Consider the following 115,343-nt stretch of genomic DNA (forward strand, 5'->3'; position numbering starts at 1 on the left):
ATATGTTTGCAGAAATACCGGTTTTAAAGCAAGTAAATGCGTTTGCCGGGGCAATCCTCGGATTTTTAGAAGTATATATTGTTTTGTTTGTCTTAATTATCATTGGAAACATTCTTCCGATTGAACAAGTACAAACACCATTACAAAAATCATCAATTAGCAAAATAATTGTAGACGATACACCGATTCTATCTGAAAAGGTGAAGGAACTATGGCAGACAGGTAGCAGAGTATAACTTCTCTTTTTTCGGAAAGAGAAGTTTTTTTCTATGAAAGAAAGGCGGGGTAATGATGAAAGTAAATAAAAAACAAGTTATCAAATTATTAGAGACAATCGGGCTTTTTATGGAACTAAAAGGCGCGAATCCATTTAAAATATCTGCATTTCGTAAAGCGGCAGCAGCATTAGAAAGTGACGATCGTAGTCTTTCTGAAATTGAAGATTTCACGAAGATTCCGGGCATCGGAAAAGGAACAGCAGCAGTTATTCAAGAATATATAGAATCGGGAACATCTGAAGTATTACAAGAACTTGAAAAAGAAGTACCAAGTAGCTTATTGCCGTTATTAAAACTACCAGGTCTTGGTGGTAAAAAGGTGGCTAAGTTATATAAAGAGCTAGGCGTTATTGATATGGAGACGTTAAAAGCTGCTTGTGAGGAAAATAAAGTACAAGCTTTAGCTGGTTTCGGTAAGAAGACAGAAGAGAAAATATTAGAAGCAATCGATCAAGTAGGCTCTCGTCCAGAGCGTTTACCAATTGCGATGGTATTGCCTATTGCCGGGGAAATAGAGGAGAAATTGTCGAATATTGCTGAAGTAATTCGTTTCTCTCGCGCTGGTAGTTTGCGCCGCGCGAGAGAAACAGTGAAAGATTTAGATTTTATCATTGCAACGACAGAACCAGCAGCGGTACGTGAGCATTTACTACAATTCGATAATATGATTGAGGTAATCGCAAGTGGGGATACGAAAGTTTCTGTTCGTCTTCAATATGAATATGATATTTCAATCGATTTCCGCTTAGTAAAACCAGAAGAGTTTATTACAACACTTCACCATTTTACAGGATCAAAAGACCATAACGTAAAAATGCGTCAAATCGCAAAAGATAAAGGCGAGAAAATTAGTGAGTACGGTGTAGAGAACTTAGAAACAGGTGAAGTGAAAACATTTGAGACTGAAGAAGACTTCTTTGCTCATTTCGGTCTGCCATTTATTCCGCCAGAAGTGCGTGAAGATGGAAAAGAAATTGAATTAATTAAAGAGTATCCGAACTTAATTCAGTTTTCCGATATACAAGGTGATTTACATATGCATACAACTTGGAGTGACGGTGCTTTTTCTATTGAAGAAATGGTACAAGCGTGCCGTGCTCGTGGATATAAGTTTATGGCGATTACTGATCACTCGCAATACTTAAAAGTAGCGAATGGTTTAACGAAAGAGCGTCTTCGTGAGCAAGCAAAAGAAATTGAACGTATGAATGAAAAGTATCCAGACATTACAATTTTACGCGGAATTGAAATGGACATTTTACCAGATGCCTCGCTTGATTTTGATGATGAAGTATTAGAAGAATTAGACTATGTCATTGGAGCGATTCACTCTAGCTTCTCACAAGACCGTGAAACGATTATGAAGCGTCTACGTACTGCACTTGAGAATAAACATGTTACAATGATTGCCCATCCGACAGGACGTCTTCTCGGGCGTCGTGAGGGTTATGATGTAGATACAGATTTATTAATTGAACTCGCAAAAGAAACAAATACAGTTTTAGAATTAAATGCGAATCCGAACCGTCTAGATTTAAGTGCGAAATTATTAAAACAAGCACAAGATGCTGGTGTGAAAGTAGCGATTAATACGGATGCTCATACGCTTGAAATGTTAGAAGATATGGAAACAGGTGTAGCAGCAGCACGTAAAGGTTGGATTCAAAAAGATAACGTGATTAACACGTGGGATATTGAACGTTTATTAGACTATATTAAACGTAATAAGTAACACAAGGGGGACCTGCAACATGTTAGAAAGAACGTTGCGTGTATTAGAATACAATAAAGTAAAAGAACAATTACTTGAACATACAGCATCTTCACTTGGTCGTGACAAAGTGAAGCATTTAGTGCCGAGCACTGATTTTGAAGAAATTGTAGAAATGCAAGATACAACGGATGAAGCTGCGAAAGTTATTCGTTTAAAAGGTAGTGCACCCTTAGGTGGTATTACAGATATTCGCTCCAATGTGAAGCGTGCAAAAATTGGGAGTATGTTAAGTCCAAATGAATTACTTGATATTGCGAATACGATGTATGGTAGTCGTAATATGAAACGTTTCATTGAAGATATGGCTGATAACGGTGTCGAGCTTCCGATTTTAGAAACTCACGTCGCTCAAATTGTATCTTTATATGATTTAGAAAAGAAAATTACAAATTGTATCGGTGACGGCGGTGAAGTAGTCGATAGCGCAAGTGATAAACTGCGTGGTATTCGTACTCAAATTCGTACGGCGGAAAGCCGTATTCGTGAAAAGTTAGAAAATATGACGCGCTCTTCAAACGCACAAAAGATGCTGTCTGACTCGATTGTAACGATTCGTAACGAACGTTACGTAATCCCAGTAAAACAAGAATACCGCGGCGTATATGGCGGTATTGTTCACGATCAATCAGCTTCTGGACAAACGTTATTTATTGAACCGCAAGTCATTGTAGAATTAAATAACGCGCTTCAAGAAGCACGTGTGAAAGAAAAACAAGAAATCGAACGCATCTTATTGATGTTAACAGAAGAAGTGGCAGTAGAAGCCGATATCGTTTTATCTAACGTAGAAGTAGTTGCGAATCTTGATTTCATCTTTGCGAAAGCTTTTTATGCGAAGCGTATTAAAGCAACAAAACCAATCGTAAACAATGAGCGTTATATGGATTTAAGACAAGCACGCCATCCGCTCATTGATCCAGAAATTATCGTGCCAAATAACATTATGTTAGGTAAAGATTTCACGACAATTGTTATTACAGGACCGAATACAGGTGGTAAAACAGTTACGCTGAAAACAGTTGGTATTTGTGTATTAATGGCGCAATCTGGTCTTCACATTCCAGTAATGGATGAGTCAGAGATTTGTGTATTTAAAAATATATTTGCTGATATCGGTGATGAGCAATCGATTGAACAAAGTTTAAGTACGTTCTCCTCACATATGGTGAACATTGTTGATATTTTGGAAAAAGCTGATTTTGAAAGCTTAGTTTTATTCGATGAATTAGGTGCTGGAACAGACCCACAAGAAGGTGCTGCACTAGCAATTTCGATTTTAGATGAAGTATGTAATCGCGGTGCTCGCGTTGTTGCAACGACGCATTATCCAGAATTAAAAGCATACGGATACAACCGTGAGCAAGTTATTAATGCGAGCGTTGAGTTTGATGTAAATACATTAAGCCCAACGTATAAATTATTAATCGGTGTACCAGGACGTAGTAATGCCTTCGAAATTTCGAAACGCCTTGGGCTATCTGATCGCGTGATTGATCAAGCTCGTAATCACATTAGTACAGATACGAATAAAATTGAAAATATGATTGCGAAGTTAGAAGAAAGTCAAAAGAACGCAGAGCGTGACTGGAACGAAGCAGAAGCACTTCGCAAGCAATCTGAAAAACTTCATCGCGATTTACAACGTCAAATCATTGAATTTAACGAAGATCGTGATGAACGATTATTAAAAGCGCAAAAAGAAGGGGAAGAAAAAGTCGAAGCTGCAAAGAAAGAAGCGGAAGGCATTATTCAAGAACTTCGTCAATTGCGTAAAGCACAACTTGCAAACGTGAAAGATCACGAGCTAATTGAAGCGAAGAGCCGTCTAGAAGGTGCAGCGCCAGAGCTTGTGAAGAAACAAAAAGTAAACGTGAAAAACACTGCGCCGAAACAACAGTTACGCGCAGGTGATGAAGTAAAAGTATTAACATTCGGTCAAAAAGGTCAACTACTTGAAAAAGTAAGCGATACAGAGTGGAGCGTACAAATCGGTATTCTGAAGATGAAAGTAAAAGAATCTAATATGGAATACATTAACACACCGAAGCAAACAGAGAAAAAAGCAGTTGCAACGGTAAAAGGTAGAGACTATCACGTTTCATTAGAACTTGACCTTCGTGGTGAACGATTTGAAAATGCAATGGCGCGCGTTGAGAAATACTTAGATGATGCCCAGCTTGCAAGCTATCCTCGCGTATCAATTATTCACGGTAAGGGGACAGGAGCACTTCGCCAAGGTGTACAAGATTACTTGAAGAAGCATCGCGGCGTGAAAACCTTCCGTTACGGTGACATGGGCGAGGGAGGCCTAGGCGTAACAGTTGTCGAATTAAAATAGAAAACAACGAAACAAAGGGGAAACCATTATATGTTTATGGACAAACTTGCAAAAGTATTGTTAGCTTGTTGCGGAATATTTTTGGTGATTGGGGTTATTTATTTAGTTGTTTTTGCGAAGTGAAAAAGCGTCAATCGTGGCATAATGATATTGCCATAGATTGACGCTTTTAATATATATGAAAAGGAATAGAACATGAAAATCAACCAATACATAAGCGAAGCAAAATCATGCTCCAGACGTGAAACAGATCGCCTCATTAAAGCTGGACGCGTGGCTATTAACGGCGAAATATGTACGCACGGTACACTTGTGAGCGATGGTGATAGGGTAACGATTGATGGGAAAGTTATTGTAAAAGAAGAGAAAGAAAAGGTGTACATCGCCTTCCATAAACCAGTCGGGATTACTTGTACAGCAGCCGATCATATTGAAGATAATATAATTGATTATATCAATTACCCAGAGCGAATCTTTCCAGTTGGACGATTAGATAAAGCATCGGAAGGACTTATTTTATTAACGAATGACGGCGCGATTGCGAATCGAATTTTACATGGTGATCATGAGCACGAGAAGGAATATGTTGTCACAGTCGATAAACCTTTTACGGACTGGTTTATTGATGAGATGTCCAGCGGTGTAAAGATTAAAGATGGAATGACGAAGCCGTGCAAAGTGACAAGAGTCGATCAATCAACATTTCGTATCGTTTTAACGCAAGGAATGAACAGGCAAATTCGTAGAATGAGTCGTGCTTTCGGATTTACTGTAATAAAGCTAAAGCGAGTACGCATTATGAATATAGAGCTAAATGAGCTTAAAGTTGGAAAGTGGCGGAGCGTTACAGCTGAAGAGTTAGAAATTTTAATAGGGCAGTTATAGGGAGGGAAAATTTTCTTCCTATATTTTTTTGTCAGAAAAAATAAAACTATTGATTTTTTAAAAAATAGCCCATATAATAAAAAACAACAAGTTTCGACAAGATATTTTATAAAAGTAATGATGAGGACATGAGTTGTATTTTACGATTCTCAGAGAGGGAAGCCTTAGGCTGTGAGCTTCCTAATACGAAAAGACAAGCTTACCACCTCTAAACTTCAAGAGTGAACTGCATACATGATGCATTGTAATTCTTGGCGGATAAAACCGTTATCAATTTACACGAGCTATAAAATGAGCTTATTTCGTTATAAATTCATTTTATTAGAATAAGGGTGGAACCACGATTTCAACACTCGTCCCTTTGTTAGGGACGGGTGTTTTTTGCGTTCTTTTACGGGGAAGTATGCTTGAAAGAGGATATGTAACGGATTTTAATTCAGAATATTTTGTTAATTTATCATTTTAGGAGGTTAGTAGAAATGAAATCATCTTTAAAGTTTTCAGAGATGTTTGCAATAAGTTTAATGTTATTTGCACTGTTTTTTGGTGCAGGTAATATGATTTTTCCACCAGCGTTAGGGCAAGGTGCTGGAACGGACGTATGGATCGCGCTGTTTGGTTTTATCGTAACAGGCGTTGGACTACCTTTATTAGGAGTAATTGTTATAGCTTTAAAGGGAGATATTAATGAGCTAGCAGGACGTGTACATCCTATATTCGCACTTGTTTTTATCACTGCAATTTATTTATGTTTAGGCGTATTCGTAAGTGTGCCGCGTACAGGAACAGTAGCTTATGAGATGAGTGTTGCACCGTTTTTACCAAGTGAGATAGCTGGTCAGTCATATCCACTTGTTATCTTTACACTTATTTTCTTTGCAGTCACTTTCTATTTAGCTTTAAATCCTTCGAAATTAGTGGGTCGTATTGGTAAGGTGCTAACTCCAATATTATTAGCTGTTATTGCAATTATCGTAGGTAAAGCACTTATTACACCAATTGGAGAATTTGGTGCACCGACAGAAGCGTATAGTGCTCCTCTCTTCAAAGGATTTATTGATGGATATTTAACTTTAGATGGACTTGCAGCACTGGTATTCGGAAATGTTGTAATTCATGCGTTAAAAGAAAAAGGCATTACAAATAAAAACAGTATTGCAAAAGTAACAATCTTTGCAGGATTTATTGCAGCGCTTGGTCTACTACTTGTGTATTTAGCACTTGCTTATCTTGGAGCTTCTAGTGTGTCACTTGGAATGGGCGCAAACGGAGGAATTATTTTAACAAATGTCGTGAATCATTTATTTGGTAGCTACGGAACTTTATTACTAGGGATCGCAATTACAGCAGCATGTTTAACAACTTCTGTAGGTATTGTTGCAGCTTGTGGTGATTACTTCTCTTCCTTATTACCAAAGCTTTCTTATCAAAAAGTCGTTTTCATTTTCTGTGTATTAGCATTTATGGTAGCAAACCTTGGGTTAACTCAGTTAAATGCATTAGCGTTACCAATCTTAATCGCAATTTATCCAATTGGAATCGTACTTATCGTATTATCACTTGTTGAAAACTACGTTCGTCTTCCATTAGCGATGTATGTGGGCGGGATTGTAGGAGCATTTGCAATAAGTTTCTTTGATGGATTACACAATGCAAACCTTCAAATTGCAGCGCTAGCACCTATTTTAGATAAGATTCCATTATATAGTGTAGGAATTGGTTGGTTAGTTCCAGGGATAATCGGTATAGGATTTGGTTATATAGTTTCTAAGTTTCAAAAGCAGGAAATTGCTGTAGAGAAATAGAGAAAAGAGACTTTCTATTATAGAAAGTCTCTTTTTTTGTAAAAAAAGCCGCATATAGAGAAATTCAGATATTAAAAATTTTATACGTAATATAGTTGACAAAAAATTTATGAGTAGGCTAAGATTGACTTAGTTGTGGAAATATTGGAAGGGAAGTGAGGGAAAAGGGGTTTCTATAACTATAGTGTTGTTATGGGAAGAGGTGAAAGAAGAGGAGAAGAGATAGTTTATTTTTTTTGATTCGCATTGAGAATGATAATCAATAAATACGTTTTATAATTTTTTCTCAGTTTCTATGCCTTCGTATAAGGAATAGGGTGAGATATTATTTTTAATATTAAATGAGAATGATAATCAATAATACTTATGTTACATAAAAGAATGCTAATTAAATAATAGGTAGAAGAGATTATTTTTTTCTTATAAATTGAGAATAATTATCATTTTCAAAAAGTGAAATGAAAGATAACCAAGGAGGAAACAAGAAAAATGAAAAAGGTTTCTGTATTACCCGCTTTTATTATAACGTTCGTATGTATGCTAGCTTTTCTTGTAATGCCATACGGGAATGCTTCAGCAAAACTAGCTGATGGTACTTACGATATTAATTACGTAATTCAAAAAGCGGAAAATGATTCAGCTTCAATGGCAAATGACTATTTTGAAAAGCCGGCAAAATTAATAGTGAAAAACGGTGAGATGAGAGTACAAGTTCCGATGAATCATAGTGCTTGGATTACAGAATTTAAAGCACCAGAGAATGGGAATTTTGTTGATGCGAAAGTTGTTAGTAAAGATGAATCGGCAGATAAAAGAACAGTAGAGTTTAAAGTAGATGATTTATCCAAACCGGCAGCTGTAAAAATTCATGTTGTTGTACCAAATGCAAACTATGACCACCACTACACAATTCGTTTTGCTTTTGATGCAAATGTAAAAGCTGTAGGTGGCGATAACGGCGTAGCTGCTACAACAAAAAATAATGATCAAGCGAAAACACATACACAAGTAAAAGAAGAGAAAACAAAAGTAGAGAGTAAGGAAACAGCTAAAGAAGTGAACAAAGAAACAAAAAATGAAAATGGAAAAGCTGAAAAAACAGATAACCCAAAAACAGGCGATGAAGCACGTATTGGATTGTTTGTAGCGTTAATTCTTATTTCAGGTGCTTTCTTAATTCGTAAAGTGAAGTTGAGTAAATAAATCTTTTGAAGGGTGATGAATATATGTTTAAACAATTTAAAATGATTATTGCCGTATTTGCTGTTTTATTTACGTTTATCGCAACACTAGGTTTACAAGATGCAAAAGCTGCTACAAAACTAGCTGATGGAAAATATAATATTGCTTTTACTGTATGGAAAGGCGATAAAGATGAATCGTCTAGAATGAATAGTTATTTTGAAAACCCAGCAACATTAACAGTTAAAAATGGAAAACAATATGTTTCATTTAAAGTGAAAGATAGTGCTTCTATTAAAAGTTTCCAAGTAGAAAAAGATGGTCAATTTGTAGAAACAAACGTGTTAAGTGAAAACAAAAAAGATAATACTAGAGTAGTAGAATTTGAAGTTGCTGACTTGTCAAAAAAACTAAATGGAAAGGTGAAAATTAATATTCCAATTATTAATTATAATGCTTCATATGATATTCGCTTTGTATTTGATGGGAGCAGTATTAAATAATTTTCAAAAGGGAGAGTCGTTCCATTGAACAGGTATACAAAAATTATTGTTGCTATGTTTTTAATGATATTTACATTCGTATCAACATTACAACCACTTGCAGTTCAAGCAGCTACCAAGTTGGCTGACGGTGAATATTCAATTGGCTTTAAAGTTTTAAAAGATACATCAGATGAAGAATCGATGATGAATCAATATTCAGTAAGCCCAGGGACTTTAAAAGTGAAGGATGGGAAAAAGAAAGTATCCTTTACATTAACAAATAGTTCATGGATTACGAAGTTTGAAACAGAAAAAGCAGGTAAGCTAGTTGCGACAAATGTAATTAGTGAAAATAAAGAAAAAGATACAAGAGTAGTAGAATTTGATGTAGAAGATGTAGAGAAGGTATTAAATGCAAAAGTAAAAGTAGATATTGATTTTTTAAATTATCATCATGAGTACGACGTTCGTATTGCATTTGATCAAAATAGTATTACACCAATTCATGTGGAACAACCAAATGAAAAAGAGGACCCAGCTAATAAGCCAGATCCAAATGAAAAACCGGATCCAGGTCAGAAGCCCGACCAAAAGCCTGACCCAGATCAACAACCAAATTCTAACACAATTACAGATGGTGCGTACAGCATTCCATTTAAAGTGTTAAAAGATCAAACAGATGAAGAATCTAAGATGAATACTTACATGGTAAATCCAGGAGTATTAAAAGTAGAAAACGGTAAGAAAAAAGCAATTGTAACATTGAAAAGTAGCTCATTAATTAAAAATTTCCAAACGGAAAAAGATGGCACATTTGTTGATGCAAAAGTAGTAAGTGAGAATAAGGAAAAAGATACAAGAGTAGTAGAGTTTGAAGTAAACGATTTATCTGAAAAACTAAATACAAAAGTATTTATCGAAATGGCATCAAGAAATTATAAGCAAACGCATGATGTACAACTTTTATTTGAACAAGATAAACTTGAACAAATTAAAAATGAAGAGAAACAACCAGAAGTAGAAAAACCAGAAGCAGAAAAACCAGAAGTAGAAAAACCAGAAACAGAAAAACCAGATGAAAATAAAAAAACAGATGCTGAGACAATTAAAGATGGTGAATACAGCATCAATTTCAAAGCATTAAAAGATCAAACAGACGAAATTTCAATGATGAACACATATACAAAAAGTCCAGGTGTGCTAAAAGTAAAAGATGGTAAGAAGTATGTATCATTTACGTTAACGAACAGTTCTTGGATTACAAAATTTGAATTTGAGAAAAATGGTTCGTTTGTTGATGCAAATGTAATAAGTGAAGATAAAAAAGCTGATTCACGCGTAGTGGAAGTAGAAGTACCAGATTTATCGAAAAAGTTAAATGCAAAAGTAAAAGTAGATATCGATTCAATGAATTATCACCATTTTTACGATATTCAATTTGCATTTGATAAAGGTAGCATTAAGCCGTTAGATAACCAAGGCGGAAACGACAACCAAGGTGGAAACGACAACCAAGGCGGGAATGACAACCAAGGCGGGAATGACAACCAAGGTGGAAACAACAACCAAGATGAAAATAATAAACCGAGAGTAATAGTTGATCCGAAAAATTTAGTAGATGGCCAATATGATATTACATTTAAAGTATTAAAAGATAAAACAGATGAGATTTCAAAGATGCATGACTATGTTGTAAATCCAGCGAAATTAATCGTAAAAGATGGTAAAAAATATATTGAGATGACGCTGAAAAATAGTGCGTGGATTACGAAATTCCAAACGGAAAACAATGAACTATTCGCTGATGCGAAAGTAGTAAGCGAAGATAAAAATGCAAATACACGAGTAGTACAGTTTGAAGTAGAAGATCTATTTAAAAAATTAAACGCAAAAGTAAAGGTAGACATCGATGAGATGAACTACCATCATTTCTACGATGTGCAAATTCAATTTGATACAAATAATATCGGCGCGTTAGGAACTCTTAAAGAGGAACCGAAAAATGAACCGAAAAATCCAGTGACTACACCGAAAGTAGATAATGTAAAAACAGTAGGTACTCCTGATTTTAACCGAAATGCAGATGGTCAGAAGAAAAAAGAAGATACAAAAAATGATTCAAAAAAAGAGAAAAACTCAAAAACTGCAGATACAGCACAACTTGGTTTATACATGGTGTTACTGCTAGGTTCACTTGCTTTACTAGTTCGTAAATATAGAGCAGGTAGATTGTAATTTTTGGAGTCTTGATGCATATTCGCGTGCATCAAGACTTGTTTCATATTGTATGGAAAGGAGTTGTGATTGAGAGTGAAGAAAATTGTAAGTGTACTAATGGCTATCATTTTGTTAATGAGTATAGCCGGGTGCTCATCACCAAAAAAAGAATCAGCAAAGCAGGTAAAGAGTGAAAGTAAAGAGCGCGTCGTTGCAACAACAGTGGCTGTTACTGAAATTATGGATGCGTTAGAAGTAGATTTAGTCGGCGTTCCAACAAGTTCTAAAACTTTACCGAAGCGATATAAAGGTTTACCTGAAGTTGGGAATCCAATGAGTCCAGATATGGAAAAGGTAAAGTCATTAAAGCCTTCAGAAGTGTTATCTGTGACAACACTTGAATATGAATTAAAGCCAGTTTTTGATGGTGTGGGTATGAAAGCAAACTTTTTAGATTTAACGAGTTTGAAAAATATGCAAAGTTCTATTAGCGATTTAGGTAAGAAATATGGGCGTGAAAAACAGGCCGAAGCAGTAGTAACTAAATTAGATAAAAAGGTTTCTAGCATTCAAAAAGAAGTAAAAGGAAAGAAAGAACCGACAGTGCTTATTTTATTAGGTGTGCCTGGAAGTTATTTAGTAGCAACAGAGCATTCTTATATTGGAGATTTAGTGAAACAACTAGGTGGTAAAAATATTGTGCAAGGTGAACAAGTAGAATATTTAGCTTCTAATACAGAGTATTTAAAGAAAGCTGATCCAGATATTATTTTACGAGCAGCTCATGGTATGCCTGATGAAGTTGTAAAAATGTTTGATAAAGAATTTAAAACAAATGATATTTGGAAACACTTTGCTGCGGTTAAAAATAACCGTGTTTACGATTTAGAAGAGCGTTTATTTGGAACGACAGGCAATTTAGCAGCAATTGAAGCGTTAGATGAATTGAAAAAAATGATGTATCCGTGATGCATTTTAGTATAAAGGAAGAGTAGAATGAATAAAAAAACTTGGAGTTTCCTCATTGTTACTGCATTGCTTATTGTTATGACATCATTGTCAGCGATGAAAGGGAGTTTAGAAGTAGGTATTGTTGAACTTGTACAAGGGATATTTACAGGTGGAAATGAAGATGTTGAAGTCATTAAAGATTTACGTTTTCCGCGTATTATTATTGCGTTGTTCACTGGAGCGGCTCTTGCTGTTTCAGGTGTGCTTTTTCAAGCTGTTATGAAAAATCCACTCGCCGATGCTGGGGTAATCGGTATATCTTCAGGAGCTAGTTTTATGACACTTATTATTATTACGTTGTTCCCGCAATTCTTTTTCTGGACACCCGTATTCGCCTTTTTAGGTGGTGCGCTTGCATGTTATCTCGTTTATTCGTTTTCATGGAAATCAGGATTAAGCCCGCTTCGCATTATTTTAATTGGTATTGCCATTAATGCAATGTTTACTGGGTTAAATGAATCATTCGTTACGATTTGTGGGTATTTTATTAAGAGTATTAAGCAAACGACGACTTCTAACATAACAATGAAGACGTGGGGCGATGTAGAAATAATGGTGACTTATGGAACGGTTGGTCTTATTCTTGCTCTGTTCGTAGGAGCTTGGTGTAACTTATTATCGCTACAAGATAAGACTGCGAAAAACTTAGGCTTGCACGTGACGAGAGTTCGTCTTATTATTTCTGCCATTGCAGTACTCTTAGCGGCAGTATCAACAGCGATTGCAGGTGTTATTGCTTTTGTAGGATTACTAGTTCCACATATTTCAAGACAATTAGTCGGTTCAGACCATAAAGTATTAATTCCATTTTCTGCTCTTGCAGGGGCGTTATTAATTTTGACGGCAGATACGATTGGAAGGTTAATTGTGCCACCTAACGAAATTCCAGCAGCAACAATTATGGCGGTTATTGGTGGTCCATTCTTAATATTCTTGCTTAGAAAGAGTGATAAAGTTCATGGAAATTAAAAATGTAACCTTTTCATACGATAACGTAACAAATCGATTAAAGTCTGTTAGTAGTGAAATAGAAATTGGAAAAATTACAACAATCATTGGACCGAATGGATGTGGGAAATCAACATTACTTAGTGTCATGTCTAGAAACCACGCTCCTAGCAGTGGAGAAGTAATACTTGATGGAAAAGCGATTAGTGAATATAAACCGAAAGAGTTTGCTAGAAAGCTAGCGGTTGTCCATCAACAAAATGAGGCTCCAGCAGATATTACAGTGGAAAAGCTAATAAGCTTCGGGCGTATGCCATATAAAAATATATTCTCTCCGCAAACAGATGAAGATAGAGAAGCGATTGAGCGTGCACTAGTATGTACGAATTTACAAAGTAAGCGTGATAAGCCAATTTATGCTTTATCTGGTGGAGAGAGGCAGCGAGTTTGGATCGCAATGACATTAGCTCAAAATACACCAATGCTCTTCTTAGATGAGCCGACCACATATTTAGATATTTACTATCAGCTAGAAATATTAGAGTTAGTGAAAGAGTTAAATGAAGTTCATGGACTAACGATTGTAATGGTATTACATGATATTAATCAAGCCATTCGTTATAGCGACCATATTATCGTTATGAAAGATGGAGAAATCATTACGAAAGGTAATCCTAATGATGTAATAACAGAAGAAATGGTTAAAGCAATATATGGTGTAGATGTCATTGTAAAGCAGGATGAAGATACCGGATTGTACATGGTACCTATGGGAATCTAAAGGCTGAGCATAATCCGTTTTGAGGTGATAATTTGAATAGTAAGAAAGGACGGAAAAAGAATTCTTTTTTTCAACGCATACTTACAATTGTGTTTTTAGGAATCTTTTTCTATTCAATGTATGAGTTGGGCGGGATTTTCATGGATTATTATGAAAATCGTAAAGTAATGGCTGAGGCACAACATATTTATAAAAGAAGTCCAATGGAAGAAAAATCAGAAGATGGAGAGGTACGTAAACAGTTTCAGGATCTCCAGAAAATTAATCCAGAGATAGTCGGATGGATTACGATGGATGATACACAAATTAATTATCCAATCGTTCAAGCAAAAGATAATGATTACTATTTATTTCGTAATTATAAAGGTGAAGATATGAGAGCGGGAAGCATTTTTATGGACCATCGTAATGATGTGAAATCTCAAAATCGAAATACGATTTTATATGGCCATCGTATGAAAGACGGTTCTATGTTTGGTAGTTTAAAAAAGATGTTGGATGAAGACTTTTTTATGTCTCATCGTAAATTATATTACGATACATTATTTGAAGGATACGACGTGGAAGTTTTTTCAGTATACACGACAACAACGGACTTTTATTACATTGAAACGGATTTTGAAAATGATGCAGCATATACATCGTTCTTAAAGGAAATTCAAGAAAAATCACTGTACAAAACGGATACGGAATTAACGGCTAATGATGAAATCGTAACACTTTCTACTTGTGATTATGCGCTTGATCCAGAGGCTGGGAGGCTAGTTGTACATGCAAAATTAGTAAAAAGAAATTAAAGAAAAAAGTATAGAATATGAGAAGTGATAGATAACGCTTCTCATATTCTATACTTTAAAAAAGGACTGTTTTTACTGTGCTGCGGCCATTGGCATACGTACAACTTTTACATCATAGTAAGCAATTTTATTATCAAGAATATATTCTGGCATTCCGCCTTGATGTGAGTGAGCATCTTTAAATGCAGCGCTCTTTGTCCAACCTTGGAAATCTTCTTTTGCATTCCAGCGAGTGCTAATTGTTACTTCATCATAATCAACTGTATTTTGCGTTAAAAGAACTTCTAGACCTAAAAAGCCTGGCATCGTTTCAACTTTACCTACTTTATTAAAACGCTCAATTAATTTATGTCCATTTCCCTTTGTAATTTTAGCTGTATTTGTAACAATAATCATGTTTATTCCTCCTATAAATGTAGCTATATTTTCAAGAACTCATATACATTAAATGATAATGAAAATCATTATCATTGTCAATGGTAATCTTAGTTTATGATAATATTTTTTATCCCGCTATTTGCCGGTCAGTAAGACCCCCACCTCAAAATTCAGCGAAAGCAAAGAAGTTAGGTGAGGGCTGATTAAAGTTTCCCTTTATGTAAGTACAGTGTTCTTTTTTTGAATGGGTTGACTATATATTTAACTTGGTTATATATTATGTAAATAGAATTGATTGAAAATATATAGAAGCAAAGTATGGTTTATACTTTGCTGTCGCAATACTATGAATAAGGAGGGTATTATGGTTGAATCACTTTTACTTAGTATCGTTATTATTATTACGTTAGGTATTGCTTCACAATGGACTGCATGGCGCTTCCAGCTTCCTGCCATTGTTGTTATGGCAGTTGCTGGATTATTAATTGGTCCAGTTTTCGGTATTATTAATCCAAAAGAGGTGCTTGGAGATGTTTTTAGTCCACTCGTATCACTCTCTGTTGCAATTATATTGTTTGAGGGTAGTTTAAGTTTAGATATACGTGAACTGAGGGGACTATCAAAACCAGTATTTCGTATCGTTACGTTTGGTGCGTTTATCGCGTGGATTGCTGGCTCACTTGCAGCTCATTACGTCGCTGGATTAGATTGGGCGGTTGCATTTATTATTGGAGGACTTTTTATTGTGACAGGTCCAACGGTAATTATTCCGTTGTTACGCCAAGCACGATTAAAACCAAGAACAGCTGCAATTTTAAAATGGGAAGGGATTATTGTTGATCCATTTGGAGTTTTACTTGCTGTATTTGCCTTTCAAATTGTAAATTTCTTAACGAAAGATAATGTACAATTACATACGTTGCTGTATTTCTTTGCAGGTTCATTATTTGCAATGGTGCTCGGTTATGTATTTAGTATTTTTATGAGTTATATGATTTTAAAGGGAAAAGTACCAGAATATTTAAAAGCACCAATTTTGTTAGTTACGGTATTATTATGCTTCGGCATTGCGGATGAAGTGATGCATGAAACAGGTATGCTAGCTGTAACCGTAATGGGGATTACGCTTGCACGGATGAAGAAATATATTTCTTCTATCGGTGATATTCGTCATTTTAACGAAAATATTTCAGTACTACTAACGTCGACTGTTTTTATTATATTAACAGCATCGCTTCCAAGAACAACTATTATGGAGATTTTCAGCTGGCCTATTATAAGTTTTGTACTTATGATGTTGTTTGTTGTACGTCCTTTATCGATTTGGATATCGACAATTGGAACAGAGTTAACAAAAGCAGAACGGGTGCTAGTTGGCTGGATTGCACCGCGAGGTATCGTTGCATTAACGGTTTCAAGTTACTTTGCGACGGAGTTATTACAAGAAGGTTATAAAGACGCTTCTATATTAACGGCACTTACATTTGCACTCGTTATTACGACCGTGTGTGCTCACGGATTTTCAATTGGATTTTTAGCGAAGAAATTAGGATTGGCAAATACGGAGCCACCAGGAATCTTAATTTCAGGTGCGAGTACATTCTCATCTGCTTTTGCATTGCACTGTAAAGAGATGGGTGTTCCGAGCTTAATTGTAGATGTATCTGAAGAACATTTGCAATGTGCAAAGGTGAAAGGGCTTAATACATATAATGGCCAAGTACTCTCTGAACAGTTACAATTTGAAGTTGATATGAATCAGTATGAATACTTAATTGCAGTTACAGATACGGATTCTTATAATGTATTAGTTGCAAATACATACGTACCGCAGTTTGGACATCATAATACATTTTTACTTCCAATCCATGATGTGGAAAAGATTGAACAAGAACGCATTTCTCTTTCAAAAAAAGCTCATTTACTGTTTGGTCAAAATGAAATTTATGAAGAGTTAAATAGAAAAATTGAAGATGGTTATATTTTTAAAACGATACAAGTTGCAGAAGAACAAAAAATTAATAAAGAAGAAAGCGATTCAGAGGATTTAATATTATTTATTCGCCATCGAGATGGTAGTCTTACTTTTTCAACATTGTATAAATATATAGCTGTTATGCCAGGGGATGAGCTAGTTGTACTAGCAAAGCAATAATATGGTATAGTGAAACGGGGCTGTTTTTTCAGGCTCGTTTTTAAATGCTTCCTGTAGAGAAAGCATGCAAATGGAAAGGAAGTTATTATATGCGATCAGAAGTAACTGTAAAAATAAAACCGAAATTTATAAAAGAAATTAAAAGTGGATATCCGCTTATTTTAAAAGATGCGATTCAAAATTTAAATGATGTTCGTGAAGAAGGAACAATCATCAAAGTAGTAGATGAGAAGAACAACTTTGTCGGAAAAGGTTATTATGGAAAACAAAATAAAGGATATGGCTGGATTTTAACGAGAAAAGAGAGTGAACAAATTAATCAATCTTTCTTTGAAAGTAAAATCAAATCTGCCTTACATAAACGAAAGCAATTTTACAAATCAAGTGATACGACAGCATTCCGTGTGGTGAATGGTGAAGGTGATGGTCTTGGAGGACTAATTATCGATTATTATGGTGGCTACTACGTAGTAAGTTGGTATAGTGAAGGGATTTACACTTTCAGAGATGAGATTATAGCTGCTCTTCAAAAAGTAGCAAACTTTAAAGGTATTTATGAGAAAAAGCGTTTTGATACGAAAGGGAAATATATTGAGGGTGATGATTTCGTAGCAGGAGAGCGCGGCGAGTTCCCACTTATCGTAAAAGAGAACGGTGTAAACTTTGCGGTTTATTTAAATGATGGGGCAATGGTTGGGGTATTTTTAGATCAACGTAACGTTCGAAAACAAATTCGTGATAAATATGCAAAGGGAAGAACAGTGTTAAATATGTTCTCTTATACAGGTGCTTTCTCTGTATTTGCAGCGCTTGGCGGAGCGAGTAAAACGACGAGTGTTGACCTTGCAAATCGTAGTTTAAGTAAAACGATTGAGCAGTTTAGTGTAAATGAAGTTGATTATGAAGCGCAAGATATTATTGTAGAAGATGTATTTCTTTACTTCAAATATGCAGCGAAGAAAAAAATGAAATTTGATATGGTCGTACTTGATCCTCCAAGCTTTGCACGCTCAAAAAAATATACATTTAGTGCAGCGAAAGATTATAAAAACTTATTAAAAGAAACAATTGCCATTACAGAAAATAACGGAATTATCGTTGCTTCTACAAATTGTAGCGCATTCGATATGAAAAAGTTTAAAGGCTTTATCGATACAGCATTTAAAGAAATGAATGGCAAATATAAAATATTAGAAGAACATTCTTTACCAGAAGATTTCCGTACCATTGATCAATTTAAAGAAGGAGACTACTTAAAAGTAGTTTTCATCGAGAAAATTAAAGGTTAATAAAGAAAAGGAGCTCGAGTTTACTTGAGCTCCTTTTCTTATTGAACGATATTTTGTACTCTACCGACTTGCCCGTCCTGCAATCGTACTTTAATGCCATGCGGATGGGAAGGGGAGTTTGTTAAAATATCTTTTACAATTCCACGTGTTAATTTGCCTGTTCGTTGATCTTGTTTTAATACAATATCAACTTCAAGACCGGGCGCGATATTAGAACGTTTTTGTCCGTTCATTTACACACCTGTACGTCTACGTTGGTTGTTTGTTTTCTTTGTTTGTTGGTTTTGCAATTTTTTCGTTTCTTGGCTTTGATTTTTTGCATTTTGACCATTTCCATTTCCTTGCTTTTTCTTTGCAAGTTGTTCGCGCATTAAATCAGCTAAGCTTACTTTTTTGTTTTCTGACATGATAAGTCTCCTTTATATAAAGTTAATTATGAACAATCATAGTGAATTTCATCATATCATTGTTAAGGAAGGAAGGGAAGTTGGTTTGAAAATTCATATATTTGTTTCAAGTCTGTAGTAGTTAGGATACAATTGAGTTGTTAACGTTTGTAAAAAGGGGATAGACATATGTCACATCATATTTTATTAGTTGAAGATGATATCTCAATTCAAGAGATGGTGGAAAAGTATTTGATAAAAGAGGGCTTTCAAGTAACAATTGCGTCTGATGGAGAAGAAGGCGTGAACACATATTTAAAAGGTTCATTTGATTTGATTATCCTCGACATTATGATGCCAAAGCTAGATGGCTTAGAGGTTGTACGAATTATTCGAGAAAAAAGTGCTGTTCCGATTTTAATGATGTCGGCAAAAGATACAGATGTTGATAAAGCTGTTGGATTAGGACTTGGAGCAGATGATTACATTTGTAAGCCATTTTCTATGATTGAATTAGCTGCACGTGTAAAGGCAGGTATTCGAAGATCTACGAAATATTCGACTACAGAAGAAACAGAAAAGATGATTCAAATTGGCGATTTAACAATCGATCCAATTAATTTTACCGTAGAAAAAAACGGGAAGTCTCTCAAACTTACTTTAAAAGAATTTGAGATTTTAAAACTGTTCGTAAAGAATCAAAATCGTGTATTTACAAAATCGCAAATATATACGTTAGTTTGGAACGAAGAGTATTATGGAGATGATAACGTTATTAATGTTCATATGAGGAGATTGCGTGAGAAAATCGAAAGTGATCCATCTAATCCAGAATATATTAAAACGTTATGGGGCATCGGCTATAAGTTGGAAGTGATGTAATATGGTCAATTTGTTAATAAGTATTATTTTTATATTGTTATGTGTCATTTACATACAATATAAAATGAGAAAAAATAGTAGTAAAAATTTACGATACACATATGAAAAGTTGGAAAGTATTGTAAATGTACAAACAGGCGAGAAGTTACTCGTTATGACAGATGATCTAGAATTGCAAAAATTATTAGTGGCAATTAATCAATTATTAGATGCAAAACAGAAAACGAATGCAGATCATGCAAAAGTAGAAATTTCGATGAGAAAAATGCTTTCAAATATTTCACATGATTTAAAGACGCCGCTAACAGTTATTCTTGGATATACAGAAATGTTAAATAAGGATAAAACGATGAATAAAGAAGAACAGCAAATATTACTTGAAAAGGTGCATGTGAAAACACTAGAAGTAATGGAACTGATTCATAAGTTTTTTGATTTAGCAAAACTAGAATCTGGTGACAAGGCAATCGAGATGACAAAAGTAAATATGAATGAAGTTTGTCGTGAGAAGATTTTATCTTTTTATGATTTAGTGACGGCGAAAGGGTTTCAAGTTCATATTGATATACCAGAAAGAAATATATATGCACTTGGAAATGTAGAAGTATTAGGTAGGGTATTGAACAATTTAATATCAAATGCAATTACATATGGAGACGATGGAAAGATACTGGGTATGACGTTAAGAGATGATGAAACGAATGTGTATATAGACGTATGGGATAAAGGAAAAGGGATTGATGAATCTCATATTGATAAAGTGTTTGAGCGTATGTACACACTTGAAGATTCGAGAAATAGATTGTACCAAGGAAGCGGTTTAGGGTTAACGATTACGAAAAGACTGGTGGAAGCGATGGATGGAAAAATTCATCTTTCTAGTAAGCCGTATGAAAAAACAATTTTTACAGTTGCATTAAAAAAGATGCAGTTTTAGCTTGTAGAGAAGTAGATTCTACAAGCTTTTTTTTCAGCGTAAGGAATTTGTAAGAAACGGGTAAGAAAAAAGAGATTTCCGTTGTCTATTATAAAAATATAAAGTAGTGCGAAAGGGGAAAGTGACATGACCTATATATTAAAAACGAATCAGTTAACGAAAGTGTTTAAAGGGAAAGAAGTTATTTCTAGCGTTAACATGCATGTGAAAAAAGGAGAGATATACGGTTTCTTAGGACCGAATGGTGCTGGTAAAACAACGATTATGAAAATGATTACAAATTTAATAAAACCGACGAGCGGTGAGATTGAAATTTTCGGTGAGAAGTTAACAGACACATCTTATGAAGTATTAAAAAGAATGGGGACAATTATTGAATATCCAATCTTTTATGATAAATTAACGGCGAAAGAAAACTTAGAATTACATTGTGAATATATGGGCTATTACGATAAAAATGAAATTGACCATGCATTACATTTAGTGAAACTGCAAGGGATAGATAATAAAAAAGTAAAAGATTTTTCATTGGGAATGAAACAACGACTTGGTATTGCAAGGGCAATCGTAACAAAACCAGAATTGCTCATTTTAGATGAACCAATTAACGGTTTAGATCCAATTGGTATTAAAGAGTTACGAGACTTATTTAAAATGCTCTGCAAAGAATATGGCATTACATTATTAGTTTCTAGTCATATTTTAGGTGAGATGGAACTAATGGCGGATACAATTGGTGTAATTCAAAATGGAAAACTAATAAAAGAAGTTTCAATGAAGAGTATTAACGGAAAACAAACAGAGTACATTGAAATTACTGTTCCTGATGTGAAGCGTGCAGCTTATATTTTAGAAGATAAACTTGCCATAAAAAATTATAAAATAATGAGCGGAAATATGATTCGTGTGTATGATACGGCAGTGTCTCAGCAAGCCATTTCAAAAGCACTTATTATGAACGATGTGGAAATTGAAAGTATTAATAAGAAACATAGTTCCTTAGAAGAATATTTCTTAAATGTAATGGATGGAGAAGGCATTCATGCTTAATGGATTGTTAGTAAATCTAGTAAGTGGATTGGTCGTAATGTTCATAAGTGGGATTTTATATTATAGGAAACCAGGGCGGAAATGGTTGTTAATTCTACTAATGATAGGAATGTTAAGCTTCGTTACTGCTGGAATTAGAATGTTAGCAGCGTAGAGACAGGTATATAAAGAATGGAGGCGTGGTTTATATGTTTAAATTAATGAAGCTCGAATGGAAGAAACATCAATTATCTAGTTACTTTAAAAGTGTAGCAATTTGTATTATAGCAATTTTCGCTGTAGTAAGCCTTATGGCATGGGGAATGAAAGCCGAGGGAGACGTACTCTTCTTTGACTTCACACAGAATATGGCTTTAGTAAATATTTTTATTAGGATAACATTCATTATTTTTAGTTCGGTCATTTTATCACGTTTAGTAATTGATGAGTATAAGAATAAAACGATACAACTATCATTTATGTATCCGCTTCAAAGGAAAATGCTAATGAGTGCGAAATTAACAATTGTTTTTTGTTTTTGTTTTGTGAGCACGATTATCGCGACTTTCATTATTAGTTTGCTCGTATATTTTGTGAGTCCAATGATGGGACTGATTGAAACACCTGCTACGATAGGTGAAATAATAGCTATCGTTCCAGGTACTTTTATAAGTGCATTTATGATATCTGGTATAAGTTTAATTCCTTTATTTTTTGGAATGAGAAAGAAATCGACACCGACAACGATTACTTCGGCAGTAATAATTGGCATGCTGATTAGTGGTAACTATGGTCCTGGAAACGGTCAAGTAAGTATGTTTGATTTTATAGCTATCCCAATCGTGCTCTGTTTATTAGGAATTTTCATTAGTTATCTATCGTTTCGTAAAATCGACAAGATCGATGTGGCGTGAAGCAAGCCTAAAACAACAACGAACTGGGGTATGACTGGTGAAAAAAATAATAGTAATTGCAATATTATTCATTACAATTGCTAGTGCGGTTTTTGGTTTTAAGATATTTCAGGGGAAGGATTTTAAGAAAGAAAAGTCTTTTGAGATAAATAATATAAAAGAAATAGAAGTAGACAATGAAAACTGGGATATTGAATTTAAAAGTACAGACGCTAATAAAATAGTAATTTCCGCTCAAGGTGAACAAGTAGATAAAGAGATAGATCCCGTCAAGATAGAAAATGAAGAAAATAAAATTGTGATTAAGCAAAAACAAAAGGCAGCCAAATTTTTTAATGGTTTTACGTTTAGAAAGAAAAATAGTATATGTATAGCTATTCCGAAGAAAGAGATAGATAAAATTGTATTAAATAATAAATCGGGTGATGTGAAAATAAACGATATAGTAGTAAAAAGCATTGTGACAAAAGGGAAATCTGGGGATGGAATGATTGTAGGACTATCAGCGGAGAAAGGTGAATTCATATCGCAAAGTGGAGAGGTAGTTGTAAAAGATAGTTCAGTACAAGAATTAAATATAAAGTCTGCGACTGGTGATAACTATATAACAAATGTAAGTAACTCAAATATGAACATCACTTCAACATCTGGGGAAGTCTTACTGAAAGATATGACAGAAGGAAAATCATTATTTGTAGAAACAAAATCAGGGGATATTGGCGTACGGTATAAAGGTGTCCCGGCATCATTGAAGCTTATGGCTAAAAGTAATTCGGCTGACGTAATAGTGGATTTAAAAGGACTTAAGAAAGATAAAAATACAGAAAAAATAAAAGTAGGAACGATTGGTGATGCAAAAAATGAAGCGAAGATTTTAAGTGAAACAGGAGTCATTTATATTGATTAAATCTTAGGAGGAAGGAGGACACTATCATGCTACATTTAATGAAGCTAGAATTGAAAAAGTTTAAGCTTGGTTGGTACGTGAAGAGAGCAATTATTGCAAATGTTGTTATACTGGCATTAATGATCTTTGTGAGCATCATCGCTCAAGTAGAAGGTGATGCAGAAATAAGGAATCCAGAGACGATATTGTTAATGGCTAGCACAATAGTAAGAGCAACGTTTATTATTTTTGGTAGTGTATTAATCGCAAGGTTAATAATTGGCGAATATAAAAACAAAACAATACTACTTATGTTTTCTTATCCTATTAACCGAAAGGAAATGATGGCTAGTAAGTTGACTATTACAGCGATAGTAACATTTATAACAGTTATTGTATCTAACATTTTAGTAGTAGGAGTTTTCTTTGGGATAGATAGTTATTTTTCAATTCTTCCTAATTCATTCACAGTAGATCAATTGATGCAAGAAGGAATAAAACTAGTTCCTTTAGCCATTGCAACTGCGGGAATGAGTTTAATCCCATTATATTTCGGAATGCGTAAACGTTCCGTGCCAACTACAATTGTTTCATCTCTTATCGTTGTCTCAATTGCAATGAATGGCAACCCAGCGTTTTCTATAGCAACTTTTCTTCCCCTTCAACTAGCATTGGCGACAATTGGAGTTGTGATTGCATATTACGGCATTAAAAATATAGAGAAGGAAGATATAACTGTATGATAAGAATATGTGAAAAAGAGTTGGCGTTACACCAACTCTTTTTTGTATATGTACGCTTCGTTACTACTCTATAAATTTAGAGTGTGTGCTTAAATACTTTTGCACTTCTGGAGAAATGTTAAAGTTATTAGGATTTTTATATTCGATAGTAAACTCGCCGTCGGTACTTGTTTCAAAGGAGATTGCATAGCTATTCATTTTAGCATCGTAAGAAGTATTTTTGACTTCTGCATTTAGGTTAAAATATTTTGTAATATACTCTTTTGATTCCGTAATTGCTGCTTGTTTTCCCCAAGGGGTACCATAATAGGTGAAATAAAGAGATACACTAATAACTCCAATAAGAGAAGTTAGTAAAATAGTTCCCATAACTATTTTTTTATTTTTTGTATTCAATTTGGTTACTCCTCTTCATAATATGTATTTATTTTAACCTATCTTTTCCATAAAACAATCATTTAGTAAAAAATAGTTTCACATGAAACAAGTTACAGAAAAAGACCAGATGTGTAAACACCTTGTCTTTTTTGTTGTTACATTTTAGGAGCTTCCATTCCAGCCGCAGCCCATTCTTCTTTTGAAGGACCATATATGCCAGGGACTGTTAAGGCAGCTTGTCGCATTAAAACTGTCATTTGCCCGCGGTGATGATTTTGATGATTAATAAGTGTCATTAAAAATATAGAATTCGGCATAGGACGACCAAAGAAGTCGTTAATAGTAGCTAAGTCTTTATCAGTCCATTTATTTTGAAGTGTTTCAACGAAAGCCGCGTTCACTTTACGGTATTCATCTGCAATTGTTTTTGCAGAAGTTGGAACAGGATAATCTTTTGTTTCTCCTTCAAACTTTAGCCCTGTGCCAGATAGTATAACAGGAATTGCCGTCACGATATGCCAAGCAACCCTGCCTAACGTCCAGTGCCCAGGTGCGATTTCTTGTGACAAAGATTCATCTGTTAATGCATCGAGCATCTTTTGAGTAGACTCAGCCTCGTATGTCCATGATTGCAAGAAGCCTTTAAGTGTTTGATACATTGTTATCCCCCCTAGTTATGTTCATAGGTTAAATTCGTGAAAAAAAGATAGTTTCCTTTAGGCTTATGAGAATGAATTAAAAAAGAGGCTTCTCACATAAGAAGCCTCTTTTTTAATTAACCTTCTTCCCGCTCTGCCTCATCAACCATAAGAAATAAGGTGCTCCAAGTACAGCAACGACAAGTCCAGAAGGAATTTCTTTTGGGTATGCAATTGTTCGGCCGAGTAAGTCAGCGATGGCAAGAAGGATTGCTCCAAACAGTGCTGAGCAAACGAATAGTCTTTGATGATTTATACCAACAACAATTCTTGCTAAGTGAGGTGCGACAAGGCCTAGAAAGGCAATCGTACCGACAGCAGCGATATTTACTGATGCAAGTAGTGTCGCTAGCACAATTAGAGCAAGCCGTGTTTTATTTACTGGTTGCCCAAGTCCAGTTGCTAAATCGTCTCCAAGTACGAGAACGTCAAGTTGTTTTATTAAGAAAAAGATAATGAATACAAGAATTAGAGATGGATATAGAATGATATTTTCTAAGTGATTCCATCCTCTTGCATACGTGCTGCCAGATAACCATGTTAAAGCAGCGGCAACATTCAAATTGGCTCTAACGATAAAGATTTGAATAATTGCTGAGCCAAGTGCAGAAATACCAATTCCTATTAAAGCAAGAGCTGTTGGGCTAAACCCTGATTTCCATGAGAAGAAGAGGACAATTCCTACTGCAAGTAGTCCTCCGATAAATGCACCAATTGGTAGGAAGAAACCAGGAAGTGTAGGAAAGACATACATAATAGTTAAAGCACCGACACCAGCTCCCGATGAAATACCAATAATAGAAGGATCGGCAAGTGGGTTTCGTAATATAGCTTGGAAAACAAGCCCACTTATTGCAAGGCATGCGCCAGCAATAGCAGCAACGAGCATTCTTGGTAAACGAAGATTTATCATCATGTTTTTGTCAAATTGTGTTAATTGACCTGATATAACATTTGTAATGCTTTCGATATAAGTGTTACTACCGATTGTAACACCAAGAGCAATCGTCACAATACAAAGTGTGATAGAAATAAGGATTACCTTTTTATAAGAGTAATAGCGGGAACTAGCTCCAGCTGCATTCGCACCGTTATCATTCATATATTGTTTCGACTTCATCATTCGATACACTAAGTAAATAAGCCAAGGAGATCCAATCATTGCTGTGACTGCCCCAACAGGAAGTTCTGCACCGGTTGGATCTATTAATCTACCGACAACATCTGCTCCAAGCAATAATACTGCCCCCCATAAGAAAGAAGAGAGAAGAAGAGTAAAGTGTTGACGGTATCCGATAAGGCGCATTAAATGAGGTGCAACTAAGCCGACAAAGCCAATTGGTCCAACAACAGTAACAATTACTGCTGTTAAAAAGATTGCAGCAATGAAGGCGATAAGACGTGTTACTGCTGTTTTTTCACCAAGAGAAATAGCAACATCATCACCAAGTAAGAGAATGTTGAGTTTACGAGACATAAATAGTAAAACTAGGAAAGAAATAATGATAAATGGAAAAGCAAATTGAACGCCATCCCAGTTATTTTGAATAAGAGAGCCAGCTCCCCATAAAAATAAACCAGCTGTTTCATTTTCATAGAAAAGCTGCATCGTTCCGGTAAAGGCAGAAAGCATTAATGTAACGACCATACCAGCTAATGCCATTCTAAGTGGGGTTCCCTTTTTTCCACCAGAAATACGGTATACAAATAAAGCAGTAATAGCACCGCCGATAAATGTGAACAGAAGAGAATTAATTTGTAAACCTTTCGGTAAGAAAATTGTAGCCGCTACTAGAAAGAAATATGCGCCAGAGTGAATACCCATTGTACTGGATTCAGCGAGTGGATTTTTCGTTAACGTTTGTAAAATAACCCCTGATGCAGCAAGAGCGCCTCCAGCTAAAATGGCAATTACAGCTCTAGGTAATCGAAGCATGATTAAAGTTTGATGTTCTAGCGATTGGTTCGGTGAGATAAGAGCATCAATAATCATACTATAGGAAATGTTTGCTTGACCTTGTCCGATATGAATAAAGAAAAGGAGGAGCAAGAGAGCTGCTCCTCCTCCGAATACAAGACTTGCTCGAAGTGTATGTTTTAGGCTATTCATCGTGTAATCACTTCTTCGCTGTCATGACATCTGCTACTTGTGTTGCTAAAGATGTTGCAGACTCAGGACCACCGAAAATCCAAGTGTCGCCTTTTAATTTATACATTTTGTTTTCTTTTTTGAACTTTAATTCTTCCCAAGCAGGGTTGCCTTTTAGTTGCGTGTCAAAAATGTTATCTTCATCCGCTACAATGTAAATGAAGTTTGAATCTTGTACACTTTGTAATGATTCTACAGTTGTTTGTTTGAAACCATCTGGCTCAGATTTCCCTGCTTCAAAAGTATTTGTTAAACCTAATTTTTTTGTAACTTGTAAAGCTAAAGAATTGTCAGTTAAGATACGGAATGTTGGTACGTTTTTAGCAGTAAATGCTTGTGCCATTGCTATGTTTTTATCTTTTAAGTCTGCTTTCTCAATTTTTGCTTTTGCATTAGCAAATGCTTTATCCATATCAGCTAATACTTTTTTACCTTCTTCTTCTTTCCCAACTGCTTTTGCAATTTGTTTAAATGTTTCTGTCATTTCAGCAAAGTGATCGTTATTACTTGTTGATGGATCAAACATAACTGTTGGTGCAATTTGCTCTAATTCATTTTTAATTGCTTTACCACGGAATGAAGCTGTGATAATTAAGTCTGGTTTTAAACGGCTAATTTCTTCTAAGTTTGGTTGTTGACGTGTCCCTACATCTACAACATCTTTACTCGGTTTTGTTTTTGTATTTACCCATTTATTATAATTCTTAATGTCTGCCATCCCTACTGGCTGAACACCAAGTGCTAATAAGTCTTCTGAATATACCCACTCAAGTACAACTACTTTTTTCGCTGGTTTATCTAACTTCGTTTCCCCTTCAGCGTGTTTAATTGTTATAGCTTGATTTTTATTGTCCGCTTTTGTTTCTTTTTTCTCCTCTTTTTGCTGTCCGCATCCAACAGCGAATAGAAGAACTACTATGAAAATACTGAGAATTTTCTTCATCTTCTGCCCCCAAATTAAGTGTTTTTTGTAACTAGCACCACAAGTGAAAATGGTTATCAATTACAACACCAAAATCATACTATGAGGGTATTTTAAGTGTCAATATATTTTTAAAATTTTGACGAAAAATAACAGATTATACGGATTTTTATATGTTACAGTCGCTATTTATGAAGAATAAGCCTCTTTACTAAAAATATTGGCGAATGTGGAAAGTTTAAATGGGAACTTGGCTGTGTACGAAAGTGTAATGTGTATGGTTAATAATCTGTGGAGATGAGGCGAAAGTACAAGCAAAAGGAGAGTGAATCGCATGTAATAATTACTAGAATGTATGGAAGAAATCTGTGTTTTATCCCCGACTAGGCAAAGTATTTCTTTGTCATTTAGATAGGTGTTTTTTAATTCGGTGATTGCGCTAAAAAGATCGAATGTAAAGGAAGTGATCAACATGTCTTCATGGAGCAATAACATAAATGGATATTGTGGGTGTAATAATCAAAATGGTGTACATGTTGATTCATGCTGTTTTAGTTGCGATGGGACAGTCCCTAAAGTTGGTCCAACAGGTCCGACGGGGGCAACAGGAGCAACAGGCGACACAGGTCCAACGGGAGCAACAGGCGATACAGGTCCGACGGGGGCAACAGGAGCAACAGGCCCGACGGGAGCGACAGGAATAACAGGAACAACAGGCCCAACGGGAGCGACAGGAATAACAGGAGCAACAGGAATAACAGGAGTAACAGGCCCAACGGGAGCGACAGGAGCAACAGGAATAACAGGAGCAACGGGTCCAACGGGAGCGACAGGTTCAACCGGAGTAACGGGAGTAACAGGCTCAACAGGAGCAACGGGAGCAACAGGCACAAGTATAACGGCAACGTACGCATTTGCAAATAATACGTCGGGTACAGCAATATCGGTACTACTAGGTGGAACAAATGTCCCGCTTCCAAACAATCAGAATATCGGTCCGGGTATCACAGTGTCTGCGGGGAACACAGTATTTACGGCTGCAAATGCAGGGAATTATTATATTTCATATTCAATTAATATAACGGCTTCATTATTAGTTAGTTCACGAATTACAATTAATGGGGCACCGCTTGCTGGGACTATTAATTCTCCTGCATTAGCAACGACATCATTTAGTGCGACAATTATTACGACTCTTGCGGCGGGGAGTGCAATTAGTTTGCAATTATTTGGTTTGTTAGCTGTTGCAACATTATCAACAACTACTCCAGGAGCAGTGTTAACGATAATAAGATTGAGCTAAACCATAACTCTCTTACTCTTTTAAGATTAGGAGAGTTTCTACATATAATAAGAAGTTAATGAAGTAAAGCATAGTTATAAAAAAGTCAGAATATTATGATTGTAACGCTATGGTGACTATAATATAATGAAAATAACCATCATGAATGAACATTCATTTATCCCGCTATTTGTGGGCAGTAAGATCCCGCCTTAAAATTCAGCGAAAGTAAAGAAGTTAGCTGGGTGATTAACTGTCCGTAAAAGCCCGATTGGTGTGGGCTAATAATCAGTGGGGCTGAACAAAACCTCCACTGATTAAAGTTTCACTTTATTTTTTATGTATTTGAAGGGGGAATGAAGGTGGAAAAACCATGGTTGAAAAGTTATCCAGAGGAAATTCCTAGTACGATTTCTTATGATATTCAGCCGCTTCATAGATATGTAGAACAGATGGCTTCTCGCTACCCAGAAAAGAAAGCGCTTCACTTTTTAGGGAAGGATATTACGTTTTCGGACTTCCATGATAAGGTAAAGAGGTTTGCAAATTATCTTCAAAAGCTCGGTGTGGAAAAGGGTGATCGAGTTGCTATTATGTTGCCGAATTGTCCGCAAGCTGTAATTGGTTATTACGGTACATTACTTGCGGGAGGTATCGTAGTACAAACAAATCCACTGTATACAGAAAGAGAATTAGAATATCAGCTTCATGACTCGGGAGCAAAAGTAATTCTTTGTCTCGATTTAGTGTTTCCAAGAGTAACGAATGTTCAATCTGCTACAAAAATTGAGCATATTATCGTAACTCGTATTGCGGACTTTTTACCATTCCCTAAAAATCTATTGTATCCATTTGTGCAGAAAAAACAGTCGAATTTAGTTGTGAAAGTATCAGAGAGTGAAACGATTCATCTTTGGAATTCAGTAGAAAAAGAAGTGGATACGGATGTTGAGGTGCCTTGTGATCCTGAAAATGATTTAGCTCTTTTACAGTACACAGGAGGAACAACTGGATTTCCGAAAGGCGTTATGTTAACGCATAAAAACCTCGTCTCTAACACGTTAATGGGAGTTCAATGGTTATATAATTGCAAAGAAGGAGAAGAAGTCGTTCTTGGGGTTCTTCCATTTTTCCACGTGTACGGCATGACGGCTGTTATGAATTTGAGTGTTATGCAAGGATACAAAATGGTCCTTATTCCAAAGTTTGATATGAAAATGGTCTTTGAAGCGATTAAGAAGCATAAAGTGACACTATTTCCAGGGGCACCAACTATTTATATCGCTCTTTTAAATAGCCCACTTTTAAAAGAATACGATATTTCTTCTATTCGTGCTTGTATTAGTGGATCAGCACCACTGCCAGTAGAAGTACAGGAAAAGTTCGAAACAGTTACAGGTGGTAAACTAGTAGAGGGATATGGTTTAACAGAATCCGCTCCGGTTACACATAGTAATTTTTTATGGGAAAAGCGAGTGCCAGGTAGCATTGGAGTTCCGTGGCCAGATACAGAAGCAATCATTATGTCACTTGAAACTGGTGAGGAATTACCGCCAGGAGAAATAGGGGAAATTGTAGTGAAAGGTCCTCAAATTATGAAAGGGTACTGGAATAAGCCAGAGGAAACAGCGGCTGTATTGCAAGATGGCTGGCTCCATACAGGTGATGTTGGCTACATGGATGAGGATGGATTCTTCTATGTAAAAGATCGCAAGAAAGATATGATTGTCGCGAGTGGATTTAATGTGTATCCTCGTGAAGTTGAAGAAGTATTATATGAGCATGAAAAAGTGCAAGAAGTAGTGACAATTGGAGTTCCAGATCCGTACCGAGGAGAGACAGTTAAAGCATTTGTTGTGTTAAAAGAAGGTACGGAGTGCTCTGAGGAAGAATTAAATCAGTTTGCACGTAAATATTTAGCGGCTTATAAAGTGCCGAAAGTATATGAGTTTAGAGATGAATTGCCGAAAACGACAGTAGGGAAAATTTTACGACGTGTTCTAATAGATGAAGAGAAGAGAAAGAATGAGGATGAGCAAACGGGCTAAGGCCCTTTCTTTTTGAAAAAATAGGATTGACACTTTTCTAAATAGTCAGTATTATAAGAATATGAATGACTATTCATTCAGTCATCTTCTTGAAGGGGACAGTAAAGTGAAGAAAAATAGACCGAAATACAATCAAATTATTGATGCGGCAGTCATTGTGATTGCGGAAAATGGGTACCACCAAGCGCAAGTTTCTAAAATCGCAAAGCAAGCTGGGGTAGCTGATGGCACGATTTATTTATATTTTAAAAATAAAGAAGATATATTAATATCCTTATTCCAAGAGAAGATGGGAGAATTTGTCGAAACAATTCGTCAAAAAACAGCAGGAATTGAAAGCGCTGTATCGAAGTTATTCATGTTGGTAGAAACGCACTTCTTGCTGTTGTCGCAAAATGATCCTCTTGCTATCGTTACGCAATTAGAGCTGAGGCAGTCCAATCAAGACTTGCGCCTTAAAATAAATGAAGTATTAAAAGGCTACTTACAAGTTATGGATGAGATTTTAGAGACTGGTATAAAACAAGGTGAATTTCAAGCAGATTTAAATGTTCGCGTGGCAAGACAAATGATCTTTGGAACAGTAGATGAAGTTGTGACCAATTGGGTAATGAGCGATCATAAGTATGATCTGGTCGCACTTTCAAAAACGGTACACGGGCTACTTATTGCAGCTTGTGGCTATCGTCAATAATGGGAGGGATCATGTTGAAATTCCTATCTGTAAGAGTTGAAGATCATATCGCGGTGGCGACGTTAAATCACGCACCAGCAAATGCGATGTCTTCACAAGTTATGCATGACGTTACTGAATTAATTGATCAAGTGGAAAAGGATGATAACATTCGTGTTGTTGTTATTCACGGTGAAGGACGTTTCTTCTCAGCGGGAGCAGATATTAAAGAATTTACATCTGTTACTGAAGCGAAGCAAGCAACAGAATTAGCACAGCTTGGACAAGTTACGTTTGAGCGTGTTGAAAAATGTTCAAAACCAGTTATTGCGGCAATTCATGGAGCGGCACTGGGCGGCGGCCTTGAGTTTGCTATGTCTTGCCACATGCGCTTTGCAACTGAAAGTGCAAAACTTGGTTTACCCGAATTAACACTTGGATTAATTCCTGGCTTTGCAGGTACACAGCGCTTACCACGTTATGTTGGGAAAGCGAAAGCTTGTGAAATGATGTTAACAAGTACACCAATTACTGGTGCAGAAGCGTTAAAGTGGGGACTTGTTAACGGATTGTTCTCTGAAGAATCACTTTTAGATGATACGCTTAAAGTCGCAAAACAAATTGCTGGAAAAAGTCCAGCAACAACTCGTGCTGTACTAGAATTATTGCAAACGACAAAATCGTCTCATTACTATGAAGGTGTACAACGTGAATCACAGATTTTTGGTGAAGTATTTACGAGTGAAGATGGAAGAGAAGGTGTAGCTGCATTTTTAGAAAAGCGTAAACCTTCATTTAGTGGCAGGTAGTTCAATTATTTTTTTGATATAAATTAACAGAAAATTAAAATTGATAGAATCTTTCTGAAAAACAAGGGGGTAAATGGAATGAACATCTACGTACTCATGAAACGAACATTTGATACAGAAGAAAAAATCGTAATTAAAAACGGTGCAATTTACGATGGCGAAGCGGAATTCATCATCAACCCTTACGATGAATATGCAATTGAAGAAGCAATTCAAGTAAGAGACGCACAAGGTGGAGAAGTTACAGTTGTAACAGTCGGTGGCGAAGATAGTGAGAAAGAACTTCGTACTGCATTAGCAATGGGCTGTGATAAAGCGGTATTAATTAATATTGAAGATGATGTAGAAAATGGTGACCAGTTCACGACAGCAAAAGTGCTTGCTGAATATTTAAAAGATAAAGATGCAGATTTAATTTTAGGCGGAAACGTTGCAATTGATGGTGCATCTGGACAAGTAGGACCACGCGTAGCTGAAGCGTTAAATATTCCGTATGTAACGACAATTACAAAACTTGAAATTGACGGTACAAATGTGAAGATTGAGCGTGATGTTGAAGGGGATACAGAAGTGATTGCAACTTCATTACCAGTTTTAGTAACAGCACAACAAGGTTTAAATGAACCGCGTTATCCATCGCTTCCAGGTATTATGAAAGCGAAGAAAAAGCCACTAGAAGAATTAGAATTAGATGATTTAGATTTAGAAGATGATGATGTGGAAGCAAAGACAAAAACAATTGAAATCTATTTGCCTCCTAAGAAAGATGCAGGAAAAGTGTTACAAGGCGAGCTGCAAGATCAAGTAAAAGAACTTGTATCGTTGCTCCATACAGAAGCGAAAGTAATCTAATAAAATACGAAATTATATATGCAGGAGGGAAAATCTATGGCTCGTAAAGTATTAGTAATGGGTGAAGTTCGTGATGGATCGCTACGTAACGTTTCGTTTGAAGCGGTAGCAGCAGCAAAAACAATTGCAGAAGGCGGTGAAGTAGTAGGTCTTCTAATTGGAGACAGCGTTGCCTCTTTTGCAAAAGAATTGATTCATTACGGTGCAGATCGCGTTGTGACAGTTGAAAATGATAAATTAAAATCATATACATCTGATGGTTATGCACAAGCGTTTTTAGCTGTACATGCTGAAGAAAATCCAGAAGGTATTGTCTTTGGACATACAGCACTTGGTAAAGATTTATCACCAAAATTAGCAGCGAAGCTTGAAGCTGGTTTAGTTTCTGACGTAACTGCTTTAGAGGTTGAAGGTGGAAATGTTATCTTCACTCGTCCAATTTACTCTGGTAAAGCATTCGAGAAGAAGATTGTAACAGACGGCATCTTATTTGCGACAGTGCGTCCAAATAACATTGCAACTCTGGAAAAAGATGAGTCTCGCAGCGGTGACGTATCTTCTATTACAGTTGATGTGAAAGATTTACGTACAATCATTCAAGATGTTGTCCGTAAAACGGCAGAAGGTGTTGATCTTTCTGAAGCGAAAGTTATTATCGCTGGCGGACGCGGTGTAAAGAGTGAAGAAGGCTTTAAACCATTAAAAGAGTTAGCTGACGTACTAGGCGGCGCTGTTGGGGCATCTCGTGGTGCTTGTGACGCTGAATACTGTGATTATTCATTACAAATCGGTCAAACTGGTAAAGTTGTTACGCCAGACTTATACATTGCATGTGGTATTTCTGGTGCGATTCAGCATTTAGCAGGTATGTCTAACTCAAAAATCATCGTTGCGATTAATAAAGATCCAGAAGCAAGTATCTTTAAAGTAGCTGACTACGGTATTGTCGGTGACTTATTCGAAGTTGTACCTCTTTTAACAGAAGAGTTTAAAAAGTTAAAAGTACATTCATGATTTAAGTACCCTTGAGTTCCAAGTGAAGTACCCCTATATATAGAAAAAGGTGAGAGATCCCCTGTCTCTCATCTTTTTAGTTTTTAATCCGTATTTTTATATAGTATAAAGGAACATTTTTTTGTTACAATACATAACGATACATATTATTCGCCACGTATATAAGTTAATGATATACTCTTGGTAGAATATACTTGAAGGAGGAAATAAAATGGCAATTGTAAACGCAAATGACCAAAGCTTCGCAGCTGAAACTAGCGAAGGTGTTGTATTATTAGATTTCTGGGCACCTTGGTGTGGACCTTGTAAAATGATCGCTCCTGTATTAGAGGAAATCGATGCAGAACTAGGCGAAAAAGTAAAAGTAGTAAAAGTAGACGTTGATGAAAACCAAGAAACTGCTCGTCAATTCGAAGTAATGAGTATTCCAGCTCTTTTCGTATTAAAAGACGGTAAAGTAGTTGATCAAGCGTTAGGTTACAAACCGAAAGAAGCGTTAGTAGAATTAGTTTCTAAACACTTCTAAAATAAAGGGGCTACCATTTGGTAGCTTTTTTTATTTTCTTTTTTACAGTCTTTCCGTTACAATAAAAGAACGTATGTTGGGTGTTTGGGCATAGTATGTTTTCAAGGGGAAATAAAAATGCTAAGTATGTAGAAATGGAGGGAGACGAGTGCACGAACATTTGAAAGAGAAGTTGGCCATTTTACCAGATCAACCTGGTTGTTATTTGATGAAAGATAAGCAAGGAACGGTTATATATGTCGGAAAGGCAAAAGTGCTTAAAAATCGTGTGCGCTCGTACTTTACTGGTTCACATGATGGGAAAACACTGCGGCTTGTAGGAGAAATTGTTGATTTTGAATATATTGTAACCTCTTCGAATTTAGAAGCGCTTATTTTAGAGTTAAATCTAATTAAAAAATATGATCCGAAATATAATATTCAATTAAAAGATGATAAAACATATCCCTTTATTAAAATTACGGCGGAGAAGCAACCGCGCTTACTCATTACTCGAAACGTAAAAAAGGATAAAGGGAAATATTTTGGTCCTTATCCAAATGCACAATCTGCTCATGAAACGAAAAAACTGCTAGATCGTATGTATCCACTTCGGAAATGCACGAATATGCCAGATAAAGTTTGTTTGTATTATCATATGGGTCAATGTTTAGCACCTTGTGTGAAAGAAGTGACGGAAGAACAAAATAAAGAAATTGTAGATGAAATTATTAAGTTTTTAAATGGTGGACATAAAGAAGTTCGTTCAGAATTAGAAACAAAAATGTATGAGGCCTCAGAGAAACTAGAGTTTGAACGTGCAAAAGAGTTGCGTGATCAAATTGCTCATATTGATGCGATTATGGAAAAACAAAAGATGATTATGAGTGACTTAGTGGATCGTGATGTGTTTGGATATGCAGTGGATAAAGGATGGATGTGTGTTCAAGTTTTCTTTGTTCGAAAAGGAAAGCTAATTGAACGCGATGTTTCTATGTTTCCAATTTACGATGAACCAGAAGAGGGTTTTTTAACTTTTATCGGCCAATTTTATGAAAACAGTAGTCATTTTAAGCCGAAGGAAATTGTCGTTCCAGGAAGTATAGACTCGGAATTAGTAGAGCGGTTTTTAGAAGTAGAAGCAACACAGCCGAAACGTGGTAAGAAAAAAGACCTTGTAGAATTAGCAAATAAAAATGCGAAGATTGCTCTTGAAGAGAAGTTCTACTTAATTGAACGTGATGAAGAACGAACGATTAAAGCGGTAGATCATTTAGGGAAGCAGCTTGGGATTGAAACACCGTATCGTATTGAAGCGTTTGATAACTCAAATATTCAAGGAACAAATCCCGTTTCTGCAATGATTGCTTTTATCGATGGGAAACCGGCGAAGAAAGAGTATCGAAAATATAAAATTAAAACGGTTCAAGGACCAGACGATTATGAGTCTATGAGGGAAGTTGTGAGGCGCCGTTATACAAGGGCGCTTAAAGAAAATTCACCTTTACCTGATTTGATTATTATTGATGGAGGAAAAGGCCATCTAGCGGCTGCAAGTGATATTTTAGAGAATGAGCTCGGATTATATATTCCGATGGCAGGTCTTGTAAAAGATGATAAACATAAAACCTCCCATTTAATTATTGGGGATCCACCGGAACCTGTGATGCTTGAGAGAAATAGCCAAGAATTTTATTTATTGCAGCGTATTCAAGATGAGGTGCATCGATTTGCGATTACATTCCATCGTCAATTACATGGGAAATCTGTCATTCAATCAGCGTTGGATGATATTCCAGGAATCGGTGATAAACGGAAAAAGGTATTGTTAAAACATTTTGGTTCATTAAAGAAGATGAAAGAAGCTTCTATAGAGGAATTTGTCGAAGCGGGTATGCCAAAAAATGTCGCGGAGACGATTTATACGTATTTAACAGATAAGAAGACGTTGTAGTTTACAACGTCTTCTGTTTTTTGATATAATTTCTGAAGATTTAAAATAAACGCATCTGAATGAAAATACAAAAAAGTCAACTAAACTGATATGTCTAGTTGACTGTAGGTAATGCTTACACTTCAATGAGATCTTTTATATCCCATTTTACAAGAAATGTAATAGAGTCAGAACGTTTTTTCTTTTCTTCGTATGACTCTGCAACGACGTTCCGTTGCTTTTGGATTTGTTCAGCGATGAATCCGGCTTCTAGTTGATAAGAAGAATGTCGTTTTTGTTTTTGACGTTCTGCAATGAGTGTACCTTTAAGTTGGAACTGCATTTCACGACGCTTATGTTCAACAATGCTTAAAGTGCCCCAGCCAGCCTTTTCAAAGAACTGAATGACTTCTTCAATTGTTTCTAGCGGATATTTTCTTGCAAGGTTTCTACCAGACCAGTATAAAATACCATCTAAATCGTTGCCGATTAAATCAGGTAGTAATTCTTCACGTAGCAATTCATAAGCGAAGGCGTTCAATGAAACATCTTCTAAAGATGTTGTATCGATTGTATTTTTGCTCACAATATTCCCCTCTTTCTATAGGGATTATTATATAACATTTCACATTTATAAAAACAGATTTTTCTTTAGGAAAATCTGAATATATAAGAAGAAAAAAAGAATTGGCAAATTATATGCAAATTATGTATACGTTTTCTTGACGCTTCGACAAAAATAGGAGTAAAATGAACTTGGTATCAAATTATGCTGAAATATTTCGAATAATTTTTTCAGTTTTTCTTATGCCAATAGTGAAAAAACATTATTGTTGTAAACTAATCTGAAAACAGCAGTCAAACATTCAAGGGGGGTAATGGGGACATGAAAGGCCGCGAGTATACGTTTCGTAAGTGGCACTCATTAATGGGGGTCATCCCGGTTGGTGTCTTTTTGACGCAACATTTAATTGTAAACAACTTTGCAACACGAGGAGCAGAGGCTTTTAACAAAGCTGCAGGCTTTATGGAGCTCCTTCCATTCCGGTATGCGCTAGAAATTTTCATCATCTTTTTACCGATACTGTACCATGCTATATATGGCTTATATATTGCATTTACAGCTAAGAACAATGCGGTTTCTTACGGTTATTTCCGTAACTGGATGTTCGTCTTCCAAAGAATTTCAGGTATCGTTACGCTGATCTTCATTTCTTGGCACGTCTGGGAAACTCGTATTCAAGCAATGTTAGGTAAAGAGGTAAACTATGATATGATGGCAGATATTTTAAACAATCCAGCTATGTTTGCATTCTACTTAGTTGGTGTTGTTTCAACAATTTTCCACTTTGCAAATGGACTATGGACATTCTGCATCAGCTGGGGAATTACAGTATCTCCACGTTCACAAAGAATCTCTACTTATGTAACATTAGCTATTTTCTTAGGTTTATCTTATGTAGGTGTGAGTGCATTATTAGCGTTCATCGATCCACAGCTAGCAAACCAGTAAGGAGTGGGAGAGCATGAAAGGGAAACTTATAGTAGTCGGCGGTGGCTTGGCTGGCTTAATGGCAACGATTAAAGCGGCAGAAGCAGGAGTAAATGTTGAACTGTTTTCTTTAGTACCAGTAAAACGTTCACATTCTGTATGTGCTCAGGGCGGAATTAACGGTGCCGTAAATACGAAAGGTGAAGGGGATTCTCCATGGATCCACTTTGACGATACAATTTATGGTGGGGACTTCTTAGCGAACCAACCACCAGTTAAAGCAATGTGTGAAGCAGCACCTGGTATCATTCATTTAATGGACCGTATGGGTGTTATGTTTAACCGTACGGAAGAAGGACTTCTTGATTTCCGTCGATTTGGTGGAACGCAACATCACCGTACAGCATTTGCTGGTGCAACAACTGGACAGCAATTACTTTACGCATTAGATGAGCAAGTACGTCGTCACGAAGTAGCAGGACTTGTAACGAAATATGAAGGTTGGGATTTCTTACGAGCTGTTGTTGATGATGAAGGTGTGTGCCGAGGAATCGTTGCACAAGACTTACAAACTATGGAGATTAGAAGTTTCGGAGCAGATGCCGTGATTATGGCAACAGGGGGCCCTGGTATCATTTTCGGAAAATCAACAAACTCCATTATCAATACAGGTACAGCAGCTTCTGCTGTATATCAACAAGGCGCATACTATGCAAACGGTGAGTTCATTCAAATTCACCCAACGGCAATTCCTGGAGACGATAAATTACGTCTTATGAGTGAATCTGCACGTGGTGAAGGTGGACGTGTTTGGACATATAAAGATGGTAAACCATGGTACTTCTTAGAAGAAAAATATCCGGCTTACGGAAACCTTGTACCTCGTGACATCGCAACACGTGAAATCTTTGATGTTTGCGTAGAGCAAAAACTAGGTATTAACGGTGAAAACATGGTGTATTTAGATCTTTCTCATAAAGATCCAAAAGAACTAGATATTAAACTAGGTGGAATTATTGAAATCTATGAGAAATTTACAGGGGATGATCCTCGTAAACTACCAATGAAAATCTTCCCAGCTGTTCACTATTCAATGGGCGGACTATGGGTTGATTATAAACAGATGACAAATATTCCAGGTTTATTTGCAGCAGGTGAATGTGATTATTCTATGCACGGAGGTAACCGTCTTGGTGCGAACTCACTATTATCAGCAATTTATGGTGGTATGGTAGCGGGACCAAACGCAATTGAATATATGAAAGGTCTTTCTAAATCATCGGATGCTGTTTCATCTACTGTATATGAACAAAATGAATTAATCGAAACAGAGAAATTTAACAATATTTTAACGATGGATGGTAACGAAAATGCGTATGTTCTTCATAAAGAGCTTGGAGAATGGATGACAGATAACGTTACAGTAGTTCGTGAAAATAAAAAATTATTAGAAACAGATGCGAAAATTGAAGAATTAATGGCTCGTTACAAACGTATTAACATTAACGATACAGCAAGATGGAGTAACCAAGGTGCTTCATTTACACGCCAACTTGCAAATATGTTTGAGTTAGCACGTGTTATTACAATTGGCGCATATAACCGTAATGAGAGCCGTGGGGCGCATTACAAACCTGAATTCCCAAATCGTGATGATGCAAACTTCTTAAAAACTACGATGGCAAAATTTGAGGGAGAAGGAAATGCACCAGCATTCCATTACGAAGACGTTGATATTTCATTAATTAAACCGCGTAAACGTGATTATTCTTCAAAACACGATGTAGCTGCTAAGGGTGAAGAGAAGGGGGATAAACAACATGTCTGAGAAAACAATCCGCCTCATCATTACGAGACAAGACGGGCCAGATGCGCAAGCGTTTGACCAAGAGTTTGAAATTCCATATCGTCCGAATATGAATATTATCTCAGCACTTATGGAAATCCGTCGTAATCCTGTTGATTCAAAAGGGAACCAAACAACTCCGATTGCATGGGATATGAACTGCTTAGAGGAAGTATGTGGTGCATGTTCGATGGTGATTAACGGAAAACCACGTCAATCATGTACGGCACTTATCGATCAATTAGAGCAACCAATTCGCTTAAAACCGATGAAGACATTCCCGGTTGTACGTGACTTGCAAGTTGATCGTAGTCGCATGTTTAATGCTCTAAAACGCGTTAAAGCGTGGATTCCAATTGATGGTACGTATGACCTAGGGCCAGGACCAAGAATGCCTGAGAAAAAGCGTCAATGGGCTTATGAGCTTTCAAAATGTATGACATGTGGTGTTTGCTTAGAATCATGTCCAAACGTAAACAGTAAGTCTGACTTTATTGGACCAGCACCGTTATCACAAGCTCGCTTATTCAACTCACATCCAACGGGTGAAATGCATAAAGCAGATCGCTTACGTGCAATTATGGGAGATGGAGGACTAGCAAACTGTGGTAACTCTCAAAACTGTGTGCAATCATGTCCGAAGGGTATTCCTTTAACAACTTCAATTGCGGCATTAAACCGTGATACAACAATTCAATCGTTCAAAGATTTCTTTGGTAGCGATAATAACTATTAATAAATATTGCCTCTTCATATCGAAGAGGCAATATTTATAACTATATTTTTCTGTTTATTCTGTTTATTTAAAGGTGAAAAGGAGAGATAACAATGAAGAGGATTTCTTATATTGAAGACTTTGAGCAATGGGAAAGTGGTTTTTCGTTTTACAACCCTGTAAAGGTTCGTTTTGGTGAAGTAGATATGTTTGGACATGTAAATAATGTCGTTGCTTTTACTTATTTTGAAGAAGCTCGTATTGCGTTGTTTAAAGAACTTGGATTTATGCAAGAGTGGACACATGCATCATCAGAAACGATGATCGTTGTTGCGGATTTACAATGTAATTTTATTAAGCAAATATATTTTGATGAACAGCTGAAGGTGTATGTAAAGGCAGGATCGGTCGGGAATTCTTCTTTAGATTTACATTATATGGTGAAGAATGCAGCAGGAGAGGTTTGTTTAGTAGGTCGTGGAATGATGGTTCAAGCGTCGAAAAAAACAGGAAGAGGCGAACCATGGCCTGAAGAATGGAAGAAGAAATTAATACAATAATAGAGTGAAAGAAAAATAAGAGAGCAATTTGCTCTCTTATTTTTTGTCTTCCATCGCTTCTTCTAATGTTAAGTGATGTTTATATAGGTATGTAGCGTATGGATTACCAACGTAGCGTAAGTGCCATGGTTCATATGCATATTCTGTTGTATCTGTTTTATCTTCTAAGTAACGAATGACAAAGCCGAATTCATGAGCGTGTTCTGCGACCCATTTTCCTTCTGCTGTCTCCCCGAAGATAGGCTCTAATTGAAATTTAGCTGATTTTGAACTAATATCCATTGCTAAACCCGTTTGGTGTTCACTTGTACCAGGAATTGCGCTTACCGAATTAGCTTCGGCTTTTCCTTGACGTCTAACGTATGTATCATGCAACGATTTTTGGCGTTTGTATGAACGATAACCAGATACAGCTGTAAGATCAAGCCCTTCTTTTTTCGCAGCTTTAAACATGTTTTCAAGTGCCTCTGCAGCATCTTTTCGCAGCAATGTTTTTTCTTTATCTTTTGGACTAATAAATGGTACATTTGGTCTCGTTAAGTCTTCAGGAATGTATCCATCTGGTAGTTTTCGATGTTTATTAATTAAGACAAGATTAGATTTTGGATTTGTTACAACTGAAAAGTCATTGTCTATTTTCTTTGCATTATGATCAGCTTTTGGAAAAGCAGGAATCTCTTCTTTTTTATGGTTATTATGCTTTTGACTTTCGACAGCTTTTGCTTCATTATTTAGTGGTGTTTTAGAACCAAAGTAAGCGAAAGATGTGATACCGATTACAATAGTAGTGGCAGAAATAATTATTATCTTTTTCATGATGCCTTGTAATCACAGTCCCTTCTTCATAAAATGTGTAATGTTTTTTTTATTATAAATCTAGTTTGTTGGAAAAGGAATATAAGAGTCATAACGTAATAGAAATGCAAAGAAAATGTCAGAAAATGTGTGAATTTGTAGTATTTTTTTATATAATTCATTTCTTATCTTTCATGAAATGCATTTTTTATGTAATATATATACATAAGAAGATGTAGCGATTATCGAGAATAGAGAACTTCTTGTATAGACTAGGAGTGAATGGGAATGGATTTTGCAACAATTATTGGACTTATTTTAGGATTTGTAGCAGTGGTAGTAGGGATGGTCGTCAAGGGCGCTGACATAACAGCCTTATTAAATCCTGCCGCAGCATTAATTATTTTTATCGGTACATTTGCTGCAGTATGTATTGCATTTCCGATGAATCAACTAAAAAGGGTTCCAAAACTATTTAAAGTTCTTTTTGGTTCAAATAAAAAGGATTTAAGTTATGAACAGTTGCTAGAATTATTTGTTCATTGGACATCTGAAAGTAGAAAATACGGTATTTTGTCTTTAGAGCAACAATTAGACAAAATTCAAGATGAATTTCTTTTGCGCGGTATGAAATTTGTGATTGATGGCGTATCCGCAGAAGATTTAGAGCAGATTTTGGAATCTGAATTAGAGGCAATTGAAGAAAGACATGCAAAGGGAGCTGCTATTTTTTCACAAGCTGGTACGTATGCACCGACATTAGGAGTTTTAGGTGCTGTTATCGGTCTTGTAGCTGCGCTTGGTAACTTAACTGATATTGAAAAGTTAGGTCATGCTATTTCGGGTGCGTTTATTGCAACGATTTTTGGTATTTTTTCAGGTTATGTATTATGGCATCCATTTGCAAATAAGTTAAAGCAAAAATCTTCAGCTGAAATTGAGAAAAAACGTTTAATCATTGATTGTTTATTAATGTTACAAGAAGGTACATATCCGTTTATTATGAAGAACCGCATTTTAGGTGCACTTTCTGCAACTGAGCGTAAAAAGCTAGAAAAAGGAGCAGAAAAAAATGCGGAGTAAGAAAAATAGAAGAGGTAAAAAGAAAAAACATGATGAGCATATCGATGAAACGTGGTTAATCCCATATTCTGATATGTTAACGTTGTTATTTGCATTGTTTATCGTTTTATTCGCAATGAGTAGTATAGATGCTGCGAAGTTTAAACAGATGGCAGTTGCTTTTCGAAGTGAATTAGCTGGGGGAACAGGTAACAAAGAATTTTTAAGTGATCAAAAGCCAAATGATGAAAAAGAATTATCAGCAAGTAGCCTTGAGGCAGAACAAGCAAAAAAACAAGAAGAAGCTAGAGCTAAAGAAAAAAAAGAGATGGATGAATTGAAAGCATTACAAAAAAAGATTGATCAATATATTAATGAAAAACAATTATCCTCTTCTTTTCAAACTAAATTAACTGAAAAGGGATTAATGGTGACAATATTAGAAAATATACTGTTTGATTCGGGGAAAGCAGATGTGAAATTAGAATCTTTAGGGATTGCAAAAGAGATGTCTAGCTTACTTGTTTCAGCGTCACCTCGTGAAATTACAGTATCGGGTCATACAGATAATGTCCCTATTGCCAATGCGCAGTTTGCGTCGAATTGGGAATTAAGTACGCAGCGGGCAGTTAATTTTATGCAAGTATTACTGCAAAATAAAGAATTACAACCAGAAAAATTTAGTGCGATTGGATACGGAGAATACCGTTCAATTGCTCCAAACGATACACAAGAAGGAAAGGCAAAGAATAGACGTGTGGAAGTATTTATCTTGCCTTTAACAGAGAAAGTAAAATAAAAGAGGATGGCGAATGCCATCCTCTTTTATTTTACTTCAAATGATTTTAAGTTGTCGCGACGGATTTTATCTTTTTCTGCATCTGATTTTTTGAAATCATAATCATATAAAGCGCCTTCCCAATCGCCATACATTGGATTCGGGAAAATAATGAATTTCTCACCAAATTGTGCTTTTGAATCTGCTACTGTTTGGTTACGATCTTTTACAGATTTTCCATCAAAACCTGTGAAATCAGATAAGTTATCACCGAAGAATAAGACAATATCATGAGTTTGAGAAACGAGTTCACGGCGTTTTTCTTTTCCTTTTTCTTTCGGATCTTGTAGTAATATATGTTCTTTCGTTGCTTGAGGAGCACCTACACGCTCAAGATTTTTAATTGTTGCATCTAGTTGATTCGTTTTACGATTTGAGATGTAGTAAATATCTACACCTTTAGACTCTGTATATTTTAAGAAATCAATTGCGCCTGGAAGGGCTTCAGCCTCAGCTTTGCTAATCCAATCATCCCATTTGTAAGGATAGCCTTTGCCTGTTTTTACGCTCATTGCTTGATGAGGACTGTTATCTAAAACAGTTTCGTCTAAATCCAGCACGATAGCAGGTTTTTTCTCTGTCCCTTTTGCAAGAATTGCATCAAGCTTTAATTGACCAATGTTGTACCCTTGGTAGTAAAGTGCTTTCGCTTCACCGGCTGTTTGATACCATAAATCAGCCATTAATTGTTGTTCTGTTAATTTTACTTTCTCTTCTTTTACCACTGTTTTCTCTGGTGTTCCTGAACATGCTACAAGTGATGTAGATAGAACCGCTACAGATAATAAAGTGGTAATGCCCCTCTTCATCTTCATATGTATCCTCCTTGATGTTAGAAAATCATTTTATATTATATATTAAAATATAATATTTTTATATGAACATTTGCATATTGTCTTTTGTATATATAGTAGTATGTCCTATATTAGAAAGATGAGCAAAATAATAATAGTTATTTTGACAAGTTTTATTGTCGTAATGACAATTATAATTGACAAAAAGAAATTTGTTATTTGCAATTTTAACTAAATAGAACAAATGATGGATTAATGACGATGTTTACATATAAGAGGATGAAGCGTGGTGCTATATTTTGTCTTGAATAAACATAGTCTTTGAAAGAGAGTACGAATGATACTAAAGGGGAGGCTTTATACTTGAGTTTACAAATTCAAAACTTAACGAAACAATTTGGGGAATCAAAAGCAGTTAACGGTTTGCAAATTTCGTTACCAAAAGGTGAAGTACTAGGGTTACTTGGACGAAATGGTGCAGGGAAAACAACAACAATCAAAATGCTTCTCGGATTATTAACGCCTAATGAAGGTTCGATTACATGGGATGGAAAAGCATTTGGAAATAGTGGTGTAACAATTGGGTATTTACCAGAAGAAAGAGGTTTATATACAAAAAGTAGAGTAATAGATCAGCTGCGATATTTTGGTAGATTAGAAGGAATGTCGAAGAAAGAAGTGGATCACGCTATTGATCACTGGTTAGAGCGTTTAGCGATACCAGAATATAAATTTAAAACGGCTGGAGAGCTTTCAAAAGGGAATCAGCAAAAAATCCAATTAATTGCTGCTCTTCTTCATAATCCGGAACTTCTCATTTTAGATGAACCATTCAGCGGCCTTGATCCAGTTAATGCTGGGATGTTATCTAGTATTATTGAAGAACAAGTACAGAGCGGAAAGACGATTATTTTATCAAGTCATCGTATGGAACAAGTAGAGGCTTTTTGCCAACATGTATGTATTTTGAAAAAAGGTGAAGCAGTCGTAAAAGGACAGCTAAGTGATATTAAGAAAGAATACGGTTTCCGTAATTTAACGATTGAAGATACAGTAGAGAATGAAAAGGGATTAGAAGCTATACATGTATCGTATGAAAAACAACAAGGCCTTCTTTATGTGAAAGTACAAGACGATGCGGAAGCTCTCAAGATTTTGCAACAGTTGCAAGAGCAAGGTGTTAGCTTACGACAATTCAAAATGTTAGAGCCGACGTTAAACGAAATCTTTGTAGAGAGGGCGAAATAACGATGCGTAAATTTTCTCACGTATTTTCATTTTATTTTAGGGAAGCATTTTTATCTAAAAAATCATTAATTACGAGTGCGATTTTATTTTTAGTTGTGTTTGGGATTTTTGCATTTAATCATTTTACTTCAGGCGATGATAAAAATAAGGATAAAGATAAAATTGCAGTTGTAGTAGAGAGTTCCACATATAAAGTTCAAAAGGATGAGCTAAATAAGCTATTGCCATCAGCAAAAATAACAATTGGTTCAAAGGATGATTTTGATAAACTGCATAAGCAAGTAGAAGAAGGTGATTTAGATGGTCTATTCCATGTGACGGAAAAGGGTGGGGCTCCATCGATTACATATATGTATAATGGATTTCCAAGCCAAGCAACTTCTGCAATTATGGCAGGATATTTAAAGCAACAATATACGATGGTGACGATTGCCAAAAATAATGTTTCACCAGAAATTGCACAGCAATTACAAACAGAAATTCAAGTAAAGCAAGAAGCGATAAAAGATCGTACATCTTCTTTCGGAATTGCCTATTTCTTTACATTTGCTTTATATATGTTTATTGTAGCGTTCGGAAATACAATCGCAATGAATATTGCATCTGAAAAGGCGTCACGTGTAATGGAAGTAATGCTTCCGAAAGTGAAGCCTCTTACGATGATGTATGCGAAAATTTTAGCGGTTGTTTCAACGGCGTTATTGCAACTTGTCATATTGGCGTGTGGTTATCTTATTCCATATTTGTTAGGTTGGGTCGATTTAGAAAGTGCCTCACTATTTGGTATTCCAATTGACTTTACGAAATTAGATGCAAAGGTTATCAGCATGTTTCTTGTTTATTTCATTACGGGATATTTACTTTATGCGATGATGTATGCTGCTGCTGGAGCTGTTGTGTCTAAGACGGAGGATTTACAAGCTGTATCTTTCCCGGTAATGATTTTAATTATGGCTGCATTCTTTATTAGTATTAAATCATTAAGTGATCCGAATAGTACTATCGTTGTTGTAAGTTCTTACGTTCCATTTTTTACACCGATGGTTACCTTCTCACGTATTGTAGCTGGTGAAGCAGGTATGCTAGAAATTACGATAACATTAGCAGTCTTATTGGCGACAATTGCGGTATTAAATGCTGTTACAAGCCGCATTTACGTAAACGGGGTAATGAATTACTCAGATAAAGTGAAATTTAAAGATTTAGCGAAATTTATAAAGCGTCAATAATGAGAGAAAAGCATGATTTCCTATTGAAATCATGCTTTTTCTTTATGTATAAATTAAAAATAGTATATAATAATAAGAGTCGTCTTTTAATAGAATGAATAAAAAGGAGGGTGTGCAGATGGGGATTAGTAGTCGTTTTACAGTAGGTGTTCATATGCTGACATTACTTGCGATAGATCGAAACTCTCGCTGTACCTCTGAATGGATTGCCGGTAGTGTGAATACAAATCCAGTTGTGATTCGTCGCATTACAGGAATGTTGAAGAGAGCAGGACTTGTTGATGTACAAGCTGGTAAAGGTGGTACGACACTTGCTCGAGATTTAGAAGAAATTACATTACTTGATGTATATAAAGCAGTGGAAGTTGTAGAAGAAGGACAGCTATTTTCCTTCCATGAAAATCCCAACATTGAATGTCCAGTAGGAGCTAATATTCAATCAGTATTAGAAATTATTTTAATGCAAGCGCAAGAAGCGATGGAAAACGTACTTGCAAATGTAACGGTAGATCAATTAGTTACAAATTTAAAGTCTAAAATGAAAGAATAAAAAAAGCGAGCTTCCTCATAATGAGGGCTCGCCTTTTTTTATTCAGAAATATTGAAAATTCTATTTTTCAGTATTTAAAATGAATTTACCTACGATAGCTGCGAAGATACCACCAAGAATTGGTGCTACGATGAATACCCATAGTTGAGAAAGTGCTTCTCCACCAACAAATAAAGCTGGTGCGATACTACGAGCTGGGTTAACAGATGTTCCAGTTAACGGAATTCCTAATAAGTGAATTAAAACTAATGTGAAACCAATTACTAGTCCAGCTAAAGAAGAACTTCCTTTTTTACCTGTTACAGCAACGATAACTAAAATAAATACGAAAGTCAAAATGAACTCAACTAAAAATGCTCCAGATAAACCAAGAGTTCCGAAACCATTTTGTCCTAAATTATCTAAAGGTGTTTTAGCAGATTTTAAAATTGTTACTAACGTTGCAGTTCCTAATAAACCACCTAAAATTTGAGCTAATACATAATAACAAAGTTCCATAGCGTTCATTCGTTTGTTGATGAACATAGCTACTGATACTGCTGGGTTAATGTGACATCCAGAAATTGTTCCGATGCTATATGCCATAGCTACAATAGATAGACCGAAAGCCATAGCGATTCCTAATGTTCCAATTCCTTCAATTCCGCCGCCAGTGACAGCTACTCCAGTTCCGAATAATACAAGTACAAATGTACCAATAAATTCAGCGATTGCTTTTTTTAACATAATTTACCTCCTATTAATGCGCATGAAACGTATTATAACATAAGTTTTAGTATAAGCAGCCAATGAAATACTATTCTGATAAGGCGAAATAGGGGGACAATAAAAAAGAGTATGGTTCATCTCTATAGAACCATACCCTTTTTTTATGCCGATTTTTTCTGTTTAACGACTGGAACAGAACGGTTTAAAATACTATTTGCAACCATTCCTAACATGATAATAATCATTCCGATGAGAGAAAGTCCTCCAGGGAGTGAACCATTTAAGAAAATGATTTCTCCAAGTACGGTAAAGACCATCGTTCCAGCTTGTGTTGCTTCAACAGCTCCAAGTAGAGCGAGGTTATCTTTTGCTAAGTCAGTAGCAAAGAAAAATGTCATCGTTGCAATAACGCCGGAACATAATGCTAACAAAAATCCTTGAAGCATTTGGTTGGATGTTGGAATGCCAGTAGTAGAAAATCCGTATATACCAAGCAAGATTGTTATAGGAAGACTTCCAATTGCCATTCCTAATACACGTTGGAACGTATCAAGGCGTCCACCAACAAGCTCCATCATTTTTCGGTTACCGAACGGATATAAGAAAGCGGCTAATACGACAGGTAAAAAACCTGAAATGAACTGAGTCATTGTAATATGGCCTGCGGCAGTTGCTTGCATACAAATTACACCAAGTAAAATAAATAATGCAACATATAAGCTACGAAGTGGAATTTTTCCACGTACAAGTTTCGTACCTGATTTTGTTTCTATTTTCACGAAAAATAGTGGTGATAGTAGTAAACCAGCTAAAATCGTAACTTGCCAAGTTCCAGCAACGAGCCAAGCTGGAGAAAAGACAGCTGCAAAACTTAATAAAGAATAAAAACCAATACCGGCAACAGAACCCCATCCGATCCATGCCAATGGATGTTTTCTTAACTCTTCCCATAATCCCCTAAAGTTTTTGCGAAATAAAACGATAAGGAATAAAATAGGAAGAGCAAATAAAAAACGGAAGGAAGCTGTCCAAGCCCAGCTCGTTCCAGATACATTCATTGCTCTATTGATAATAAAGGTTGCAGAAAAAAAGGCCGATGATAAAAGGCCTAATAAAATTGCGCGCATGAAGTATAGCACTCCTTTCGAAAATAAATAATTATGTATAGTATGATATACTTTTTGTGAATAAAAGTAAACTATTTTATACTTTAAGGTGGTTTTATATATGAAAGAAAATGAAGATATGCAAACGAAAGAAGTCATTCAACAAGTTGGACAGTTATTGAGACAAATTCGAAATGAACAGAAATTAAGTTTAGAAGAATTAGCTCATAAAACAGGAGTTAGTAAATTAACATTAGGAAAGATCGAAAGAGGGGAAACAAATCCGACGCTAGCTGTCATTTGGAAAATAACGAAAGGGTTATCAATTCCTTTATCCAGATTAATGGTTGTTGGAGAACCTGTAGCTGTTGCGCGCTGTGGAGAAGGATTTGCAGTAGATGAAGGACAAGCGTGGCATTTAGAAACGATGTTCCGTTATACGAAAGAAACAGGGATGGAAATGCACCGTGCTTGTTTACGATCAAATAGTATATATGAACCAGAAGCTCATCATGAAGGTGCGATTGAGCTTGTAACGGTAATGAAAGGGAAAGTGTCTATTCAAGTGGAGAATGATGTATACGAATTAAATGAGTTTGATTCCATTCAATTTGAAGCGAATAAGAAGCATATTTATAAAAATGAAGAAGAAGAAGTGGCAGTATTACATTTAACGATGAAATATTCTTCATGAAAAAATCACCTATAGGATTCTATAGGTGATTTGCTCTTCTTAAGTATGTGAAATGATGCCGTTAGTACGAACGTGGCATAAGTAATAAACAAATGAAATAAACTAAAAATCCTGTCCCAAAACATAAAACAGCAATAATCCAAATGATACGAATAAGAGTAGAGCTAATATCAAAATATTCTCCTAAACCACCACATATACCAAATAGCATTTTATCAGTTTCGGATTTACATAACTTTTTTGACATATTCCAATCAACTCCTTTTTATATCAAACTGCATACTTTTATTCTATATGGAAATTTATGAGAAGACTATGGGGGTGTATTACATTTTTTTGTGAGAAGCGATCGTATTAATTGTCTTAATTTTCAGTGGATATTAAACTTGTAGTTATGAGTTGATTTTTAATAAAGGGTGGGGAAATAGAGATGACAGTATATTGGTTGAATAACGTAATGCTTGAATCAGGATATACATATGAAGAAGAGAGAATTTCACAAACAGAAACAGAATTATGCAGTTTACTTATTGAAGATGGTCGAATTAAAAAAATTATAAAAGGGATTATTCAAGAGGAAGATATAGTAACTTTTGATGCTAAGCACTTATTAATGTTGCCAGCTTTCAAAGAGATGCATATTCACATTGATAAAACATATTATAGTGGCCCATGGAAAGCTTGTATGCCAGCAGAAAGTATTTTTACACGTTTTAATGAAGAAGAAAAAATTTTACCAAAGCAATTAGCGACTGCCCAAAATAGAGCGAAAAATATGCTAGAGTTACTACTGCAAAATGGTGCAACGAATATTAGAACGCATTGTAATGTCGATCCGATTATTGGGCTTGGTAATTTGGAGGCGACGTTAGCGGCATTAGAAACATATAAAAATCGAGTGTCTAGTAGAATTGTTGCGTTTCCGCAACATGGATTATTGCGCAGTGATTCTGTGCAACTCGTGAAAGATGCGATGCGTATGGGTGCTCATCTAGTTGGAGGGGTAGATCCAGCTACAGTGGATAATGACATTGAAAAGTCATTACATACAATTATGGATATCGCAGTAGAATTTAATGCGGATGTTGATATTCATTTGCACGATGCGAATAATCTTGGAACGTTTACGATGAAGAGATTGGCAAGTTTAACAGAAGAAGCAGGATGGCAAGGCCGTGTAACGATTAGTCATGCAATTGGACTTGGTGGTGTTACTGATAAAGAGGCTGAGGAAGTGGCAGAAAGACTCGCAAATGTAAATATTGATATTACTTCAACAGTGCCAATTGGTAAACAAGTAATCCCAATTCCGTTATTAGATAAAAAAGGTGTTAAGGTTTCATTAGGAAATGATAGCATTACAGATCACTGGTCACCGTTTGGGACAGGTGATATGCTTCAAAAGGCGAATCGATTAGCAGAGCGTTTTGGGTGGAGTGACGAAGGGTCTTTAGGAAAAGCACTCCGCTTTATTACAGGAGGAAAAGAAACGTTAAATAATGAAGGAAAGCGAGTATGGCCGAATGTAGGGGATGAAGCGAGCTTTGTTTTGACGAATGCGACATGCGCTGCTGAAGCAGTAGCGCGTCAAACAGAAAAACGTTTAGTCGTGTATAAAGGAAATATTGTTGTTGGAAGTTTAAATGAGGTGGAATTAAATAATCTTGTGTAGAAGAATCGTTTAAATATTTTGAGGAGGGTTCTAATGGTGAGTATAGAACTCTTCTTTTTTATTCTTACAATATATTTTTATAGGAAAGCTAGAAGGGATGAAAAAATTGGACAATCAACATAACCAAAATCATATTATGGGAACTTTGCAATGGTTTATATTTCTATTAGCAAATTCAATCGCACTACCAATTGTCGTTGGAGGATTATTTCATCTTACGACGGAAGAAATATTTTATTTAATGCAGCGTACGTTTTTTGTAGTTGGTATATCTTCTTTCTTACAAGGATGGATTGGGCATAGACTGCCAATTGCGGATGGACCAGCTGGATCTTGGGTTGGTGTATTTACAGTACTTGCTTATGCAACGGCCGGACAAGATCAATTGCATAGTACACTGCAAATTTTAGAGTTAGGAATGATAATCTCCGGTGTTATTTTAATAGGATTAGGAGTAACTGGTTTTATAGGACGTATTTTATTTTTATTTACGCCAGTTGTGACAGGGACGTTTTTACTTTTATTATGTTTACAATTAAGTGGTGTATTTTTAAAAGGAATGCTAGGAATTACAGCTACTATTTCTCAAATCGATGGATTTACAGCGATAATTGCGTTTAGTATATTTTTGTTCGTTATTATACTGTCTAATTTTGGAAAAGGTTTTGTCAAAAGTTATGCAGTTTTAATAGGATTAATTAGTGGGTGGATTATTTTTCTTATTGCAGGAAAATTGACAATCCCATCTCAAGTAACTCATTTTGTGCAACTTCCACATATATTTGCTTGGGGACTTCCAAAGTGGAATATAGGTATGGCTGTATCAAGTTTCGTTATGGTATGTATTTTAGTTTCGAATACGGTGGCAGCTATTATAGCAATTAATCAAGCAACTATTCATAAAGCGACTATTGAACAAAAACAGTTGAAAGATGGAACATGGGTTGGGGGGATTTCACATATCATCTCTTCTGTATTTTCAACTGTAGGTGTCGTACCATTACCAGCAACGGCAGGATTTATACGTTTAACAAAACAAAAGTATATACGATCGTTCTTAATGGCATGTGCGTTACTAGTCGTAATGTCTCTTTTTCCAAGTATTATTCGTTACTTGGCATCTTTACCATCTGCTGTCGCATCGGCTGTTTTAATGGCTTCGTTCGTACAGTTAATTGGAATTGGATTTAATAATATAAAACAAGTGCCGATGAGTGAAAGGAATGTAACGATTTTAGGCGTTGCAGTATTATTTGGCAGCGGCGTTATGTTTTTACCGTCTGGAGCACTCCAATCCTTGCCGTCTGTTATGCAATATATATTTGGTAATGGTTTATTTGTAGGTACGGTTGTAAGTATATTGCTAGAACAAATATGGCGTGTTGGAAAGTGAGTGGATAAAAAGAGTGTACGCACTGTATAAAAGTCTAAAATAACATGTGAAATAAAGCCCATTTTCATTCACCACCTGCACATTTCGTTCATACAATATCTTGACTAAATAAACACCCAACTTACACATACACAGCTCTGGCTTAAGCAAGGAGGGTTATACCAGTTGAAGGAAAAAGCGTATCAATCTAAACCTTTACTCACAAAGAGAGAGAGAGAAGTATTTGAATTGCTGGTTCAAGATAAAACAACGAAGGAAATTGCAGGTGAACTTTTTATAAGTGAAAAGACAGTTCGCAACCACATCTCAAACGCAATGCAAAAGCTAGGGGTTAAAGGACGTTCACAAGCAGTTGTTGAGCTTCTTCGCATGGGAGAGCTCGAACTATAAGAAAGCAGCCGACTTTTATATAAAAGTCGGCTATTTTTTTGTTTATATTTTGAACTTAAAAAAGGTATCTCAGACTGTGAGGGGGAAGATATGTTTAAGAAAGAAATGTTAAAAATAACTATTTTAAAATATGATGAGGTATCCTTGTCATTCATGGATAAGAAGGTGCAAATATGAAGTTGTATTTTAAGGATATGGAGATAGGTGAAATTAAAGATGTTTTTGGAGATATGCCATGGATGTATGGAACAATTCGTCTATACGAGAATAGTAAAACGTTCCAAAAATATTTTCGTGAGATGGTAGACGAAGATAGTGCATTTGATTTTGAAAGCATAGACCCTGAATTTTTACATGAAGAAAATTGGTCTATTTTTGATGAGGATGATCAGCGGTATTTAAGGATTGATATACCTGCTATTCATATGGAGGATACAACAATTGCGTGGCGTTGGAGATAAAAGCTATACAGTTGTGAACATCTTCGTACGAAAGAATTCAAACGATAACAATAAGCTGAATTTTATACAAAAGGTCAGCTTATTGTTATCGTTTTTTTCGCTTGCTATATGAATGATAAGAACACTCCATACATAAATAGGTAGTAAGGAGGGGATATGTTGAAAAGGATATTGTTAGTTTCAACAAGCGCTCATGATATGAATGGACACCCGACTGGTTTGTGGTTGGAAGAGCTCGCAGCTCCTTATAATTTGTTTAAAAAAGCTAAGTTCGATGTTGATATTGTGTCGATACAGGGTGGTAGAGTACCGATTGATAGAGTGTCTATTCCGAACGGGATACCTCGTGAGTTTAAGCATGTTGCATCTTTGTTGCAAAATACGAATCCGATCTCAACGGTTCATTTTTCGGATTATGATGCGGTTTTATTTGGTGGTGGGCACGGGGCGATTGTAGATTTTGCGGGTAATCCGTATGTTGCAAATTTGATTGAAAATATGTACAACAATAACCGGATTGTGGCGGCTGTTTGTCACGGAGTAAGTTCTTTAGTCGGTGTGAAAAATAAAGATGGTTCGTTTTTTGTTGCCGGTAAGCGTATAACAGGTTATACAAATGATGAGGAAAAAGCTGTGCATTTAGAAAAGCGAGTGCCGTTTTTATTAGAAAGTAAATTGAAAGAAGAAGGGGCTTTGTTTTATGTGGCTCCAAATTTCACGCCGCATGTTGTAGTAGATGGGCGTTTAATTACAGGGCAAAACCCGCAGTCTAGTATGGAAATAGGGAAAGCTATAAGGAGAGCTGTAAATAAAGTATAGAAAAAATGCTCGTTACTTATAAAGGTAGCGGGCATTTTTCTATAGTATAAATGACCCCTTAAACTAAAAAGATATATTGAGTATAGTGACTTCATTTATAATTAATTGTGAATTTGCTATACTATCTTGTATGGACAAAAGGGGAGGCTCTTTTAATGAGAAAAGTTGCATGTGCAAACACTTATATTAATAAAATAAAGCCCGTTATTAGAAAAACGAGTTTTAGTCAATTGAAAATAGATGAAATTGCGAAGTATATGGATATTAGTAAAGCTACTTTATATAAACGTTTTTCTTCAAAAGATGAGATTATTGAAGCTGTGGTAGAAGATTTTATGAACTACCTTCTTGAAGGAGATGCGGATAATCAAGATGAAAGTATGTCTTTTACAGAACGTTTCCAAAAGACGTTTATTCACTCTTTAAAATGTGTGACGTATATTTCAGATGTCTTTTTACAAGATTTGAAAGAGGCATATCCGCACTTATCTGATCAGTTAGTCGCCGCGCAACAAAATCGTAATCATAATTTGCAAATGTTTTTTGAAGCTGGTATGGAACAAGGTTACTTTAATAAAATGAACGCACAATTATTTATGGTGCAAGATGACGTGATGTTAAGACGTATTATAGATCATTCTTTTTGTATTCAGTACGATATTACGTTAAAGAAAGCGATACTTGATTTTTATCAACTAAAGAAGTATCAACTTTTTAAACCAGAGTATATAGAAGCAATTGATGATTCGGGAATTGAAAAAGAAGTTATTGCTATTTTGCAAATGATTTCGTAAAAAAGCAGGTTTTCCTATAGTAATGGAAAACCTGCTTTTTTATTACATGTTATTTTTTACGTATTGCAATACTAATTCAGCTACTGCACCACCTGAAGCTGGGTTTTGACCAGTGATAACACGATTATCTTCTACAGCGAAAGCTTCCCAAGGCTCTGCAGCTTTTTCGTAAAGTCCTCCATTTTTAATGAGTTCATCTTCTGTTAAAAATGGAACAAATTGATCTAATTCAGCTAGTTTTTCTTCTTCATTTGAAAATCCTGTTACTTTTTTACCGCTAATTAAACGTTCCTCATTACTTAATGTAATGTGAAATAAACCAGCAGCTCCGTGACAAACAGAGGAAACGATTCCTCCATTTTCATAAATGTTACGGCTAATCATTTGAAGTTCTTTATTTTCTGGGAAGTCCCAAATCACACCGTGACCACCTGCGTAATAAATAACAGCATAGTCTTCTGGATTCACCTCACTCGGTTTCATTGTAGAACCGAGACGATTCATAAATTCTTTCTTTTGATACCATTCCCAATCGATGCTCTCCGCCATTGCTAAACTATGCGGGTCAATCGGTGTATAACCACCTTGTGGGCTAACATAATCTACTTCGTAACCAGCTTCTTCAACTTTTTTAACGAAATGGACAGCTTCACCAAGCCAAAGACCAGTAGCTCGATTTAAATTTGGATATTTTTCTACGCTCGTTAATACAACTAACATTTTTTTCTTCATCATAATCCTCCTGTAATGTTTCTTCTATATAAAAATTTATTATTTTATTAAGTTAGAAATTGCAAATTTGAATAACCATGTCAGCCCTCTTTATATCGGATTCGAAATTAGTGTATAATAATTTTTGAACAAAGTAAACTAAAAATACTAAATTAGTTTACTTTGTATATTTCTCGTTGACAAACTGTAATGCTGAAACTATGATAGTTCCATGAATATCGAACAACATACATGTTGCGTTTCGGATCCAGTTTGTCGCGCGATAAATATATACATTTGATGAAGTTGTTTAGTAGCGATAGAGGCGCTGAATAACTTTATTTTTCATTTTTATTTACAGTTACTATAATCAGGAGAGGTGTTACACATGGGAAAAGATATAAGTAACCATTTAAAATGGTTTGTTTTCACATTATGTTTTATCGTTTTATTAGGACCGATGAATGCGGTTTTATTTAATGTTGCGTTAGAGGATATGGCTTATGATTTATCCATTAGTCAATCGAAAGTAAGTTGGGTTGTAGTAGGTTATTCCTTATTTGTCGGTGTTGGTTCGATAATATATGGGAAGCTTGCTGATCGTTATAGTGTAAAAAAACTATTGATTATTTCAATTATCATATTTGTAGCTGGGTCCATTATTGGATTTGTAAATCAATCTTATGCGATTGTCATTTTTGCAAGATTAGTGCAGGCGAGTGGGGGCGCGGCGTTTATTGCGCTTAGTATGATTGCGGTAGCAAAATTAGTCGCTCCTGCTAAGAAGCCTGGTGCTTTAGCGATGATTAGTTCTTCTATTGCATTAGCGGTTGGTATTGGTCCTTTAGTTGGTGGGGCTATTACAAATACACTAGGGTGGCCATATTTATTTTTATTTATGGTTATTTCAGTATTGGGGATTTTCTTGCTTATAAAATTTATGCCAGAAGAAGCGCGTCATACGGATGAAGCGTTTCATTTTGATTACATTGGAGCGGCGTTACTATTTGTATTTATTACGACTGTTTTGTTAGGTGTTAATATGAATAGTTGGCTATTTGTGTTATCGATAATTTCCTTATTTTTATTCACGGTTCGTATGAAGAAAGCGGAGCATCCATTTATCGATATTGAGTTATTTTCGAACAAAGCATTTCTTCGTTTAATAACAGTCGGATTTATAATTAATGTGGCGTTATGTGCTAGTTTATTATTATTGCCATTGCTGTTAGGAAGAGAGCATGGATTGTCTCCATTCGTTATCGGAATTGCATTGTTTGTTGCATCACTCTTTGGTATTGTATCTAGTTTTATTACCGGGAAGATTGTCCCTTCGTTTGGAAATGTGAACATGATTTATGTAGCGTCTGTCCTTATGATTGTTGGCTTTTTAATTTTAGGGCTTATTCCGAATGGGAACTTAATAGTTATTTTAGTAGCGATTATTTTAACGTTTATGAGTTATTCTGCCATTCAAGTATCATTGAACACATTTATACCGAAAACATTACATGTAGCTAAAGTTGGAGTCGGTCTTGGTTTATACAATTTAATTAACTTCTTCGGTATGGCATTTGGACCAGCTGTAGCGAGCAAAATTATGGAATCCACAAATAGTTATCGTTTTAATTTTATGTTAATCGTCATTTTAATTGATGCTCATTTCTTCTTATTAATGGGAATGTCTTCTTTTCAAAAAAAGATGGAGCAATGAATATGCACTTTATATAGAAGAAACCGACTTTCTTATAGAAGGTCGGTTATTTTTCTATCTTGCAAATTACGAAAAAAAGGAGCAAAATAAAAAAGGTCCTAGTCTATACATGGGCAAATGAAAATTTTCATACAGAAGCATTTGAAGTGAGCGAACTTAAAGTGTGTAAAATATAATGATAAACATAAAAGATGATGAATGAGAAAACGGGTGATGAAGTTGAATAGAGCAATCGGTGTTATCGATTCAGGAGTTGGCGGTTTAACAGTAGCGAAGGAATTAATTCGTCAGTTGCCGAAAGAGCGTATCATATATTTAGGAGATACAGCACGTTGTCCTTATGGTCCACGTTCTCGAGAAGAAGTACGTCAATTTACGTGGGAAATGACGGAGCATTTACTAGATTTAAATATTAAAATGTTAGTTATTGCGTGTAATACAGCAACTGCAGTTGTATTAGAAGAGATGCAAAAACAATTACCAATTCCAGTAGTAGGAGTTATTCACCCAGGATCACGTACAGCTTTAAAAGTGACAAACACGTATCACGTTGGGATTATTGGAACGATTGGAACGGTGAAAAGTGGTGCATACGAAGAGGCGTTAAAGTCTATTAATAACCGTGTTATGGTAGAAAGTTTAGCTTGTCCACCTTTCGTTGAACTTGTAGAGAGTGGGAATTTCGAAAGTGAAATGGCGTATGAAGTTGTAAGAGAAACGCTGCAACCACTGAAAAGTACCGATATTGATACACTTATATTAGGGTGTACACATTATCCGATTTTAGGACCTGTTATTAAAAAAGTAATGGGAGATAAAGTGCAACTAATTAGTTCTGGTGATGAAACAGCACGTGAAGTAAGTACAATCTTATATCATAGTAAAATGTTGAATGAAGGAGAAGAACAAAGCGATCATCTCTTCTTAACAACAGGAAAAATAGACTTGTTTAAAGAAATTGCATCAAAATGGTTCGGTCAACCGATTGAAAATGTGAAGCATATTCATTTAGAAAAAGAATAATAGTAGAATTCATATAAGTGAGCTCCTGAGAAATCAGGAGTTTTTTGTTTATCCCGCTATTTTCCGCGCAGTAAGACCTCCACCTCAAAATTCAGTGGAAGAAAAGAAGTTATGTGGGGATGAACAAAACCCCCATTGATTAAAGTTTCACTATATAAGAGGCACGGTTTGTTCTAAAATGTGAAACAGCTCGTATACATAATAGTACAAACTTAGATTTTAGGGGGGAATGGCATGCCTAAATCCACTTTTAAATGGGTTGTTGGTGCTACTGTGAGCGCTGTTTTACTAACAGGGTGTGGCTTTATAAATCAGGAGAAAGCAACTGAACAAATTGATCCGCCAAAACAAGTTACGTATACAGAGGGTGGGAAGAAAGAAGTAGCTAAAAAAGATAAGCAAGGGCAAATGGTAAATAGAGAACTATACCTTGTTGATAAAAATGGTTATGTTGTACCACAAACGTTAGCTATACCTACTCCGAAAGCAAATGAGACTGTGAAGCAAACGTTAGAATACCTTGTGAAAGATGGACCGGTAACAAATTTATTACCGAATGGATTTCGTGCAGTCATTCCGGCGAATACAACGATGACCTTAGATTTGAAAAAGGACGGGACGGCAGTTATTGATTTCTCTAAAGAAATGAAAAATTATGCGAAAGAAGAAGAGCGTCAAATCGTTGAATCTATAGCGTGGACGTTGACGCAATTTACAGAGATAAAACAAGTGCAGTTCCAAATAAATGGTGAGAAATTGGCGAAGATGCCTGTTGGGGGTACACCGCTTGGTGAAGGAGTGAGCCGTGCAAATGGTATTAACTTCGATGATGAACAAGTAGCAGATGTAACGAATACAAAACCAGTCACATTGTATTTCATGGCGCAAAATAATAATAAACAGCAATACTACGTACCAGTCACACGTCGCGTTGCGGAAGGTAAAGAAAATGACTATGCAGCAATTATAGATGAGCTTGTAAAAGGTCCGATTCATCAATCGCTCCTGAATGATTTTAATCCAGGCGTTAAGCTTATTACGAATCCGAAATTACAAGACGGAAATCTTACATTAAACTTTAATGAAAATATATTTGTAAACCCAGATAAAAATATGATTTCAAATTACGTACTGAAGTCGTTAGTTTTATCTTTAACAGAAAAGAAAGGTGTGAAAAATATTTCTATTGAAGTGAATGGAAAAGCAAATCTTATAGATGAAAAGGGTGGAAAGTTAATAAAACCTGTAGATCGTCCAGAAAACGTGAATACAGGTAGTTTTTAATCTTGAATAATTTGATATACTTGTAAGAAAGGAGAATTGCTTTTTGGGTTCTCCTTCTTTTATTGTATACATATCATACATTTAAATTTGGCTATACTAACGAGTAGTAATTAAGAGGAGGTTATTTTTATGCGAGTAGATGGTAGAGAGAAAACAGAATTACGCCATATACATATTCATACGAATTATTTAAAACATCCAGAGGGATCTGTATTAATTGAAGTTGGGGATACAAAGGTGATTTGCTCAGCAACAATTGAAGAGCGTGTCCCGCCGTTTATGCGTGGAGAAGGAAAAGGATGGGTAACAGCTGAATACGCGATGATTCCGCGTGCAACAGAACAACGTACGATTAGGGAGTCAAGTAAAGGGAAAGTAACAGGACGTACAATGGAAATCCAGCGTTTAATTGGACGAGCATTACGTGCGGTAGTTGACTTAGAAGCACTTGGTGAAAGAACGGTTTGGATTGATTGTGATGTTATTCAAGCGGATGGTGGAACGAGAACTGCTTCTATTACAGGTGCATATGTAGCAATGGTATTAGCGTTTGAAAAGCTATTACAAGCAGAAAAAGTATCTAAAATTCCAGTAAAAGATTATTTAGCAGCAACGTCAGTAGGAATTGTTGAAGAACAAGGTGTTGTTTTAGATTTAAACTATGCAGAAGATTCTAAAGCAGACGTTGATATGAACGTGATTATGACTGGAAAAGGTCAGTTTGTTGAAGTGCAAGGAACTGGAGAAGAAGCGACGTTTAGCAGAGCACAGTTAAATGAATTACTTGATGCTGCAGAACAGGGCATTTTCCAACTGATTGATATGCAAAAAGAAGCGTTAGGCGACATCGTATCTCATATAGAGTAGAGGTGGAAAGTATGAAACAAGTTGTTGTAGCGACAAAAAATATGGGGAAAGTACGTGAATTTGCTGAGTTATTTGAGCGATTTGATTTAGAAGTAAAATCATTACACGATTTTCCTCATATTGATGAAGTTGAAGAAACTGGTGAAACATTTGAAGAAAATGCAATTTTAAAAGCGGATAGTTTGAGCAAACAGCTGAATGCAATCGTAATTGCGGATGATTCAGGTCTTATTGTAGATGCTTTAAACGGAAAACCAGGCGTGTATTCAGCTCGTTTTGCTGGTGAACCAAAAAATGATCAAGCAAATATCGATAAAGTGTTACAAGAATTAAATGGCATTGACTTTGAAAAGCGTAAAGCTCGTTTCTATTGTGCATTAGCAGTTGCTTTCCCTGAAGGTGATAAAAAGCCTGTCATTGTAAATGGGACATGTGAAGGATTTATTTTAGAACAACGCCGCGGAGAAAATGGTTTTGGATACGATCCGATCTTTTATGTGGAAGAATACAAAAAGGCAATGGCGGAATTAAGTTCAGATGAGAAAAATGCTATTAGCCACCGTGGTCGTGCTCTTCGTAAGTTAGAAGAAAAAATCCCAGAATGGTTTTTAGAAGAATAAGGGAGAGAGAGCGATGAAAGCTTTAATCGTAAGCGATAGTCATAGCTCTGTGAAGGAATTACAGCAGTTGAAAGAGAAATATGAAGGGAAAGTAGATATCATGATTCATTGCGGTGATTCAGAGCTAACACCTGCTCATGAAGAACTGCAAGGTTTCCATGTTGTAAAAGGAAACTGTGATTATGCTAACTTTCAAGATGAAATTGTAACTGATGTAAATGGAATTCGCTTCTTAGTTGTGCATGGACATCGCCATAATGTGAAAATGACATTACAAACGCTAGCGTACCATGCTGAAGAAGTAGGAGCGCAAGTTGCATGCTTCGGACATTCTCACGTATTAGGTGCGGAATTAATCGACGGCGTTTTATTTATTAATCCAGGCAGTATTTTATTACCACGTCAGCGTGTAGAAAAGACATTTGCTTTATTAGAAATGGATGAAAATCAAATGGAAGTTCGTTTTGAAACATTAGACGGACAACTAGTTGAACAAGCAGTTTTTAAAAGAGGATAAGAAAATTTATCCTCTTTTAAAAAAGGTGTTGACTTTATGTATGGTTATACATATAATAAATATTGTCGATAGGGCAACGGCGCTAACGAAGAAAAGAAAATAACATATGCGGGTGTAGTTTAGTGGTAAAACAAGAGCCTTCCAAGCTCTGGTCGAGAGTTCGATTCTCTTCACCCGCTCCATGTCCCAGTAGCTCAGCCGGATAGAGCATACGCCTTCTAAGCGTACGGTCGGGAGTTCGAATCTCTCCTGGGACGCTAAAAAAACCTTGTTATCAAAAGATAACAAGGTTTTTTGTTTGTCTAAAATTTGATGTTTGGGTTATAGGTGTAGTTCATTCTTGATATTTGCGACCTTTCCTTTGATATTAAGCAGTTGCATATGTACTTCTTTTTCTTAAATAAAAAGAGCGCCATTTATGCGCCCTATTCCTCTTATTTAATTTAAAGAATCAATAGGTTTATGATGGAACTCAAATCCATATCCAGATTCTCTTAATTGTTTACTTACAATATTATAAAACTCTTTACCATTCTAGTACGATTGAGCAGCAGTTATCGGAACTTATTCCCGGTAGTGTGTTACAATTAATAGAAGCGGAAAACGAGAATCTCCAATTGACTGGACCTGTGATTGGTTAGATGGTTTAAGAAGGTCGTATAAAAAAGGGAGATGGCGCAAAGATGGCGAGATCAAATGAGAATGATTTAACGGAGAAATTGGCGGAAGGTCACCGGAAATATGGTGATGGCAATTTTACAGTACAGAACATCGGTGATGAAACTAACCCGAATTGGACTGTCGTAAAAAATGTGAGGAAGGGATCGGCAGGCATTCGCGAAGGAGAAGATATATTAAGACTGCGATCAAAATATATAAAATAGTACGGAAATGGGCGGAGCGGGAGTTCGAATCTCTCCTGGGACGCTAAGAAAACCTTGTTATCTTTTTGATAACAAGGTTTTTTGTTTGTTTTAAATTAGTTGTTAATAAACTTGTCAAAGACAAAACCATAATCTTTCACATTATATTGTTTCTTCGTATCAACAAGCCAGTTAAAGGCGATCTCGTTCATCTCTTTAAATTGCTCTGCTAAGTTTACTTGTGCGTTTGAAATACGGCTGAAAGCGTTAGATGCCATATCTAAACTTTTATGTGCATATTTTAATGTAATGTCGTTGTCGTATGAAATTTCTTCAATTTTAAGTAAAGCCTTATATAAATCTTTTAATTCTTCAATATGTTTTTTATGAACATCAATTGAGTAATGCTCATCTCCCATTTGAAACTTAATTTCTATATCTAAATCAATCGTTCCTGCAGTTTCAAGTGCTACGTTTTTAATTTGATATTTACTATAGCTATAGCGGCGCAGTGTGCGTTTTTTACTTGTTGCGCTTGTACCATCTAGGTGGAGTAATCCTTTGTTTGTGAAGCAATATTCATCTGATTTGGATTTAATTAGAAAATAAATTTTCTCTCCATCTTCGTGCATCACGTAATCATCAGCATCAACTTTATCGTAATCTTTCGGTGTAATGACAGAACCTACATCGCTTAACCCTAAAACATCAGCAGCTACTTTTTTGAACATATATAATCCCCCTTGTAAATTAAATTCTTAATTGTACAAAAATATATTAACATGATTTTAACAAAGAGTTTTCTTTTAATGAGAAAATATTGGGAGGTAAGTTAAGAAAAGGAACGAATGTTATTATAAAATATGTAAAAAGGTGTGAGAAAAAGTGTACCATCATACAAGAACAAAAGGAGATTTAGCTGTTTTAAAGGCACAAGTTGATTTGTATGAAAAAGGATACATGATTTTAATGCCGCAAACAGAGCATTCGCCGTTTGATCTTGTAGTATATAAAGACGTGAGATTTAAAAGGGTACAAGTGAAATATAGAGAATTGAATGCAAGAGGGATACTAGAAGTTAGATTCCGATCTAGTTATTCTACGACAAGCGGAGTCACTACAAAAGAAGTGAATAAAGAAGAGATAGATGTGTATTGTGTATACTGTCCTCAAACAGATCTTTGTTATTATTTCAATCCAAAATTATTTAGTAAATCTATTAGTTTAAGAGTGGATTCTCCGAAAAATAACCAAGAGAAAAAAGTTAATTTTGCAAGTGATTATAGAGAAACTCCGTGAAAGCACCTCAAGCGATATGAGGTGTTTTTCAATCCTCTTTTGAAATCTTACAATTCTGTAAGGTAACTGTAAGGTAGTTCGATGGTAACAAATTGCTAATCCTCTATAATGAAGATAACAACGATAAAACGAGGAGGAAGAAATGATGAAAGGATTAGTTGTAACGGGCTTGACGGTTGCTTTTGGATTTGTAGCGTATGAGAAATTAACGTATGTAGTTGATGTTGTGAAACATTTGATTGCTTAGAGAAAACAGCCATGAGAGGGAAAGGGAATGAGTGAATGAATGGAATGGTTATTTGGAATTATAGGTACTTGTAGTGTAGTGTTATTGTTCTTTGTCCCAAGTGGTATACTTAGTTCGACAACAAGTTTGTTCTTCTTAAGTTTGTTTGCTTGTACGATGCTTATTATTATGTTTTTAATGAAGCGAAGTAAACCAATCTTCTATTTTAGCATGATTGTTATGGCAATTATTGTTCTCCAAATTATTACCCTTGTAATATACCCCACAATTATAAAAGCTTTCCATTAATGATAAATCCTCTGCGTTTGTTGCTGGGGATTTTTATTTGTACAATTTTAATTTTTAGTAGAGATTTATTTGTATTGGAATGTAAAAATTAAATATTTTTATATTTCAAACAAATAGTTTTGGGATGTTGTGTTCTCATTACGCATTTGATATATTTACTTTGAACATAATTAAAATCAAGAAAAAGAGGCGGACGTATGGATAAAAAAGAAAATACGGTCGTATTGTTTCCACAACTATCAGAGCGCTATATTGATGAAGGTTTTTTAGCGCTGAAAGAGCGGAAATTCGAAGATGCATTGCGCTGCTTTGAAATATTACGTCAGTATAATGCGGAAACGGAACAAACGGAATTAGCTTCAGTTATTTGTTTACTCGAATTAAAACGTATGGAAGAAGCGAAAGACAAATGTGAACAGTTGCTTAAAACAGGAGTTGTCTTATTTGGTGATATTCTTGAAACGTACGTGACTATTTTAGTTCAAACAAATGATTATGAAGGTGTTATTGAAACTGTTGAAAAGGTTTTACAAACGAAAGATATAATGCCTGATCAAAAGGAAAAATTAGCGCAGCTTGCTTTATTTGCAGAAGGTATGCTAAATGAAGGAGACGCATCGCTAGTGGATTCGAATTTTGAATTGGATGAGTTTACTAATGAAATTTTTGGAGAAAACTTTGGACAGAAGCTAAGAGCGATTCAGCGACTTTCTTTAAAAGACTTAGATCTTGCATTACCTGTTTTAAAGAAATTTTTAATAGACGAAGAGCAACACCCCTATTTGAAAACTTCTATTTTGTATAAAATGATAGAAAGTCAGGTAGAAGAGGAAATAGAGGTAGAAAAGTTTGGGAATACGATTAAGGTAATTCCAGCATTTACAGGTCATAATGAGGAGCAATCCAATAACATTATACATAAATTATCAAGTCGATTAGAGCAAAATTATCCCGATATATTTGAAGCGATGGTTACATATTGGAAAGAATTGCAAATTAGCGTTTTCCCATTCGCTCTATTAATGGATAAAGAGGAGATTTGGTCAGCTGTTTTAGAGAGAATTGGAAGAAAGCGTTTCGGATTGGCTATTGATGAAGAAGAGCTTATGGCAGCATACAATATCGAATTGGAAGAGTTTCATATTGCCTATCAATGGTTATTACGTGTTGAAAGAGAAGGATATTTGCCCGTATAATTATGAAAAAGAATCGTTCAGTTCTTGAAACGAGCATATTCTATGTTATAATGTAAGGGTTGCAAAAGGCAGAAAACTGCCTGTTTGTAAGAGAAGAGAAGTGTAATTCTCTTACTTAATATGTTTCATATTATTCTCGAACAAAATATACCGTAGTTGTCTTCTGGGCAATTAGTAGATTGGAACATTATATCTGAAAGCTTTTGCTAGAGGATTATTTGTGTATTTGTTATTTCAAAAAAGAGATAATGAAGATCTTAATCTATAGAGGTATGTGCATACATTATTATAGTTGGAGGGAAAGAATAAATGTCTACAAAATGGGAAAAATTAGAAGGTAACGTTGGCGTTTTAACAATCGAAGTTGATGCTAAAGAAGTAAACAACTCTATCGACGCTGCGTTCAAAAAAGTAGTAAAAACAATTAACGTACCAGGTTTCCGTAAAGGAAAAATGCCTCGTCCATTATTCGAACAACGCTTTGGTATTGAATCTTTATACCAAGATGCTTTAGATATCATTTTACCAAAAGCATACGGTGAAGCGATTGAAGAAGCTGGTATCTTCCCAGTTGATCATCCTGAAATCGACATCGAGAAGTTCGAAAAAAATGCTAACCTTATCTTCACTGCAAAAGTTACAGTGAAACCTGAAGTTAAATTAGGTGAGTACAAAGGTTTAGCAGTAGAAAAAGTTGAAACAACTGTAACTGACGAAGATGTAGAGAACGAATTAAAATCTTTACAAGAGCGTCAAGCTGAGCTAGTTGTTAAAGAAGAAGGAACTGTTGAAAACGGTGATACAGCTGTAATCGACTTCGAAGGTTTCGTTGATGGCGAAGCATTTGAAGGCGGAAAAGGCGAAAACTACTCTCTAGCAATCGGTTCTGGTACATTCATCCCAGGTTTCGAAGAGCAAGTAATCGGTCTTAAATCTGGTGAGTCTAAAGACGTTGAAGTATCATTCCCAGAAGAGTACCATGCTGCTGAATTAGCTGGCAAACCAGCAACATTCAAAGTAACAATTCACGAAATCAAAACAAAAGAACTTCCTGAGTTAAACGACGAGTTCGCTAAAGAAGCAGACGAAGCGGTTGCAACTCTTGATGAATTAAAAGCAAAACTTCGCACAAACTTAGAAGAAGGCAAAAAGCACGAAGCTGAGCACAAAGTACGTGACGAAGTAGTAGAATTAGCTGCTGCTAACGCTGAAATCGAAATTCCAGAAGCTATGATCAACACTGAGTTAGATCGTATGGTTCGTGAATTCGAGCAACGTTTAAGCCAACAAGGTATGAACCTTGAGCTTTACTACCAATTCACAGGTACTGATGCTGACAAATTAAAAGAGCAAATGAAAGAAGATGCACAAAAACGTGTAAGAATCAATCTTGTTCTTGAAGCTATCATTGAAGCTGAAAACATCGAAGTTACTGAAGAAGAAGTAACTGCAGAAGTTGAAAAAATGGCTGAAATGTACGGTATGCCAGTAGACGCTATCAAGCAAGCTCTTGGAAGCGTAGACGCTTTAGCTGAAGATCTTAAAGTGCGTAAAGCTGTAGACTTCTTAGTAGAAAACGCTGCATAATAAAATAACAAGGCACGATTAAAATCGTGCCTTGTTTTATAAATATAGAAATATATTTATAAAACTTTTCGATGGAGAAGGAAAAGTTCCTTTACAAGTCGAATATACATATTTCAAAAGTTTTAAAAATTTTTTATTTGTACATAACTAGTCATATTATTTGTATTTCTCGCCACGTAGTGACATAATATGTATTTACATACGATACATTTATCGTGTACATACGAAGGCAAGAGGTTAGCACTTTGTAAGGGGTGTGAAAATATGTTTAAATTTAATGATGAAAAAGGGCAATTAAAATGTTCTTTCTGTGGTAAAACACAAACGCAAGTTCGAAAGTTAGTGGCAGGTCCAGGTGTTTACATTTGTGACGAGTGTATCGAACTTTGTACTGAAATTGTACAAGAGGAGCTTGCGAAGGACGAAGAAGTAGAATTCAAAGATGTACCGAAACCGGTAGAAATTCGTGAAATCTTAGATGAGTATGTCATCGGGCAAGATAGCGCGAAAAAAGCACTAGCAGTAGCGGTATATAACCATTACAAACGCATTAATTCTAACAGCAAAATTGATGATGTAGAATTAGCGAAGAGTAATATCGCACTTATCGGGCCAACAGGTAGTGGTAAAACATTACTTGCACAAACGTTAGCGCGTATTCTAAATGTTCCATTTGCAATCGCGGACGCAACATCTTTAACAGAAGCTGGATATGTTGGGGAAGATGTAGAAAATATCTTACTAAAATTAATTCAAGCAGCTGATTATGATGTAGAGAAAGCGGAAAAAGGAATCATTTATATTGATGAGATTGATAAAGTGGCACGTAAGTCCGAAAATCCATCAATTACACGTGATGTATCTGGTGAAGGTGTGCAGCAGGCACTTCTGAAAATTTTAGAAGGTACTGTAGCAAGCGTTCCACCTCAAGGTGGTCGTAAGCATCCGCACCAAGAGTTTATTCAAATTGATACAACGAACATCTTATTCATTTGTGGTGGAGCGTTTGATGGCATTGAGCCGATTATTAAACGTCGCCTTGGTGAAAAAGTAATTGGATTTGGTTCTGAGAAGAAAAATGCTGATGTAAATGAGAAGCATGTTTTATCTCACGTATTACCAGAGGATCTTTTAAGATTTGGTTTAATTCCAGAGTTTATCGGTCGTCTTCCAGTTATTGCGAACCTAGAGCCACTTGATGAAGATGCTCTTGTTGATATTTTAACGAAACCGAAAAATGCACTTGTTAAGCAATTCCAAAAACTATTGGAGCTTGACGATGTTGAGTTAGAGTTTGAAGAAGGTGCACTAATCGAAATTGCGAAAAAAGCAATTGAACGTAAAACGGGTGCTCGTGGACTTCGTTCTATTATTGAAGGCTTAATGCTTGATGTAATGTTCGAACTTCCATCTCGTAAAGATATCGAGAAGTGTATTCTTACAAAAGAAACAGTAGCTGATAATGAGCCGCCAAAATTGGTGTTACAAGACGGTACTGTACTTGATACAAAAACATCTGCATAATGCGAAAGGGAAACAGCAATTTTTATAATTGCTGTTTTTCTTTATGTTTAGCTACGTTCCTCCGCGGAAATACTAAGAGATAAAATATTGCGGGAGGAAATAAATAATGAGCTGGACAAATATATTTTTAGTTGTTCAACTTGTTTTTGGTGTAATTGTCGGATTGTATTTCTGGCATTTACTTCGAAATCAACGAACACAAAAAGTTTCAATTGATCGAGAATCGAAAAAAGAATTAGAACAGCTTCGTAAAATGCGTGAGATTTCTTTAACAGAGCCGCTAGCAGAAAAGGTGCGTCCTACAACCTTTTTAGATATTGTAGGGCAAGAGGACGGGATTAAGTCGTTAAAAGCGGCTCTTTGTGGTCCGAATCCGCAACATGTAATCATATATGGCCCGCCAGGTGTTGGGAAAACAGCGGCAGCACGTCTTGTATTAGAAGAAGCGAAACGAAATCCTAAATCTCCATTTCGTACGAATGCAACATTTATTGAACTTGATGCGACAACAGCTCGGTTTGATGAACGTGGTATCGCAGACCCTTTAATTGGTTCGGTGCATGATCCGATTTATCAAGGTGCTGGGGCGATGGGGCAAGCAGGTATTCCGCAACCGAAAAAAGGTGCTGTAACAGATGCACATGGTGGTATTTTGTTTATTGATGAGATTGGCGAGCTCCATCCGATTCAAATGAACAAAATGTTAAAGGTGTTAGAAGATCGAAAAGTATTTTTAGAAAGTGCGTACTATAGTGAAGAAAATACGATGATCCCAACATATATACATGATATTTTCCAAAAAGGCTTACCGGCAGATTTTCGTTTAGTTGGAGCAACGACACGTTCGCCAGAGGAAATTCCTCCTGCTATTCGGTCACGTTGCTTAGAAGTATTTTTCCGTGAATTAGATACGGAAGAAATTCAAAAAGTAGCGAAAAATGCCGCGGAAAAAGTGGAAATGCAAATAGGTGAAAATGGTATTGAAATGATTGGGATGTATGCAAGGAATGGACGAGAAGCGATTAATCTCGTGCAAATCTCTGCTGGTATGGCGATAAATGAAGAACGTTCTTTCATTAAGGATGAAGATATAGAGTGGGTTGTTCACTCGAGTCAGCTTACACCGAAATATGAAAAGCGCATTTATCCGATTCCAAGGATTGGTCTTGTAAATGGTCTTGCTGTATACGGACCAAATACAGGTGCGTTATTAGAAATTGAAGTAACAGCAATTCTGGCGAAAGATAAAGGATCGGTAAATGTTACCGGAATTGTGGAAGAAGAAAGTATTGGTAGTCAAACGAAATCGATTCGTCGTAAAAGTATGGCGAAAGGCTCTGTTGATAATGTATTAACAGTACTTCGTTCTTTAGATGTGTTGCCAGAAGGATATGATATACATATTAATTTTCCAGGTGGTATCCCAATTGATGGACCTTCTGCAGGAATCGCTATGGCAACAGGTGTATATTCTGCGGTGCACCGCACGTATGTAAATAATGAAGTAGCGATGACAGGGGAAATAAGTATACACGGAGAGGTAAAGCCTATTGGTGGCGTGTACGCAAAAATAAAAGCTGCGAAAAAAGCGGGAGCTAAGAAAGTCATTATTCCTGCTGAAAATATGCAACCATTTTTGTATACGATCAAGGGAATTGAAATTATTCCTGTTCGTAAGTTAAAAGAAGTATTTGAGTTAACGTTTATGCAAGAAAATATGCATAGAGAGCTAGATGTACATACTCACGTAGACGAAACAGATGCACAATCTATGTAAAAATAAACAATAATAAAATTTGCCAGACTTCGTTTAAGTTTGTATGCTTAATCGGAGTCTTTTTTCTTTTCGTGAGGTAGAAAAACAAGCTATTTACAATTGCGCGGAATCTCAGCAATTGCATCTAGGTGTATTGTAATATAAAATAGTTGAACAGGAGTTTAATTTATTATGGAGGTGCTATGTCTAGTATGAATACGAACGAAAGAATCGTGCCCCTCCTACCATTAAGAGGCGTTCTCGTATATCCAACGATGGTTTTGCATCTTGATGTAGGACGTGATAAATCGATACAAGCACTAGAGCAGGCGGCAATGGATGAAAATATCATCTTTTTAGCAATGCAAAAAGAAATGAATATCGATGATCCGAAAGAAGATGACATATATAGTGTAGGTACGGTGGCGAAAGTGAAGCAAATGTTAAAATTGCCGAACGGTACGCTTCGTGTCCTTGTGGAAGGTTTACATAGAGCAGAAGTAATAGAGTTTATCGAAGAAGAAAATGTAGTACAAGTGTCTATTAAAACGGTAACTGAAGAAGTAGAAGATGATTTAGAAGAGAAAGCTTTTATGCGTACGTTACTGGAGCATTTCGAACAATATATTAAAGTTTCGAAAAAAGTTTCAAATGAAACATTTGCAACGGTAGCTGATGTGGAAGAACCAGGGAGATTAGCTGATCTAATTGCCTCTCACTTGCCAATTAAAACGAAGCAGAAACAAGAGATTCTAGAGATTGTATCTGTAAAAGAACGATTACAAACACTTATTTCAATTATTCAAGATGAACAAGAGTTACTTAGCCTAGAAAAGAAAATTGGGCAAAAAGTGAAACGTTCCATGGAGCGCACGCAAAAAGAATATTTCTTACGTGAGCAAATGAAGGCGATTCAAACTGAACTTGGCGACAAAGAAGGCAAGGGCGGAGAAGTAGAAGAACTTCGTGAGAAAATTGAACAGTCAGGAATGCCGGAAGAAACAATGAAGGCTGCGCTGAAAGAATTAGATCGTTATGAAAAGTTACCAGCAAGTTCTGCGGAGAGTGGTGTTATTCGCAATTATATTGATTGGTTATTAGCGCTTCCGTGGACAGAGGCAACAGAAGATATAATTGACCTTGCTCATTCGGAAGAGATTTTAAATAACGATCATTACGGTCTTGAAAAAGTGAAAGAGCGTGTACTTGAATATTTAGCTGTACAGAAGTTAACGAATTCATTAAAAGGACCTATCCTTTGTTTAGTAGGCCCTCCTGGGGTCGGCAAAACTTCGTTAGCGCGTTCAATTGCAACATCATTGAATCGTAACTTCGTCCGTGTATCTCTTGGTGGTGTGCGTGATGAATCTGAAATTCGTGGTCACCGCCGTACATATGTTGGAGCAATGCCAGGACGCATTATTCAAGGTATGAAAAAGGCGAAAACAGTTAATCCAGTCTTCTTATTAGATGAGATTGATAAAATGTCTAACGATTTCCGTGGAGATCCATCAGCGGCATTACTTGAAGTATTAGATCCAGAACAAAACCATAACTTCAGTGATCATTACATTGAAGAACCATATGATCTATCAAAAGTTATGTTTGTAGCAACTGCTAATACACTTTCAAGTATTCCAGGTCCATTACTTGACCGTATGGAAATCATTTCGATTGCTGGCTATACAGAACTTGAAAAAGTACACATTGCTCGTGAGCATTTATTGCCGAAACAATTAAAAGAACATGGCTTACGAAAAGGTAATTTACAAGTGCGTGATGAAGCGCTGCTTGAGATTATTCGTTATTATACACGTGAGGCTGGTGTTCGTACGCTAGAGCGCCAAATTGCAAAAGTTTGCCGTAAAGTAGCGAAGATTATCGTTACAGCAGAACGTAAACGTATCGTTGTGACAGAGAAAAAGATTGTTGATTTACTTGGTAAACACATATTCCGTTATGGGCAAGCTGAAAAAACAGACCAAGTTGGTATGGCAACAGGTCTAGCTTACACAGCAGCAGGCGGCGATACACTTGCCATTGAAGTTTCTGTAGCGCCAGGAAAAGGGAAACTAATTTTAACAGGGAAACTTGGGGATGTTATGAAAGAATCAGCACAAGCTGCGTTTAGTTATATACGTTCTCGTGCAGAAGAGCTTCAGATTGATCCGAATTTCCATGAGAAAAATGATATTCATATTCACGTTCCAGAAGGAGCAGTTCCAAAAGACGGACCGTCAGCAGGTATTACGATGGCAACGGCACTTATTTCTGCGCTAACAGGTATTCCTGTAAGTAAAGAAGTGGGTATGACAGGTGAAATTACACTTCGTGGTCGTGTATTACCAATTGGTGGTTTAAAAGAAAAAACATTAAGTGCTCACCGCGCAGGCTTAACAAAAATTATTTTGCCAGCAGAAAACGAGAAAGATTTAGATGATATTCCAGAGAGCGTAAAAGAAAACCTTACGTTTGTGCTTGCATCTCATTTAGATGAAGTATTGGAGCACGCATTAGTAGGAGTGAAACAATGAAAGTAACAAAAGCAGATATTGTAATTAGTGCTGTTAAACCAGAACAATATCCAGACAGTGATTTACCAGAAATTGCATTAGCAGGTCGTTCAAATGTGGGGAAGTCTTCCTTTATTAATAAAATTTTAAATCGTAAAAAGTTAGTGCGTATTTCTTCTAAACCAGGAAAAACGCAAACGCTGAACTTTTTCTTAATCAATGAGATGATGCACTTTGTTGATGTTCCAGGTTACGGATATGCAAAAGTATCTAAATCGGAGCGCGCTGCATGGGGGAAAATGATTGAAACGTACTTTACAACTCGTGAGCAATTAGACGCAGCTGTATTAGTAGTTGATTTACGTCACCAACCAACAAGTGATGACGTGATGATGTATGATTTCTTAAAGCATTATGAAATCCCAACAATTATTATTGCGACGAAAGCCGATAAAATTCCGAAAGGGAAATGGCAAAAGCATTTAAAAGTTGTAAAAGAAACGCTTGCTGTTGAAATTGGCGATGAAATTGTTCTATTCTCTTCTGAAACAGGACTTGGAAAAGAAGAAGCGTGGAAAGCAATTCATAAATTTACAAAAACAAAAAACGCGTGACGAATGTCGCGCGTTTTTGTTTTGCTAAATTTTTTAGCGTACGTTTAATGTAACTTCAATATTTCCTCGTGTTGCTTTCGAGTAAGGACATACACCGTGAGCCGCTTCTACAAGTTCTTGTGCTTCGCTATGTGAAACGCCAGCCACATGTACATCAAGTACAGCAGATAGACCGAAACCACCATCTGTATCTTTTCCGATAGAAACGTGAGCAGTTACTTCTGTACTTTCTACTTTCATACGTTTTGTACGAATGACAAGTTGTAATGCACTATCGAAACAAGCTGCATAACCAGCTGCAAATAGTTGTTCTGGATTTGTTGCTTCTCCGCCTGCACCACCTAGTGCTTTCGGCATTTTTACATCAAGATTTAATATGCCATCATCTGAAACTACTTTCCCATTTCTTCCACCTGTTGCTGTTACTGAAGCAGTATATAATTTATCCATATTTATTCCCCTTTTCCATCATTAATTGTTTTCATTGTGTCAATTAGTTTATTTAGTTGAATTAATAAAGAGAGATATTCTTGCTCTGTAATTCCTAAGTTTGTAGCCATCGTTGTCGGTAATGAACAAGCCTTTTCCTTTAAATCTTTGCCTTGTTCTGTTAATTCAATACAAACTTTTCGCTCGTCTTCTTTGGAACGAACACGTTTTACAAGTTTTAATGATTCCATTCGTTTTAACATAGGTGTTAACGTACCAGAATCTAAAAATAGACGTTCTCCAATTTCTTTTACTGTTAGTCCATCTTGCTCCCATAGTACGAGTAAAGTAATGTACTGGGGATACGTAATACCCATTTCTTCTAAATAAGGTCGATAAAAACGAGTAACCTCTCTAGAGCAGGCGTAAATAGAAAAACAAAGTTGGTTATCTAGATGCAAAGAGTTTTCTGTCATAAATAACTCCCTTCTAATTAAGTTGTGCACAATTTAATTTTGTAAAACTAATATAACGAAAAAGAAATACAATGTCAAATACATTGTATTGAGAAAGTCTTTGTTACATTTTGGAACAATCATACATATTTTCCTTCATGATGAAAGAAGATAGGGAAGATGATGTTATAATTTATATGGAATAGTTTCCATCACTTGATTATGAGGGCTTTTTTTGGTAACGTACAAATAGAGTTATTAATTTATAATCATTATAAAGTAGAAGTTTTTTTATTAGTGTTACTGAATCTCCTTTATTACATACGGAGAATAATTAAAAAATAATCGGTTGTTCACACGATTGTCAGATTCATAAGAGGAAAGTTGTATTATGATAGTAGATAAAGTGATAAAACGGGTGAAGGGGGACATGCTGCGTGCATATTCTTGTTGTTAGTGTAAATTATCGAACAGCCCCTGTAGAATTTCGTGAGAAACTCACATTTCAGGCAGCAGAACTAGAGCGAGCGATGACTACATTACAAAATCAAAAGAGCGTGTTAGAGAATGTCATTGTATCAACTTGTAATCGCACTGAGATTTATGCTGTTGTCGATCAATTACACACGGGACGGTATTATATTAAGAAGTTTTTAGCTGATTGGTTTCAGCTTGAAATAGAAGAAGTTGCGCCATATTTAACTATTTTTGAACAAGATGGTGCAATAGATCATTTATTCCGCGTAACGTGCGGTTTAGATTCAATGGTAGTCGGAGAAACGCAGATTTTAGGTCAAATAAAAGATAGCTTTTTAGAAGCGCAACAAGTTAAAGCAACAGGCACAATTTTTAATGAATTGTTTAAGCAAGTCATTACATTAGCAAAACGTGCCCACTCAGAAACAACAATCGGGGAAAGTGCGATGTCTGTTAGTTATGCTGCTGTTGAGCTTGGAAAGAAAATATTTGGCGAGTTAACAGATTGTCATGTGCTTATTCTTGGTGCTGGTAAAATGGGCGAACTTGCACTGCAAAACTTATATGGAAGTGGTGCTCGTAAAGTAACAGTTATGAATAGGACGCTTTCGAAAGCAGAAGTAATGGCTGAGAAATATATGGGACATGCAAAATCGTTAAGCGAATTACAATGTGCATTATTAGAAGCAGATATTTTAATTAGTTCAACTGGTGCATCTGAGTATGTCATTACGAAAGAGATGATGACAAAGGTGGAGAAAATGCGCTCTGGTCGCCCTTTATTTATGGTTGATATTGCAGTACCACGTGATATTGATCCAGCGATTGATGAGTTAGAAGGTTCTTTCTTGTATGACATTGATGATCTGCAAGGAGTAGTGGAGGCAAACCGTGCTGAGCGTTTGAAAGAAGCAGAGAAAATTCAATTTATGATTGAAGAGGAAATTGTTCTATTTAAAACGTGGTTAAGTACACTTGGTGTTGTTCCATTAATATCAGCTCTTCGTGATAAGGCACTTGCAATCCAAAGTGAAACAATGGTAAGCCTAGAGCGAAAAATACCAAACCTTAGTGATCGTGAGAAAAAAGTTATTAGTAAGCATACGAAAAGTATTATTAATCAATTATTAAAAGACCCAATTTTAGTAGCGAAAGAAATAGCTGCTGAAGAGGGAGCGAGCGAAAAATTAGCGTTATTTGCGAAGATTTTCGATTTAGAAACGGAAGAAGTAGAGAGTCGTGCGGAAGAAGTAGAACATAAAAGAGTGTGGACACCATCCGTTCCATCTTTATAATTTGGAAGGATGATCGGATGAGTTTTTTAAATAACAGTATTATTTATCATATTGCAATTATTTTATATGCTTGTAGCATTAGTTTATATTTTATAGATTATTTCCAAAGTAACCGAAAGGCGAACCGATTTGCTTTTTGGTTACTTTCGATTGTATGGGTATTGCAGTCTATTTTTATGTTGCTTAGGGCGACAGATTCAGAAACGAACCCCATTTTAACTTTATTATCAGGGATTTATTTTTATGTTTGGTTATTGATTACGATGTCATTAGTCATAAATCGATTTATGCGCGTTGACTTTTTAGTCTTCTTTACAAATGTTGTTGCATTTGGCGTAAGCGCTTTTTCTATTTTTACACCGCTCGGAAAGATGTCGCCAGTACTTGCAGAGCAATTAGTTTCAGAACTTGTATACGTGCATGTTGGAATGGCGATTATTTCTTATGCAACGTTTACGGTATCGTTTATTTTTTCTATTATGTATTTACTGCAATATCGCCTATTAAAAAAGAAAAAGTGGAATGCGAGATTAAGAAGGTTAGGGAATTTACCGAAGCTTGAATCTACGTCTTACGGATTAAATTTATTTTCTGTTCCATTTTTCTTACTAGCAATTTTATTAGGATGTATATGGGGATATACAAAATTAGATAATTTTCATTGGTATGATACGAAAGTAATTGGTTCGTTTGTCGTTCTATTTGTATACTGTGCGGGCTTGTATTTAAGAGCGGCAGATGTGTTGCAAGGGAAGAAAATTGTACTGTGGAATGTAGGGGCCTTTCTCGTAATGCTAGTTAACATTTTTTTATTAAGTAGTTTATCTAATTTCCACTTTTGGTATTTATAATGAGGAGAGAGAATTATGCGCAAAATTATTGTAGGGTCACGAAAGAGTAAGCTAGCATTAACACAAACAAACTGGTTTATTGATCAGTTAAAAGCACTTGGTTTACCATATGAATTTGAAGTGAAAGAAATTGTCACTAAAGGTGATGTGATTTTAGATGTTACTCTTTCAAAAGTAGGCGGAAAAGGTTTGTTCGTTAAAGAAATTGAGCATGCGTTACTTACGAAAGAAATCGATATGGCTGTACATAGTATGAAAGATATGCCAGCCGTACTTCCAGAAGGATTGATGATTGGCTGTACACCAAAGCGTGTTGACCCTCGTGATGCTTTTATCTCAAAAAATGGAGCATCGTTTAAAGAGTTAGCGGAAGGTGCTATTTTAGGTACGAGTAGTTTAAGACGTAGTGCACAGCTACTCGCTGCGAGACCAGATTTACAAGTGAAGTGGATTCGCGGAAATATCGATACACGTTTACGTAAATTAAAAGAAGAGGATTACGATGCGATTATTTTAGCGACAGCTGGATTACAAAGAATGGGCTGGGATGATGAAGTTATTACAGAACATTTAGATGAAACGTTATGTGTACCTGCTGTAGGACAAGGTGCATTAGCGATTGAATGTCGTGAGGATGATAAGGATTTATTGCAGCTGTTAGCGCATATTAATGATGCGATAACAGAAAGAACAGTGGCAGCGGAGCGAGTATTTCTTCATAAACTTGAAGGTGGATGCCAAGTTCCAATCGCTGGATATGCAACCCTTACAAAAAATGATGCAATCGAATTAACAGCTCTTGTCGGCTCTATGGATGGCTCTGTTTTATTAAAAGAGACAGTAGTGGGTACTAATCCTGAGGAAGTAGGATTAGAGGCCGCAGACCGTTTAATTAAGCGAGGCGCCAAAGAACTCATTCTTGCTGCAAATAAGGAGCAACAATAAATATGAACGCTCTCGCTGGAAAAACGGTATTGATTACACGTGCCCAGCATCAAGCGAAACAAATGAGTGTAGCAGTGAAAGAAAAGAGCGGAATTCCATTGGAAATTCCGCTTTTGCGTATGGAAGGTATGTCTCATAGGCAAATTCAACATATCAAAGAGCAGCTACATTCATACGACTGGGTTATTTTTACGAGCAGAAATGGTGTAGCTTTTTTTCTAGATAGTTTAAAAAAGAAACTACCACTAACCATTAAAATCGCTGCAGTAGGTGTGAAAACAAAATTAGAGTTAGAAAAAAGGGGCTATCAAGTTCATTTTGTTCCGACTTCATTTGTTGCAGAAGCATTTGCAGAAGAGTTTCTAAAAGAATTAAGTGGAAACGAACGTATTTTATTTCCGAAAGGGAATTTAGCAAGAGAGGTAATTCCGGTTGCACTTCGGGAAATTGGTGTTTCTCTAGATGAGCTAATCGTATACGGTACGAAAGTGAATATAGAAAAAAAGCAAGAGCTTATAGCGGCATTGAAGTTAGGGAAAGTAGACATTATTACATTTACGAGTCCTTCAACTGTTACTAGTTTTGTTCGTTTACTTGAGGGTACAAACTGGAGAGAATGGACAAAAAAATGTACAATTGCTTGTATAGGACCTATTACGGAAAAAGAGGCAAGTCTTTATTTTCCGTCTGTTATTGTGCCGAAAGAGTATACTGTAGAAGCATTACTACAATATGTTTGTGAATCTATAAAATGAAAGAATGGGGATAGAAATCTATGAACTCTTTACAATTTAATCGTCATCGTCGTTTAAGACAAAGCGGGGGCATGCGTGCGCTTGTGCGTGAAACGTTTTTACATACGGAAGATTTTATTTACCCTATTTTTGTATTAGAAGGTGAAAATGTTCGTAATGAAGTTCCTTCTATGCCAGGCGTATATCAAATGTCTTTAGATTTATTGCAAGCTGAAATGCAAGAAGTTGTTGATTTAGGTATTCGTTCTGTTATTGTATTTGGTTTACCTGCTGAAAAGGATGAAGTTGGATCATCAGCATATTGTGATCATGGAATTGTACAACGTGCTATTCAGCAAATTAAAGGTGATTTCCCTGAGCTAGTAGTAGTTGCAGACACATGTTTATGTCAATTTACAAGCCATGGTCATTGCGGTGTAATTGAAGATGGTATTATTTTAAATGACGAGTCTCTTGCGGTTCTTGCGAAAACAGCTGTAAGTCAAGCGAAAGCAGGAGCGGACATTATTGCGCCATCAAACATGATGGACGGCTTCGTAACAGCAATTCGCCAAGCATTAGACGAAAATGGTTTTGAACACGTGCCAGTTATGTCGTACGCTGTGAAATATTCATCAGCATTTTATGGACCATTCCGTGATGCTGCGCATGGTGCACCACAATTTGGTGACCGTAAAACATATCAAATGGATCCGGCAAACCGTATGGAAGCATTCCGTGAAGCAGAATCAGATGTAATGGAAGGTGCAGATTTCTTAATCGTAAAACCAGCTCTTTCTTACTTAGATATCGTTCGTGATGTGAAAAATAACTTTAATTTACCAGTTGTCGCTTATAATGTAAGTGGTGAATATTCGATGATTAAAGCGGCAGCGCAAAATGGTTGGATTAATGAAAAAGAAGTTGTTCTTGAAAAATTAATTAGTATGAAACGTGCAGGGGCAGATTTAATTATTACGTATCATGCAAAAGATGCAGCAAGATGGTTACAAGAAGGAGGCACTAAATAATGAAAAAGTTTGATAAGTCAATTGCAGCGTTTGAAGAGGCGCAAGACTTAATGCCTGGTGGCGTAAATAGCCCGGTTCGTGCCTTTAAGTCTGTTGGGATGAATCCGTTGTTTATGGAGCGTGGAAAAGGTTCTAAAGTATATGATATCGATGGGAATGAATACATCGACTACGTATTATCATGGGGTCCTTTAATTCATGGTCATGCAAATGATCGTGTTGTAGAAGCGTTAAAATCTGTCGCTGAAAGAGGTACAAGCTTCGGTGCACCAACAGAAATTGAAAATAAATTAGCAAAACTTGTTATTGAGCGTGTGCCATCAATTGAGATTGTGCGTATGGTTAACTCTGGAACGGAAGCAACAATGAGTGCACTACGTTTAGCTCGTGGTTATACAGGTCGTAATAAAATCTTGAAATTTATTGGTTGTTACCACGGTCATGGTGATTCGTTATTAATTAAAGCTGGTTCTGGTGTGGCGACTTTAGGTTTACCAGATAGTCCTGGTGTACCAGAAGGTGTAGCGAAAAATACGATTACAGTAGCTTATAACGATTTAGAAAGCGTAAAATACGCGTTTGAACAATTCGGTGATGATATTGCTTGTGTAATTGTAGAACCAGTAGCAGGAAATATGGGGGTTGTTCCACCGCAGCCTGGATTTTTAGAAGGGCTTCGTGAAGTAACAGAACAAAACGGTGCATTGCTTATTTTTGATGAAGTAATGACAGGGTTCCGAGTAGCTTATAATTGTGGTCAAGGTTATTATGGCGTAACACCTGATTTAACATGCTTAGGTAAAGTAATCGGTGGTGGTTTACCGGTAGGAGCATACGGTGGTAAAGCAGAAATTATGCGCCAAGTTGCGCCAAGCGGACCGATTTACCAAGCTGGTACTTTATCAGGTAACCCACTTGCAATGGCGGCAGGTTATGAAACGTTAATACAGTTAACGCCAGAATCATATGTAGAATTTGAGCGTAAAGCTGAAATGTTAGAAGATGGATTACGTAAAGCAGCTGAAAAACATGGCATTCCGCATCATATTAACCGTGCAGGCTCTATGATTGGTATTTTCTTTACAGATGAACCTGTTATTAATTACGATGCAGCAAAATCTTCAAATTTAGAATTCTTTGCGGCTTACTATCGTGAAATGGTAGAACAAGGTGTATTCTTACCACCATCTCAATTCGAAGGTTTATTCTTATCGACAGCACATAGTGATGCAGATATTGAAGCGACGATTGCAGCAGCTGAAATTGCAATGTCAAAATTAAAAGCGTAATGTATTAGAGAAAATCGCTCTCCATAAGGGGAGCGATTTTTTTTATTCATAAAGTAAGCTTTCCACACATAAATCTGTAATGACATATAGTTTGGGAGGGGGAAAAGAAGTGGCTGCAGATCATTCATTACGATTTTCATTAAAAGAATCTGTGTGGTTCCAAAAAGGACAGGAAGTCGAAGAACTTTTGTCAATTTCGTTAGATCCAGACGTTGAGATAGAAGAGCTTGATCATGAAGTAATCGTGAGAGGACAATTAGATTTAACGGGAGAGTATGTTGCACGAAAAGATGATTCCGCGTATTCATTAAGAGAACTATCGCCAGCAAAGTCAATTGATTATGTAGAAACAAGAGAAGATGGGGTTAATGAACTTGTTCATTCCTTTCCACTTGAAATATCAATTCCGAGAAATCGAGTGAAAGTAATTGAAGAGCTATATGTATCAATCGAGGAATTTGATTATGAATTAAAGGAAAATGGTTGCTTACAATTATTAGCGGATATATCTATTACCGGTTTGTGTGATGAAGAGAGAAGCGAGGATGAAGTTGAAGAGGAAGAAACGGTGTATGCTGAGTTAGAAGAAGATTCAGCGCAAGAGGATGAAAATAGACCGGCGCCGCATGTAGAAGAAACAGCATATAAGGAATCAGATGAGTGGGAAGATTACGCATTTGAACCGTTCCAATTAGAGGAAAGAAAAGAGCAGGAATTAGAAGAAGAGAAAATAGAAGAACATGAATTTGTGGAACGTGAAGAGGAGCAAGAAACAACGCCACAATTTGAACTGTTCGGACGAAAAGATTTCAAGAAAGAAAAAGCGAAAAAGCAGGAAGAACAAGAAGAAGAGTACTCACAGCGAGATGAAAATGCGCTTTATTTAACAAAACTATTTACGAAAGAACCGGAAGAAGAATTTACAAAGTTAAGAATGTATTTCGTGCAAGAAGGAGATACAATTGAATCTATTGCAGACCGTTATGAAACGTCTGTACAAAATTTATACCGTGTCAATCAAACAGAAGATATATTTTTAAATACGGGGCAAATTATTTATATTCCCGTTTCAAGGGTAAAGGCGAAATAAGGAAGTGAGTGTTTTCACTCACTTCCTTTCTTAGAGGCTATGTTTTGAATAGAAAGGGTTATTCGTATGGATATTGAGTTGCGAAATCACTATGAACCTATCGTGAGGCAATATAGATTGGATACGCAGCATATGGAAGAGCACGGAAATGTAATGAAAATTTATACGAATCAAGGTCCATATGCACTCAAGAAAATAGAAGGCAGAAAGTTAGAGCGGAATAACTTTCTGCATCATATTCAATATTTGAAGGAGAAAGGTTTTTCAAATTATGTACCTATATATCATGCGACGGATGGAAGTTATATTTTAAGTGACGGGACGTATAATTATTATTTAATGCCTTGGTTAGAACGTGCAGAAGGAAACGGTGAGGACAATGATCAATACCATAAAATGTTTCAGACACTTGGAATGTTGCATCAAAAAACTGTGAAGGAAGAAACGTATACGGAAGAAGATTTAGAAAAACATTATACAACTATATCCGATCGTTGGGAAAATGATGGTGAGATGTTAGAAGAGTTTCTCGTAGAATCTGAATCAAAATGGTATATGTCCCCGTTTGAATTGCAATATTGTACGTACTATCATCATGTAATGAGAGCGCGTGAATTTGCAACGAAGCAATTAAATGAGTGGAACGATGCGATGAAAGAAAAAGAGAAAACGCGTATTACTTTTGTGCATGGTAATGTGTCACTTAATCATTTTTTATTTGACTATGAGCGGAATGGCTATTTTATTAGTTTAGAAAAATCGAAGTTTGCAACGCCTGTGCAAGATATAGTAGGTTTTTATTCACGGTCTTTAAACACATATCCAATCGCAAGAAGTGATCGGTTTGAATGGTTTCAAATGTATCAAAAAAATTTCCCTTTTACGAAAGAAGAGCAACTACTTATGTTTGCGTATATGACGTATCCATCGCAATTTATTCGGCAAATCCAGTCTTATAAGAAAAGAAGAGAGCGTCGTAATGAGGAAAATGAACTTCTCGGAGTAAAGAGTTTGCAACAATCGCATTGGCTCGTTAGTAATATAGAATATTTCCTTTCGCAATTACAAGCTGCCCAGCAAGGGAACGGATAAAGAAGATAAGTAGAGGGTACTACTTATCTTCTTTTTTTCATTCCAAAAGCTATAGTCTTAAATTTATCTTGACGAATAAGGTTTCGTTTTTTACACTATTGTATATAATAATTAACAATCATATAAATGCCTTGAAGGGGAAGAGTATAACAAGAAACGTCTTCAGAGAGGAGAATCATTAGCTGGGAGATTCTCTAGATAGTTATGTTAGAAGGTAGCCCTGGAGCATCTTTTCTGAACGGAATAGTTCTCATTAGGAAAAGACGGATTTGTCCGTTATCAAATTAAGAGTATAAGCAAATTATGAATTTGTTTGTAAATAAAGGTGGTACCGCGATGTCCCTCGTCCTTTTTGGATGAGGGACATTTTTTATTTTAAGGAGGGAAAATAATGTCAAACACGGAAAAGAATTTACCAACTAAATATGATCATATGTCCGTTGAAGAAGGCCTTTATCAATGGTGGCTTGAAGGCAAATATTTTGAAGCAACAGGAGACGAGAAGAAACAACCGTATACAATTGTAATTCCACCTCCGAACGTAACTGGTAAGTTACACTTAGGTCATGCTTGGGATACAACTCTTCAAGATATTTTAACTCGTACGAAGCGTATGCAAGGATACGATGTACTATGGCTTCCAGGAATGGACCATGCTGGTATCGCAACACAAGCGAAAGTAGAAGGAAAACTTCGTGAAGAAGGTATTTCACGTTACGATCTTGGCCGTGAAAAATTCCTTGAAAAAGCTTGGGAGTGGAAAGAAGAGTACGCTTCTCACATTCGTCAACAATGGGGGAAAGTTGGTTTAGGACTAGACTATTCTCGTGAACGTTTCACATTAGACAAAGGTTTATCAGATGCGGTTAATAAAGTATTCGTTCAATTATACGAAAAAGGCTTAATTTATCGTGGTGAATATATCATCAACTGGGATCCAGCAACACGTACAGCTCTTTCTGATATTGAAGTAATTCATAAAGAAGTTCAAGGTGCATTCTACCATATGAACTATCCGTTAACAGATGGTTCTGGTCACATTCGTCTTGCGACAACTCGTCCAGAAACGATGCTTGGTGATACAGCAGTAGCAGTTCATCCAGAAGACGATCGTTACAAACATTTAATCGGAAAAACAGTTACACTTCCAATCGTAGGCCGTGAGATTCCGATTATTGCTGATGAGTACGTAGAAAAAGATTTCGGAACGGGCGTTGTAAAAATTACACCAGCTCATGACCCGAATGACTTTGAAGTAGGTAACCGTCATGACTTACCACGCATTTTAGTAATGAACGAAGATGGAACAATGAACGAAAAAGCTGGTAAGTATAACGGTATGGATCGTTTCGAATGCCGTAAAGAATTAGTAAAAGACTTACAAGAAGCTGGCGTATTAGTAGAAATCGAGCCACATATGCATTCAGTAGGTCATAGTGAGCGTAGCGGTGCAGTTGTTGAGCCTTATTTATCAACACAGTGGTTCGTAAAAATGGCTCCACTTGCTGAAAAAGCAGTAGCGCTTCAACAAAAAGAAGAAGAAAAAGTAACGTTCGTACCAGAGCGTTTTGAAAACACATATTTACGTTGGATGGAAAATATTCATGACTGGTGTATTTCTCGTCAATTATGGTGGGGACACCGTATTCCAGCTTGGTACCATAAAGAAACTGGTGAAGTATACGTAGGTACAGAAGCACCAGCAGATATTGAAAACTGGAATCAAGATAACGATGTACTTGATACATGGTTCAGTTCAGCATTATGGCCATTCTCCACACTTGGTTGGCCAAATGAAGATTCAGCAGACTTCAAACGTTACTATTCAACAGATGCACTAGTAACGGGTTATGATATCATCTTCTTCTGGGTATCTCGTATGATCTTCCAAGGTTTAGAGTTTACAGGCGAGCGTCCATTTAAAGATGTATTAATTCACGGTTTAGTTCGTGACGAGCAAGGTCGTAAAATGAGTAAATCTCTTGGTAACGGTATTGATCCAATGGATGTTATCGAGAAGTACGGTGCAGATGCAATGCGTTTCTTCTTATCAACAGGAAGTGCACCAGGTCAAGATTTACGTTTCAGCATGGAAAAAGTAGAATCTACTTGGAACTTCATTAATAAAATTTGGAACGCATCACGTTTCGTATTAATGAACATGGATGATATGAAGTATGAAGAAATCGATTTAACTGGTGAAAAATCAGTTGCGGATAAGTGGATCTTAACTCGCTTAAACGAAACAATCGAAAGCGTAACACGTAACATGGATAAATATGAGTTCGGTGAAGCTGGTCGTTCATTATACAACTTCATTTGGGACGATTTCTGTGATTGGTATATTGAAATGGCGAAACTTCCACTATACGGTGAAGATGAAGCAGCTAAGAAAACAACTCGTTCTATTTTAGCTTACGTATTAGATCAAACAATGCGTCTATTACACCCATTCATGCCATTCGTAACAGAGAAAATTTGGCAACATTTACCGCATGAAGGCGAGTCTATTACAGTAGCTGCGTGGCCAACAGTTCGCGAAGATTTACAAGATACGGAGGCTGCGGCAGAAATGCACCTTCTAGTTGATATCATTCGCTCTGTTCGTAACATCCGTGCAGAAGTAAATACGCCAATGAGCAAAAAAGTTCAAATGCAAATTAAAGCAAAAGATGAGGCTGTACTTGCTCAACTTACGAAAAATAGCTCTTACATTGAGCGTTTCTGTAACCCAAGCGAATTAACAATTCAAACGGACTTACAAGCGCCAGAAAAAGCGATGACTGCAATCGTAACAGGTGCAGAGTTATTCTTACCGTTAGCTGATCTTATCAATCTTGATGAAGAGAGAGCTCGTCTTGAGAAAGAACTTGAGAAGTTCGATAAAGAAGTAGAACGTGTACACAAGAAACTTTCTAACCAAGGTTTCGTAGCGAAAGCTCCTGCAGCGGTTATTGAAGGAGAGCGTGCGAAAGAGCAAGATTACCTAGAAAAACGCGAAGCAGTTCGTCAACGTCTAGCAGATCTTGAAAAGTAAAAATGTTTTTAGAGACTCACTATATTGGTGAGTCTCTTTTCTTTGCGTATAATAGAACTATGAAAGTTGTCTTTTGAAAGGGGAAAAGCATACGTGATACATACATACGAAGAAGCGATAGGGTGGATTCATAGCCGATTGAAATTTGGAATTAAGCCAGGATTAGAAAGAATGAGATGGATGCTAGAAGAACTTGGAAATCCAGAGCGTCATATAAAATGTGTTCATCTTGCTGGTACAAATGGAAAAGGTTCAACTTTAACATATATGCGTTACATGTTAGAAGGCGCGAAATATAAGGTAGGAACGTTTACCTCTCCTTATATAGAAACATTTAATGAGCGCATTAGTGTGAATGGAACACCAATTGCAGATGAAGAGATTATTGAACTTGTAAAAATGGTAAAACCAGTCGTTGAAAAACTAGACGAGACAGATTTAGGGGAAGCAACGGAGTTTGAAATTATTACTGTTATGGCGATTTGCTATTTCGGTAAAGTCAATTTCTGTGATGTTGTATTATTTGAAACAGGGCTTGGTGGACGTTTTGATTCTACCAATGTTATACACCCTGTTCTCACGATTATTACGAATATCGGTCACGATCATATGCATATTTTAGGAAATACACTAGGAGAAATTGCATATGAAAAGGCGGGGATTATTAAGTCTGGCGTGCCTGTAATTACTGGTGTACAAGATGAAGAAGCTTTGCAAGTCATTCAAAATGTTGCAAAGGAAAACCATGCAAACTTATACGAACTTGGCAAGCATTTTACAGCGCTACATAAACAGTCTAACGAAGATGGAGAACAGTTTGATTTTACTTGTCCTTTTTCCACATTTGAAGATTTGCAAATCTCAATGAAAGGCATTCATCAAGTAGGAAATGCAGCGCTAGCACTTATGGCAGTAATGTATGTAAAAACATATGTATCATTTTTAATTGAGGAAGAGGAAATAAGAACGGGATTACAGGAAGCATATTGGATTGGGCGCTTTGAAAAGCTACAAAGTAACCCGGATATTATTATAGATGGTGCTCATAATCCAGAAGGTATCGAAAGCCTTGTGAAGACAGTAGAAGCGCATTACAAAGCTAAAAATGTAATAGTATTATTTACTGCTCTTGGTGATAAACAATTGCATAACATGGTAGGCCAATTAGAAACCATTGCAGATGAAATTATTTTTACAACATTCGCCTTTGATCGTGCTATTTCTGCTGACAAGCTTGCATCATATTCACAGAAAGAATCAAAATTAGTTTTTGAAAATTGGAAAGAGGCAATTGATACAAAAGTTGAAATGATTGGAGAAAATGATGTTTTTATCATAACAGGTTCTCTTTATTTCATTTCTGAAGTTCGAAAGTATATTCGCGAGAAAAACTAGATAGTCTTTGCTATCTAGTTTTTTGTTCTACAAATGAAGTCAAATGCATACATATAAGATAAATATATAGGGTTATTTGGCGAATTCCTCTGACAAATATCTCGTTTTTTTGTGAAATGAATATGATATGATGCGGACAACGATAAGAGGTGAGGTGTGAGTGTATGGACAAGCAATCACGAACGATCTCAGTGAAAGTGAATGGAACAGAAGCGAAGTATGAGGAAAAGAAGAAAGGTGAATTTGAATGGATGGTAGTAGAAAGTGAACGACCGAAAAATGTTGTTCCGTTTCAAAAAGCGAAATCAATGTCTGTGGAAAAATACAGAAAGAAGTGGAGTAATACATTAATTGTAATCGTTGCAACCGCAATTATTATCGGTACGGCGTTTGGAATGGGGATGCTTCATTTACTTACTGGACAAGGAACGACAGGAGGAAGTGAAGTAACTGCTTCAAGGCCGACTGGAAATGGAGAATCAAAGGTGGGTGGAACGGCAGAACAAACACCAGCACCGAAAGAAGAAAAACAAAAGGCGCAGGCAGGAACGTCATTGGATCCGATGAAATTATTTTTTGTTCAAGGGGGGCTTTATTCTTCTGAAGAAAAGGGACAGGCAGCTCTTGAAGAATGGAAAGGCAATGGGGGTATTGGTGCTTTGAGACCGAGCGGTGATAAGTATGCAATAGTTTTTGGTATTGCTAGCGATGAACAGTCTATAAATCAATTAATGACTAAGTATAAAAATGATGGTGTCTCCGTTTTAAAAAAGAACTGGGATATAACAGATAAAGCATTGCTGAAAGATGATAAAGAAGTAGGAATATTTTTAACAAAAGTGCAGCCATTATACACTTATTTAGCAAAATATGCTTCTAGCGTACAAGTTGGTGGAAAAAGCAGCGCAAAAGATATGGAAGCGATTGAAAAAGAATGGAAAGCGATTGAAAAAGAAGGAAAAAGTATGAAACGAGAAGAAGCGAAGAAACTGTATATGTATACGTCGGTAGCTGTACAAACAGTAAAAGATGGGAAGATGGATAAGGAATCTTTGGCGAAATTAAATCAAGTTATTATTGATGGTTTACTCTCGTATGAAAAAATTGTTTCGTAGAAAGTGAAATGATAGGATAATAAAATGAGTAAGAAAGAAGTACATGTACTTCTTTCTTTTCTTTTGAATTTAGAGCAAAGTGCTTTCTCTATGACAGGAATATAATCGTATGCAATAAAGAAGTGTTATTTTAGTTAGAGAAATTAATATTTCTTTCATTTGTGGACAAACTATTCCTTTGATACGATTAATATAAATTGTTCTGCTTCATGTGAGAAAGGAAGGAGAAAATATGAGAAAAATAATTTTAGCTTCAGGGTCACCTCGGAGGAAGGAATTGCTTGAGTTAGCTAGTGTGCCATTTGAAATCGTTGTAAGTGAAGTAGAGGAAACAATTGATGCATATTCATCGCCTTCTGATATTGTAATGTCGCTTGCTTTGCAAAAAGCATCAGCGGTGGCAGAAAATAATAGTGATCACATTGTGTTAGGTGCAGATACAATTGTTACATATGAGTCGCGTATTCTTGGTAAGCCTTCTAATGAGGATGAGGCGAAAGAGATGTTACAATTACTATCAGGGAAAACACATGAAGTGTATACAGGTGTTGCGATTATAGCAAAAGAAAAAACGATTACTTTTTATGAGCGTACAGAAGTTACATTTTGGGAGTTAACAGAAGCGGAAATTGATACATACGTCGCGTCGAAAGAACCTCTTGATAAAGCCGGTAGTTATGGGATTCAAGGTAAAGGATCTATTTTCGTTCAAAATATTCAAGGGGACTACTATAGTGTAGTTGGCTTACCAATTGCACGTCTCGTTCGGGAATTAAAACAATTTGATATTGATGTAACCCATGCGTAAAATTGCATGGGATTTTCTTTGAGAGAACAAATAAAGGGGTGGAGAGATGAACGGTATTCGTGATGTTGTAAGAGAAGAACAGCCACGGGAGCGTTTATTGTTAGAAGGTGCTGGAAGTTTATCAAATCGAGAGCTTCTCGCAGTGTTACTCAGAACAGGTTCTAAAGAAGAAACAGTTTTAAAGTTATCAGATAAAATTTTACACCAATTTGATGGCTTACGTATGTTGAAAGATGCAACATTAGAAGAGCTAATTAGTATACATGGTATTGGGATTTCAAAGGCATCGCAACTTATGGCAGCCTTTGAATTAGGCAGAAGAATGGTACGTTTAGAATATCAAAATAGATATAGTATTCGAAGTCCAGAAGATTGTGCGAAATACATGATGGAAGAAATGCGTTTTTTACAACAAGAGCATTTTGTTTGTTTATATTTAAATACAAAAAATCAAGTTATACATAGGCAAACGATCTTTATTGGAAGTTTAAACACGTCAATTGTACACCCGAGGGAAGTTTTTAAAGAAGCCTTCCGTCGTGCAGCAGCCTCTATCATATGTCTTCATAACCATCCCTCAGGAGATCCCACGCCGAGCCGTGAAGATATTGAAGTAACAAAACGCTTAGTAGAATGCGGCCAGATTATCGGAATTGAAGTGCTTGATCATATTATAATAGGTGACCATAAATTCGTGAGTTTAAAGGAAAAAGGTCATATTTAAGACTATGCTTTTTACTTATTTTGTTTTATAATGTGATTTATGAGTTTTTTGTAGAAATTTATCTACAAAAAGGATAAAGATATAAAAAACGTACTGTTTTTATAATATAAAGTAAGAAAAAATGAGTCCGTGAAAACAAGAAAGGAAGATAAATAATATGTTTGGATTTGGTGGATTTACTCGCGATCTTGGAATAGACTTAGGAACTGCGAACACGCTTGTATATGTAAAAGGAAAAGGTGTAGTTTTACGAGAACCTTCAGTAGTGGCGTTACAAACTGATACGAAACAAATCGTTGCTGTAGGTAGCGACGCAAAACAAATGATTGGTCGTACACCAGGGAACGTTGTGGCACTTCGCCCGATGAAAGACGGTGTAATTGCTGATTATGAAACAACTGCAACAATGATGAAATATTACATTCAACAAGCTCAAAAATCAAACGGTTTCTTCTCACGTAAGCCGTATGTAATGGTATGTGTACCATCTGGTATTACAGCTGTAGAAAGACGTGCAGTAATCGATGCGACTCGTCAAGCAGGTGCTCGTGATGCTTATCCTATCGAAGAGCCATTTGCAGCAGCAATTGGTGCAAACTTACCTGTTTGGGAACCAACTGGTAGTATGGTTGTTGATATCGGTGGTGGTACAACAGAAGTTGCAATTATTTCTCTAGGTGGTATTGTAACAAGTCAGTCAGTTCGTGTTGCTGGTGATGATATGGACGATTCAATCATTCAGTACATTAAGAAAAGCTATAACTTAATGATCGGTGAAAGAACAGCTGAAGCATTAAAATTAGAAATTGGTTCTGCAGGCGAGCCAGAAGGTATCGAGCCTATGGAAATTCGCGGTCGTGATTTAGTAAGTGGTTTACCAAAAACAGTACTAATTCAGCCAGAAGAAATTGCAGATGCATTAAAAGATACAGTAGATGCGATTGTAGAATCAGTTAAAAATACGTTAGAAAAAACTCCACCTGAATTAGCGGCTGATATTATGGACCGCGGTATCGTATTAACAGGTGGCGGGGCATTACTACGTAATTTAGATAAAGTAATTAGTGAAGAAACGAAAATGCCAGTTCTTGTTGCAGAAGATCCATTAGATTGCGTAGCAATTGGAACAGGTAAAGCATTAGACAATATCGATCTTTTCAAAACTGCTGCTCGATAATATTGCAAAATAAAAATCAGTGAAATTAAGAGGGTGTGAACGTGCCACAGTTTTTCTTAAACAAAAGATTAATTGTTTTGTTGGTTAGTATTATTCTTCTCGTGGCATTGATTGGAATCTCATTGAAAGAACGGAACAGTTTAACATGGCCAGAGCAGTTTGTTAAAGATACTGTCGGTGTTGTAGAACGTGTATTCCAAAAGCCAGCGAAATACGTAGCTGGATTCTTCGAAAATGTAGAGGATGTAAAGCGCACGTATGAAGAGAATAAAGAATTAAAAGCAAAATTAGATAATTATGCAGGTCTATCAGGGAAAGTAAAACAATTAGAAGATGATAACAAGAAGCTACAAGAGCTAACTGGTAAAAAAGAGTTAAATAGTGGGTATACTGAAATTCCAGCTACTGTTGTTTCTCGTAATCCAGATAAATGGTACGATTTAATTGGAATTGATAAAGGGGCACAGCAAGGAATTAAGAAAGATATGGCGGTAGTAACTTCACAAGGGTTAGTTGGAAGAGTGAAAAGTGTATCTCAGTTTACATCATCAGTAGAATTACTAAGTTCTATGAGCCGAACAAATCGCGTTTCTGCTATTGTACAAGGGCAAGAGAAAATCTTTGGATTGATTGAAGGTTATGACAAAGAAAAGCAATTACTTCTTTTCACAAAGATTGGCTCTGATGCACCGGTAGAGAAAGATCAACTAGTTGTAACATCTGGACTGGGTGATATTTTCCCGAAAGGTCTTGTAATTGGAAAAATCGTTGAAGTTCAGCCGGATGCATATGGCTTAACAAAAACAGCTTATGTAAAACCTTCCGCTGATTTAAATGACGTAGAGCATATTACGGTTGCTAAACGTGCAACACCTTCAGCGCCATTAGAATAGGAGGAGAAGAAGAGATGATGAAGATATTAAAAAGAGCAGCTCTTCCTCTTTTGCTCCTTTTTGTGTTTCTATTTGAAAATATGTTTGCTACTTTTGTTCCAACGGATGTGTTTTGGAAAGACAGCATAGTAGCACCGCATTTCTTTATAATCGTCTTATGTTTTATTACAGTGTATTATAGTCCGGTTCAAGGGATTTATTACGGACTATTATTTGGCTTCTTATTTGATACCGTATACACAGAGCTTGTCGGGATATATATTTTTGCTTATCCGATTTTAGCTTATTTAGTTTATAGTGTGATGAAAGTACTACAATTGAATTTATTTATTGTTGTTTCTATCATATTAGCTAGCGTTGTAGCACTAGAGTATTATGTGTATGGATTCTTAACTTTGTTAGGACGTACTCATATGCCAGCGTATGTCTTTTTCACAGATCGTCTCCTTTCTACTTTATTGTTAAATGCTATTTTCTTATTGATAGTTTGTTTCCCACTGAGACGATATATAGTGCGTCTTTCAAAAGCGATGGAAGAAAAAGAAAAAAGGATTTTCTAATTTTATGTCGAATTGAATCGGTGGGGTGAACTTTAGTGGAAGAAAAAAAAGCAACAAAATGTAACGATAAAAGGGACAAAAGATGGGATAACGCTTCATTTAGATGATTGTTGTTCATTCTCAGAATTATTGATGGAATTAGAAGAAAAACTTTCTACACATTACTACGATGGTGATGGGCGCTCTTTAATTGAAGTGCATGTGAAAGTAGGAAATCGTTATTTAACAGAAGTCCAACAAGAAGAGATTCGTACGTTAATTCGTAATAAAAAGAATCTTGTTGTGGATTCAATTGAAAGTGATGTTATCACTAAAGCAGAAGCAATAGCTTGGAAAGAAGAAACAGAAATTGTCCCTATTTCCAAAATTGTTCGCTCTGGACAAGTTTTACATGTAAAAGGAAATTTGTTGTTAATTGGTGATGTTAATCCAGGCGGAACGGTTATCGCTGGGGGGAATATTTTTGTCGTAGGATCATTAAGAGGAATTGCACATGCTGGGTATTATGGGGATTCGGATGCTGTAATCGCTGCATCTGTTATGAACCCGATGCAACTTCGAATTAGTGATGTGGCAATGCGGGCTCCGGAAGAGAAAGAAGACGGAGCGGAGGCGGCAGAATGTGCGTATATTAATGAGAACAATCACATTGTTGTCGATCGCCTGCAACTTCTCACTCATCTTAGACCTAATTTAACAAAGTTAGAAAGGGGAATTGTATAGCTGTGGGAGAGGCAATAGTAATTACATCTGGAAAAGGCGGAGTAGGTAAAACTACTACATCTGCGAACATTGGTACGGCCCTAGCGTTATCTGGAAAGAAAGTGTGCTTAATTGACACAGATATCGGTCTTCGAAATTTAGACGTAGTAATGGGGCTGGAAAATCGTATTGTATTTGATCTTGTTGATGTCGTTGAAGGGCGTTGCCGTTTACCTCAGGCTCTTATTAAAGACAAACGTTTTGATGATCTTTATTTATTACCTGCAGCACAAACGAGTGATAAATCAGCGGTAACACCTGAACAAATGGATGAATTAATACAAGTATTACGTCAAGATTATGATTACATATTAATCGATTGTCCTGCGGGGATTGAGCAGGGATTTAAAAATGCGGTAGCTGGTGCGGATAAAGCAATCGTTGTTACGACTCCAGAAGTATCCTCAATGCGCGATGCGGATCGTATTATTGGGCTTTTAGAAAAAGAGGATATTGAACCACCGAAACTTGTTATTAACCGTGTACGTAGTCATATGCTTCATGAACAGGATATGTTAGATGTTGATGAAATTGTACGTACATTGTCAATCGAGCTTCTTGGTGTTGTCGAAGATGACGATGAAGTTATTCGAGCTACAAATACAGGTGAACCTGTGGCGTTGCAACCAAGCGGAAAAGCAGCGTTGGCTTATCGTAATATTGCAAGACGCTTGTTAGGTGAGAATGTACCATTACAAGCATTTGAACAAGAAAAGGTATCGGTATTTGCAAAGGTGAAAAACTTCTTTGGAATCCGTTAAGAGCACTTCGCACATATGCGAAGTGCTTTCTTTTTTCTTCACACGAATATCTTTCTTTCTTAGCTCATACATATGTACAAACTGTATACAACTGTTTCTATTGAAATTAGCTTAACGAAAGAAAGGAGACAGTATGAAGAATAGACACGTAGAAGAAATTAAAAAGCGGATTGCAAAAAGGAAGGCCGAGCAAGAAAGGATGGAGGAAGAGCAGTATTTTAACGGAGGGAATTTTGATAGTGAAGCGGTATTTATTGAAGATGGAGAAAAGGAAATGCATCCTTTATTTCGAAAGGAAGTCTTTTTCTTCAAAGTTTTATTATCAGCAATATTAGTTCTTTCGGTTGCTATTTTATATAAGAATGCTCCTTCTTCATTTAATGGAGCTAAAGCTGTTACGGAAAAAGTGATGAAAGAGGAATTTCAGTTTGCTACTGTAGCGAAATGGTACGAAAAGCAATTTGGAAAACCGCTTGTATTCTATTCGCCGAACGAGAAAAAAGAAGGAAGTATTCAGCAAAAAGATTATGCAATTCCTGCTTCTGGAAAGGTAATGCAAGGGTTTCAAAAAAATGGCCAAGGTGTATTTGTCCAAACAGCTACAAATGAAAAAGTGGAATCAGTGAATGAAGGGTTAGTTGTTTTTGCAGGCAAGAAAGAGGAACTTGGAAATACAGTTCAAATTCAACATGCAGATGGTACGGAGTCATGGTATGCAAACTTAAATGATATGTCAGTGAAATTATATGATTACGTTTCAAAGAAACAAAAAATTGGAACGGTGAGTAATGATACAAATGATAAAAATGGAAAGTTTTATTTCGCGATAAAAAAGAATGAAAAATTTATTGATCCGATCCAGGTGATCTCATTTGATTAAATATAGGGACGTTTTAACGAAAATTTCCGTGCATCCATTATTTTGGGTTATTATTGTCATTGGTATTTTTACTGCGCGTTTTAAAGAGTTACTACTGTTATTTTGTATTGTTCTTATTCATGAACTTGGGCATGCTTTTGCAGCAGCACACTATAATTGGCGTATAAAAAGAATTCAGCTTTTGCCGTTTGGTGGCGTTGCCGAGCTTGAGGAACATGGTAATAAGTCATTGAAAGAGGAACTTGTTGTCGTAATTGCAGGACCGATTCAACATGTTTGGATGATGCTGGTAGGTTATATGTTGTTCGAAGCCGGTTGGCTGAATGCAGATTTATATTATTTCTTTATGTGGAATAATATAATTATTTTAGCATTTAATTTACTCCCTATTTGGCCGTTAGATGGCGGGAAAGTATTGTTTAATGTATTATCATATCGTTTCCCTTATTTACAAGCACATGAAAAGATGATGAAATTGTCATGTGTTTTTTTTGGTGTAATATTAGGATGGCAGTTACTCTGGAATAGTAACAATATTATGATGTGGGTACTACTCGTATTTTTAGCAGTGTCATTATATCGAGAGTGGAAACAAAGACGGTATGCATTTATGCGTTTTTTATTAGAACGTTATTATGGAAACAAAAGAGGAATCGAAAAGATTGCACCTATTGAAGTGCAAACGGAAGATCGTTTATATACGATATTCACAAAATTTCGTAGAGGATATAAGCATTCTATTATCGTCCGTGGAAAATATAAAGAGCATTACACATTGGATGAAAATGAATTGCTCTATGCATATTTTACTGAAAAACGAACAACTTCATCAGTTGAAGAATTAATCGGTTAGTGTTGACGATAGCACTAACCTTTTATTATTGTAAAATCAAAGAAGATTATAAAGTGAGGAAATAATTTTGAAAACGTTATATGTAAATTACGCTGGTTCGGAAAAGCGCGTTGCAATTGAAGAGAAGAAAAAGATTGTTGAATTTTTATGGAAACGTAATGAAGAGCAAGAGATTGTTGGGCATATTTATGTTGGGCGTGTCGTAAGAACAATTGCTGGAATGAATGCAGCTTTTGTAAACATCGGTTTAGAAAAGCATGCTTACCTTTCGTACGATGATGTACCATCTTCTTATCGTATACATGAAGGGCAAGCGATACTCGTACAAGTTGTGAAAGAGGCAATTGATACGAAAGGGCCTAAATTGACAGCGAATATAGAATTTACCGGGAAATATGTCGTTTATATGCCGTTTGATGAGATGCGCGCTGTTTCTCGAAAAATAAAAAATAATAAAAGAAGACAACAGTTACTCCAAATTGAAATAGAGGGAACGGGGGGATACATTTTCCGCTCTGCTTCTGAAAAAGGAGAAATTGAAGAAATACAAGCTGAAATGCAAAGGTTACAGCAGTTATATGAAGAGTTAAAAAGAAAAGAGAGCCAAGGAAAGGCACCGTTACTACTTCATCGACCGGCAACTTTTTTAGATCGTGTATTTCAAGAAAATCCGATTGAGACGATTGAAAAAGTAGTTGTAGATACAAGGAGTATAGTAAAAGAATTAGAAGAAAAGGTCGGTAAAGAGAAAGTATCTTTTTATAATGAAAAGTCTTCGATGTTTAACCATTTTGGAATAGAGCGTGAAATTGAGAAAGCACTCCAAAAAATTGTTTGGCTTCCAAATGGTGCTTATTTAATTGTAGAACAAATGGAGACGATGACTGTAATTGATGTGAATACGGGCAAGTTTACGGGAAAACAAAATTTACAAGATACAGTACTTCGCACAAATGAGATGGCAGCTGAAGAAATTGCACGCCAATTAAGACTTCGTGATATTGGTGGTATGATATTAATTGATTTTATTAATATGAAAAAAAGAGAAGATAAAGAAAAGGTAAGAGAATGTCTCATAGCTGCTATGCAAGATGACCGCACATATACAAGGGTGCTCGGCTTTACGGAGCTAGGGATTTTGGAAATGACACGTAAACGTAAAAAGCATTCTTTACGGGACGTATTATTAAAAGAGTGTGTACCTTGCAAAGCGACGGGTTATGTGATGTCGTATGAAACAATTGCATATGAGTTAGAGAGAGAACTAATCACATATGGCAATATAGAAGATGAAGCAGTATTAATCGCTGCGCCTAAAGAACTGCAAAAACAGTTTTTGCAAAAAGAATTACAAAAAAATATTCCATTTGAAATTTATTTCAAAGATGATAATATCGAAAAGTATGCTATCGTTCGTTTTGGAAGTAAAAAAGAAATTGTAGAACGGAAAAAATAGTTAGCAGAACATTTATTGACAACTGTCTATGATTCATGATAACATCTTTATGTTATAGTTTATAGCACCTAAACGGCTATATGCTACAACCGCACAAGACAGGTTCCCTAAAGGCATTTATGTCTACCTCGTTTTTGGCGAGTCTTAGTAATTAAGAGGAGGTGCAAGTATGTACGCAATTATCGAAACAGGTGGAAAACAAATTAAAGTTGAAGCTGGTCAAGCAATCTACATTGAAAAATTAGATGTTGAAGCTGGTGAAACTGTTACTTTTGACAAAGTTCTTTTCGTTGGTGGCGAAAACGTTAAAGTTGGTAGCCCAGTTGTAGAAGGTGCAACAGTTACTGCGAAAGTTGAAAAACAAGGTCGCGCTAAGAAAATTATCGTTTTCAAATACAAAGCGAAAAAGAACAATCGTAAGAAACAAGGTCATCGTCAACCTTACACTAAGCTAGTTGTTGAAGCTATCAACGCTTAATTCTGGTTAACATGATTAAAATTACGATAAGTCGCACGAAATTAGGAAGTATCCAATCATTTAAAATGACTGGACATGCCGATTATGCGCCACATGGACAAGACCTTGTCTGTGCTGGAACTACAGCGGTTGTGTTTGGTTCTATAAATGCAGTGGAACAACTTTGTAATGTGCAAGCAACTATTGAACTCGGAAGTGATGGCGGATTCTTAACGTATGAATTGCCTAATGATTTAGACGTTCATGCAGCAGAAAAAGCACAAACGCTTTTAGAAGGATTAGTTGTTTCGCTTAAGACGATCGAACTTGATTACGGAAAGTATATCCGTTTAATAGAAAAAGTGCAGGAGGTGTAACGTATGTTAAGATTAGATCTTCAGTTTTTCGCATCTAAGAAAGGTGTAGGTAGTACAAAGAACGGTCGTGACTCTCAGTCAAAACGTCTTGGTGCTAAACGCGCAGATGGTCAAACGGTTACAGGTGGTTCAATTCTTTACCGTCAACGCGGTACAAAAATTTATCCAGGTGTTAACGTTGGTCGTGGTGGCGATGACACTTTATACGCGAAAGTTGACGGCGTAGTACGCTTTGAGCGTCTTGGCCGTGACCGCAAACAAGTGAGCGTATATCCTGTTGCTCAAGAAGCATAAGAACTCACGGAAAACTCTAACCTGAGTGCAGGTTAGAGTTTTTCTATATTAAGGGGTATCTAAATGAATGAAAAATGGACAATTATAGATGCATTGCGCCATTCAAGACATGATTGGCTCAATCGTATGCAGATGGTGAAAGGAAACCTTTCCCTTGGAAAAGTGGAAGAAATTCATAGTCTCATCGATCGTTTTGTCCAAGAAGCGAGACAAGAATCCAATCTGATGGGGCTATCAATGCCTTTATTTTCAGAGTGGATTTTAACATATAATTGGAAACAGCAGCCGTGCTTATTGGAGTACGAAGTATTAGGGAAATTACATAACTTATCTCACTTAGATGAGACTGTATGTACATGGACGAACCAATTTTTCTCGATGCTTCAGCATAGTTTAGACGTATATGTTGAAAATTATGTTTGTATCACAATTGAATGTGACGCGGATAATGCTCGTTTCTTTTTTGATTTTCGTGGTAAGCTAACGAGTGTAGAAGAACTACAGAATTGGCTTGCGACCCAAAACAATAAATGGTATTCCATTTCTTATACAGTGCGAGACGAAGAAGTCTCAGTTATATTACAACCAATTGAAAAAAGTGTGGTGAAATAATGTTTGTAGATCAGGTCAAGATATATGTAAAAGGCGGCGACGGTGGTAACGGTATGGTTGCGTATCGTCGTGAGAAGTATGTACCAAAAGGTGGCCCAGCAGGTGGCGACGGCGGTAAAGGTGCAGATGTTGTTTTCGTAGTTGAGGAAGGCTTACGTACATTAATGGACTTCCGCTACCAACGTCATTTCAAAGCTGATCGCGGTCAGCACGGAATGAGTAAAGGTCAGCACGGACGTAAATCTGAAGATTTACTTGTAAAGGTTCCGCCAGGAACAGTAGTAAAAGATGAAAAAACTGGTCAAATTCTTGCCGATTTAGTAACGCATGGACAAACTGCTGTAATTGCAAAAGGTGGCCGCGGTGGCCGTGGTAACTCACGTTTCGCAACAGCTACGAACCCAGCGCCAGAAATCGCTGAGAACGGGGAACCAGGTCAAGAGCGTGATGTTATTCTAGAACTTAAAGTACTAGCAGACGTTGGACTCGTTGGATTCCCAAGTGTAGGTAAATCTACATTATTATCTGTTGTATCATCAGCGCGTCCGAAAATTGCAGAGTATCACTTCACAACAATCGTTCCAAATCTTGGTGTTGTTGAAACTGGTGATAACCGCAGCTTTGTTATGGCTGACCTTCCAGGACTAATTGAAGGCGCACATGCTGGCGTCGGACTTGGACACCAATTCTTACGTCATATTGAGCGTACACGTGTAATCGTGCATGTTATTGATATGTCTGGTTTAGAAGGCCGTGATCCATATGAAGATTACGTAACGATTAATAATGAATTAAAAGAATACAATCTTCGCTTAACTGAGCGTCCACAAGTTGTTGTTGCAAACAAAATGGATATGCCAGATGCAGAAGAAAACTTACAAGCATTTAAAGAGAAAGTGGGAGACGAAGTAAAAATCTTCCCAATCTCAGCTGTAACAAGACAAGGTGTTCGTGACTTACTGTTTGAAGTAGCGAACTTAATAGAAACAACACCAGAATTCCCAATACATGAAGTTGCGGATGAGTCTGATACAAGTGTAATGTACAAATTTGATACTGAAGGTGTTAAATTTGAAATTACACGTGAAAGTGATGGCACGTTTGTTATCTCTGGTTACGATATCGAGAAAACATTCAAGATGACAGACTTCTCACGTGATGAATCTGTACGTCGTTTCGCTCGTCAAATGCGCGGAATGGGTATTGATGAAGCGCTTCGTGCACGTGGCGCGAAAGACGGAGATATTGTAAAAATTCTTGAATATGAATTTGAATTTATCGATTAAGACTGCCGAAATACGGCAGTCTTTTTTATATCGCAAAAATCGGATTTGTACAGGAAAAAATCCCCACTAATTAAATTTTCAATTTATAATAAAAAGGGGAGTGGTTTTAGAAGAATTTTTTTATGGGGAGAAAACGAACATGTATAAAATATTAATTGTAGAAGATGATGAGAAAATCGCGGGAATATTAGAAGAGCATTTAGAAAGGTATGGCTATCAATCATTTAGAGCAAGTGATTTACGTCAAATAAAAGATGAGTTTGTAAAAGTGAATCCTCATCTCGTGTTACTTGATATTAATTTACCGTACTTTGACGGTTTTTATTGGTGTCGTCAAATTCGTACTGTATCGAATGCGCCAATTATTTTTGTTTCTGCAAGAACAGGAGAAATGGATCAAGTAATGGCGATTGAAAATGGCGGCGATGATTATATTACAAAGCCATTCCATTTAGATATCGTAATGGCAAAGGTGAAGAGTGCACTTCGCCGTGGTTATGGAGAGTATGCTTCTGCTGCTGAGAATGATTGTTTAGGTGTAAATGGACTGTTGTTATTCCCGTCTCAGCATATTGTTGAGTGGCAGGGACAACAAACTGAACTGACAAAAAATGAGTTCTACTTATTAGAGTGTTTAATGAAACAAGTGAATCAATATGTAACGCGCGAAGAACTGTTAGAAGCTCTATGGGATGAAGTAGCATTTGTGGATGATAATACATTAACCGTAAATGTAAAACGTGTAAGGAAGAAACTAGAGGAGTTAGGCATTAAAAATGCAATTGTAACGAAACGTGGATATGGTTATGCGCTTCTTACGGAGTGGGGCGAAGGGCATGAAGGTTAAAAATTACTTCATGGACCGCTTTTCTTTAATTCTTTCTTATATTGTTAGCCTTTGTTTATTTGGGCTCGTTTTGCAGTTGCAAAGTCTTTTAGAAAAGGAATCCATTGATTGGAGTACGTGGTTATATGGACTTTTATTAGGAACTGTTGTATTTACTGTATACCTCATTTACGATTACCGAAAACGGAGTGTGTTTTTAAAGAGGATCGAAAAGTACGTTACTGGCGGAAATACATTACATGACTCTTTACTTATTGATGAATCTTATACATCAGAGCAAGAAATGGTCGTTGAATCTTTTACGTTATTAAGACAGCAATATATGAATGAAGTTCATAAACAGCATGCGAAAGAGCAACAGCAAATGATATTTATGAACCAATGGATTCACCAAATGAAAACACCAGTATCTGTTATTGAATTATTGTTGCAGAAGTTTGGCAAAGAGCATCGTGAGGCAAGAGTAACAGTTGAAAGTATCCGTGAAGAAAATAACCGCATACTAAATGGTTTAGATTTAGCGTTACATATGGCAAGACTAGAACAGTTTGCGAAAGATTATAAGGTAGAAGTAGTAAATGTTATAGATGTAGTGCGAGGTATTATTAATGACAATCGAAAATCCTTCATTCAATCGTCTGTATTTCCGAAAGTGATGTTTCAAGAAGATACTTGTATGGTTGCATCTGATAGAAAATGGCTCAGTATTGCTATAGGTCAAATCGTTGTAAATGCAATTAAGTATACGAAAATTTCAGAAGCAGAGAAAAAGGAAATTCAATTTCAAATTGAAGAGAAAGATCAAAAAGTGTTATTACATATTAAGGACAATGGAATCGGTATTCCAGAGCAAGATGTAAAGCGTATATTTGATCCATTCTTTACGGGGATAAATGGCCGTAAAACGAGAGAAGCGACTGGGATGGGTTTATATATTACGAAGGAAATTTGCGATAATTTACATCACGGTATTTATGTGCAATCGGTTGAAGGAGAAGGGACGACATTTACGTTCCAATTTGCAAAAGATGAAGAATATCATACATTAATGAGAAAAATGACAAAACTGTAAGATAACAAAACGTTTTGTAAGGGAAATCACTCGTTTCTTTTTCTTATTTTTCTTATAGTAAATGTAAGAAGAAAACACATAGGGGGATTAGAAATGAGTGTTCTTGAAGTAAAAGGATTAACGAAGGTGTACCAATCAAAAGGTTCAGTAGCGACGACTGCTTTAAATGATATAAATTTTAAAATAGAAGAAGGCGAATTTGTAGGGATTATGGGTCCTTCGGGAAGCGGGAAAACAACGCTTTTAAATTTATTGGCGACAATTGATAAGCAAACTTCAGGTCATGTGCTTGTAAATGGGGAAGAAATTAATCAAATGCGTGCTGCAAAATTAGCGGAGTTTCGCCGTACACATTTAGGGTTCATCTTCCAAGATTTTAACTTACTTGATACGTTATCCATTAAAGAAAACATTATTTTACCACTTGTAATGGCGAAGAAATCTGTAAATGAAATCGATGCGAAAGTACTGGAAATTGCGAAGTTTTTAAACATCGAAGAAATTTTAAATAAAAAAGTATACGAAGTATCAGGCGGACAACAGCAACGTGCAGCAGCTGCGAGAGCGATCATTCATGAGCCTACGTTAATTTTAGCAGATGAGCCGACTGGAAACTTAGATTCGAAGTCAGCAAAATCATTAATGAGCGCGTTGCAAGACTTACATGAACAAAAGAAAGTGACAATTGCAATGGTAACGCATGATCCAGTAGCAGCGAGTTATTGCGAACGTATTCTATTCATTCGAGACGGAGAAATTTTCTCAGAAATACATAAAGGAAGAACGAAACAAGCCTTTTTCCAAGAAATTCTGGACGTACTTGCGATGCTAGGAGGAGAATATCATGAACTTTCGCCAGCTCGCGCTTAATAACGTAAAAGGAAATTGGCGTAACTATAAAGCGTTTCTTATAAGTAGTTGTTTATCGATTGTCGTATTTTTCATGTATGCTTCTTTTATTTATCATCCAGATGTCGTAAGCGGTAATATTAGTATGAGAAAGATGATCACAAAAGGATTAGAATCGATGAATTATATTGTGGTCATCTTCTCGGCACTCTTTATTTTATATGCAAATTCAACGTTTTTACGAGCAAGAAAAAAAAGAGTTTGGCCTACTAACATTAATAGGCGGAACGAAATCGCAGCTCGGCCGAATGATTATATTAGAGCAACTGATGTTAGGTAGTATTGCAATTGTAGTTGGTATTGGGGTTGGAATGCTTTGTTCAAAATTATTTTTCCAAGCGTTAAGCGTATTATTAAAAATAGATAAGACACTTCCACTCGTTTGGAATAGTAAAGCAGTTCTTATTACAGCTGGTGTATACTTTATTCTATTTTTAATCCTGTCATTGTTTAGTGTTTGGACAGTAGGACGCTTGCAAATTATTGATTTATTAAGAGAGGCAAGAAAGCAAAAAGTAGAGCCGTTTGCATTTACATGGTTAAGTATAGTTGGTATAGGATGTATTATTGCTGCATATGTACTTAGCTTCCAAGTAACGTTTCTGAATTTCCTCATCCTCTTTTTACCGGTGGTAGGACTGACAATTGGCGGAACGTATTTACTATTTACACAAGGTAGTACAGTTGTATTAAAAGCATTACAAAAAAGAAAGCAATCTTTCTATACATATCCAAATATGTTTGTTCTTAGCAACCTTATTTATAAAATGAAAGATAATGCTCGTTTTCTATTTGTAATTTCTATTATTACGGCGATTGTATCCTCGGCCGTTGGCACGCTTTACGTATATTTTGAGGATATGAGTTATAAAACGGTAGTCAAAACTCCACATGCTATTTCATATGAGGAAAAGGGGTTAAATACGCATAGCCTTATTAATGAAGAAAAGGTACAGGAGCTTGTGAAGAGACACGGGTTTGAAGATGCGCGAAAAGTAACATACATAAAACTACCGGCAACACAGAAAGTAACGTTTTTTAACGGTGAACATGAAGTGCCGATCACGATTATTTCAGAAAAAGAATATAATGCAGAAGTGCGCAAACAAAAGAGAGAGCAAGTTACAGAAGTTCATAATGTACCAGGTAGTGCAACGATGGTTATGGTCGATATGGCAAATGAACTGATGAAGATAGATCGTACGAAACCGTATGAATTTACAATGAACGGACAAAAGCAGTCTGTTCAGCTAAATAGCCCAACTTCATTTTCTGTTTTTAATGATAGTGAATATCTCGTTGTAAATGATCAAGATTTTGAGAAATATGCAAAACTCGTACCAGATGAAGAAAAGACGAAATATTATGGTTATTATATTGAGGATTGGAAAAGTACAGAAGATCTTGTATTAGATTTGAAAAATGAAATTGCAACAGAAAAGCAAGGGGAATTGAGAAATTCAGTGTTTGCGTATAAGGATATAAGAGAAGGTGGAGCAATTACAATGTTCATCGGTTTCTTCGTAGCGGTACTGTTCTTCTTCTTCGCTTGTAGTATGACATACTTTAAATGGTTTAACGATAAAGAACAAGATCGTATTCAATTTAAATCGTTAAAGAGAATCGGTATGACAGATAAAGAAATTCGCAAAATTGCGATTCGACAAATGGGAGTTATCTTCTTTATCCCAATTTTAATCGGTTCCATTCATAGTGGAGTTGCTCTTCATACGTTAGGGAAAATGCTTTATATTGATTTGTGGAAATCAGGTGCGCTTGTAATTGGAGCATACATTTTAGCTTCTGCCATTTACTTTATGATCGCGCAAAGAGGATATTTAAAACACGTAAAAAGCTAGGGGAATCTCTAGCTTTTTGCCAATGTAGTAAGTTACAGGAGGACGATAGATGAACATTCGGCAACTAGCGCTGCAAAATATAAAAGGAAATTGGCGTAATTATAAAGTGTTTTTCTTAAGTAGTTGTTTTGCAATATTTGCTTCTTACGCATATATGTCTGTCATTGTGCATCCATATATGCAAGAGACGATGTGGTATCAAAACGTACGCTGGGGACTTATCATATGTAATGTTATAATCATTTCTTTTTTCGTCATATTTATTTTGTACTCTACTTCTATTTTCATAGAAGCACGTAAGAAAGAATTAGGGTTATATATGTTAATGGGAGCAACGAAGTCTAACGTAATAGGAGTGATTATGGCCGAGCAAATTTTAATCGGGGTCTTCGCGAATATTTTCGGTATTGGGCTTGGTATGATATTTTTAAAACTCTTTTTTATGGTATTTAGTATGTTACTGGGGCTTCCGAAAGAACTACCTGTTATATTTGACGTAAGGGCGATTGGTGTAACATTTATTACATATATGGTCGTTTTTATTTTGTTATCTTTTATAAGTGCTTTACGTATATGGAATATAAAAATCATTCGGTTATTGAAAGAATTTCGAACAGATAAAAAAGAGAAAAAAACATCAAAGTGGCTTTGTTTATTCGGTTTTGCTTGTTTAGTGGGCGGGTATGCGTTGGCGCTACAAGTGACGATGGCTACGATAGTGATATACTTTTTCCCTGTGTCTATACTTGTCTTTTTTGGAACGTACTTTTCTTTCGCGCATGGAGCTACCCAAGTGTTAGAAATGATAAAGCGAAATAAAAAGATTATGTATACATATCCATATTTATTTATAGTGAATCAATTGTCACATCGAATGAAGGAAAATGGTCGCTTTTTCTTTCTGATGTCTATGGCAACGACGTTTGTAGTTACAGCAACAGGTACGGTGTTTTTATATTTTTCTAGCATGCAAGATATGTGGCGAACTGGAGGGGTACACTCGTTTTCGTACATAGAAAAAGGTATTTCTACTCATGAGGTCTTTGAGGAAGGTGCGGTTGAAAAATTACTGCATCAATATGAGTATGATGATTTTCAATATATGAGTTTTATTGGAGTGTATGCATCCTTTCAGTCTAATAAGGGAGAAACAACAATAGCACCGCTTATAAAAGAAAGTGAATATAACCAAGAAGCGAGGAAACAAAAACAGAAAACGTATCGTCCTAAAAAAGGTACAGTGACACTCGTTTATTATAATAAATACAATAATTCGAATGTATATAATCAAAAAGAGATTCAATTGCAAGTAATGAATCAACCATATCAATTCGTATTTAACGGTCAGAAAGAAGGTGTTCAATTTAACCATCATCCCTCGTACATTAATGGTCTGTTCTTCGTTATGAATGATGAAGATTTTGACAGTATAGCAAATCAGGTTCCTGATTCTGAAAAAATGATATATAGAGGCTACACATTACCAAATATCGAAAAGACGAAGAAATTAAATGAAGATTTACGGAAACATATGAAACAAGATAATAATGCATTTCGAAGCAATATGGAGTTATATGTAAATATGAAAGAAGGCGGCGATATTACTCTATTTGTAGGCTCATTTATTAGTATATTATTTTTTCTTACTTCATGTAGTATCGTGTATTTTAAATGGTTCCATAATATTGCATCGGACCGAAAGCAGTATGGTGCACTCTCTAAACTTGGAATGACGAAGGAAGAAGTATGGAAAATTTCTCGTTGGCAATTATGTATGCTATTTTTTGCGCCAATTATAGTAGGGAGTATGCATAGTGCAGTTGCGTTATATACGTTTCATAATACGCTTTTTATGGATGGATCATTAAGAAAAGTAGGTTTGTTCATTCTGTTTTATATCGCAGCATGTATCATTTATTTCTTCTTCGCTCAAAGAGAATATAAGAAACATTTAGACTAGCGAAAGCCAGTCTTTTTTTAATATTCGAAATTTACATAGAAGAATATAAAAAAGTATGGTATAACAGTAAGAAAACGAAAAAGAGGGGAAAAGACGATGATTCGAGTAGGATATTTAGGACCAGAAGCAACATTTACAAATATGGCGGTGAGTCGTTTTTTTCCAGAAGCAGAGCATGTACCGTATCGAACGATTCCAGATTGTATAGATGCAGCTGCAAATGAAAATGTAGACTTCGCAGTTGTACCGTTAGAAAATGCAATAGAAGGTTCAGTGAATATAACGGTTGATTATCTTGTACATGAGCAGCCGCTTTCCATTGTAGGAGAAATTACAGTACCAATTCAGCAGCATTTACTTGTACATCCGCAGTATGCAGAAGTGTGGGATGAAGTATATGCGGTGCATTCTCATCCGCATGCCATTGCACAGTGCCATAAATTTTTAAATGAAGAATTAAAAGGAGTAACTGTTCGAGATATGACATCCACAAGTGCCGCTGCGCAATATGTGAAAGAACATCCTGAAGAGAAAATTGCCGCTATTGCAAATGAAGCAGCTGCAGAAAAATATGGATTAACAATTGTGAGGCGTAGCATTCATACGCATAAAAATAATCACACACGTTTCCTAGTACTCCATAAGAAAAAGAAAGCAGTACTCCCGAATAACGGAGAGAACCGCGGAGAGAAAACGACGCTTATGATAACGTTACCTGCAGATTATGCAGGTGCCCTATATCAAGTGTTATCAGCTTTTGCATGGAGAAAATTAAACTTATCAAAAATCGAATCGCGTCCGATGAAAACAGGTCTTGGAAATTACTTTTTCTTAATCGATGTCGATAAAGCATATGATGACGTATTATTGCCAGGCGTAACGATGGAACTTGAAGCACTCGGTTTTTCTGTTACTGTGCTGGGGAGTTATTCTTCTTATTGGTTGTAAAGGGAGCTGTTGTTAAACTTGTTTGAAATGAAAAGTTGTTTATCGGTTTGAGGCAGAGTAAGCTATCGATTCTATTGAAGTAAGTGATTAATTAAGCTAGCAAAATAAAGAAGCCATCCTAAAAGATATTTAGGACGGCTTCTGTTAGGAATAGATAACTCTTTTGTCGGGTTTTTAGTACGCATCATTACAACTATTATAATAATAGGATTCATCATTGTTCGAATTACTGCAGCAAATACAATTCGTTTGTTGTATGAATAGATTGAGTGTAGATGGAGCTACAGTATCTGAGAAAGTAATACTCTCAACATCTTCTACTAAAAATGTTTTAATATCTCCTGGTGTTAAGGTAAATGTAAGTGGAGAGCGATGGTTTAATCTTGCAATTGTTAATCTAATCGTTGTTGCAAATGCAGGACTGAAACTAAATTTAATAAGTGTCTTATTATGATTTTTAGTGAAGTTTTCAAATACAGTTCGAGGAATTCCAGTTGTTATATCAAGATCTTGAGGGGTATTTCCCGTACCGAAAATAGTATAGTTCTGTATAAAACAGTTATTTGAATCTGAATTTGAAGAATTACATGGGCGATCATTTTTCTTATAATATTTTTTTCCATTTTTTAAGAAGTAATCCGCCATAATTAATCACTCCCTTCACATATAAGAATTAAAGGTTGTCCATATATAATATGAAATATATTTTTATATGTTTGGACGTGAAGGAAGAGAAAATAAAAACAGTCCATCTGGTATGATGGACTCAATACTGTTTTACATGGTGTGATTCTTTATTTTAACTTCGCAAGACGATCTTCTAACTGACCACGCCAAATATCAGCTAGTTCTGGAACGGCAAGAATTTTTTCAATGCCATCTTTATCTTTTCTATTATGAAAATAAATTTCGTTAGAGAACAAAACAGAAACATTGCTCGGTTGACGTTCTAGTAATGTAATTTTAGAATCTTTACGTACAGTACCTTCTTGAAGAACGCGGCATAGGTAGCCAGTAAATCCAGTTGCTACAATGCGCGGCAAAATGCCAGGAATACCGAGGCGTTTTGAAATAGTGCTACAAGGTACTCTTGCTTGTGTTACTTGAATGATTGCTGCACCTAGTTGATATGTATCTCCGATGCAAACATCACGCTCTAACATATTTGTTACGGTAATGTTTTCGCCAAATGTGGAAGCTGGAAGCGTAGTTTGAAACTCCTCTTCCCATAGTGCGTAATGCTCGTGTGGGTATACACAAACAGCGCGATCAGGACCGCCGTGATGTTTTAAATCCGCTACGTCATCACCACGAAATCCGTCTTTTGAGAGAAAGGCCTCTTCTGTAGGGTCTTTACATATACCTGTTATCATTTCTTTATCTTCGCTATATTTCATTTGTTTCGGCTTGCCAATGCTAAAGTGAACGAGTTCAATTCCCATATTTGATCTCCTTTACGATTGATTACAATATTATAGCATTAAAAAAGCACAGAGAATGATAAAAACTCTGTGCTTTACATTAATAAACGAGAAATCCTGCTTTATCTAACGCCTCACAAGCAGCATCTAACTTTTCTTTAGAATCTGCCTCAATTGTATGTAAGTGAATACCATCTGTTAGTTGTGAAAGATAGGAAGCATTTGTGTTTTCGATTTTTTGTAAATATTGCTCTACATCAAAGCGATTGCTTACCATGATGGATGCTGTTAAGTCACCGTATACAGGATGCTCAACTTTTACATCTTTAATCGTAACGCCGTGGTCAACAAGCATTGTAAGTTCTTGACGTACTTCTGCTGGTTTGTGCTGGCATACGATTACGCGTTCAAAAGCTTGTTGTTTCTCTTGTGGTTTTAGATATAAATAGCCTTGGGCAGTCGCAATAATTGGTTCGTTTCGTGCTTTAAGCAAGGAAATATCTTGCACGATAACTTGCCTACTTACGTTTGTCTTCTTCGATAGTTCATTCCCAGATAACGGCTCATTTGCAGCGAGAAGCCACTGAAGGATAAGCTGTCGTCTTTCTTCACCTAAAATCTTTTTTTGGTCATTTTGTTTCATTATGATTTAACACCTCTATAAAATTGATTTCCAATTGTGTGTAGTGCATGAATAGTAGTATCAATTTGATCTTTCGTTGTTTGTTGTCCGAAAGAGAAGCGGACATATTGTTTGGCCTCTTCATACGTTTTTCCAATTGCAAGCATAGTTTTCGAAGGTTCTTGTTTACCGACTTGGCAAGCACTTCCGGTGGAAATGGCGATACCATGGCGATTACATTCTAGCATAGTATATTGACCTTCTATTCCTTTTATTGTAACCCCAACAATATGTGGTAAACAAGAAGTAGAATGACCTTCTACTTCAATTTCTAGCGGAAGGGTTTGTATTTGCCCTAAAAAGTAGGAGCGTAACTCTTTAAAACGTAAACTTTCTTCCCATTGAGTTTTTAATATATTTTCAGCAGCTGTTAAAAAAGATGCGATGCCGGGAACGTTCACTGTACCTGGGCGAAATCCCTTTTCGTGAGAAGTTCCCGGAAATACTTGCTCCCAGCGAGATTGCGGATTTATGTAGCAAGCGCCGACACCTTTTGGTCCGTATATTTTATGTGCTGAAACAGAAAGACTATCAATGCCCATCTCAAAAACATGGATAGGCAGTTTACCAAACGTTTGCACACAATCTGTATGAAATAAAACATTATATTTTTTTAAAAGTGCCCCGATTTCTGTAATGTTTTGAACGGTTCCGATTTCAGAGTTTCCATGCTGTATACTTGCTAGCACAGTATCTTCTGTAATAGCTGCCTCTAAATCTACTAAACAAAGGAGTCCGCTTTTATCAACAGGAATTTCAGTGATCGTATAGCCTTTTGATTTTAGAGATTGAAAATAACTTCGAATGGATGCATGTTCCATAGGTGTCGTAATAATATGCTTCTTAGTTTGGGCATTTAGAAGTGATTGAATCGCAAGATAGTTTGATTCCGATCCGCCACTTGTGAAAAATACTCCTTGTTCTTTTCCTCCAATCATTTCCGCAAATGTTTTTCGGCAAACTTGTAATAAAGAAGCAGCTGTTCCTCCAATATCATGTAAACTTTGTTCATTTCCGAAGTATTGCGACGCTGCTTTCATATATGTTTGTAACGCTTCCTCGCTCATAGGTGTAGTAGCTGCATAGTCAAGATATATCATCATGTAAGTTCCTCTCTCTAGTAAGAGTTACAGTTCTTTTACTTTTTAAATGGTAGTGAAAATAAGAATTATAAAAAAACTCTTGTCATTATTTTAAAACTATGTAAATATAGGTGTCAAGACAGTTGAAAAGTGTAAAGTAGGAGGCAACAATTATGCCAAGTGCAGATGTCTTAATTATTGGAAGTGGTGTTGCGGCACTTCGTGTTGCAAAAGAGATTTGTCACGAAAAGAATGTGATTATTATCACAAAGGAGACGAAACGTAATAATAATACACATTTAGCTCAAGGTGGAATTGCCGCAGCAGTAGCTACATACGACAATCCTAATGATCATTTTGAAGATACGTTAGTAGCAGGGTGTCATTATAACAATGAAGAAGTGGTCCGTTATTTAGTTGAGGAAGGACCGAAAGAAATTAATAACCTTATTGAAAATGGGATGAAATTTGATGGAGATGAAACAGGTCCTCATCTTGGAAAAGAAGGAGCGCATCGAAAACGTCGTATTGTACATGCAGGTGGCGATGCAACAGGAAAGAATTTATTAGAGCATCTTATTCAAGAAGTAGCTCCATATGTTACGGTAGTGGAACAGGAAATGGTGCTCGATTTTATTATAGAAAAAGATAAATGTGTTGGGGCTTTAACTCGCAACAATAAAGGCGAATTGAAACGTTACAATGCAGATTATACGGTGTTAGCTTCAGGTGGTATTGGCAGTTTATACGCCTTTACTTCTAATGATGAGACGATTACAGGCGATGGACTTGCAATGGTGTACCGTGCAGGTGGAGAGCTTGTAGATTTAGAGTTTATACAATTTCATCCGACGATGTTATACGCGGGTGGGCGTTGTTCTGGTCTTGTGTCCGAAGCTGTTCGCGGAGAAGGAGCTGTCCTTATAAATGGAAAAGGGCAGCGTTTTATGATGGATATACATTCCGAACAGGATTTAGCGCCTCGTGATGTAGTCGCAAGGGCTATTCATGAACAGCTACTTGCGGGTGAAAAAGTGTACTTAAACATCGAAATGATTCAAAACTTTGAACAACGCTTTCCGACCGTGTCATCGATATGTAAAACAAATGGAGTCGATATAAATAAAAAACTTATTCCAGTCGTGCCTGGTACTCATTTTCACATGGGCGGCGTGAAAACGAACTGTGATGGAGAGACGTCTATTTCGAACTTATACGCAGTCGGTGAAGTAGCTTGTAACGGGGTTCATGGTGCAAATAGATTAGCGAGTAATTCATTATTAGAAGGTCTTGTGTTTGGAAAAAGAATCGGACGACATATTTTATCTAGAGAGACAAAAGAAAAGGTGAATATGCTAGCCGAAAAGGAAGCAACGTTTATCGTTCTGAATCATTTACCGACGAAAGAAGAAATACAAAAATGCATGATGAAATATGTTGGGATTGTGCGAACAGAGCAAAGTTTATCTTATGCGAAGAGATGGCTTAGTAAGTATGGTGTTCGAAATATGATATTACAACATGATGTTCTTACGAATGAAGAGATAACGCTTATTAATATGTTAACGGTTTGTGAGCTTATAGTTGTGTCAGCCTTGCAAAGAGAAGAAAGTATTGGCGGGCATTACCGGAGTGATTATCCAGATAGAAATATAGGAAAGAAAGAGATTGTTCGAGTAAAGAGAAAACGACAACTTGTGTGATGAGGGGAAGAGGGGCTTTATGAACACGATAAAAGTTAAAGAAGCATTAAATCGATTTTTTTTAGAAGATATAGGGGAAAGAGATGTAACATCTCAGGTTATTTTTCCAGATAATTTGCTTTCGAAAGGAACGTTTCTTGCGAAGGATACAGGGGTCTTTGCAGGACGTTTAGTAATTGAATCAGGATTTAAATTAATTGATGAGAGAATTGAAGTAGAGCTTCATAAAAAAGATGGGGACCTTGTAGAAAAAGGCGAAATCATTGCAACTGTGCAAGGTCCAATTGCATCGTTATTAACAGCAGAGCGCGTTATATTAAACGTTATTCAGCGTATGAGCGGAATAGCGACGATGACGCATAAAGCGGTTCTTGCTTTAGATAGTAGTCATACTCGCATTTGTGATACGCGAAAAACGATGCCAGGACTACGTATGTTTGATAAGCATGCAGTCGTGTGCGGCGGTGGATTTAATCATCGCTTCGGTTTATATGATGGGGTCATGATTAAAGACAATCATATTGCGTTTGCTAGTTCTATTACAAAAGCTGTTACATCAGTGAAAGAAAAGTT

114 protein-coding genes, 2 tRNA genes, 2 pseudogenes and 3 other annotated features (2 of these 121 cut by a window edge) are annotated in these 115,343 nt (G+C 36.2%); of the genes and pseudogenes, 96 read left to right on the forward strand and 22 right to left on the reverse strand.

The features are described from left to right. The 12 genes from AC0OM3_RS00850 to srtB form a co-directional block, all read left to right on the forward strand. A protein-coding gene (locus AC0OM3_RS00850; protein WP_000565412.1) for a CvpA family protein crosses the window boundary here: on the forward strand, positions 1 to 236 show its end. The gene continues 304 nt to the left of window position 1, outside the view; only the last 236 of its 540 coding nucleotides appear in the window; the start codon falls outside the window, past its left edge; the stop codon is at positions 234 to 236. 55 nt (positions 237 to 291) lie between these two features. After that, on the forward strand, positions 292 to 2,010 hold the full coding sequence (polX, locus tag AC0OM3_RS00855; RefSeq protein ID WP_000867512.1) for a DNA polymerase/3'-5' exonuclease PolX: 1,719 nt from the start codon (positions 292 to 294) through the stop codon (positions 2,008 to 2,010). 19 nt (positions 2,011 to 2,029) lie between these two features. Next, entirely contained in the window at positions 2,030 to 4,390 is a 2,361-nt protein-coding gene (locus AC0OM3_RS00860) for an endonuclease MutS2 (protein WP_000893712.1), read from the forward strand. A 195-nt stretch (positions 4,391 to 4,585) separates the two neighbouring features. Next, positions 4,586 to 5,275, forward strand: coding sequence for a 23S rRNA pseudouridine(2604) synthase RluF (locus AC0OM3_RS00865; protein WP_089148236.1), 690 nt, complete (start codon positions 4,586 to 4,588; stop codon positions 5,273 to 5,275). Positions 5,276 to 5,383: 108 nt separating this feature from the next. Next, positions 5,384 to 5,639, forward strand: a binding site (T-box leader). 115 nt (positions 5,640 to 5,754) lie between these two features. Beyond that, positions 5,755 to 7,080, forward strand: a complete 1,326-nt coding sequence (gene brnQ6, locus AC0OM3_RS00870; RefSeq protein WP_000842650.1) for a branched-chain amino acid transport system II carrier protein BrnQ6 — start codon at positions 5,755 to 5,757, stop codon at positions 7,078 to 7,080. Between the two features lie 489 nt (positions 7,081 to 7,569). Continuing rightward, positions 7,570 to 8,283 carry a heme uptake protein IsdC gene (gene isdC / locus AC0OM3_RS00875; RefSeq protein WP_474210992.1) on the forward strand — a complete coding sequence of 238 codons (714 nt, stop codon included), beginning with the start codon at positions 7,570 to 7,572 and terminating at the stop codon, positions 8,281 to 8,283. A gap of 23 nt (positions 8,284 to 8,306) precedes the next feature. Next, entirely contained in the window at positions 8,307 to 8,765 is a 459-nt protein-coding gene (locus tag AC0OM3_RS00880; RefSeq protein WP_474210993.1) for an NEAT domain-containing protein, read from the forward strand. Positions 8,766 to 8,789: 24 nt separating this feature from the next. Beyond that, positions 8,790 to 10,982 carry an NEAT domain-containing protein gene (locus AC0OM3_RS00885; RefSeq protein ID WP_474210994.1) on the forward strand — a complete coding sequence of 731 codons (2,193 nt, stop codon included), beginning with the start codon at positions 8,790 to 8,792 and terminating at the stop codon, positions 10,980 to 10,982. A gap of 69 nt (positions 10,983 to 11,051) precedes the next feature. Then, on the forward strand, positions 11,052 to 11,933 hold the full coding sequence (isdE, locus tag AC0OM3_RS00890; protein ID WP_002164197.1) for a heme ABC transporter substrate-binding protein IsdE: 882 nt from the start codon (positions 11,052 to 11,054) through the stop codon (positions 11,931 to 11,933). A gap of 27 nt (positions 11,934 to 11,960) precedes the next feature. Beyond that, a complete protein-coding gene (locus tag AC0OM3_RS00895) occupies positions 11,961 to 12,944 on the forward strand; it encodes a FecCD family ABC transporter permease (protein ID WP_001036834.1) in 984 nt (327 codons plus the stop codon). Continuing rightward, positions 12,934 to 13,704, forward strand: a complete 771-nt coding sequence (locus tag AC0OM3_RS00900; protein WP_000403761.1) for an ABC transporter ATP-binding protein — start codon at positions 12,934 to 12,936, stop codon at positions 13,702 to 13,704. Before AC0OM3_RS00895 ends, AC0OM3_RS00900 begins: the two co-directional genes overlap by 11 nt. Positions 13,705 to 13,736: 32 nt before the next feature. Continuing rightward, positions 13,737 to 14,501 carry a class B sortase gene (gene srtB, locus AC0OM3_RS00905; protein WP_001086122.1) on the forward strand — a complete coding sequence of 255 codons (765 nt, stop codon included), beginning with the start codon at positions 13,737 to 13,739 and terminating at the stop codon, positions 14,499 to 14,501. Between the two features lie 72 nt (positions 14,502 to 14,573). On the opposite strand, the gene isdG is transcribed toward srtB, so the two are convergent. After that, positions 14,574 to 14,897, reverse strand: a complete 324-nt coding sequence (gene isdG, locus AC0OM3_RS00910; protein ID WP_000587818.1) for a heme oxygenase — start codon at positions 14,895 to 14,897, stop codon at positions 14,574 to 14,576. A gap of 346 nt (positions 14,898 to 15,243) precedes the next feature. Between isdG and AC0OM3_RS00915 the strand changes: the two genes are divergently transcribed. Together AC0OM3_RS00915 and AC0OM3_RS00920 are read left to right on the forward strand one after the other, a co-directional pair. Then, positions 15,244 to 17,034 (forward strand): cation:proton antiporter, encoded by a 1,791-nt coding sequence (locus AC0OM3_RS00915; RefSeq protein WP_474210995.1) that lies wholly within the window; start codon positions 15,244 to 15,246, stop codon positions 17,032 to 17,034. A gap of 89 nt (positions 17,035 to 17,123) precedes the next feature. Then, the gene (locus tag AC0OM3_RS00920) at positions 17,124 to 18,323 is read left to right on the forward strand and encodes a class I SAM-dependent rRNA methyltransferase (RefSeq protein ID WP_001255969.1); all 1,200 of its coding nucleotides are present in this window, start codon (positions 17,124 to 17,126) and stop codon (positions 18,321 to 18,323) included. A 38-nt stretch (positions 18,324 to 18,361) separates the two neighbouring features. Here AC0OM3_RS00920 and AC0OM3_RS00925 read toward each other — a convergent pair whose 3' ends face one another. Together AC0OM3_RS00925 and AC0OM3_RS00930 are read right to left on the reverse strand one after the other, a co-directional pair. Next, positions 18,362 to 18,556 carry a YwbE family protein gene (locus AC0OM3_RS00925; protein WP_001014310.1) on the reverse strand — a complete coding sequence of 65 codons (195 nt, stop codon included), beginning with the start codon at positions 18,554 to 18,556 and terminating at the stop codon, positions 18,362 to 18,364. Further along, on the reverse strand, positions 18,557 to 18,730 hold the full coding sequence (locus AC0OM3_RS00930) for a hypothetical protein (RefSeq protein WP_001293578.1): 174 nt from the start codon (positions 18,728 to 18,730) through the stop codon (positions 18,557 to 18,559). A gap of 168 nt (positions 18,731 to 18,898) precedes the next feature. Between AC0OM3_RS00930 and AC0OM3_RS00935 the strand changes: the two genes are divergently transcribed. From AC0OM3_RS00935 to AC0OM3_RS00965, 7 genes are all read left to right on the forward strand, one after another. Continuing rightward, positions 18,899 to 19,591 (forward strand): response regulator transcription factor, encoded by a 693-nt coding sequence (locus AC0OM3_RS00935; RefSeq protein ID WP_089148239.1) that lies wholly within the window; start codon positions 18,899 to 18,901, stop codon positions 19,589 to 19,591. Between the two features lies 1 nt (position 19,592). Beyond that, on the forward strand, positions 19,593 to 20,528 hold the full coding sequence (locus AC0OM3_RS00940) for a HAMP domain-containing histidine kinase (protein WP_089148240.1): 936 nt from the start codon (positions 19,593 to 19,595) through the stop codon (positions 20,526 to 20,528). A gap of 126 nt (positions 20,529 to 20,654) precedes the next feature. Next, entirely contained in the window at positions 20,655 to 21,578 is a 924-nt protein-coding gene (locus tag AC0OM3_RS00945) for an ABC transporter ATP-binding protein (RefSeq protein ID WP_000221091.1), read from the forward strand. Continuing rightward, complete coding sequence (locus AC0OM3_RS00950; protein WP_000931778.1) at positions 21,571 to 21,732, forward strand: hypothetical protein; 162 nt, start codon at positions 21,571 to 21,573, stop codon at positions 21,730 to 21,732. Before AC0OM3_RS00945 ends, AC0OM3_RS00950 begins: the two co-directional genes overlap by 8 nt. Before the next feature lie 34 nt (positions 21,733 to 21,766). After that, positions 21,767 to 22,471, forward strand: a complete 705-nt coding sequence (locus AC0OM3_RS00955) for an ABC transporter permease (protein WP_000475557.1) — start codon at positions 21,767 to 21,769, stop codon at positions 22,469 to 22,471. A 37-nt stretch (positions 22,472 to 22,508) separates the two neighbouring features. Then, complete coding sequence (locus tag AC0OM3_RS00960) at positions 22,509 to 23,378, forward strand: DUF4097 family beta strand repeat-containing protein (RefSeq protein ID WP_000720986.1); 870 nt, start codon at positions 22,509 to 22,511, stop codon at positions 23,376 to 23,378. 26 nt (positions 23,379 to 23,404) lie between these two features. Continuing rightward, positions 23,405 to 24,100 (forward strand): ABC transporter permease, encoded by a 696-nt coding sequence (locus AC0OM3_RS00965; protein ID WP_000902930.1) that lies wholly within the window; start codon positions 23,405 to 23,407, stop codon positions 24,098 to 24,100. Between the two features lie 63 nt (positions 24,101 to 24,163). Here the strand turns inward: AC0OM3_RS00965 and AC0OM3_RS00970 are convergent, their stop codons facing one another. From AC0OM3_RS00970 to AC0OM3_RS00985, 4 genes are all read right to left on the reverse strand, one after another. Next, positions 24,164 to 24,496, reverse strand: a complete 333-nt coding sequence (locus AC0OM3_RS00970) for a YfjL-like protein (RefSeq protein ID WP_001093310.1) — start codon at positions 24,494 to 24,496, stop codon at positions 24,164 to 24,166. Positions 24,497 to 24,633: 137 nt separating this feature from the next. Further along, complete coding sequence (locus AC0OM3_RS00975) at positions 24,634 to 25,137, reverse strand: DinB family protein (protein ID WP_000285030.1); 504 nt, start codon at positions 25,135 to 25,137, stop codon at positions 24,634 to 24,636. Positions 25,138 to 25,249: 112 nt separating this feature from the next. Then, positions 25,250 to 27,286 (reverse strand): Fe(3+)-hydroxamate ABC transporter permease FhuB, encoded by a 2,037-nt coding sequence (gene fhuB / locus AC0OM3_RS00980; RefSeq protein ID WP_046945865.1) that lies wholly within the window; start codon positions 27,284 to 27,286, stop codon positions 25,250 to 25,252. A 7-nt stretch (positions 27,287 to 27,293) separates the two neighbouring features. After that, positions 27,294 to 28,268, reverse strand: a complete 975-nt coding sequence (locus tag AC0OM3_RS00985; RefSeq protein ID WP_000722822.1) for an ABC transporter substrate-binding protein — start codon at positions 28,266 to 28,268, stop codon at positions 27,294 to 27,296. Between the two features lie 451 nt (positions 28,269 to 28,719). Between AC0OM3_RS00985 and AC0OM3_RS00990 the strand changes: the two genes are divergently transcribed. The 8 genes from AC0OM3_RS00990 (at position 28,720) to uvrC (ending at position 37,384) form a co-directional block, all read left to right on the forward strand. Next, positions 28,720 to 29,550, forward strand: coding sequence for a BclA C-terminal domain-containing protein (locus AC0OM3_RS00990; RefSeq protein ID WP_242280620.1), 831 nt, complete (start codon positions 28,720 to 28,722; stop codon positions 29,548 to 29,550). A gap of 341 nt (positions 29,551 to 29,891) precedes the next feature. Continuing rightward, on the forward strand, positions 29,892 to 31,577 hold the full coding sequence (locus tag AC0OM3_RS00995) for a long-chain-fatty-acid--CoA ligase (RefSeq protein ID WP_474210996.1): 1,686 nt from the start codon (positions 29,892 to 29,894) through the stop codon (positions 31,575 to 31,577). A gap of 106 nt (positions 31,578 to 31,683) precedes the next feature. Beyond that, positions 31,684 to 32,271, forward strand: coding sequence for a TetR/AcrR family transcriptional regulator (locus AC0OM3_RS01000; protein ID WP_000742223.1), 588 nt, complete (start codon positions 31,684 to 31,686; stop codon positions 32,269 to 32,271). 11 nt (positions 32,272 to 32,282) lie between these two features. Continuing rightward, a complete protein-coding gene (locus AC0OM3_RS01005; protein WP_000911292.1) occupies positions 32,283 to 33,059 on the forward strand; it encodes an enoyl-CoA hydratase in 777 nt (258 codons plus the stop codon). Between the two features lie 78 nt (positions 33,060 to 33,137). Next, positions 33,138 to 33,911: an electron transfer flavoprotein subunit beta gene (gene etfB, locus AC0OM3_RS01010; RefSeq protein ID WP_001029027.1), complete on the forward strand. Its 774-nt coding sequence runs from the start codon at positions 33,138 to 33,140 to the stop codon at positions 33,909 to 33,911. A 36-nt stretch (positions 33,912 to 33,947) separates the two neighbouring features. Then, the gene (gene etfA / locus AC0OM3_RS01015; RefSeq protein WP_000101942.1) at positions 33,948 to 34,925 is read left to right on the forward strand and encodes an electron transfer flavoprotein subunit alpha; all 978 of its coding nucleotides are present in this window, start codon (positions 33,948 to 33,950) and stop codon (positions 34,923 to 34,925) included. 211 nt (positions 34,926 to 35,136) lie between these two features. Next, on the forward strand, positions 35,137 to 35,451 hold the full coding sequence (gene trxA, locus AC0OM3_RS01020; RefSeq protein WP_001018943.1) for a thioredoxin: 315 nt from the start codon (positions 35,137 to 35,139) through the stop codon (positions 35,449 to 35,451). Positions 35,452 to 35,599: 148 nt separating this feature from the next. Continuing rightward, a complete protein-coding gene (gene uvrC / locus AC0OM3_RS01025; protein ID WP_000544299.1) occupies positions 35,600 to 37,384 on the forward strand; it encodes an excinuclease ABC subunit C in 1,785 nt (594 codons plus the stop codon). Positions 37,385 to 37,499: 115 nt separating this feature from the next. Here the strand turns inward: uvrC and AC0OM3_RS01030 are convergent, their stop codons facing one another. Beyond that, on the reverse strand, positions 37,500 to 37,949 hold the full coding sequence (locus AC0OM3_RS01030) for a YslB family protein (protein ID WP_000042226.1): 450 nt from the start codon (positions 37,947 to 37,949) through the stop codon (positions 37,500 to 37,502). 300 nt (positions 37,950 to 38,249) lie between these two features. On the opposite strand from AC0OM3_RS01030, the gene sdhC reads away from it, so the two are divergent. From sdhC to AC0OM3_RS01050, 4 genes are all read left to right on the forward strand, one after another. Further along, positions 38,250 to 38,876, forward strand: a complete 627-nt coding sequence (sdhC, locus tag AC0OM3_RS01035; RefSeq protein WP_000678354.1) for a succinate dehydrogenase cytochrome B558 — start codon at positions 38,250 to 38,252, stop codon at positions 38,874 to 38,876. A 13-nt stretch (positions 38,877 to 38,889) separates the two neighbouring features. Beyond that, positions 38,890 to 40,683 carry a succinate dehydrogenase flavoprotein subunit gene (gene sdhA, locus AC0OM3_RS01040; protein WP_000676750.1) on the forward strand — a complete coding sequence of 598 codons (1,794 nt, stop codon included), beginning with the start codon at positions 38,890 to 38,892 and terminating at the stop codon, positions 40,681 to 40,683. Next, positions 40,676 to 41,437, forward strand: a complete 762-nt coding sequence (gene sdhB, locus AC0OM3_RS01045) for a succinate dehydrogenase iron-sulfur subunit (protein WP_001291827.1) — start codon at positions 40,676 to 40,678, stop codon at positions 41,435 to 41,437. Before sdhA ends, sdhB begins: the two co-directional genes overlap by 8 nt. 92 nt (positions 41,438 to 41,529) lie before the next feature. After that, a complete protein-coding gene (locus tag AC0OM3_RS01050) occupies positions 41,530 to 41,976 on the forward strand; it encodes an acyl-CoA thioesterase (RefSeq protein WP_000822733.1) in 447 nt (148 codons plus the stop codon). A gap of 36 nt (positions 41,977 to 42,012) precedes the next feature. Here the strand turns inward: AC0OM3_RS01050 and AC0OM3_RS01055 are convergent, their stop codons facing one another. After that, positions 42,013 to 42,792, reverse strand: coding sequence for a M15 family metallopeptidase (locus AC0OM3_RS01055; protein ID WP_000720203.1), 780 nt, complete (start codon positions 42,790 to 42,792; stop codon positions 42,013 to 42,015). A 267-nt stretch (positions 42,793 to 43,059) separates the two neighbouring features. Between AC0OM3_RS01055 and motA the strand changes: the two genes are divergently transcribed. After that, complete coding sequence (motA, locus tag AC0OM3_RS01060) at positions 43,060 to 43,854, forward strand: flagellar motor stator protein MotA (protein ID WP_000344853.1); 795 nt, start codon at positions 43,060 to 43,062, stop codon at positions 43,852 to 43,854. Then, entirely contained in the window at positions 43,844 to 44,632 is a 789-nt protein-coding gene (gene motB, locus AC0OM3_RS01065; RefSeq protein WP_001256734.1) for a flagellar motor protein MotB, read from the forward strand. Before motA ends, motB begins: the two co-directional genes overlap by 11 nt. A gap of 26 nt (positions 44,633 to 44,658) precedes the next feature. Here motB and AC0OM3_RS01070 read toward each other — a convergent pair whose 3' ends face one another. Continuing rightward, on the reverse strand, positions 44,659 to 45,486 hold the full coding sequence (locus AC0OM3_RS01070) for a 5'-nucleotidase, lipoprotein e(P4) family (RefSeq protein WP_474210997.1): 828 nt from the start codon (positions 45,484 to 45,486) through the stop codon (positions 44,659 to 44,661). A 342-nt stretch (positions 45,487 to 45,828) separates the two neighbouring features. Here AC0OM3_RS01070 and AC0OM3_RS01075 point away from each other — a divergent pair, with 342 nt between their 5' ends. From AC0OM3_RS01075 to AC0OM3_RS01085, 3 genes are all read left to right on the forward strand, one after another. Further along, positions 45,829 to 46,713 (forward strand): ABC transporter ATP-binding protein, encoded by an 885-nt coding sequence (locus AC0OM3_RS01075; protein ID WP_000058121.1) that lies wholly within the window; start codon positions 45,829 to 45,831, stop codon positions 46,711 to 46,713. Positions 46,714 to 46,715: 2 nt separating this feature from the next. Further along, the gene (locus AC0OM3_RS01080; RefSeq protein WP_001224980.1) at positions 46,716 to 47,942 is read left to right on the forward strand and encodes an ABC transporter permease; all 1,227 of its coding nucleotides are present in this window, start codon (positions 46,716 to 46,718) and stop codon (positions 47,940 to 47,942) included. 118 nt (positions 47,943 to 48,060) lie between these two features. Further along, positions 48,061 to 48,492: an Rrf2 family transcriptional regulator gene (locus AC0OM3_RS01085; RefSeq protein ID WP_000512998.1), complete on the forward strand. Its 432-nt coding sequence runs from the start codon at positions 48,061 to 48,063 to the stop codon at positions 48,490 to 48,492. Positions 48,493 to 48,552: 60 nt separating this feature from the next. Here the strand turns inward: AC0OM3_RS01085 and AC0OM3_RS01090 are convergent, their stop codons facing one another. Next, complete coding sequence (locus AC0OM3_RS01090) at positions 48,553 to 49,218, reverse strand: aquaporin (protein ID WP_000913213.1); 666 nt, start codon at positions 49,216 to 49,218, stop codon at positions 48,553 to 48,555. Positions 49,219 to 49,361: 143 nt separating this feature from the next. Further along, positions 49,362 to 50,327, reverse strand: coding sequence for a DMT family transporter (locus AC0OM3_RS01095; protein WP_001201638.1), 966 nt, complete (start codon positions 50,325 to 50,327; stop codon positions 49,362 to 49,364). 100 nt (positions 50,328 to 50,427) lie between these two features. Between AC0OM3_RS01095 and AC0OM3_RS01100 the strand changes: the two genes are divergently transcribed. Next, a complete protein-coding gene (locus tag AC0OM3_RS01100) occupies positions 50,428 to 51,000 on the forward strand; it encodes a helix-turn-helix domain-containing protein (RefSeq protein WP_000661924.1) in 573 nt (190 codons plus the stop codon). Positions 51,001 to 51,061: 61 nt separating this feature from the next. Here the strand turns inward: AC0OM3_RS01100 and AC0OM3_RS01105 are convergent, their stop codons facing one another. Then, entirely contained in the window at positions 51,062 to 51,247 is a 186-nt protein-coding gene (locus tag AC0OM3_RS01105; RefSeq protein WP_000038409.1) for a PspC domain-containing protein, read from the reverse strand. 183 nt (positions 51,248 to 51,430) lie between these two features. On the opposite strand from AC0OM3_RS01105, the gene AC0OM3_RS01110 reads away from it, so the two are divergent. The 6 genes from AC0OM3_RS01110 (at position 51,431) to AC0OM3_RS01135 (ending at position 56,529) form a co-directional block, all read left to right on the forward strand. After that, positions 51,431 to 52,672, forward strand: coding sequence for an amidohydrolase family protein (locus AC0OM3_RS01110; protein WP_000219553.1), 1,242 nt, complete (start codon positions 51,431 to 51,433; stop codon positions 52,670 to 52,672). 97 nt (positions 52,673 to 52,769) lie between these two features. After that, positions 52,770 to 54,065 carry a purine/pyrimidine permease gene (locus AC0OM3_RS01115; protein ID WP_002164195.1) on the forward strand — a complete coding sequence of 432 codons (1,296 nt, stop codon included), beginning with the start codon at positions 52,770 to 52,772 and terminating at the stop codon, positions 54,063 to 54,065. 165 nt (positions 54,066 to 54,230) lie between these two features. Beyond that, entirely contained in the window at positions 54,231 to 54,455 is a 225-nt protein-coding gene (gerE, locus tag AC0OM3_RS01120; protein WP_000659484.1) for a spore germination transcription factor GerE, read from the forward strand. Between the two features lie 173 nt (positions 54,456 to 54,628). Then, positions 54,629 to 54,916: a hypothetical protein gene (locus AC0OM3_RS01125; protein ID WP_000780763.1), complete on the forward strand. Its 288-nt coding sequence runs from the start codon at positions 54,629 to 54,631 to the stop codon at positions 54,914 to 54,916. 156 nt (positions 54,917 to 55,072) lie between these two features. Next, positions 55,073 to 55,735: a type 1 glutamine amidotransferase domain-containing protein gene (locus AC0OM3_RS01130; RefSeq protein WP_002181056.1), complete on the forward strand. Its 663-nt coding sequence runs from the start codon at positions 55,073 to 55,075 to the stop codon at positions 55,733 to 55,735. A gap of 155 nt (positions 55,736 to 55,890) precedes the next feature. Further along, positions 55,891 to 56,529: a TetR/AcrR family transcriptional regulator gene (locus AC0OM3_RS01135; RefSeq protein WP_474210998.1), complete on the forward strand. Its 639-nt coding sequence runs from the start codon at positions 55,891 to 55,893 to the stop codon at positions 56,527 to 56,529. A 42-nt stretch (positions 56,530 to 56,571) separates the two neighbouring features. On the opposite strand, the gene AC0OM3_RS01140 is transcribed toward AC0OM3_RS01135, so the two are convergent. Then, positions 56,572 to 57,261 (reverse strand): type 1 glutamine amidotransferase domain-containing protein, encoded by a 690-nt coding sequence (locus AC0OM3_RS01140; protein WP_474210999.1) that lies wholly within the window; start codon positions 57,259 to 57,261, stop codon positions 56,572 to 56,574. 367 nt (positions 57,262 to 57,628) lie between these two features. Between AC0OM3_RS01140 and AC0OM3_RS01145 the strand changes: the two genes are divergently transcribed. From AC0OM3_RS01145 to AC0OM3_RS01180, 8 genes are all read left to right on the forward strand, one after another. Continuing rightward, on the forward strand, positions 57,629 to 58,954 hold the full coding sequence (locus tag AC0OM3_RS01145; RefSeq protein ID WP_474211000.1) for an MFS transporter: 1,326 nt from the start codon (positions 57,629 to 57,631) through the stop codon (positions 58,952 to 58,954). 213 nt (positions 58,955 to 59,167) lie between these two features. Then, on the forward strand, positions 59,168 to 59,977 hold the full coding sequence (gene racE / locus AC0OM3_RS01150) for a glutamate racemase (protein ID WP_000774004.1): 810 nt from the start codon (positions 59,168 to 59,170) through the stop codon (positions 59,975 to 59,977). 234 nt (positions 59,978 to 60,211) lie between these two features. Further along, positions 60,212 to 61,261 (forward strand): spore germination protein GerM, encoded by a 1,050-nt coding sequence (gene gerM / locus AC0OM3_RS01155; protein ID WP_001126746.1) that lies wholly within the window; start codon positions 60,212 to 60,214, stop codon positions 61,259 to 61,261. 129 nt (positions 61,262 to 61,390) lie between these two features. Further along, the gene (gene rph, locus AC0OM3_RS01160; protein ID WP_001261765.1) at positions 61,391 to 62,128 is read left to right on the forward strand and encodes a ribonuclease PH; all 738 of its coding nucleotides are present in this window, start codon (positions 61,391 to 61,393) and stop codon (positions 62,126 to 62,128) included. An 11-nt stretch (positions 62,129 to 62,139) separates the two neighbouring features. Then, on the forward strand, positions 62,140 to 62,748 hold the full coding sequence (locus AC0OM3_RS01165) for an XTP/dITP diphosphatase (RefSeq protein ID WP_000815924.1): 609 nt from the start codon (positions 62,140 to 62,142) through the stop codon (positions 62,746 to 62,748). A gap of 13 nt (positions 62,749 to 62,761) precedes the next feature. Further along, positions 62,762 to 63,265: a metallophosphoesterase gene (locus tag AC0OM3_RS01170; protein ID WP_000645501.1), complete on the forward strand. Its 504-nt coding sequence runs from the start codon at positions 62,762 to 62,764 to the stop codon at positions 63,263 to 63,265. Positions 63,266 to 63,373: 108 nt separating this feature from the next. Next, positions 63,374 to 63,447: transfer RNA gene (locus AC0OM3_RS01175), tRNA-Gly, on the forward strand. Position 63,448: 1 nt separating this feature from the next. Next, positions 63,449 to 63,522, forward strand: a tRNA-Arg gene (locus tag AC0OM3_RS01180). Positions 63,523 to 63,703: 181 nt separating this feature from the next. On the opposite strand, the pseudogene AC0OM3_RS01185 reads toward AC0OM3_RS01180, so the two are convergent. Continuing rightward, positions 63,704 to 63,796, reverse strand: a pseudogene (locus AC0OM3_RS01185) (DUF6572 domain-containing protein); the annotation flags it as partial. A 152-nt stretch (positions 63,797 to 63,948) separates the two neighbouring features. Between AC0OM3_RS01185 and AC0OM3_RS01190 the strand changes: the two are divergent. Further along, a complete protein-coding gene (locus tag AC0OM3_RS01190; RefSeq protein WP_000124460.1) occupies positions 63,949 to 64,149 on the forward strand; it encodes a hypothetical protein in 201 nt (66 codons plus the stop codon). A gap of 95 nt (positions 64,150 to 64,244) precedes the next feature. Here AC0OM3_RS01190 and AC0OM3_RS01195 read toward each other — a convergent pair whose 3' ends face one another. Then, a complete protein-coding gene (locus AC0OM3_RS01195) occupies positions 64,245 to 64,859 on the reverse strand; it encodes a PH domain-containing protein (RefSeq protein WP_000475212.1) in 615 nt (204 codons plus the stop codon). 154 nt (positions 64,860 to 65,013) lie between these two features. Here AC0OM3_RS01195 and AC0OM3_RS01200 point away from each other — a divergent pair, with 154 nt between their 5' ends. The 8 genes from AC0OM3_RS01200 (at position 65,014) to ysxC (ending at position 75,152) form a co-directional block, all read left to right on the forward strand. Continuing rightward, a complete protein-coding gene (locus tag AC0OM3_RS01200; protein ID WP_000274745.1) occupies positions 65,014 to 65,427 on the forward strand; it encodes a group I intron-associated PD-(D/E)XK endonuclease in 414 nt (137 codons plus the stop codon). 286 nt (positions 65,428 to 65,713) lie between these two features. Then, the gene (locus tag AC0OM3_RS01205) at positions 65,714 to 65,962 is read left to right on the forward strand and encodes a hypothetical protein (RefSeq protein ID WP_001983650.1); all 249 of its coding nucleotides are present in this window, start codon (positions 65,714 to 65,716) and stop codon (positions 65,960 to 65,962) included. Between the two features lie 197 nt (positions 65,963 to 66,159). Continuing rightward, complete coding sequence (locus tag AC0OM3_RS01210) at positions 66,160 to 67,158, forward strand: hypothetical protein (RefSeq protein ID WP_000358275.1); 999 nt, start codon at positions 66,160 to 66,162, stop codon at positions 67,156 to 67,158. Positions 67,159 to 67,467: 309 nt separating this feature from the next. Further along, the gene (gene tig, locus AC0OM3_RS01215; RefSeq protein WP_000105215.1) at positions 67,468 to 68,745 is read left to right on the forward strand and encodes a trigger factor; all 1,278 of its coding nucleotides are present in this window, start codon (positions 67,468 to 67,470) and stop codon (positions 68,743 to 68,745) included. Between the two features lie 264 nt (positions 68,746 to 69,009). After that, entirely contained in the window at positions 69,010 to 70,269 is a 1,260-nt protein-coding gene (gene clpX / locus AC0OM3_RS01220) for an ATP-dependent protease ATP-binding subunit ClpX (RefSeq protein WP_000472289.1), read from the forward strand. Positions 70,270 to 70,375: 106 nt separating this feature from the next. Then, positions 70,376 to 72,046, forward strand: a complete 1,671-nt coding sequence (gene lonB, locus AC0OM3_RS01225) for an ATP-dependent protease LonB (protein WP_000119178.1) — start codon at positions 70,376 to 70,378, stop codon at positions 72,044 to 72,046. A gap of 182 nt (positions 72,047 to 72,228) precedes the next feature. Continuing rightward, positions 72,229 to 74,559, forward strand: a complete 2,331-nt coding sequence (gene lon / locus AC0OM3_RS01230) for an endopeptidase La (protein WP_000097285.1) — start codon at positions 72,229 to 72,231, stop codon at positions 74,557 to 74,559. Then, positions 74,556 to 75,152: a ribosome biogenesis GTP-binding protein YsxC gene (ysxC, locus tag AC0OM3_RS01235; RefSeq protein ID WP_000869116.1), complete on the forward strand. Its 597-nt coding sequence runs from the start codon at positions 74,556 to 74,558 to the stop codon at positions 75,150 to 75,152. The genes lon and ysxC overlap by 4 nt, the downstream gene beginning before the upstream one ends. 33 nt (positions 75,153 to 75,185) lie before the next feature. Here the strand turns inward: ysxC and AC0OM3_RS01240 are convergent, their stop codons facing one another. Both AC0OM3_RS01240 and AC0OM3_RS01245 read right to left on the reverse strand, forming a co-directional pair. Next, the gene (locus AC0OM3_RS01240) at positions 75,186 to 75,602 is read right to left on the reverse strand and encodes an organic hydroperoxide resistance protein (protein ID WP_000359774.1); all 417 of its coding nucleotides are present in this window, start codon (positions 75,600 to 75,602) and stop codon (positions 75,186 to 75,188) included. Positions 75,603 to 75,604: 2 nt separating this feature from the next. Continuing rightward, complete coding sequence (locus AC0OM3_RS01245) at positions 75,605 to 76,057, reverse strand: MarR family winged helix-turn-helix transcriptional regulator (RefSeq protein WP_000138546.1); 453 nt, start codon at positions 76,055 to 76,057, stop codon at positions 75,605 to 75,607. A 416-nt stretch (positions 76,058 to 76,473) separates the two neighbouring features. Here AC0OM3_RS01245 and hemA point away from each other — a divergent pair, with 416 nt between their 5' ends. The 32 genes and pseudogenes from hemA to pheA all read left to right on the forward strand — a co-directional run bounded on the left by hemA (position 76,474) and on the right by pheA (position 109,882). Beyond that, entirely contained in the window at positions 76,474 to 77,808 is a 1,335-nt protein-coding gene (hemA, locus tag AC0OM3_RS01250) for a glutamyl-tRNA reductase (protein WP_000547868.1), read from the forward strand. Between the two features lie 17 nt (positions 77,809 to 77,825). Next, positions 77,826 to 78,659, forward strand: a complete 834-nt coding sequence (locus tag AC0OM3_RS01255) for a cytochrome c biogenesis protein (RefSeq protein WP_000009002.1) — start codon at positions 77,826 to 77,828, stop codon at positions 78,657 to 78,659. 15 nt (positions 78,660 to 78,674) lie between these two features. Continuing rightward, complete coding sequence (gene hemC / locus AC0OM3_RS01260; protein WP_001226400.1) at positions 78,675 to 79,604, forward strand: hydroxymethylbilane synthase; 930 nt, start codon at positions 78,675 to 78,677, stop codon at positions 79,602 to 79,604. Between the two features lie 2 nt (positions 79,605 to 79,606). Further along, complete coding sequence (hemD, locus tag AC0OM3_RS01265) at positions 79,607 to 80,359, forward strand: uroporphyrinogen-III synthase (RefSeq protein WP_000992355.1); 753 nt, start codon at positions 79,607 to 79,609, stop codon at positions 80,357 to 80,359. 20 nt (positions 80,360 to 80,379) lie between these two features. Continuing rightward, positions 80,380 to 81,369: a porphobilinogen synthase gene (gene hemB, locus AC0OM3_RS01270; RefSeq protein ID WP_001087067.1), complete on the forward strand. Its 990-nt coding sequence runs from the start codon at positions 80,380 to 80,382 to the stop codon at positions 81,367 to 81,369. Next, positions 81,369 to 82,658 (forward strand): glutamate-1-semialdehyde 2,1-aminomutase, encoded by a 1,290-nt coding sequence (gene hemL, locus AC0OM3_RS01275; RefSeq protein WP_000712940.1) that lies wholly within the window; start codon positions 81,369 to 81,371, stop codon positions 82,656 to 82,658. The genes hemB and hemL overlap by 1 nt, the downstream gene beginning before the upstream one ends. 79 nt (positions 82,659 to 82,737) lie before the next feature. Further along, positions 82,738 to 83,748: a stage VI sporulation protein D gene (spoVID, locus tag AC0OM3_RS01280; protein WP_003302846.1), complete on the forward strand. Its 1,011-nt coding sequence runs from the start codon at positions 82,738 to 82,740 to the stop codon at positions 83,746 to 83,748. 66 nt (positions 83,749 to 83,814) lie between these two features. After that, positions 83,815 to 84,840: a spore coat protein YsxE gene (gene ysxE, locus AC0OM3_RS01285; protein ID WP_000350654.1), complete on the forward strand. Its 1,026-nt coding sequence runs from the start codon at positions 83,815 to 83,817 to the stop codon at positions 84,838 to 84,840. Positions 84,841 to 84,962: 122 nt separating this feature from the next. Continuing rightward, positions 84,963 to 85,194: a binding site (T-box leader), on the forward strand. 37 nt (positions 85,195 to 85,231) lie between these two features. After that, on the forward strand, positions 85,232 to 87,877 hold the full coding sequence (locus AC0OM3_RS01290; RefSeq protein WP_474211001.1) for a valine--tRNA ligase: 2,646 nt from the start codon (positions 85,232 to 85,234) through the stop codon (positions 87,875 to 87,877). Positions 87,878 to 87,970: 93 nt separating this feature from the next. Next, the gene (locus tag AC0OM3_RS01295) at positions 87,971 to 89,272 is read left to right on the forward strand and encodes a bifunctional folylpolyglutamate synthase/dihydrofolate synthase (RefSeq protein ID WP_000582073.1); all 1,302 of its coding nucleotides are present in this window, start codon (positions 87,971 to 87,973) and stop codon (positions 89,270 to 89,272) included. A gap of 164 nt (positions 89,273 to 89,436) precedes the next feature. Further along, positions 89,437 to 90,387: a stage II sporulation protein B gene (locus AC0OM3_RS01300; RefSeq protein WP_474211002.1), complete on the forward strand. Its 951-nt coding sequence runs from the start codon at positions 89,437 to 89,439 to the stop codon at positions 90,385 to 90,387. Between the two features lie 232 nt (positions 90,388 to 90,619). Next, positions 90,620 to 91,195 (forward strand): Maf family protein, encoded by a 576-nt coding sequence (locus AC0OM3_RS01305; protein WP_474211003.1) that lies wholly within the window; start codon positions 90,620 to 90,622, stop codon positions 91,193 to 91,195. A gap of 46 nt (positions 91,196 to 91,241) precedes the next feature. Next, positions 91,242 to 91,919 carry a DNA repair protein RadC gene (gene radC / locus AC0OM3_RS01310; RefSeq protein WP_001013391.1) on the forward strand — a complete coding sequence of 226 codons (678 nt, stop codon included), beginning with the start codon at positions 91,242 to 91,244 and terminating at the stop codon, positions 91,917 to 91,919. A gap of 157 nt (positions 91,920 to 92,076) precedes the next feature. Then, positions 92,077 to 93,096 (forward strand): cell shape-determining protein MreB, encoded by a 1,020-nt coding sequence (gene mreB, locus AC0OM3_RS01315; protein ID WP_000466736.1) that lies wholly within the window; start codon positions 92,077 to 92,079, stop codon positions 93,094 to 93,096. A gap of 41 nt (positions 93,097 to 93,137) precedes the next feature. Continuing rightward, complete coding sequence (gene mreC / locus AC0OM3_RS01320; protein ID WP_001135489.1) at positions 93,138 to 93,989, forward strand: rod shape-determining protein MreC; 852 nt, start codon at positions 93,138 to 93,140, stop codon at positions 93,987 to 93,989. Positions 93,990 to 94,003: 14 nt separating this feature from the next. Continuing rightward, the gene (mreD, locus tag AC0OM3_RS01325; protein WP_000975748.1) at positions 94,004 to 94,549 is read left to right on the forward strand and encodes a rod shape-determining protein MreD; all 546 of its coding nucleotides are present in this window, start codon (positions 94,004 to 94,006) and stop codon (positions 94,547 to 94,549) included. A gap of 66 nt (positions 94,550 to 94,615) precedes the next feature. Beyond that, entirely contained in the window at positions 94,616 to 95,272 is a 657-nt protein-coding gene (gene minC, locus AC0OM3_RS01330; RefSeq protein ID WP_474211217.1) for a septum site-determining protein MinC, read from the forward strand. Between the two features lie 2 nt (positions 95,273 to 95,274). After that, the gene (gene minD / locus AC0OM3_RS01335; protein ID WP_000503309.1) at positions 95,275 to 96,072 is read left to right on the forward strand and encodes a septum site-determining protein MinD; all 798 of its coding nucleotides are present in this window, start codon (positions 95,275 to 95,277) and stop codon (positions 96,070 to 96,072) included. 133 nt (positions 96,073 to 96,205) lie between these two features. Continuing rightward, positions 96,206 to 96,952, forward strand: coding sequence for a stage IV sporulation protein SpoIVFA (gene spoIVFA / locus AC0OM3_RS01340; RefSeq protein ID WP_474211005.1), 747 nt, complete (start codon positions 96,206 to 96,208; stop codon positions 96,950 to 96,952). Continuing rightward, on the forward strand, positions 96,945 to 97,805 hold the full coding sequence (gene spoIVFB / locus AC0OM3_RS01345) for a stage IV sporulation intramembrane metalloprotease SpoIVFB (protein WP_000599053.1): 861 nt from the start codon (positions 96,945 to 96,947) through the stop codon (positions 97,803 to 97,805). Before spoIVFA ends, spoIVFB begins: the two co-directional genes overlap by 8 nt. Positions 97,806 to 97,872: 67 nt before the next feature. Beyond that, complete coding sequence (locus AC0OM3_RS01350; protein ID WP_000855496.1) at positions 97,873 to 99,261, forward strand: Rne/Rng family ribonuclease; 1,389 nt, start codon at positions 97,873 to 97,875, stop codon at positions 99,259 to 99,261. Between the two features lie 77 nt (positions 99,262 to 99,338). Then, positions 99,339 to 99,416 (forward strand) — a sequence feature (ribosomal protein L21 leader region). 14 nt (positions 99,417 to 99,430) lie between these two features. Beyond that, entirely contained in the window at positions 99,431 to 99,739 is a 309-nt protein-coding gene (gene rplU, locus AC0OM3_RS01355; RefSeq protein WP_000270907.1) for a 50S ribosomal protein L21, read from the forward strand. An 11-nt stretch (positions 99,740 to 99,750) separates the two neighbouring features. Then, positions 99,751 to 100,095, forward strand: coding sequence for a ribosomal-processing cysteine protease Prp (locus AC0OM3_RS01360; RefSeq protein ID WP_002164192.1), 345 nt, complete (start codon positions 99,751 to 99,753; stop codon positions 100,093 to 100,095). 3 nt (positions 100,096 to 100,098) lie between these two features. Next, entirely contained in the window at positions 100,099 to 100,389 is a 291-nt protein-coding gene (gene rpmA / locus AC0OM3_RS01365) for a 50S ribosomal protein L27 (RefSeq protein ID WP_000944958.1), read from the forward strand. Positions 100,390 to 100,452: 63 nt separating this feature from the next. After that, entirely contained in the window at positions 100,453 to 101,001 is a 549-nt protein-coding gene (locus AC0OM3_RS01370) for a sporulation initiation phosphotransferase B (protein ID WP_001003584.1), read from the forward strand. Then, positions 101,001 to 102,287, forward strand: coding sequence for a GTPase ObgE (gene obgE, locus AC0OM3_RS01375; protein ID WP_000497128.1), 1,287 nt, complete (start codon positions 101,001 to 101,003; stop codon positions 102,285 to 102,287). Before AC0OM3_RS01370 ends, obgE begins: the two co-directional genes overlap by 1 nt. Before the next feature lie 139 nt (positions 102,288 to 102,426). Further along, entirely contained in the window at positions 102,427 to 103,134 is a 708-nt protein-coding gene (locus tag AC0OM3_RS01380; protein ID WP_002164191.1) for a response regulator transcription factor, read from the forward strand. Continuing rightward, positions 103,124 to 104,206, forward strand: a complete 1,083-nt coding sequence (locus AC0OM3_RS01385) for a HAMP domain-containing histidine kinase (protein ID WP_000865387.1) — start codon at positions 103,124 to 103,126, stop codon at positions 104,204 to 104,206. Before AC0OM3_RS01380 ends, AC0OM3_RS01385 begins: the two co-directional genes overlap by 11 nt. Before the next feature lie 93 nt (positions 104,207 to 104,299). After that, complete coding sequence (locus AC0OM3_RS01390; protein ID WP_000114530.1) at positions 104,300 to 105,076, forward strand: ABC transporter ATP-binding protein; 777 nt, start codon at positions 104,300 to 104,302, stop codon at positions 105,074 to 105,076. Further along, positions 105,051 to 106,974 (forward strand): annotated as a pseudogene (locus AC0OM3_RS01395) (ABC transporter permease). Before AC0OM3_RS01390 ends, AC0OM3_RS01395 begins: the two are co-directional and overlap by 26 nt. 49 nt (positions 106,975 to 107,023) lie before the next feature. Beyond that, positions 107,024 to 108,934, forward strand: coding sequence for an ABC transporter permease (locus AC0OM3_RS01400; RefSeq protein WP_474211006.1), 1,911 nt, complete (start codon positions 107,024 to 107,026; stop codon positions 108,932 to 108,934). Positions 108,935 to 109,030: 96 nt separating this feature from the next. Beyond that, a complete protein-coding gene (gene pheA / locus AC0OM3_RS01405) occupies positions 109,031 to 109,882 on the forward strand; it encodes a prephenate dehydratase (RefSeq protein ID WP_000621701.1) in 852 nt (283 codons plus the stop codon). 174 nt (positions 109,883 to 110,056) lie between these two features. On the opposite strand, the gene AC0OM3_RS01410 is transcribed toward pheA, so the two are convergent. The 4 genes from AC0OM3_RS01410 to AC0OM3_RS01425 all read right to left on the reverse strand — a co-directional run bounded on the left by AC0OM3_RS01410 (position 110,057) and on the right by AC0OM3_RS01425 (position 113,088). Next, the gene (locus AC0OM3_RS01410) at positions 110,057 to 110,527 is read right to left on the reverse strand and encodes a hypothetical protein (RefSeq protein ID WP_000796369.1); all 471 of its coding nucleotides are present in this window, start codon (positions 110,525 to 110,527) and stop codon (positions 110,057 to 110,059) included. Positions 110,528 to 110,676: 149 nt separating this feature from the next. Beyond that, complete coding sequence (locus tag AC0OM3_RS01415; RefSeq protein WP_000510679.1) at positions 110,677 to 111,324, reverse strand: MOSC domain-containing protein; 648 nt, start codon at positions 111,322 to 111,324, stop codon at positions 110,677 to 110,679. Between the two features lie 79 nt (positions 111,325 to 111,403). Then, the gene (locus tag AC0OM3_RS01420) at positions 111,404 to 111,946 is read right to left on the reverse strand and encodes a transcription repressor NadR (RefSeq protein WP_000812240.1); all 543 of its coding nucleotides are present in this window, start codon (positions 111,944 to 111,946) and stop codon (positions 111,404 to 111,406) included. Continuing rightward, positions 111,946 to 113,088, reverse strand: a complete 1,143-nt coding sequence (locus AC0OM3_RS01425) for an IscS subfamily cysteine desulfurase (RefSeq protein WP_000973756.1) — start codon at positions 113,086 to 113,088, stop codon at positions 111,946 to 111,948. Before AC0OM3_RS01425 ends, AC0OM3_RS01420 begins: the two co-directional genes overlap by 1 nt. A 152-nt stretch (positions 113,089 to 113,240) precedes the next feature. Between AC0OM3_RS01425 and nadB the strand changes: the two genes are divergently transcribed. Both nadB and nadC read left to right on the forward strand, forming a co-directional pair. Continuing rightward, complete coding sequence (nadB, locus tag AC0OM3_RS01430) at positions 113,241 to 114,770, forward strand: L-aspartate oxidase (protein ID WP_001138534.1); 1,530 nt, start codon at positions 113,241 to 113,243, stop codon at positions 114,768 to 114,770. A gap of 19 nt (positions 114,771 to 114,789) precedes the next feature. Further along, positions 114,790 to 115,343, forward strand: the 5' portion of a protein-coding gene (gene nadC, locus AC0OM3_RS01435) for a carboxylating nicotinate-nucleotide diphosphorylase (RefSeq protein WP_001092248.1). Its footprint extends 280 nt past the window's final position; the window shows 554 of its 834 coding nt (coding positions 1–554); it begins with the start codon at positions 114,790 to 114,792; its stop codon lies beyond the right edge, outside the window.

Source organism: Bacillus sp. FAU20, assembly GCF_056033865.1.

What these genes read in the sequence shown, in the direction of transcription:
- polX (WP_000867512.1), top strand. Translation starts at nt 292, where the DNA reads ATGAAAGTAAATAAAAAACAAGTTATCAAATTATTAGAGACAATCGGG.
- AC0OM3_RS00860 (WP_000893712.1), top strand. Translation starts at nt 2,030, where the DNA reads ATGTTAGAAAGAACGTTGCGTGTATTAGAATACAATAAAGTAAAAGAA.
- AC0OM3_RS00865 (WP_089148236.1), top strand. Translation starts at nt 4,586, where the DNA reads ATGAAAATCAACCAATACATAAGCGAAGCAAAATCATGCTCCAGACGT.
- brnQ6 (WP_000842650.1), top strand. Translation starts at nt 5,755, where the DNA reads ATGAAATCATCTTTAAAGTTTTCAGAGATGTTTGCAATAAGTTTAATG.
- isdC (WP_474210992.1), top strand. Translation starts at nt 7,570, where the DNA reads ATGAAAAAGGTTTCTGTATTACCCGCTTTTATTATAACGTTCGTATGT.
- AC0OM3_RS00880 (WP_474210993.1), top strand. Translation starts at nt 8,307, where the DNA reads ATGTTTAAACAATTTAAAATGATTATTGCCGTATTTGCTGTTTTATTT.
- AC0OM3_RS00895 (WP_001036834.1), top strand. Translation starts at nt 11,961, where the DNA reads ATGAATAAAAAAACTTGGAGTTTCCTCATTGTTACTGCATTGCTTATT.
- AC0OM3_RS00900 (WP_000403761.1), top strand. Translation starts at nt 12,934, where the DNA reads ATGGAAATTAAAAATGTAACCTTTTCATACGATAACGTAACAAATCGA.
- isdG (WP_000587818.1), bottom strand. Translation starts at nt 14,897, where the DNA reads ATGATTATTGTTACAAATACAGCTAAAATTACAAAGGGAAATGGACAT.
- AC0OM3_RS00915 (WP_474210995.1), top strand. Translation starts at nt 15,244, where the DNA reads ATGGTTGAATCACTTTTACTTAGTATCGTTATTATTATTACGTTAGGT.
- AC0OM3_RS00920 (WP_001255969.1), top strand. Translation starts at nt 17,124, where the DNA reads ATGCGATCAGAAGTAACTGTAAAAATAAAACCGAAATTTATAAAAGAA.
- AC0OM3_RS00925 (WP_001014310.1), bottom strand. Translation starts at nt 18,556, where the DNA reads ATGAACGGACAAAAACGTTCTAATATCGCGCCCGGTCTTGAAGTTGAT.
- AC0OM3_RS00930 (WP_001293578.1), bottom strand. Translation starts at nt 18,730, where the DNA reads ATGTCAGAAAACAAAAAAGTAAGCTTAGCTGATTTAATGCGCGAACAA.
- AC0OM3_RS00935 (WP_089148239.1), top strand. Translation starts at nt 18,899, where the DNA reads ATGTCACATCATATTTTATTAGTTGAAGATGATATCTCAATTCAAGAG.
- AC0OM3_RS00940 (WP_089148240.1), top strand. Translation starts at nt 19,593, where the DNA reads ATGGTCAATTTGTTAATAAGTATTATTTTTATATTGTTATGTGTCATT.
- AC0OM3_RS00945 (WP_000221091.1), top strand. Translation starts at nt 20,655, where the DNA reads ATGACCTATATATTAAAAACGAATCAGTTAACGAAAGTGTTTAAAGGG.
- AC0OM3_RS00950 (WP_000931778.1), top strand. Translation starts at nt 21,571, where the DNA reads ATGCTTAATGGATTGTTAGTAAATCTAGTAAGTGGATTGGTCGTAATG.
- AC0OM3_RS00955 (WP_000475557.1), top strand. Translation starts at nt 21,767, where the DNA reads ATGTTTAAATTAATGAAGCTCGAATGGAAGAAACATCAATTATCTAGT.
- AC0OM3_RS00965 (WP_000902930.1), top strand. Translation starts at nt 23,405, where the DNA reads ATGCTACATTTAATGAAGCTAGAATTGAAAAAGTTTAAGCTTGGTTGG.
- AC0OM3_RS00975 (WP_000285030.1), bottom strand. Translation starts at nt 25,137, where the DNA reads ATGTATCAAACACTTAAAGGCTTCTTGCAATCATGGACATACGAGGCT.
- fhuB (WP_046945865.1), bottom strand. Translation starts at nt 27,286, where the DNA reads ATGAATAGCCTAAAACATACACTTCGAGCAAGTCTTGTATTCGGAGGA.
- AC0OM3_RS00985 (WP_000722822.1), bottom strand. Translation starts at nt 28,268, where the DNA reads ATGAAGAAAATTCTCAGTATTTTCATAGTAGTTCTTCTATTCGCTGTT.
- AC0OM3_RS00990 (WP_242280620.1), top strand. Translation starts at nt 28,720, where the DNA reads ATGTCTTCATGGAGCAATAACATAAATGGATATTGTGGGTGTAATAAT.
- AC0OM3_RS01005 (WP_000911292.1), top strand. Translation starts at nt 32,283, where the DNA reads ATGTTGAAATTCCTATCTGTAAGAGTTGAAGATCATATCGCGGTGGCG.
- etfB (WP_001029027.1), top strand. Translation starts at nt 33,138, where the DNA reads ATGAACATCTACGTACTCATGAAACGAACATTTGATACAGAAGAAAAA.
- etfA (WP_000101942.1), top strand. Translation starts at nt 33,948, where the DNA reads ATGGCTCGTAAAGTATTAGTAATGGGTGAAGTTCGTGATGGATCGCTA.
- trxA (WP_001018943.1), top strand. Translation starts at nt 35,137, where the DNA reads ATGGCAATTGTAAACGCAAATGACCAAAGCTTCGCAGCTGAAACTAGC.
- sdhC (WP_000678354.1), top strand. Translation starts at nt 38,250, where the DNA reads ATGAAAGGCCGCGAGTATACGTTTCGTAAGTGGCACTCATTAATGGGG.
- sdhA (WP_000676750.1), top strand. Translation starts at nt 38,890, where the DNA reads ATGAAAGGGAAACTTATAGTAGTCGGCGGTGGCTTGGCTGGCTTAATG.
- sdhB (WP_001291827.1), top strand. Translation starts at nt 40,676, where the DNA reads ATGTCTGAGAAAACAATCCGCCTCATCATTACGAGACAAGACGGGCCA.
- AC0OM3_RS01050 (WP_000822733.1), top strand. Translation starts at nt 41,530, where the DNA reads ATGAAGAGGATTTCTTATATTGAAGACTTTGAGCAATGGGAAAGTGGT.
- AC0OM3_RS01055 (WP_000720203.1), bottom strand. Translation starts at nt 42,792, where the DNA reads ATGAAAAAGATAATAATTATTTCTGCCACTACTATTGTAATCGGTATC.
- motA (WP_000344853.1), top strand. Translation starts at nt 43,060, where the DNA reads ATGGATTTTGCAACAATTATTGGACTTATTTTAGGATTTGTAGCAGTG.
- motB (WP_001256734.1), top strand. Translation starts at nt 43,844, where the DNA reads ATGCGGAGTAAGAAAAATAGAAGAGGTAAAAAGAAAAAACATGATGAG.
- AC0OM3_RS01070 (WP_474210997.1), bottom strand. Translation starts at nt 45,486, where the DNA reads ATGAAGATGAAGAGGGGCATTACCACTTTATTATCTGTAGCGGTTCTA.
- AC0OM3_RS01080 (WP_001224980.1), top strand. Translation starts at nt 46,716, where the DNA reads ATGCGTAAATTTTCTCACGTATTTTCATTTTATTTTAGGGAAGCATTT.
- AC0OM3_RS01085 (WP_000512998.1), top strand. Translation starts at nt 48,061, where the DNA reads ATGGGGATTAGTAGTCGTTTTACAGTAGGTGTTCATATGCTGACATTA.
- AC0OM3_RS01090 (WP_000913213.1), bottom strand. Translation starts at nt 49,218, where the DNA reads ATGTTAAAAAAAGCAATCGCTGAATTTATTGGTACATTTGTACTTGTA.
- AC0OM3_RS01095 (WP_001201638.1), bottom strand. Translation starts at nt 50,327, where the DNA reads ATGCGCGCAATTTTATTAGGCCTTTTATCATCGGCCTTTTTTTCTGCA.
- AC0OM3_RS01100 (WP_000661924.1), top strand. Translation starts at nt 50,428, where the DNA reads ATGAAAGAAAATGAAGATATGCAAACGAAAGAAGTCATTCAACAAGTT.
- AC0OM3_RS01105 (WP_000038409.1), bottom strand. Translation starts at nt 51,247, where the DNA reads ATGTCAAAAAAGTTATGTAAATCCGAAACTGATAAAATGCTATTTGGT.
- AC0OM3_RS01110 (WP_000219553.1), top strand. Translation starts at nt 51,431, where the DNA reads ATGACAGTATATTGGTTGAATAACGTAATGCTTGAATCAGGATATACA.
- AC0OM3_RS01115 (WP_002164195.1), top strand. Translation starts at nt 52,770, where the DNA reads ATGAAAAAATTGGACAATCAACATAACCAAAATCATATTATGGGAACT.
- AC0OM3_RS01125 (WP_000780763.1), top strand. Translation starts at nt 54,629, where the DNA reads ATGAAGTTGTATTTTAAGGATATGGAGATAGGTGAAATTAAAGATGTT.
- AC0OM3_RS01130 (WP_002181056.1), top strand. Translation starts at nt 55,073, where the DNA reads ATGTTGAAAAGGATATTGTTAGTTTCAACAAGCGCTCATGATATGAAT.
- AC0OM3_RS01135 (WP_474210998.1), top strand. Translation starts at nt 55,891, where the DNA reads ATGAGAAAAGTTGCATGTGCAAACACTTATATTAATAAAATAAAGCCC.
- AC0OM3_RS01140 (WP_474210999.1), bottom strand. Translation starts at nt 57,261, where the DNA reads ATGAAGAAAAAAATGTTAGTTGTATTAACGAGCGTAGAAAAATATCCA.
- AC0OM3_RS01145 (WP_474211000.1), top strand. Translation starts at nt 57,629, where the DNA reads ATGGGAAAAGATATAAGTAACCATTTAAAATGGTTTGTTTTCACATTA.
- racE (WP_000774004.1), top strand. Translation starts at nt 59,168, where the DNA reads ATGAAGTTGAATAGAGCAATCGGTGTTATCGATTCAGGAGTTGGCGGT.
- gerM (WP_001126746.1), top strand. Translation starts at nt 60,212, where the DNA reads ATGCCTAAATCCACTTTTAAATGGGTTGTTGGTGCTACTGTGAGCGCT.
- rph (WP_001261765.1), top strand. Translation starts at nt 61,391, where the DNA reads ATGCGAGTAGATGGTAGAGAGAAAACAGAATTACGCCATATACATATT.
- AC0OM3_RS01165 (WP_000815924.1), top strand. Translation starts at nt 62,140, where the DNA reads ATGAAACAAGTTGTTGTAGCGACAAAAAATATGGGGAAAGTACGTGAA.
- AC0OM3_RS01170 (WP_000645501.1), top strand. Translation starts at nt 62,762, where the DNA reads ATGAAAGCTTTAATCGTAAGCGATAGTCATAGCTCTGTGAAGGAATTA.
- AC0OM3_RS01190 (WP_000124460.1), top strand. Translation starts at nt 63,949, where the DNA reads ATGGCGAGATCAAATGAGAATGATTTAACGGAGAAATTGGCGGAAGGT.
- AC0OM3_RS01195 (WP_000475212.1), bottom strand. Translation starts at nt 64,859, where the DNA reads ATGTTCAAAAAAGTAGCTGCTGATGTTTTAGGGTTAAGCGATGTAGGT.
- AC0OM3_RS01205 (WP_001983650.1), top strand. Translation starts at nt 65,714, where the DNA reads ATGGAATGGTTATTTGGAATTATAGGTACTTGTAGTGTAGTGTTATTG.
- AC0OM3_RS01210 (WP_000358275.1), top strand. Translation starts at nt 66,160, where the DNA reads ATGGATAAAAAAGAAAATACGGTCGTATTGTTTCCACAACTATCAGAG.
- tig (WP_000105215.1), top strand. Translation starts at nt 67,468, where the DNA reads ATGTCTACAAAATGGGAAAAATTAGAAGGTAACGTTGGCGTTTTAACA.
- clpX (WP_000472289.1), top strand. Translation starts at nt 69,010, where the DNA reads ATGTTTAAATTTAATGATGAAAAAGGGCAATTAAAATGTTCTTTCTGT.
- lonB (WP_000119178.1), top strand. Translation starts at nt 70,376, where the DNA reads ATGAGCTGGACAAATATATTTTTAGTTGTTCAACTTGTTTTTGGTGTA.
- lon (WP_000097285.1), top strand. Translation starts at nt 72,229, where the DNA reads ATGTCTAGTATGAATACGAACGAAAGAATCGTGCCCCTCCTACCATTA.
- ysxC (WP_000869116.1), top strand. Translation starts at nt 74,556, where the DNA reads ATGAAAGTAACAAAAGCAGATATTGTAATTAGTGCTGTTAAACCAGAA.
- AC0OM3_RS01240 (WP_000359774.1), bottom strand. Translation starts at nt 75,602, where the DNA reads ATGGATAAATTATATACTGCTTCAGTAACAGCAACAGGTGGAAGAAAT.
- AC0OM3_RS01245 (WP_000138546.1), bottom strand. Translation starts at nt 76,057, where the DNA reads ATGACAGAAAACTCTTTGCATCTAGATAACCAACTTTGTTTTTCTATT.
- AC0OM3_RS01255 (WP_000009002.1), top strand. Translation starts at nt 77,826, where the DNA reads ATGAGTTTTTTAAATAACAGTATTATTTATCATATTGCAATTATTTTA.
- hemC (WP_001226400.1), top strand. Translation starts at nt 78,675, where the DNA reads ATGCGCAAAATTATTGTAGGGTCACGAAAGAGTAAGCTAGCATTAACA.
- hemD (WP_000992355.1), top strand. Translation starts at nt 79,607, where the DNA reads ATGAACGCTCTCGCTGGAAAAACGGTATTGATTACACGTGCCCAGCAT.
- hemB (WP_001087067.1), top strand. Translation starts at nt 80,380, where the DNA reads ATGAACTCTTTACAATTTAATCGTCATCGTCGTTTAAGACAAAGCGGG.
- hemL (WP_000712940.1), top strand. Translation starts at nt 81,369, where the DNA reads ATGAAAAAGTTTGATAAGTCAATTGCAGCGTTTGAAGAGGCGCAAGAC.
- spoVID (WP_003302846.1), top strand. Translation starts at nt 82,738, where the DNA reads ATGACATATAGTTTGGGAGGGGGAAAAGAAGTGGCTGCAGATCATTCA.
- ysxE (WP_000350654.1), top strand. Translation starts at nt 83,815, where the DNA reads ATGGATATTGAGTTGCGAAATCACTATGAACCTATCGTGAGGCAATAT.
- AC0OM3_RS01290 (WP_474211001.1), top strand. Translation starts at nt 85,232, where the DNA reads ATGTCAAACACGGAAAAGAATTTACCAACTAAATATGATCATATGTCC.
- AC0OM3_RS01300 (WP_474211002.1), top strand. Translation starts at nt 89,437, where the DNA reads ATGGACAAGCAATCACGAACGATCTCAGTGAAAGTGAATGGAACAGAA.
- AC0OM3_RS01305 (WP_474211003.1), top strand. Translation starts at nt 90,620, where the DNA reads ATGAGAAAAATAATTTTAGCTTCAGGGTCACCTCGGAGGAAGGAATTG.
- radC (WP_001013391.1), top strand. Translation starts at nt 91,242, where the DNA reads ATGAACGGTATTCGTGATGTTGTAAGAGAAGAACAGCCACGGGAGCGT.
- mreB (WP_000466736.1), top strand. Translation starts at nt 92,077, where the DNA reads ATGTTTGGATTTGGTGGATTTACTCGCGATCTTGGAATAGACTTAGGA.
- mreD (WP_000975748.1), top strand. Translation starts at nt 94,004, where the DNA reads ATGATGAAGATATTAAAAAGAGCAGCTCTTCCTCTTTTGCTCCTTTTT.
- spoIVFA (WP_474211005.1), top strand. Translation starts at nt 96,206, where the DNA reads ATGAAGAATAGACACGTAGAAGAAATTAAAAAGCGGATTGCAAAAAGG.
- rplU (WP_000270907.1), top strand. Translation starts at nt 99,431, where the DNA reads ATGTACGCAATTATCGAAACAGGTGGAAAACAAATTAAAGTTGAAGCT.
- AC0OM3_RS01360 (WP_002164192.1), top strand. Translation starts at nt 99,751, where the DNA reads ATGATTAAAATTACGATAAGTCGCACGAAATTAGGAAGTATCCAATCA.
- rpmA (WP_000944958.1), top strand. Translation starts at nt 100,099, where the DNA reads ATGTTAAGATTAGATCTTCAGTTTTTCGCATCTAAGAAAGGTGTAGGT.
- AC0OM3_RS01370 (WP_001003584.1), top strand. Translation starts at nt 100,453, where the DNA reads ATGAATGAAAAATGGACAATTATAGATGCATTGCGCCATTCAAGACAT.
- obgE (WP_000497128.1), top strand. Translation starts at nt 101,001, where the DNA reads ATGTTTGTAGATCAGGTCAAGATATATGTAAAAGGCGGCGACGGTGGT.
- AC0OM3_RS01380 (WP_002164191.1), top strand. Translation starts at nt 102,427, where the DNA reads ATGTATAAAATATTAATTGTAGAAGATGATGAGAAAATCGCGGGAATA.
- AC0OM3_RS01385 (WP_000865387.1), top strand. Translation starts at nt 103,124, where the DNA reads ATGAAGGTTAAAAATTACTTCATGGACCGCTTTTCTTTAATTCTTTCT.
- AC0OM3_RS01390 (WP_000114530.1), top strand. Translation starts at nt 104,300, where the DNA reads ATGAGTGTTCTTGAAGTAAAAGGATTAACGAAGGTGTACCAATCAAAA.
- AC0OM3_RS01400 (WP_474211006.1), top strand. Translation starts at nt 107,024, where the DNA reads ATGAACATTCGGCAACTAGCGCTGCAAAATATAAAAGGAAATTGGCGT.
- pheA (WP_000621701.1), top strand. Translation starts at nt 109,031, where the DNA reads ATGATTCGAGTAGGATATTTAGGACCAGAAGCAACATTTACAAATATG.
- AC0OM3_RS01410 (WP_000796369.1), bottom strand. Translation starts at nt 110,527, where the DNA reads ATGGCGGATTACTTCTTAAAAAATGGAAAAAAATATTATAAGAAAAAT.
- AC0OM3_RS01415 (WP_000510679.1), bottom strand. Translation starts at nt 111,324, where the DNA reads ATGGGAATTGAACTCGTTCACTTTAGCATTGGCAAGCCGAAACAAATG.
- AC0OM3_RS01420 (WP_000812240.1), bottom strand. Translation starts at nt 111,946, where the DNA reads ATGAAACAAAATGACCAAAAAAAGATTTTAGGTGAAGAAAGACGACAG.
- AC0OM3_RS01425 (WP_000973756.1), bottom strand. Translation starts at nt 113,088, where the DNA reads ATGATGATATATCTTGACTATGCAGCTACTACACCTATGAGCGAGGAA.
- nadB (WP_001138534.1), top strand. Translation starts at nt 113,241, where the DNA reads ATGCCAAGTGCAGATGTCTTAATTATTGGAAGTGGTGTTGCGGCACTT.